77 protein-coding genes and 1 riboswitch are annotated in these 86,347 nt (G+C 71.6%); of the genes, 32 read left to right on the top strand and 45 right to left on the bottom strand.

Annotated features, from left to right (window positions below):
• Window positions 1–163 precede the first annotated feature (163 nt).
• Window positions 164–820, bottom strand: a complete 657-nt coding sequence (locus tag CRP55_RS22165) for a response regulator (RefSeq protein ID WP_097322028.1) — start codon at window positions 818–820, stop codon at window positions 164–166.
• A gap of 603 nt (window positions 821–1,423) precedes the next feature.
• Complete coding sequence (locus CRP55_RS22170; RefSeq protein ID WP_245923285.1) at window positions 1,424–2,656, bottom strand: sensor histidine kinase; 1,233 nt, start codon at window positions 2,654–2,656, stop codon at window positions 1,424–1,426.
• 130 nt (window positions 2,657–2,786) lie between these two features.
• Here CRP55_RS22170 and CRP55_RS22175 point away from each other — a divergent pair, with 130 nt between their 5' ends.
• The 4 genes from CRP55_RS22175 (at window position 2,787) to CRP55_RS22190 (ending at window position 6,919) form a co-directional block, all read left to right on the top strand.
• Entirely contained in the window at window positions 2,787–3,686 is a 900-nt protein-coding gene (locus tag CRP55_RS22175; protein ID WP_097322030.1) for an ABC transporter ATP-binding protein, read from the top strand.
• Window positions 3,683–4,465, top strand: coding sequence for an ABC transporter permease subunit (locus CRP55_RS22180; protein ID WP_097322031.1), 783 nt, complete (start codon window positions 3,683–3,685; stop codon window positions 4,463–4,465). The genes CRP55_RS22175 and CRP55_RS22180 overlap by 4 nt, the downstream gene beginning before the upstream one ends.
• Window positions 4,466–4,498: 33 nt before the next feature.
• Window positions 4,499–4,765 carry a hypothetical protein gene (locus CRP55_RS22185; RefSeq protein WP_097322032.1) on the top strand — a complete coding sequence of 89 codons (267 nt, stop codon included), beginning with the start codon at window positions 4,499–4,501 and terminating at the stop codon, window positions 4,763–4,765.
• Window positions 4,766–4,837: 72 nt separating this feature from the next.
• Window positions 4,838–6,919, top strand: coding sequence for a M6 family metallopeptidase (locus CRP55_RS22190; RefSeq protein WP_097322033.1), 2,082 nt, complete (start codon window positions 4,838–4,840; stop codon window positions 6,917–6,919).
• Here CRP55_RS22190 and CRP55_RS22195 read toward each other — a convergent pair.
• On the bottom strand, window positions 6,895–7,626 hold the full coding sequence (locus CRP55_RS22195) for a cyclase family protein (protein WP_097322034.1): 732 nt from the start codon (window positions 7,624–7,626) through the stop codon (window positions 6,895–6,897). The genes CRP55_RS22190 and CRP55_RS22195 overlap by 25 nt on opposite strands.
• A 46-nt stretch (window positions 7,627–7,672) precedes the next feature.
• Between CRP55_RS22195 and CRP55_RS22200 the strand changes: the two genes are divergently transcribed.
• The 4 genes from CRP55_RS22200 (at window position 7,673) to CRP55_RS22215 (ending at window position 13,121) form a co-directional block, all read left to right on the top strand.
• Complete coding sequence (locus CRP55_RS22200; protein WP_097322035.1) at window positions 7,673–8,278, top strand: MerR family transcriptional regulator; 606 nt, start codon at window positions 7,673–7,675, stop codon at window positions 8,276–8,278.
• The gene (locus CRP55_RS22205) at window positions 8,275–10,746 is read left to right on the top strand and encodes a VIT domain-containing protein (RefSeq protein WP_097322036.1); all 2,472 of its coding nucleotides are present in this window, start codon (window positions 8,275–8,277) and stop codon (window positions 10,744–10,746) included. Before CRP55_RS22200 ends, CRP55_RS22205 begins: the two co-directional genes overlap by 4 nt.
• Before the next feature lie 296 nt (window positions 10,747–11,042).
• Window positions 11,043–12,110 (top strand): ricin-type beta-trefoil lectin domain protein, encoded by a 1,068-nt coding sequence (locus tag CRP55_RS55720; protein ID WP_097322037.1) that lies wholly within the window; start codon window positions 11,043–11,045, stop codon window positions 12,108–12,110.
• Window positions 12,111–12,143: 33 nt separating this feature from the next.
• Entirely contained in the window at window positions 12,144–13,121 is a 978-nt protein-coding gene (locus tag CRP55_RS22215; RefSeq protein ID WP_143234812.1) for a hypothetical protein, read from the top strand.
• 33 nt (window positions 13,122–13,154) lie between these two features.
• On the opposite strand, the gene CRP55_RS22220 is transcribed toward CRP55_RS22215, so the two are convergent.
• The gene (locus CRP55_RS22220; RefSeq protein ID WP_097322039.1) at window positions 13,155–14,816 is read right to left on the bottom strand and encodes an FAD-binding dehydrogenase; all 1,662 of its coding nucleotides are present in this window, start codon (window positions 14,814–14,816) and stop codon (window positions 13,155–13,157) included.
• 194 nt (window positions 14,817–15,010) lie between these two features.
• Between CRP55_RS22220 and CRP55_RS22225 the strand changes: the two genes are divergently transcribed.
• Together CRP55_RS22225 and CRP55_RS22230 are read left to right on the top strand one after the other, a co-directional pair.
• Window positions 15,011–16,186, top strand: coding sequence for an alginate lyase family protein (locus tag CRP55_RS22225; protein WP_097322040.1), 1,176 nt, complete (start codon window positions 15,011–15,013; stop codon window positions 16,184–16,186).
• 9 nt (window positions 16,187–16,195) lie between these two features.
• On the top strand, window positions 16,196–18,358 hold the full coding sequence (locus CRP55_RS22230) for an RICIN domain-containing protein (RefSeq protein WP_218854668.1): 2,163 nt from the start codon (window positions 16,196–16,198) through the stop codon (window positions 18,356–18,358).
• 6 nt (window positions 18,359–18,364) lie between these two features.
• Here CRP55_RS22230 and CRP55_RS22235 read toward each other — a convergent pair whose 3' ends face one another.
• On the bottom strand, window positions 18,365–18,823 hold the full coding sequence (locus CRP55_RS22235; RefSeq protein ID WP_097322111.1) for a DinB family protein: 459 nt from the start codon (window positions 18,821–18,823) through the stop codon (window positions 18,365–18,367).
• A 97-nt stretch (window positions 18,824–18,920) separates the two neighbouring features.
• Here CRP55_RS22235 and CRP55_RS22240 point away from each other — a divergent pair, with 97 nt between their 5' ends.
• From CRP55_RS22240 to CRP55_RS54815, 3 genes are read left to right on the top strand one after another with little or no spacing between them, the layout of a single operon-like run.
• A complete protein-coding gene (locus tag CRP55_RS22240; protein ID WP_097322041.1) occupies window positions 18,921–20,426 on the top strand; it encodes a hypothetical protein in 1,506 nt (501 codons plus the stop codon).
• Window positions 20,427–20,466: 40 nt separating this feature from the next.
• Window positions 20,467–21,249 (top strand): FAD binding domain-containing protein, encoded by a 783-nt coding sequence (locus tag CRP55_RS22245; protein ID WP_097322042.1) that lies wholly within the window; start codon window positions 20,467–20,469, stop codon window positions 21,247–21,249.
• Complete coding sequence (locus tag CRP55_RS54815) at window positions 21,246–24,305, top strand: molybdopterin cofactor-binding domain-containing protein (protein WP_245923286.1); 3,060 nt, start codon at window positions 21,246–21,248, stop codon at window positions 24,303–24,305. The genes CRP55_RS22245 and CRP55_RS54815 overlap by 4 nt, the downstream gene beginning before the upstream one ends.
• On the opposite strand, the gene CRP55_RS22260 is transcribed toward CRP55_RS54815, so the two are convergent.
• The 3 genes from CRP55_RS22260 to CRP55_RS22270 are packed head-to-tail and all read right to left on the bottom strand — an operon-like array spanning window position 24,247 to window position 29,581.
• The gene (locus CRP55_RS22260; protein WP_097322043.1) at window positions 24,247–26,214 is read right to left on the bottom strand and encodes an ATP-binding protein; all 1,968 of its coding nucleotides are present in this window, start codon (window positions 26,212–26,214) and stop codon (window positions 24,247–24,249) included. The two genes, CRP55_RS54815 and CRP55_RS22260, sit on opposite strands and share 59 nt — an antisense overlap.
• Window positions 26,211–27,452 (bottom strand): sensor histidine kinase, encoded by a 1,242-nt coding sequence (locus CRP55_RS22265; RefSeq protein WP_097322044.1) that lies wholly within the window; start codon window positions 27,450–27,452, stop codon window positions 26,211–26,213. Before CRP55_RS22265 ends, CRP55_RS22260 begins: the two co-directional genes overlap by 4 nt.
• A 59-nt stretch (window positions 27,453–27,511) precedes the next feature.
• Window positions 27,512–29,581 carry a transglycosylase domain-containing protein gene (locus CRP55_RS22270; protein WP_097322045.1) on the bottom strand — a complete coding sequence of 690 codons (2,070 nt, stop codon included), beginning with the start codon at window positions 29,579–29,581 and terminating at the stop codon, window positions 27,512–27,514.
• A 332-nt stretch (window positions 29,582–29,913) separates the two neighbouring features.
• Here CRP55_RS22270 and CRP55_RS22275 point away from each other — a divergent pair, with 332 nt between their 5' ends.
• Entirely contained in the window at window positions 29,914–30,540 is a 627-nt protein-coding gene (locus CRP55_RS22275) for a DUF6230 family protein (RefSeq protein WP_097322046.1), read from the top strand.
• Between the two features lie 94 nt (window positions 30,541–30,634).
• On the top strand, window positions 30,635–32,323 hold the full coding sequence (locus CRP55_RS22280) for a DUF6114 domain-containing protein (RefSeq protein WP_097322047.1): 1,689 nt from the start codon (window positions 30,635–30,637) through the stop codon (window positions 32,321–32,323).
• On the opposite strand, the gene CRP55_RS22285 is transcribed toward CRP55_RS22280, so the two are convergent.
• Both CRP55_RS22285 and CRP55_RS22290 read right to left on the bottom strand, forming a co-directional pair.
• Window positions 32,307–32,696, bottom strand: a complete 390-nt coding sequence (locus tag CRP55_RS22285; RefSeq protein ID WP_097322048.1) for a DnaJ family domain-containing protein — start codon at window positions 32,694–32,696, stop codon at window positions 32,307–32,309. The genes CRP55_RS22280 and CRP55_RS22285 overlap by 17 nt on opposite strands.
• Before the next feature lie 19 nt (window positions 32,697–32,715).
• Entirely contained in the window at window positions 32,716–33,447 is a 732-nt protein-coding gene (locus CRP55_RS22290) for an isocitrate lyase/PEP mutase family protein (protein ID WP_097322049.1), read from the bottom strand.
• 108 nt (window positions 33,448–33,555) lie between these two features.
• On the opposite strand from CRP55_RS22290, the gene CRP55_RS22295 reads away from it, so the two are divergent.
• The gene (locus CRP55_RS22295) at window positions 33,556–33,825 is read left to right on the top strand and encodes a DUF2277 domain-containing protein (RefSeq protein WP_097322050.1); all 270 of its coding nucleotides are present in this window, start codon (window positions 33,556–33,558) and stop codon (window positions 33,823–33,825) included.
• Window positions 33,826–34,020: 195 nt separating this feature from the next.
• On the opposite strand, the gene CRP55_RS22300 is transcribed toward CRP55_RS22295, so the two are convergent.
• From CRP55_RS22300 to CRP55_RS22320, 5 genes are all read right to left on the bottom strand, one after another.
• Entirely contained in the window at window positions 34,021–34,785 is a 765-nt protein-coding gene (locus CRP55_RS22300; RefSeq protein WP_245923288.1) for a class I SAM-dependent methyltransferase, read from the bottom strand.
• Between the two features lie 32 nt (window positions 34,786–34,817).
• Entirely contained in the window at window positions 34,818–35,525 is a 708-nt protein-coding gene (locus CRP55_RS22305; RefSeq protein ID WP_245923290.1) for a GntR family transcriptional regulator, read from the bottom strand.
• Complete coding sequence (trpA, locus tag CRP55_RS22310; protein WP_097322051.1) at window positions 35,512–36,288, bottom strand: tryptophan synthase subunit alpha; 777 nt, start codon at window positions 36,286–36,288, stop codon at window positions 35,512–35,514. The genes CRP55_RS22305 and trpA overlap by 14 nt, the downstream gene beginning before the upstream one ends.
• A complete protein-coding gene (gene trpB, locus CRP55_RS22315; RefSeq protein ID WP_097322052.1) occupies window positions 36,285–37,427 on the bottom strand; it encodes a tryptophan synthase subunit beta in 1,143 nt (380 codons plus the stop codon). Before trpB ends, trpA begins: the two co-directional genes overlap by 4 nt.
• Window positions 37,428–37,520: 93 nt before the next feature.
• Window positions 37,521–38,645 (bottom strand): LolA family protein, encoded by a 1,125-nt coding sequence (locus CRP55_RS22320; RefSeq protein WP_097322115.1) that lies wholly within the window; start codon window positions 38,643–38,645, stop codon window positions 37,521–37,523.
• A gap of 103 nt (window positions 38,646–38,748) precedes the next feature.
• On the opposite strand from CRP55_RS22320, the gene CRP55_RS22325 reads away from it, so the two are divergent.
• From CRP55_RS22325 to CRP55_RS22340, 4 genes are all read left to right on the top strand, one after another.
• Window positions 38,749–39,459, top strand: coding sequence for a response regulator transcription factor (locus tag CRP55_RS22325; RefSeq protein WP_097322053.1), 711 nt, complete (start codon window positions 38,749–38,751; stop codon window positions 39,457–39,459).
• Complete coding sequence (locus tag CRP55_RS22330) at window positions 39,459–40,814, top strand: sensor histidine kinase (RefSeq protein WP_097322054.1); 1,356 nt, start codon at window positions 39,459–39,461, stop codon at window positions 40,812–40,814. The genes CRP55_RS22325 and CRP55_RS22330 overlap by 1 nt, the downstream gene beginning before the upstream one ends.
• A gap of 593 nt (window positions 40,815–41,407) precedes the next feature.
• Window positions 41,408–42,145, top strand: coding sequence for a YcnI family copper-binding membrane protein (locus CRP55_RS22335; RefSeq protein WP_097322055.1), 738 nt, complete (start codon window positions 41,408–41,410; stop codon window positions 42,143–42,145).
• Window positions 42,146–42,225: 80 nt separating this feature from the next.
• Window positions 42,226–42,903 (top strand): Pr6Pr family membrane protein, encoded by a 678-nt coding sequence (locus CRP55_RS22340; RefSeq protein WP_245923292.1) that lies wholly within the window; start codon window positions 42,226–42,228, stop codon window positions 42,901–42,903.
• Here CRP55_RS22340 and CRP55_RS22345 read toward each other — a convergent pair.
• The 6 genes from CRP55_RS22345 to CRP55_RS22370 all read right to left on the bottom strand — a co-directional run bounded on the left by CRP55_RS22345 (window position 42,814) and on the right by CRP55_RS22370 (window position 48,453).
• Window positions 42,814–43,164, bottom strand: coding sequence for a hypothetical protein (locus CRP55_RS22345; protein WP_097322056.1), 351 nt, complete (start codon window positions 43,162–43,164; stop codon window positions 42,814–42,816). The two genes, CRP55_RS22340 and CRP55_RS22345, sit on opposite strands and share 90 nt — an antisense overlap.
• A gap of 9 nt (window positions 43,165–43,173) precedes the next feature.
• Window positions 43,174–44,529: a tetratricopeptide repeat protein gene (locus CRP55_RS22350; RefSeq protein WP_097322057.1), complete on the bottom strand. Its 1,356-nt coding sequence runs from the start codon at window positions 44,527–44,529 to the stop codon at window positions 43,174–43,176.
• A 76-nt stretch (window positions 44,530–44,605) separates the two neighbouring features.
• Window positions 44,606–45,817, bottom strand: a complete 1,212-nt coding sequence (locus CRP55_RS22355) for an AAA family ATPase (protein ID WP_097322058.1) — start codon at window positions 45,815–45,817, stop codon at window positions 44,606–44,608.
• Between the two features lie 77 nt (window positions 45,818–45,894).
• The gene (locus tag CRP55_RS22360) at window positions 45,895–46,890 is read right to left on the bottom strand and encodes a C40 family peptidase (RefSeq protein ID WP_097322059.1); all 996 of its coding nucleotides are present in this window, start codon (window positions 46,888–46,890) and stop codon (window positions 45,895–45,897) included.
• 15 nt (window positions 46,891–46,905) lie between these two features.
• Window positions 46,906–47,043, bottom strand: a riboswitch (cyclic di-AMP (ydaO/yuaA leader).
• A 122-nt stretch (window positions 47,044–47,165) separates the two neighbouring features.
• Window positions 47,166–48,074, bottom strand: a complete 909-nt coding sequence (locus CRP55_RS22365) for a M56 family metallopeptidase (protein WP_097322117.1) — start codon at window positions 48,072–48,074, stop codon at window positions 47,166–47,168.
• 34 nt (window positions 48,075–48,108) lie between these two features.
• Window positions 48,109–48,453 (bottom strand): BlaI/MecI/CopY family transcriptional regulator, encoded by a 345-nt coding sequence (locus CRP55_RS22370; RefSeq protein ID WP_097322060.1) that lies wholly within the window; start codon window positions 48,451–48,453, stop codon window positions 48,109–48,111.
• Window positions 48,454–48,539: 86 nt separating this feature from the next.
• Here CRP55_RS22370 and CRP55_RS22375 point away from each other — a divergent pair, with 86 nt between their 5' ends.
• The 3 genes from CRP55_RS22375 to CRP55_RS22385 are packed head-to-tail and all read left to right on the top strand — an operon-like array spanning window position 48,540 to window position 55,288.
• Window positions 48,540–49,904 (top strand): cytochrome ubiquinol oxidase subunit I, encoded by a 1,365-nt coding sequence (locus tag CRP55_RS22375; RefSeq protein ID WP_097322061.1) that lies wholly within the window; start codon window positions 48,540–48,542, stop codon window positions 49,902–49,904.
• 9 nt (window positions 49,905–49,913) lie between these two features.
• Entirely contained in the window at window positions 49,914–50,894 is a 981-nt protein-coding gene (cydB, locus tag CRP55_RS22380) for a cytochrome d ubiquinol oxidase subunit II (RefSeq protein WP_097322062.1), read from the top strand.
• The gene (locus CRP55_RS22385) at window positions 50,891–55,288 is read left to right on the top strand and encodes a thiol reductant ABC exporter subunit CydD/CydC (RefSeq protein WP_438865806.1); all 4,398 of its coding nucleotides are present in this window, start codon (window positions 50,891–50,893) and stop codon (window positions 55,286–55,288) included. Before cydB ends, CRP55_RS22385 begins: the two co-directional genes overlap by 4 nt.
• Here the strand turns inward: CRP55_RS22385 and CRP55_RS22390 are convergent.
• Window positions 55,231–56,028, bottom strand: a complete 798-nt coding sequence (locus tag CRP55_RS22390; RefSeq protein ID WP_097322063.1) for a helix-turn-helix domain-containing protein — start codon at window positions 56,026–56,028, stop codon at window positions 55,231–55,233. The two genes, CRP55_RS22385 and CRP55_RS22390, sit on opposite strands and share 58 nt — an antisense overlap.
• A 10-nt stretch (window positions 56,029–56,038) precedes the next feature.
• Between CRP55_RS22390 and CRP55_RS22395 the strand changes: the two genes are divergently transcribed.
• Window positions 56,039–57,427: an MFS transporter gene (locus tag CRP55_RS22395; protein WP_218854670.1), complete on the top strand. Its 1,389-nt coding sequence runs from the start codon at window positions 56,039–56,041 to the stop codon at window positions 57,425–57,427.
• Here the strand turns inward: CRP55_RS22395 and CRP55_RS22400 are convergent.
• Both CRP55_RS22400 and CRP55_RS54830 read right to left on the bottom strand, forming a co-directional pair.
• The gene (locus CRP55_RS22400; RefSeq protein ID WP_097322065.1) at window positions 57,384–59,408 is read right to left on the bottom strand and encodes a S9 family peptidase; all 2,025 of its coding nucleotides are present in this window, start codon (window positions 59,406–59,408) and stop codon (window positions 57,384–57,386) included. The genes CRP55_RS22395 and CRP55_RS22400 overlap by 44 nt on opposite strands.
• A 921-nt stretch (window positions 59,409–60,329) precedes the next feature.
• Window positions 60,330–61,646, bottom strand: a complete 1,317-nt coding sequence (locus tag CRP55_RS54830) for a thiolase family protein (protein WP_097322066.1) — start codon at window positions 61,644–61,646, stop codon at window positions 60,330–60,332.
• Window positions 61,647–61,739: 93 nt separating this feature from the next.
• On the opposite strand from CRP55_RS54830, the gene CRP55_RS22410 reads away from it, so the two are divergent.
• A complete protein-coding gene (locus CRP55_RS22410) occupies window positions 61,740–62,294 on the top strand; it encodes a TetR/AcrR family transcriptional regulator (protein ID WP_097322067.1) in 555 nt (184 codons plus the stop codon).
• On the opposite strand, the gene surE is transcribed toward CRP55_RS22410, so the two are convergent.
• The 3 genes from surE to CRP55_RS22425 form a co-directional block, all read right to left on the bottom strand.
• Window positions 62,291–63,106 carry a 5'/3'-nucleotidase SurE gene (surE, locus tag CRP55_RS22415; protein WP_097322068.1) on the bottom strand — a complete coding sequence of 272 codons (816 nt, stop codon included), beginning with the start codon at window positions 63,104–63,106 and terminating at the stop codon, window positions 62,291–62,293. The genes CRP55_RS22410 and surE overlap by 4 nt on opposite strands.
• A 30-nt stretch (window positions 63,107–63,136) precedes the next feature.
• The gene (locus tag CRP55_RS22420) at window positions 63,137–64,804 is read right to left on the bottom strand and encodes a putative bifunctional diguanylate cyclase/phosphodiesterase (RefSeq protein WP_245923296.1); all 1,668 of its coding nucleotides are present in this window, start codon (window positions 64,802–64,804) and stop codon (window positions 63,137–63,139) included.
• A gap of 75 nt (window positions 64,805–64,879) precedes the next feature.
• Window positions 64,880–65,176, bottom strand: a complete 297-nt coding sequence (locus tag CRP55_RS22425) for a hypothetical protein (protein ID WP_097322069.1) — start codon at window positions 65,174–65,176, stop codon at window positions 64,880–64,882.
• A gap of 64 nt (window positions 65,177–65,240) precedes the next feature.
• Here CRP55_RS22425 and CRP55_RS53180 point away from each other — a divergent pair, with 64 nt between their 5' ends.
• A complete protein-coding gene (locus tag CRP55_RS53180) occupies window positions 65,241–65,378 on the top strand; it encodes a hypothetical protein (RefSeq protein ID WP_179855289.1) in 138 nt (45 codons plus the stop codon).
• Between the two features lie 154 nt (window positions 65,379–65,532).
• Here the strand turns inward: CRP55_RS53180 and CRP55_RS22430 are convergent, their stop codons facing one another.
• Window positions 65,533–66,132, bottom strand: coding sequence for an NAD(P)-dependent oxidoreductase (locus CRP55_RS22430; RefSeq protein WP_245923298.1), 600 nt, complete (start codon window positions 66,130–66,132; stop codon window positions 65,533–65,535).
• A 35-nt stretch (window positions 66,133–66,167) separates the two neighbouring features.
• Between CRP55_RS22430 and CRP55_RS22435 the strand changes: the two genes are divergently transcribed.
• Entirely contained in the window at window positions 66,168–66,521 is a 354-nt protein-coding gene (locus CRP55_RS22435; protein WP_097322071.1) for a MarR family winged helix-turn-helix transcriptional regulator, read from the top strand.
• On the opposite strand, the gene CRP55_RS22440 is transcribed toward CRP55_RS22435, so the two are convergent.
• Genes CRP55_RS22440 through CRP55_RS22485 form a run of 10 tightly spaced genes read right to left on the bottom strand, consistent with a single transcriptional unit; the run spans window position 66,511 to window position 77,711 of the window.
• A complete protein-coding gene (locus CRP55_RS22440) occupies window positions 66,511–67,476 on the bottom strand; it encodes a DNA topoisomerase IB (protein WP_097322072.1) in 966 nt (321 codons plus the stop codon). The genes CRP55_RS22435 and CRP55_RS22440 overlap by 11 nt on opposite strands.
• Entirely contained in the window at window positions 67,457–68,365 is a 909-nt protein-coding gene (locus CRP55_RS22445; RefSeq protein WP_097322073.1) for a glycosyltransferase family 9 protein, read from the bottom strand. Before CRP55_RS22445 ends, CRP55_RS22440 begins: the two co-directional genes overlap by 20 nt.
• Window positions 68,362–69,042 carry an SDR family oxidoreductase gene (locus CRP55_RS22450; RefSeq protein WP_097322074.1) on the bottom strand — a complete coding sequence of 227 codons (681 nt, stop codon included), beginning with the start codon at window positions 69,040–69,042 and terminating at the stop codon, window positions 68,362–68,364. Before CRP55_RS22450 ends, CRP55_RS22445 begins: the two co-directional genes overlap by 4 nt.
• 17 nt (window positions 69,043–69,059) lie before the next feature.
• On the bottom strand, window positions 69,060–70,520 hold the full coding sequence (locus CRP55_RS22455; RefSeq protein WP_097322075.1) for a PfkB family carbohydrate kinase: 1,461 nt from the start codon (window positions 70,518–70,520) through the stop codon (window positions 69,060–69,062).
• Window positions 70,517–71,146 (bottom strand): D-sedoheptulose-7-phosphate isomerase, encoded by a 630-nt coding sequence (locus CRP55_RS22460; protein ID WP_097322076.1) that lies wholly within the window; start codon window positions 71,144–71,146, stop codon window positions 70,517–70,519. Before CRP55_RS22460 ends, CRP55_RS22455 begins: the two co-directional genes overlap by 4 nt.
• Complete coding sequence (locus CRP55_RS22465; RefSeq protein WP_097322077.1) at window positions 71,146–72,363, bottom strand: glycosyltransferase; 1,218 nt, start codon at window positions 72,361–72,363, stop codon at window positions 71,146–71,148. Before CRP55_RS22465 ends, CRP55_RS22460 begins: the two co-directional genes overlap by 1 nt.
• Window positions 72,348–73,274: a glycosyltransferase gene (locus tag CRP55_RS22470; RefSeq protein WP_097322078.1), complete on the bottom strand. Its 927-nt coding sequence runs from the start codon at window positions 73,272–73,274 to the stop codon at window positions 72,348–72,350. The genes CRP55_RS22465 and CRP55_RS22470 overlap by 16 nt, the downstream gene beginning before the upstream one ends.
• On the bottom strand, window positions 73,271–74,980 hold the full coding sequence (locus CRP55_RS22475) for an HAD-IIIA family hydrolase (protein WP_097322119.1): 1,710 nt from the start codon (window positions 74,978–74,980) through the stop codon (window positions 73,271–73,273). The genes CRP55_RS22470 and CRP55_RS22475 overlap by 4 nt, the downstream gene beginning before the upstream one ends.
• Window positions 74,977–76,086: a glycosyltransferase family 2 protein gene (locus CRP55_RS22480; RefSeq protein WP_097322079.1), complete on the bottom strand. Its 1,110-nt coding sequence runs from the start codon at window positions 76,084–76,086 to the stop codon at window positions 74,977–74,979. The genes CRP55_RS22475 and CRP55_RS22480 overlap by 4 nt, the downstream gene beginning before the upstream one ends.
• Window positions 76,083–77,711 carry a carbamoyltransferase family protein gene (locus CRP55_RS22485; protein ID WP_097322080.1) on the bottom strand — a complete coding sequence of 543 codons (1,629 nt, stop codon included), beginning with the start codon at window positions 77,709–77,711 and terminating at the stop codon, window positions 76,083–76,085. The genes CRP55_RS22480 and CRP55_RS22485 overlap by 4 nt, the downstream gene beginning before the upstream one ends.
• A gap of 129 nt (window positions 77,712–77,840) precedes the next feature.
• Here CRP55_RS22485 and CRP55_RS22490 point away from each other — a divergent pair, with 129 nt between their 5' ends.
• Window positions 77,841–79,247 carry an aldehyde dehydrogenase family protein gene (locus CRP55_RS22490; RefSeq protein WP_097322081.1) on the top strand — a complete coding sequence of 469 codons (1,407 nt, stop codon included), beginning with the start codon at window positions 77,841–77,843 and terminating at the stop codon, window positions 79,245–79,247.
• On the opposite strand, the gene CRP55_RS22495 is transcribed toward CRP55_RS22490, so the two are convergent.
• The 5 genes from CRP55_RS22495 to CRP55_RS22515 all read right to left on the bottom strand — a co-directional run bounded on the left by CRP55_RS22495 (window position 79,248) and on the right by CRP55_RS22515 (window position 82,967).
• A complete protein-coding gene (locus CRP55_RS22495) occupies window positions 79,248–80,078 on the bottom strand; it encodes a glycosyltransferase family 2 protein (protein WP_097322082.1) in 831 nt (276 codons plus the stop codon).
• Window positions 80,079–80,108: 30 nt separating this feature from the next.
• Window positions 80,109–81,056, bottom strand: a complete 948-nt coding sequence (locus CRP55_RS22500) for a TIGR03557 family F420-dependent LLM class oxidoreductase (RefSeq protein ID WP_097322083.1) — start codon at window positions 81,054–81,056, stop codon at window positions 80,109–80,111.
• Between the two features lie 65 nt (window positions 81,057–81,121).
• Window positions 81,122–81,748: a DUF3618 domain-containing protein gene (locus tag CRP55_RS22505; RefSeq protein WP_097322084.1), complete on the bottom strand. Its 627-nt coding sequence runs from the start codon at window positions 81,746–81,748 to the stop codon at window positions 81,122–81,124.
• On the bottom strand, window positions 81,724–82,140 hold the full coding sequence (locus CRP55_RS22510; protein WP_097322085.1) for a phage holin family protein: 417 nt from the start codon (window positions 82,138–82,140) through the stop codon (window positions 81,724–81,726). The genes CRP55_RS22505 and CRP55_RS22510 overlap by 25 nt, the downstream gene beginning before the upstream one ends.
• Complete coding sequence (locus CRP55_RS22515) at window positions 82,137–82,967, bottom strand: hypothetical protein (RefSeq protein WP_101536208.1); 831 nt, start codon at window positions 82,965–82,967, stop codon at window positions 82,137–82,139. The genes CRP55_RS22510 and CRP55_RS22515 overlap by 4 nt, the downstream gene beginning before the upstream one ends.
• A 170-nt stretch (window positions 82,968–83,137) precedes the next feature.
• On the opposite strand from CRP55_RS22515, the gene folP reads away from it, so the two are divergent.
• The 4 genes from folP to CRP55_RS22530 all read left to right on the top strand — a co-directional run bounded on the left by folP (window position 83,138) and on the right by CRP55_RS22530 (window position 85,484).
• The gene (gene folP, locus CRP55_RS22520) at window positions 83,138–84,004 is read left to right on the top strand and encodes a dihydropteroate synthase (protein ID WP_218854671.1); all 867 of its coding nucleotides are present in this window, start codon (window positions 83,138–83,140) and stop codon (window positions 84,002–84,004) included.
• A 408-nt stretch (window positions 84,005–84,412) separates the two neighbouring features.
• Window positions 84,413–84,742: a helix-turn-helix domain-containing protein gene (locus tag CRP55_RS54835; protein WP_245923299.1), complete on the top strand. Its 330-nt coding sequence runs from the start codon at window positions 84,413–84,415 to the stop codon at window positions 84,740–84,742.
• Complete coding sequence (locus CRP55_RS54840; RefSeq protein ID WP_438865808.1) at window positions 84,676–84,957, top strand: helix-turn-helix domain-containing protein; 282 nt, start codon at window positions 84,676–84,678, stop codon at window positions 84,955–84,957. The genes CRP55_RS54835 and CRP55_RS54840 overlap by 67 nt, the downstream gene beginning before the upstream one ends.
• Window positions 84,882–85,484, top strand: coding sequence for a transposase (locus CRP55_RS22530; RefSeq protein WP_097322087.1), 603 nt, complete (start codon window positions 84,882–84,884; stop codon window positions 85,482–85,484). Before CRP55_RS54840 ends, CRP55_RS22530 begins: the two co-directional genes overlap by 76 nt.
• A 19-nt stretch (window positions 85,485–85,503) precedes the next feature.
• On the opposite strand, the gene CRP55_RS56015 is transcribed toward CRP55_RS22530, so the two are convergent.
• Both CRP55_RS56015 and CRP55_RS56505 read right to left on the bottom strand, forming a co-directional pair.
• A complete protein-coding gene (locus CRP55_RS56015) occupies window positions 85,504–85,692 on the bottom strand; it encodes a hypothetical protein (RefSeq protein ID WP_342751565.1) in 189 nt (62 codons plus the stop codon).
• A 216-nt stretch (window positions 85,693–85,908) separates the two neighbouring features.
• A partial coding sequence (locus CRP55_RS56505) for a transposase (RefSeq protein WP_245923302.1) occupies window positions 85,909–86,347 on the bottom strand: 439 nt, incomplete at its 5' end.

The following is an 86,347-nucleotide window of genomic DNA, read 5'->3' on the forward strand; positions in this document are numbered from 1 at the left end:
AACGCCATGCATGGCCTGACTCGGGATCAACAGTGTTGACGCAGCCCAGCCCTCGTTTCTCGGCACGGCGCGTCATCGGCCGCTGTAATCCGATCGGGTGACATGAGAGAACGATTCACGCAGCCACTTCGCGCCGGCCACTGGCCGGTTAGCGCACGCCGTGTCAGACCAGGCCGGCGTCGTGAACGAGGAGGGCTACTTGGACGCGGTTGTTCAGCTCGAGCTTGATCAGCAGGCGGGACACATGCGCCTTCACCGTGGCCACGGACATGTGCAGGCCGGCGGAGATCTCCGCGTTCGACTGCCCCTGCCCGAGCGCCAGCGCGACGTCCCGCTCCCGCTCACTGAGCCGGTCGAGCCGTTGCGCGGCCCGAACCTGCGACGGTTGAGCCGGTGCCGCCACGTGCGCGATCAACTGCCGTGTCACTGTGGGTGACAGCATCGCCTCACCCTGCGCGACCCGCCGAACCGCCCGCAGGATCTCGGCCGGCGGCGTGTCCTTGAGCAGGAACCCGCTGGCCCCCGCCCGCAGGGCCCGCAACACGTACTCGTCCGCGTCGAAGGTCGTCAACACGATCACTTCGGGCGCCCCGGCACGCCGCCGCAACGTCTCAGTCGCCGCCAGCCCATCGACCCGGGGCATCCGAATGTCCATCAGCACCACGTCCGGCCGATGCGCCGCCACGGCCCCCGGCACTTCCGCCCCGTCGGAGGCTTCACCCACGACAGCCACGTCACCGGCGGCCGACAGGATCATCGTCAGCCCCGCCCGGACAAGCGCATCGTCATCAACGATCAGCACCCGAACCGGCTCACCCACCGGCCCGCCCGCGCCGTCCCCCAACGGTTCCGGCCTCTCGGGCCGGGTGGTCCCACTCACCGATGCGCTCCCCCACGTGCACGGCTACTGACGCCCTCACCCTAAGCGGTCGCCGAGGGCCACACAGACCAGCGGTGTCGGCACCGGCCCTTCCGCAACCTCCCGAACGAGCCGTCGTGGCCCAGTGCTTCCACTACCTGCACACCGCGTACGAGGGCGGCTCCGCGATGCTCGCCGGCGCCGCCCACGGCTGGTTCCTGAGCCACCGCCGCTGAGCCGTCTTGCCGCATCGGCCGGAGAGGCCCCACAGCACGGCCGCCGCCGCTGAGCCAACCGCCAACACCGATCAGGGCGCCCCCGCACGGCCGCCGCCGTTGAGCCGACGGCCCCGCACAGCCGCCGCCGTTGAGCCGACGGCCCCGCACAGCCGCCGCCGTTGAGCCGACGGCCCCGCACAGCCGCCGCCGTTGAGCCGACGGCCCCGCACGGCCGGCGCCGTTGGGCCGGCTGCCCCAGCACGGTCCGCGCCGTTGGGCCGGCTGCCGACAACGGCCAGGATGGTCCCACGCAGGGGGGCACCGGTCAAAGCGGCGGGTGGCCGGGTCAAGAGGGCCAGGGGAGCCAGGCGGTGAGGGCGAACTGGTTGTCGGGAGTGCGGCCGTGTTTCAGGTGGCCGCCGGCCAGGGTGGCTCGCTCGGTGAGGCCGATCAGGCCGGTGCCCGTGCCGGGAATGGCTACTGACGGGTTGAGCAGCGGCCACGGGTTGCGGATGTCGATGGTCAGGCCGTCGCCGACGGCACCGTCGACGGCTACGTCGACCGTTGTGCCGGGGGCGTGCTTGCGGGCGTTCGTCAGGCCCTCCTGGACGATGCGGTAGGCCGTGCGGCCGGTTCCGTCCGGCACGGTGGCGGGCTCGATGCGTACATCCAAGCGGACCTTGACCCCCGCCGAGCGCGACTCGTCGGCCAGGGCGGGCAGCGCACCGAGCGTGGGCTGCGGCGGCTCGGGCGTGCCCTCAGGACTCTCGGCGCGCAGCACGCCGATCACCTCGCGCAGGTCCTGCAGCGCCTGATGGGCACTGGCCCGGATGACGCCGGCGGCGGTCGCCACGTCTTGCGGCGCCGCGTCGGGGCGGATCTCGAGCGCGCCCGCGTGCAGGCTGAGCAGCGAGATGCGGTGGGCGAGGACGTCGTGCATCTCGCGCGCGATCCGGTTGCGCTCGAGCGAGCGCGCCTGGGCGACGCGCAGCTGCTGCTCCGACTCGGCGCGCTCGGCCCGGTCGCGCAGCGACCGCACCAGCTGGCGCCGGGACCGGACCACCATGCCCCACAGGCAGACGATCACGATGAAGACCACGCCCCACGCCATCGTCTCCCAGTAGGGCCGATCGGCCTCGGGCCGCAGCAGCGGGAAGGCGGCGTTGGTCAGCACCGCCGCGCCGGCGAACACCGCCATGATCGCGAACCGGCGGTGCACCGCCACCGTGAACAGCATGATCATGCAGGTGATGGCCGCGGCGACCGTGAACAACGAGGTCACCGCGCTGAAGACGGCCAGCGGAATCAGCCAGCGACCCCGCCGCCACCAGAGACCGAGCGCCGCGATGGTGCCGACGGCGAAGTCGAGCCAGATCAGCCAGGTGGGCGCCGCGTCCCACTCCGGCACCACGCTCGGGTGCTCCCGCAACAGGTCGATCGTGACGAGCAGCGTGAAACCGTAGCCGAGGACGAAGCAGAGGAGGTCGACCACCCAGTCGCGGGTGGACCGGCGGGCCGGCACTGCCGACTCGAGCCCGGCCGGCAACAGCCACTGGTACTCCGGCTTCAGCTGTCTCACAAAGCCGACTTTACGAGCAGTCGCGGGCCGGCCGATACCTACCAAAGTAGGTGTGCGGGCCCTACCAAGGTTTCGCGCCGGCGACCTCCGGCCGAAGCGCTCATCCGGTCGGCGCCGCCACGCTGGAAGCATGATCACGGTCGAACATCTCACCAAGAGGTACGGCAACCACCCCGCCGTCGACAACGTGTCGTTCTCCTGCGAGCCGGGCACGGTGACCGGCTTCCTCGGTCCGAACGGCGCGGGCAAGTCGACCACCATGCGCATGATCTGCGGCCTGACCCCTCCGACGGCCGGAACGGCCACCGTGAGCGGCGTCCCGTACCGGCGGCTCGGCAACCCCGGCCGCCACGTCGGGGTCCTGCTCGACGCTTCCGCCCAGCACGCCGGGCGGACCGGCCGTGAGGTGCTCAGCCTGGCCGCGCTCACGATGGGCGTCGACACCCGCGAGGTGCCCCGCACGCTGGACCGGGTCGGGCTCAACGCGACGGCCGCCAAGCGCCGGGTCCGTGCGTACTCGCTCGGCATGCGCCAGCGGCTCGGCCTGGCCCTGGCCCTGCTGGGCGACCCGGCCGTGCTGATCCTGGACGAGCCGGCGAACGGCCTCGACCCGGAGGGCATCTTCTGGATGCGCGGCCTGCTGCGCGATTTCGCCGACCGCGGCGGCACCGTGCTGCTCTCGTCCCACCTGCTGCGCGAGGTCGAGGCGGTGGCCGACCACCTGGTGGTGATCGGCGGCGGCCGCGTCGTCGCCCAGGGCGACAAGGCCGAGCTGCTCGCCGCGACCGGCACGCTGGTCCGGGCGCTCGACCCGGCCGCGCTCGACCTGGTGCTCAAGCGCGCCGGCCTGGCCGGGACGAAGACGACCGACGGGGGCGTTGTCGTCCAGGCCGGCGCAGAGATCATCGGGCGGGCCGCGGCGGATGCCGGGCTCGTCCTGCTCGAACTGCGCCCGGCCGGCAGCGGCGGCCTGGAGCAGATGTTCCTCACCCTGACCGCCGGTGATTCCGTGAAGGAGGCCGTCCGATGACCGCCGTGCTGGAGAACACGCCGCAGCTCGAGCAGGCGAGCACCCGGCCGGTGCCGATCGGCCGGCTCACCATGATCGAGCTGCGGAAGCTGGCCGACACCCGGGCCGGGCTGTGGCTGCTCATCGTGATCGCTTTCGCCACGGCCGCCACCTCGGCCATCATGATCGGCTGGGCGCCCGACGAGGAGCAGACGTTCCAGGGCTTCTTCGAGTTCGGTTTGCTGCCCTCGGCCGTCCTCCTGCCGGTGCTGGGCATCCTGTCCATGACGGGCGAGTGGTCGCAGCGCACCGCGCTGACCACCTTCACCCTGGTGCCGGCGCGCGGCCGGGTGATCGCCGCCAAGCTGATCGCCGGGGTGCTGATCGCGATCGCGTCGACCGCGGCGGCGCTGGCGCTCAGCGCCGTGGCGAACCTGCTGGGCGCGGCCTTCGGCGGCGACGGCTCCTGGAGCATCGACGGCTCGGTGATCTGGCAGGGCGTGGCCCTGCAGGTGATCTTCGTCCTGATGGGCATCGGCTTCGGCGCCCTGCTGTTGAACACCCCGCTGGCGATCGTGGCGTTCTTCGCGGTGCCGATGGTCTGGTCGATCCTCGGCGGGACGATCAAGGCTCTCAAGACCGCGGCCGAGTGGATCGACATCAACACCACGACGACGGCCATGTCGGAGCCGGCCATGACCTCCGGCGAATGGGCCCGGGTCGCCGTGTCCGCCGCGGTCTGGGTGGTGGTGCCGCTGGCCCTCGGTGTGTGGCGCGTCCTGCGCCGCGAGGTCTCGTAACCGGCCGCCGGCCGGGCGGAGGTACCGTGGCTCATGCCCATCGGTGCCCAGCCGCCCGGCCGTCGCGGCACGGTCGATCAGCCCTACAGCGCGCTGAACCTGCGGCTCATCCTGGCCGCTTTCGGTTTCGTCGTGTGCACGGTGCTGGCGATCCTGCTCTTCCGCGCGGGCTGGACGGTGCCGGGCTGGCTGTTGCTGGCCTGGGCCGTGGCGGCGGTGGTCGACATGGTCGTCGTGCAGCTGCGCCGCCGGGCCCGCCGCCGCGCCGAGGGCGACCGCGACCACTCCGTCTTCGAATAGGCCCCGCGCGGTCTCACCGAATCGCCGTATGTTGCCGGTCCAACCGGCGCCTGACGGGTAGCGTCCCTTTTCATGGACCGCGTCCGCTTTGCAGCCTTTGCGGTAATAGCCCTTCTCATCCCCTTGGCCGCCGCCCCCGGCCCAGCCCTGGCCGATAGGGATCACGCCCGCGCGGCCGCGGACGCCCGCGAGCTCAGCCGCACCCGCTTCACCCTCGGCGGGCGGGCGCTCCCGGAGAACCCCCGGTACCGGCCCCGGGCGAAACCTGAGGTGCGATCGCGGGCGGCGGTGCAGCCGAAGCCGACGCCGCCGGTGGGCACCGTGCGCGAGTGGGTAGGCCTCGACGACACCACGGGCAAGTTCTACAACAAGAAGTACACGCTGCGAGCGGTCGGCCGGCACATCGAGGTCTGGGTCGCGCAGGACCTCGCCTTCCCGGCGGCGGACTGCCGCAAGGGCTCCGTGGAGATCACCGATGCGCAGGTGGCCGACCTGATCGGCGAGTTCGACCGCAAGATCTATCCGCTGGAGACCGCCATCTTCAGCACGCCACCCAGCCGCGACGGCACCAAAGCGACGGCGACCGGCGATTTCACCGGCGACGGCGACAAGACGGTCACCCTCGTCGACAACGTCCGCGACGCGAACTTCTTCACCTTTCCCAAGGCCGTCACCTACACCGCCGGCTTCTTCACGCCGCAGCTCAACGAGCTTTTCGACCGCAACGTCATGACCATCGACGCGTACGACTGGAAGCACCGCCTGGGCGCGGAACCGGCCGATGACCCGACCACCGACCTGTGCACGAGCCGGCCCGCCCGGCCGCGGATGTACGAGTCGACATTCGCCCACGAGTGGCAGCACCTGCTCGAGTATTACGCCGACCCACAGGAGGCCAAGTGGCTCAACGAAGGGCTGGCCGATTTCGCGCAGACCCTCGTCGGTTACGTGGACGCGCGCTCCAAGGTCGACGAGCCGGGCAACGACACGCACATCATGTGCTTCCAGGGGTTCGGCACGGTCAAGACCAAGTACAACGCGAACCCGCGCGACTGCGGCGGCCCGCAGAACTCGCCGAATCTGTGGGACGAGGGCACGCCCAGCGAGGTGCTGGCCGATTACGGCCTCGTCTATGAGCTCATGCTCTATCTGCGCGACCGCTTCGGCCTGCGCACGATCTCGGTGCTGCATCGCGACGGGATCCGCCAGGGCATGGCCGCGATCCAGGCCGCGCTGCCGACCGGTGTGCCCCTCTACGAGGTGATGCACGACTTCCAGACGATGACGCTGGTCGACCGGATCGCCGGGGAGCCCGGCGGCAAGGTGATCGGCATGGCGGCCGAGAAGGTCACGGCGAAGAGCTTGAGATCGACGGTCAACCTCGACAACAAGACCGCGTACGCCGAACCCGGGGCGGCACCGAACGGCGCGGATTACGTGCCGTTGCCGACTCCCGTGCGCTCGCTCAGCTTCGCCGGGGCGGCACACCTGCCGCCGCTGCCGACGGGCTGGACGGTGGCCGGGAAGACGCTTTTCTCCGGCAACACCAACGACCTCGACTCGCACGCCGTCCGGGCGGTCACCATCCCGGCCGGCAAGCCGGCGCTGACGCTGGAGACCTCCTACGCGCTGGAGGACCGATACGACTACGGCTATGTGACAGTGTCGACGGACGGCGGGCGCACCTACATGGCGCTGCGCGGTGACCGCACGAGCGTCGGGCCGCTGGGTTTCGGGATCACCGGGGCGAGCAACGGTGTGGTCACCGCGAGGTACGACCTCACCTCGTACGCCGGAAAGAAGGTCCTCCTGGGTCTGCGGTTTGTGACCGACGCGGGCGGGGGCCGGGGCGGATGGCGGATCGGCACCATCACGCTGGGCGGGCGGACGCTCAGCGACGGCTCCACCCTGGACGGATGGACCTCGCCCACGTCGATCAGGCCCATGGCGGTGCACAACTGGCACGTGCGGCTCGTCGGGCTCGGCCAGGACCGGGTGGAGATCGTGGCGCCGGACGAGTTCGCGCGGCTCTCCTCCTATCCGCAGGTGGTCGCGATCGTGTCGTACGACGAGCCGACCGAGAAGATCAAGCAGTACGCGCCGTATCGCCTCACGGTGAACGGCGTGCTTCAGCCGGGCGGCAGTAAGCCGTAGATCAACGCGGTCGAGCCGGAGCCGGCCTTGTTGATCTGGCCGCCGCAGAGGATGTAGGCGCCCGTCGGCGGAAGCTCGGCGAGGTTGGCCAGCACCTCCAGACTGATTCGATGCTCCTGATAGACCAGACGGGAGACCGCGAGACCACTGTCGCGGCCAGGGTCGGGACCGAAGGTGTCGGTCCCCGTGCCGCCCCGGCGACCCAGCCGGCCCGTGTCGATCAGCCAGCGCACCGTCGCCAAGGCGAAGCCGGGCTGATGAAGCACGCCGTCGGCATCGCGGTTGAGGAAGGCCTCCGTGCCCCATCGCTGCTCCCAACCGGTCCAGATGATCACCATCGACTCGTCCGGGATGCGGCCGTGGCGTCGCTCCCACTCCTCGACATCGGCGATCGTCACCTCGTAGTCCGCGTCGCGGGCGCACTGCTCCCGCACGTCGATCCGCACCGCCGGCAGACATAGGTCCTCCAGGTCGAGATCGTCGGCCAGCGGATGGCCGGGACTGAAATGGCCGGGCGCGCCCCAATGGGTGCCGGTGTGCTCCGCCTCGCTGACGAAGCGCATGTAGAAGCCGTCCTCCGCGATGGTGGCCACGGTCTCGAGCTCGAAGGCCGGGTCGCCGGGATAGACGACAGTGGTCTCCGGGTCGTTGACATGGGACAGGCTGATCAGTCGGGGTGGCACCCAACGGTCGGCGGCTCGGGTCATGCGCACACATTGACACTGTCACGATGACAGTGTCAAACTCTTTGGCATGTGGACGATCGACGAGCTGGTGGAGCGGGTACGTGAGGCCTTGGCGGCCGAATATCCCGGCGCGCCCAACGCCCGCGTCCGCAGCCTGCCCGATCGGCGGGCGATCCGGTGGTACACGACGATCGGACTGGTCGACAAGCCGCTGGGCATGCGCGGGCGCACCGCGCTCTACGGTCCCCGTCACCTGCAACAGCTGGTGGCCATCAAGCGCCGGCAGGCGCAGGGCCAGAGCCTCGCGCAGATCCAGGCCGACTTCGTGTGGATCACCCCTGAGGCCTTACGTGAGGCCGCCCAGGTCCCCGAGCACCTGCTTAACGAGGTCGACGGCATTCCACCCGACCCCGTCGGAGAGGCTCGCACCCGTTTCTGGGCCGACCCGGCCGCCCCGGCGCCACAGCCCCCGGCGATCGTCGCCGCGGCGACGGATCGCGCGCCACGCCCGGTGACCGCTTATCCGGTCAACGGCGTAGCCCTCGGCGGCGGCGTCACGCTGCTCGTCCCGCATGCCCTGACCGACCGCGACCGCGACGACATCGCCGCTGTCGCCACTCCCCTGATCGAACTGCTCGCCGCCCGTGGCCTTATTGATGGGAGCTCCGCATGACCTTCTCCGTCGCCCCGATGAGCCCGGGTGAGATCAGCCGCATCCGGATCCTGCCCGACGCCGGCTTCGGCTGCCTGCGCACCGACCGCGGCGCCCTGCCGCTCGACCGCCTCGACGTCCGCGCGCACATCAGCGGCCTGGCCGCCCGGACAGTCGTGCTCACCGAGTTCATCAACGTGCACGAGGTCGCGCTCGAGGCGACCTATGTCTTCCCGCTGCCCGACCGTGCCGCCGTGACCGGCATGACGATGACCGCCGACGACCGGACGGTCGAGGCGGAGCTTCAGGAGCGGGCGGCCGCCCGCGAGACGTACGACAAGGCCATCGCGGCCGGTCAGCGCGCCTCCATCGCCGAGGAGGAGCGGCCCGACGTCTTCACCATGCGGGTCGGCAACGTCCTGCCCGGCGAGCGGGTGACGATCCGGCTCAGCCTGGTCGGGCCGCTGCCGTTCGAGGACGGCGCCGCCACGTTCCGCTTCCCGCTGGTGGTGGCCCCGCGCTACATCCCGGGCACCCCGTTGCCCGGCCCGTCGGCCGGCGACGGGCAGGCGCAGGACACCGACGCCGTACCCGACGCCTCCCGCATCTCGCCCCCGGTGCTGCTGCCCGGCTTCCCCAACCCGCTGCGGCTGTCCGTCGGCGTCGACATCGACCCGGCCGGACTCACCCTCGGCGAGGTCAAGTCCAGCCTGCACACTGTCGTCGACCAGGACGGCACGCTGAGCATCACGCCCGGCGAGCGGGCCGATCGCGACTTCATCCTGCGCCTGCCGTACGAAGGTGGCGGCGAGACCGCGATCGCCGTGCCCGACGAGAGCGGCGAGGAGCCGGGCGGCGTCTACCAGCTGGTGGTGCTACCGCCGGCCGGCAGCGCGCCCGCCCGGCCCAAGGACGTGGTGCTGCTGCTCGACCGTTCGGGAAGCATGGGCGGCTGGAAGATGGTGGCCGCCCGCCGCGCCGCGGCCCGGGTCGTCGACACGCTGACCGGCGCCGACCGCTTCGCCGTGCTCACGTTCGACCATCAGGTCGACCGGCCCGACGACCTCGGCGAGGGCCTGGTCGAGGCCTCCGACCGCAACCGTTTCCGCGCCGTGGAACACCTCGCCCACGCCACCGCCCGTGGCGGCACCGAGCTGCTCAGCCCGCTGTCGCAGGGCCTCGGCCTGCTGCGGGCGAGCGAGGACCGCGACCGGGTGCTCGTGCTGGTCACCGACGGGCAGGTCGGCAACGAGGACCAGATCGTCCACGACATCACGCCGCTGATCGGCGTCACCCGTATCCACACGATCGGCATCGACCGGGCGGTCAACGCCGGGTTCCTGGGCCGACTGGCCGCGCTCGGCGCGGGCCGGGCCGAGCTGGTGGAGAGCGAGGACCGGCTCGACGAGGCGATGGAGCACATCCACCACCGGATCGGCTCGCCGGTCGTCTCCGGCCTGCGTGTCACCGGCGACGGTCTGCGCCTGATCGACGACGAGCGCACCCCGGCCCGGCTGCCGGGGCTCTATCCGGGAGTTCCGCTCGTGGTGAGCGGGCGGTACGCCGGATCGGCGACGGGTGGGCGGTTCACGGTGACCGGGCGCACCCGCGACGACAGGGAGTTCAGCACGACGATCGCCCTGCAGGAGCGGTCCGAGACCGCGATCACGGCGCAGTGGGCCCGGGCGCGACTGCGCGATCTGGAGGACGCGTATGCGGCGGGAGACCGCAGCCTGGAGCAGCGCATCGTGGCCACCTCGCTGCGCTACGGCGTGCTGTGCCGGTTCACCGCCTTCGTCGCGGTGGACAGCCGGGTCGTCAACGAGGGCGGCCAGAACCGGCGGGTGACCCAGCCGGTCGAGCTGCCCCAGGGCTGGGAGGCGCCGGGCGACGTCGCGCCGGCGATGCTGCACATGGCGGCCGCATCGCTCGCTCCCCCCGTGCCTCCGGCCGCGCCGGCCGGTCCGGCGTTGATGAGCTTCGACGGCGCCGCGGAGGCCGGCACCGCCGGCGGCGGCGCCGGGGCTGTGCTCGGCGGACGGCGGACAGGGCCCGTCTCGGGCTTCGCCTCACCGCGGGCCAGGGCGTCGTTCTCCAAGCTGGCCGCGACAGGCAGCTCGGCGCCGTCGCTCGACGAGATGCGTGCCTTGGTGGCGACCGAGCTCCAGCGTCTCCGCGACGCCGCCGGCCTTCCGGTCTGGGAGAAGCGCGACCTGCTCGACGACCTGGCCAGCCGCCTCGACGTCCTGATCGGCTCGGCCGGCGACGAGTCCTTCCGCCCCTTGACCGACCTGGTGGCGCGTTTGCGGGGCGACACTACGGTCGACGAGAAGTGGGAGGCGGCCTTGCAAGCCTTGACCGCCTTCGCCGGAGCCGGAGACGGAGACGGAGACGGAGTCGCAGCGAAATCCGCCCCGGATGCTCCCACGACGGCGCCGCCCGCCGGCCCCGGTCCGGCGCCGGCCCGGAAGGCCTTCTGGAAGCGCTGACCGTTTCCAGGGACGCCGGCCCGTGCCCAGCAGTGCTGGGCACGGGGCGGGGTGGTGCGAGTGTCGGGGGTGGAGGGTTGAAGGGTAGGTTCTTGGCGATCTTGGGGGCCGTCTGAGGAAGTAGGTCTGGTGGCGGCTGTTCGTTTGTCGGTTTGCCGACGGAAGGTGGTCGTTCGCTGTCCGGGCGGGCGCATCGGGTGGAAAGTCGGATGTTCGGCGGGCGGTATGGACTCGATCATCGCGGGTAGGTTGGTCGGTCGATCGTCTCTTGAGGGCTCGACGGCGGCGGGAGTTTCGTGACAGGCGACAAGGTGGGTGACGAGCGGGATCCGTTGCTTGTCCGGCCGTTCGTGCTTCGCGACTCGGAAGCGCCGGGGGCCGGCGCGGGCGACGGTGACGGGCCGGAGCAGACCTGGCCGGCGACGGCCCGGGAAGACGGGGCGGGGCCGGCCCGCGAAGGAGCGGATGACGCCACTGCCGTGATCGTTCTGCCTGATGGGCGGCGGCGCGGTGGGCTTCGAGGCGGTGGGCTTCGGGGCGGCGGACGGCGCCGGCTGGTCGTGGTGGCCGCGGCGGCCGTGGCTGTGTTGCTCGGGGTCGCGGCGGCGGGGTACGCGGCGCTGCGGTCGGATGTGCGGCCGCAAGTGACAGGGCTGGCCGACGGGCCGCTGCCGCCCGCTTCCGGGCCTGCGGCGACCGCCGGCTCGACGGTCGCCGGTGCGAGCGCGTCGACGGCGGTCGGCGCCGGATCAGAGGCCGGGCCGGGGGCCGGTGCGGGGCCGGACTCGGGTTCCGGGTCGGGGCGCGGCTCGACCGCGGGGTCCGGAACGCAGCCCACACCGACGGGGACGACGCCTCCGGCGAGCACGAGGGCCAGCGGGGCGCCGGCCATCGCCACCTCTCCCGCGTCTCCGGTGGCTACGCCGACCACGGTGCCGGGCGGGAAAACCACCACGCCCAGCGTGCCGGCGGGGATCGCGCCGGTGCCGCCGGCGGCCGAGCGGGTGGGGGCCATTCGCGGGCAGAACGGGCTGTGCCTCGATCTCAACGGCGGGGTGCCGTTCGACGGGAATCACGTGCAGGTGTTCGGGTGCAACCGGTCGTCCGCGCAGACGTGGACCATCGCGTCGGACGGGACGCTGCGGGTGGCCGGCAAGTGCGCGCTGGTCGTCGGTGACGACTCGGTGGAGATCGTCAGCTGCGACGGGCGCACCACGGCCCAGTGGCGGGTCTCGGGCCAGCTCGTGATCAGCGCCGTCGGCGACGAGTGCCTGACCGACCCGTCGGGTGGGCGGTGGGCCGGGACCGGGGTCAGGGTCGACGACTGTGACGGTTCGGCAAAGCAACGCTGGTCACTTCCATAGCCGGAGACTCGCTGGTTCGTGCTTCTCTAACTTGTGAGTCTTTTGATCGCGGTGCTGGCCGCGGTGGCCTACGCGGGCGGGTCCGTGCTGCAGGCGGCCGCGGCGCGGCGGCCGGGCACGGTGCTCGCCTTGGCGGTCTCGCCGCTCTATCTGGCCGGGCTGGCCGGGGACGGTGGCGGCTGGCTGCTCTCGTTGTGGGCGCTCCGCGGGCTTCCCGTGTACGTGGTGCAGGCCGTGCTCGCCGGGTCCGTCGGGCTGACCGTGCTGCTGGCCGGGATGGTGCTGCGGACACGCTTGCGGCGGCGGGACTACGCGGCGGTCGGGGTGATGGTGGGCGCGCTCGCCGTGATCGGGCTCTCCAGCCGGGAGCAGCCGGCCGCGATGCCCGCGCACGGCACGACGGTGATCCTGGCCGTGGGCGGTTTCGCCGCGGCGGCACTCGCGGGCGCGGCGGTGCTGTCGACCGCGCGCACCGACCGGCGGAGTCCGCAGGCAGGCGCACAGACCGACCAGCCGGCGGCCGCGCGGACCAGCCCTCCGCCAGCCGTGGGGGCTGATCGGCTGGATGAGCGGCCGGGTGTGGGGAACGAGGTGTCGGGTCTGGTTCTGGCTGGGCTGGCGGGGCTTGCTTATTCGGCGACCGCGCTGGCGGGGCGGGCGGTGCACCTTCGTACGCCATGGGTGTCGACCCTGACTGAACCGCTGTTGTGGGTGGTTATCTGCAGCGGGGTCGCGGGGACGGCGGCCTATGCGGCGGCACTGCGGCGGGGAAGCGTCGCGCCGGTCACCGCGCTGCTCTGGGCGGTTGAGGTCATTGTTCCGGCCGCCGTGGCGGTGCCGCTGCTGGGCGACGAGATCCGGCACGGGTGGGCGGTGCCGGCCGTGCTCGGGATCCTGGCCGTGGTCGGTGCCGCCGCGGTTCTGGCCGGCTCGTCCGGCACCGCCGCCAGCGCCGGTGCGGAACGGCGAACGCCGGAGCAGCAGCCATCGGAGCGCGCCCCCGCTACGTGATCTAGGGCGACGCCGACGGGGTGAAGAGGGCGGTCAGAGGGTGGTGGCGAGGTGCTTGCCGGCGGCTCGGCCGCTGAAGAGGCAGCCTCCCAGGAACGTGCCCTCCAGAGCGTTGTAACCGTGGACGCCGCCCCCGCCGAAGCCGGCCACCTCGCCGGCCGCGTACAGGCCGGGGACCGGTGTGCCCGCCGGGGACAAGGCCCGCGAGCTCAAGTCCGTCTGGATGCCGCCCAAGGTTTTGCGGGTCAAAGTGTGCAGCTTCACCGCCACCAGCGGGCCGGCCGCCGGGTCGAGGATGCGGTGCGGGGCGGCCGTACGGCCGATCTTGTCGCCCAGGTAGCGGCGGGAGTTTCGGATGCCCTGGACCTGCGCGTCCTTGCTGAACGGGTTGTCCATCTGGCGGTCGCGGGCCTCGATCTGGCCCCGGATCGCCGCCACGTCCAGCAACGGCTTCTCCGTGAGCGCGTTCATGCCCGCCACCAGCTCCTCCAGCGTGGACGCGACCACGAAGTCCTCGCCCTTCTGCTTGAACGCCTCCACCGGGGCCGGTGCGCCCTTGCCGAAGATGCGCTCCTTCAGGAACGCCCAGCGGTCGCCGGCCGTGATGTCGGGGTTCTGCTCCGAGCCGGAGAGGGCGAACTCCTTCTCGATGATCTTCTGGGTGAGGATGAACCAGGAATGGTCGTACGCGGCGATGTCCGGCGTCGTGCGCAGGTGCCGCAGCGTGCTCATCGTGTCGTAGCCGGGCAGGCACGGTGCGGGCAGGCGGCGGCCGAGCGCGTCGAACCACATCGACGACGGCGCGGGCAGGATGCGGATGCCGTGGCCTGGCCACACCGGGTCCCAGTTGCGGATGCCCTCCGTGTAGTGCCACATGCGGTCGCGGTTGACCAGGCGGGCGCCGGCCGTCTCGGTGATGCCGAGCATGCGGCCGTCGACGTGCGCGGGCACGCCCGTGATCATCGTTTGTGGTGGCGTGCCGAGCGACGGGGGCCAGTACTGGCGTACCAAATCGTGGTTTGCCCCGATGCCGCCCGAGGCGACGACGACGGCCTGGGCCGTCAGCTCGAAATCGGAGACTTCCTCCCGCGGGGACGGCACACCCCGAGCGCCGTCGAAAGGCTTCAAGACCTTTCCGCGTACGCCGGTGACAGCGCCGCCCGAGACGATCAGCTCGTCGACCCGGTGCCGGAAATGGAAGGTGACCAGCGGGGACGACTGCAGCGAGCGCACGAACGGCGCCACCACACCGGTTCCGGTCCCCCACGTCACGTGGAAGCGCGGCACCGAGTTGCCGTGCCCGTCGGCGCGCAGGTCGCCCCGCTCGGCCCAGCCCACGGTCGGCAGCCAGCTCATGCCGAGCGACGACAGCCACGCGCGCTTCTCGCCGGCGGCGAACTCGACGTACGCCCGGGCCCACCGCACCGCCCAGGAGTCCTCGTCGTCGAGGCGGTCGAAGGCGGCGCTGCCCTGCCAGTCGCTCCAGGCCAGGTCGAACGAGTCCTTGACGCGCAGGCGCCGCTGCTCGGGGCTGTCCACGAACAGCAGCCCGCCGAACGACCAGAACGCCTGACCACCGAGGTTGGCCGCGTTCTCCTGGTCGACCAGCGCGACCGTCTTGCCGGCGAGGATCAGCTCATGGGCGGCGGCCAGGCCGGCGAGACCGGCACCGACGACGATGACGTCAGCGTTCATGACCCGGCAATGTACCGGAGATCACGAAGATTTTTCAGATTCGATTCGAGAAGCACTTCAACTAAGGAGCGAACTAAGGCAACGAAACGGTCACGAGAGACTTAAGTCAATCGATGCCCGCTTGACCGGGCCCGGTCGGCGTGGGAACTGTTAAGTCACTTTCCGGTTCCCCACCCCCACCCGGGAGATCCCCTATGCGCAGACGCGCCTTACTAGCCGCGTTCACGGCTCTGGTCGCCGCGACAGCGACCTTCGGCGTCCGCCTCGTGACCGCCGACGCCGCCCCGATCACCTTCGCCCACCCGGGCGTCCTGGTCAGCCGGGCCCAGCTCGACTTCGTCAAGAGCAAGGTCAACGCCGGCGCCCAGCCCTGGCTGAGCGCCTACAACCAGATGATGGCCAGCCGCTACGCCTCGCTCTCGCGTACCCCCGCGCCGCGAGCGACGGTCGAGTGCGGCTCCTACTCCAACCCCAACAACGGTTGCACGGACGAGCGTGAGGACGCCATCGCCGCGTACACGGACGCTTTGGCCTGGTACGTCACGGGCAACGCGGCGTACGCCCAAAAATCCATCGCTCTGATGGACGCCTGGTCGGCCACCATCAAATCGCACACCAACAGCAACGCCCCGCTGCAGACCGGGTGGGCCGGCTCGGTCTGGCCGCGCGCCGCCGAGATCATCAAGTACACGTACTCGAGCTGGCCCAACCAGGCCCGGTTCGCCACCATGCTGCGCAATGTCTACCTGCCCGTGGTGATCGGTGGCAGCTCCAGCAACGGCAACTGGGAGCTGTCCATGATGGAGGCCGCCGCCGGCATCGCGGTGCACCTCGACGACAAGGCCAGTTACGACCGGGCGATCACCCGCTTCAAGGCCAGAACCGAGGCGTACGTCTACGTCGCCGCCGACGGCAGCCAGCCCAAGTACCCGCCGGTCGGCAGCGTCGACACCCGGGCCGAGCTGATCAGCTACTGGCAGGGGCAGAGCACGTTCGTCGACGGCCTCTCGCAGGAGACGTGCCGCGACTTCACGCACACCGGCTACGGCCTGTCCGCCATCAGCCACATCGCGGAGACCAGCCGCATCCAGGGCGAGGACCTCTGGCCGTCGCTGGCCGACCGTGAGCGGCACGCCCTCGGCCTGCACACCAAGTTCGAGAACGGCACCGCTGTGCCGTCGAACATCTGCGGCGGGTCGGTGGTCAAGGGACTCGGCCCGGTCACGGAGGTCGCGTTCAACGCTCTCTCCAACCGTTTGGGGTACGCCATGTCGAACACCCAGACGTACACCGAGTTCAAGCGGCCGCAGGGCACGAACAACCTGTTCGTGGCCTGGGAGACGCTGACTCACGCCAACAACCCGGCCTAAGGGGACATGATGCGCAAAATGCTTATCGGCGCCGTCCTGGGCGTCGTCGTGGCCGGCGTGGGTGTGGCCGGCGTGACCACCGCCTTCGCCGCCTCCACGGGCACCGTGGTCAGCGCGGCCAACGGCAAATGCCTGGACGTGACCAACGGCAGCACCGCCAACGGCAACCAGCCGCAGATGTGGGCCTGCTCCCCCGGCGCCAACCAGACGTGGACGTTCGCCGACGACGGCTCGGTGCGCGGCCTCGGCAAGTGCCTGGACGTGGCCAACGGCGCCACCACCGACGGCGCGGTCGTGCACATGTGGGACTGCTACGCCGGGCTGACCAGCCAGCAGTGGACCCTCAACGCGGCCAAAGACCTGGTCAACGTCAAGGCCGGCAAGTGCCTCGACATCAAGGACAACAACCTGGCCGACGGCGCGAAGCTCCAGCTGTGGAGCTGCGGCGGCGGCGCCAACCAGAAGTGGAACTACTCCGGTACACCGACGACACCCCCGACGACCGTGCCGCCGAACCCGAACAACCCCGATCTCGGACCCAACGTCACGATCTTCGACCCGTCGATGTCGCAGGCGACGATCCAGAACAAGCTCAACAGCGTCTTCAACAGCCAGGTCAGCAACCAGTTCGGCAACGCGCGCTACGCGCTGCTGTTCAAGCCGGGCAGCTACAACGTCGACGCCAACGTCGGCTTCTTCACCCAGGTCGCCGGCCTCGGCCTCAACCCGGACCAGGTGAACATCAACGGCCACGTGCACGTCGAGGCCGACTGGTGGCCGGACGGCTCGCAGAACGCCACGCAGAACTTCTGGCGCTCGGCCGAGGGCCTGTCGGTGACCCCGCCGGACGGGCTCGACCGCTGGGCGGTGTCGCAGGCGGCCCCGTACCGCCGGATGCACGTCCGCGGCAACCTGGCCCTGTCGGACGGCGGCTGGTCGTCGGGCGGCTTCATCGCCGACTCGAAGATCGACGGCCAGATCCAGTCCGGCTCGCAGCAGCAGTTCCTGACCCGCAACTCGCAGATGGGCAGCTGGAACGGCTCCAACTGGAACCAGGTCTTCGTGGGCAGCCCGGGCGCGCCCGCGCAGAGCTTCCCGTCGCCGCCGTACACGACGATCGGCTCGTCGCCGACGATCGCCGAGAAGCCTTATCTGTACGTCGACAGCGCCGGCGCCTACCAGGTCTTCGTCCCCGCCGTTCGCACCAACGCGAGCGGAACCACCTGGGCCAACGGCACTCCGGCGGGCACGTCGCTGCCGATCAGCACCTTCTACGTGGTCAAGTCCGGCGACACCGCGGCCACCATCAACGCGGCCCTCGCGGCCGGCAAGAACCTGCTGGTCACGCCGGGCGTCTACAACCTCAACCAGACGCTGAACGTGACCCGCGCCGGCACGGTGGTGCTGGGCCTGGGCCTGGCGACCTTCGTGCCGGTCGGCGGGGTGGACGCGATGCACGTGGCCGACGTCGACGGCGTACGGCTGGCCGGTGTGCTCTTCGACGCCGGCACCACCAACTCGAACACGCTGCTCGAGGTCGGCCCGGCCGGCTCGTCGGCGTCGCACGCGGCCAACCCGACGGTGCTGTCCGACGTCTTCATCCGGGTCGGCGGCTCGATCGCCGGCAAGGCGAACGTCAGCATGCAGATCAACAGCAACAACGTGATCGGCGACCACGCCTGGATCTGGCGGGCCGACCACGGCAACGGCGGCACGGTGGGCTGGACCATCAACACCGGCCGCAACGGCCTGATCGTCGACGGCGACAACGTGACGTTCTACGGCCTGTTCGTCGAGCACTACCAGCAGTACCAGACCATCTGGAAAGGCGAGGCCGGCCGCACGTACTTCTATCAGAACGAGATGCCGTACGACCCGCCGAACCAGGCGGCGTACATGAACGGCTCGACCCGCGGCTGGGCGGCCTACAAGGTGGCCGATTCGGTCAACACCCACGAGGCGTACGGCCTGGGAAGTTACTGCTATTTCAACGTCAACCCGTCGGTGGTCAACGCCCGCGCCTTCGAGGTGCCCGTCAAGTCTGGAGTGAAGCTCCGCGACATGGTGACGGTCTCCCTGGGCGGCACCGGCACCATCACCAACGTCATCAACACCACGGGCGCCGCCGTCAACAGCGGCCACCAGGTGACCAGCCTGGTCAGCGGCCCGTAAAACTCGTCACCGCCCGGTCGCGCCGTCGATCTGCTCCCGCAGGATGTCGGCGTGACCGGCGTGCCGGGCCGTCTCCTCGATCATGTGGGTCAGCACCCACCGCCGCGAGGCCGGCGGCTTGCCGGGCCGCCGAGGCGCGTCGATCGTCAGATCGTCCCAGGTGGCGATCACATCGTTCGCCTCCTCGACGGCTCGCCGATAGCCCTCGAGCAGGCCCTCGGCCGTCTCGTCGCGCCCCGGCCTCATGGTGCGGCCCAGACTGGTGATCGGCTCGCCGAGGAAGTAGAACCGCTCGACGTACGTCAAATGCTTGATCAGCCCGAGCAGGTTGGTGCCGGAGGGCACCCCGGCGGTGCGTGCCTGCGGCTCCGGCACGTCTGCGGCCTTGCCGGCGATCGAGCCGCGCAGGTGGTCCAGGCACCCCAGCAGGGTGCTTCTCTCATCGGCGCCGTGCTTGGTTGTCATCGCCGAAGCGTCGCCGCCACGCGCCACCGCTCGCAAGAAAAGTTGCCGGATCCGCAAACGGCCCTGGTCGGGGCGTGGCGTCGCCGACCATGGGGACATGCGTGTGCTGTTGCGCGTGGAGAGCTTCGTGCCGGCCGCCGGGCTCATCGCCTTTCTGCTGCTCTTCGGGGTGTTCGGCGGCGTCTCCGACCCCGCGCCGGCGGCTCGGTGGCTGGGGCTCGGGGTGCTTCTGGCGCCGGCTCTCATGGTGTACGCCCACAAGCCCGCCGCCGCGTGGGCGGGTCTGCTGGGTGCGGTGTTGTGGACGCCCCTGGCCACGGGTTTCGGCGCGGTTCTCGCCGTGTGGGCGTACGCCCTCGTCGGCGTGGCGGTCGCGCAGCGCGACCGGCCCCCGGCGCCCCTGCCGGTGCCGCATCGCCGGCCGCCGGCCCCCTACGAGCTGCCGCATGTCGGCGCGCCGGCCGAGGTGGCGGGGTTCGCGCTGCTGATGGTCTCGGCCGCCGGCGTGGTGTGGGTGTCGGTGGACGAGACGGCGGTGCCGTGGCTGGCCGGGACGATCGCGGCCTTCGGGCTGGGCTGTGCCCTGCTGGCGCGGGCGGTCAAGCATCAGGGCGCGCTGCGCGACCTGTTCAACCATCCCCAGCCGGTGCACGCCGTGCGGGCCGTCGAGCAGGAGGGCTACGTGCACGTGCTGGTGCCCGCCGAGGACGATCAGACGGCGCTGGAGCTGGCCTTCGACGTGGCCGAGCCCGAGCCGTGGGACCCGGACGAGGACGTGCACACGGTTCCGGGGGTGCTCTACGGGCATCCGCGCCCGGGCGAGTGGTGCACGCTCGAGGTGGGCGACCGGCTGCACGTGCCGGTCGGGCCGGTCGGCGAGGTGATCACCGTGCCGTTCGACGTGGTGCACGGGCTGCCCCGCGAGATCGAGGACGACGAGGAGCAGCTGGTCGATCCCGAGTCGCTGCGGCCGGCCGACCGGGACGCCGACGCCTTCCAGCCGCGCGAGCACCGGATCGCGCCGGCCCGGGCCTGGACCACCACCGTCATGATCGGCGCCGGGTCCGCCCTGGCCGTGGGTGAGCTGGGCTTCCTGGCCGGCTTGCCGCACTCGGCGATCGCCGCCCTGGTGGCGGTCGCGGCCGGGGCCGGCTTCGAGTTCGGATGGCGCTCCCAGCTGCGGCCGCGGCTGCGCTGGCACGCCGGCGGCATCGCGGCGGTGGGTTTCCGCGGCCGCGACCGCCAGCCGTGGGCCACCGACAGTGCGATCGTCTACGACGACGGCAACAGCATCGTCCTCACGGCCGGCGAGTCGGTGATGACCGTGCCCGTCCCGCCGCCGTGGCCGCGGCCGAAGGCGGGCGAGAAGAGCGAGACCAAGCTGGTGCGGCCCGGCGCGAAGGCCCGGCGCAAGGGAGGCGGCACGGGGCCGGCGCAGCGGACGGCGGATCAGCTGGTGGCGGCCCTGCGGGACTCGCGGACCCGGTCGCTGGGGTTGAGCCCGTTGCCGCCGCCGCCGGAGATCGACGTGCCCCGGCGGCCGCTTCTGCTCTACGCGGCGTGGGCCGTGGCCACCGCCGGAACGACATTGGTCTTGATCTGAGAAGTCCGGAACGGAAACACGAGGCGCGTAGCGTACGAACGTGGATCTGAACACTGTCGCCGAAGTGATCAGCCCCGCCGAGGTGGGCCAGTGGCGCCCGGGTGACGCCTGGCTCGGCGGCGGGACGGCCCTGTTCGCCGAGCCGCGCCCGCACCTGACGCGGCTGCTCGACCTGACCGCCGCCGGCTGGCCCGCGCTCACCGAGACCCCGTACGGGCTCGAGATCGCCGCCACCTGCACGATCGCCGAGCTGGCGGCGAGCGGGCACGACATCGTCGAGAAGTGCTGCCACGCGTTCCTGGCCTCGTTCAAGATCTGGAACGTGGCGACCGTCGGCGGCAACCTCTGCGCCGCCCTGCCGGCCGGGCCGATGATCGCGATGGGGGCCGCGCTCGACGGGACGTGCCTGATCCAGGGCCCCGACGGGGAGCGGACGGTCGCCGTGAAGGACTTCGTCACCGGCGAGGGAACGACCGTGCTGCGGGACGGGGAGCTCCTCCGCTCGGTCCACCTGCCCGCGGAGGCGTTCACCGCCGTGACCGCGTACAGGCAAGGGTCTTTGCATGCCCACGGACGGTCCGGAGTGTTGCTGATCGGGCGGAGGGACGCCGAAGGCGGCCTGACGCTGACCGTGACCGCCGCCACCGAGCGCCCGTTCGTCCTGGTCTTCCCGGCCGCCCCGAGCGAGGAACAACTGCAGGTCGCCCTGGCCGAGCGGATCCCCGACGGCGCCTATCTGGACGACGTGCACGGCCTGCCGTCCTGGCGGCGCCACATGACCCGGCTCTACGCCGAGCAGATCCGCCGGGAGCTGCGGCCATGAGAATCAACCAGGAGGAGCACGACCGCCCGCCCCGCCCGGGTCAATGCCTGCGCACCTACCTTCGCGAGGAGGGCTGCTTCGGCGTCAAGAAGGGCTGCGACACCGGCGACTGCGGCGCCTGCACGGTCCACGTCGACGGCGAGCCGGTGCACTCGTGCGTCTACCCGGCCTTCCGCGCCGCCGGCCGCGAGGTCACCACCATCGAGGGCCTCGACGATCACCCGGCCCAGCGGGCCTTCCTCGGCGCGCAGGGCTTCCAGTGCGGCTTCTGCACGGCCGGCTACATCATGACCGCGGCCGCCCTCACCGACGACCAGCGCGACGACCTGCCAAGGGCTTTCAAAGGCAACCTCTGCCGGTGTACGGGCTACCGCGCGATCGCCGACGCGATGGACGGCGTGGTCAACGCGTGCGTCCCCACCGAGGGCAAGGCGGTCGGCGCCGGCCTGGGCGCGCCCGCCGGCCCCGACGTGGTGACCGGCCGGGCCCGCTACACGTTCGACCTCGACGTGCCCGGCGTGCTCCATCTGAAGGTGCTGCGCTCACCGCACGCGCACGCCCGCGTCCTGGCCGTGCGCACCGAGGCCGCCCTGGCCGTGCCCGGCGTCGAGCTGGTGCTCACCTCCGCCGACGATCCGGGCAAGCTCTTCTCGACGGCCCAGCACGAGAACGTCACCGAGGACCCGGCCGACACGCGGGTGCTCGACGACGTGGTGCGCTTCGTGGGCCAGCGGGTCGCGGCGGTGGTGGCCACGTCGGAGGCGGCCGCCGAAGAGGGTTGCCGCGCGCTGGCCGTCGACTACGAGATGCTCCCCCACGTGCTCACGGCCTCGGAGGCGATGGCACCCGGCGCGCCGCTCATCCATCCGGGCGGGAACGTCGTCGGTCAGCTGCACGCCGCGCTCGGCGACGTGGAGGCCGGCTTCGCCGAGGCCGACGAGATCTACGAGGAGACCTTCCGTACGCCGCGGGTGCAGCACGCCAGCCTGGAGACGCACGGCGCGGTCGGCTGGCTCGACGGCGACGGCCGACTGGTCATCCGGTCGAGCACCCAGACGCCGTTCCTGACCCGCCGGGCGGTGGCCGATCTGTTCGACCTGCCGCCCGACCGGGTCCGGGTGATCGCGGGCCGGGTCGGCGGCGGCTTCGGCGGCAAACAGGAGATGCTGGTCGAAGACCTGGTGGCGCTGGCCGTGCTGCGGCTCGAACGCCCGGTCAAGCTCGAGTTCACCCGGGCCGAGCAGTTCACCAGCGCGACCACCCGCCACCCCTTCCAGGTCAGAATCAAGGCGGGGGCGCGCTCGGACGGCACCCTCACGGCGCTGCAACTCGAGGTGCTTTCCAACACCGGGGCGTACGGAAACCACGGCCCCTCGGTCATGTACCACGGCTGCCACGAGTCGATAGCGGTCTACCGGTGCCCGAACATGCGCACCGACGCCTGGTCGGTCTACACGAACACGGTCCCGGCCGGCGCTTTCCGCGGCTACGGCCTGGGCCAGGTGTCCTTCGCCGTCGAGTCGGCCCTGGACGAGCTGGCCCGCCGCCTGACCATCGACCCGATCGAGATGCGCGCCCGCAACGTCGTCCGCCCGGGCGAGCCACTGACCGCCCCCGGCGACCACGCCGACGACTTGACGATCGCCAGTTACGGCTTGGACCAGTGCCTCCAGCACATCCGCGACGCCGCCCGCAGCGATCCAGACCCCGCCACCTCTCACCCCACCACGCCTCACGACGCCACCCGGTACCCCGCCAGCCCTCAACCCGCTGTCTCTCACGCCGCCGCCCCTCACGCCGGCACCGCTCACCCTGCCAGCGCTCACCTCGATACCGCTCAGCCCGCCAGCCTTCAACCAGCGGGCCCACTCCTCGCAGACCCATCCGATTTTCCCGACATTTCGCCTGTCGGGCGGCTGGTTGGGGAAGGGAGCGGAGCCCGCCCGGCGGGCCAAAGCGCGTCCGACGGGCGGCTCACCGGGCAAGGAAGCGACACCCAACCGGCGGGCCAAAGCGCGTCCGACGGGCGGCTTGTCGGGGAAGGGGAATTCGAAGGCGAGCCGGCGGGAGAGAGAGCGCCGGACGCACGCCCGGCGGGCCAAGACAAGCCGGCGCGTGACGGCGCGCCGGGCGCAGGCCCTGCGAACGAAGGCGGTGCGCGCGAGCCGATGCGTGACGGCGCGCCGCACGCACGCCCGGCGAGTGAGGGTGTGCCTGACGGGTGGCTTGTCGGGGAAGGCATGGCCATCGCGATGATCGCGGCCGGGCCGCCCGGTGGGCACTACGCCGATGCGACGGTGACGCGGCTTGAGGACGGGCGGTTCGAGGTTGCTGTGGGGACGGCCGAGTTCGGGAACGGGAGCTCGACCGTTCACTGTCAGATCGCGGCCGATGCGCTCGGTGTCGCCCCCGATCGGATCGTGTTGCGGCAATCCGATACCGATGCCGTACGGCATGACACCGGGGCCTTCGGGTCCACCGGTGTCGTGGTGGCCGGTAAGGCCGTGCTGCATGCGGCGCGGGCTCTGCGGGCGCAACTGGACGCCGGGTCGGGCGAGACCACTGCCCACGGGCACTGGGGCGGCAGCCCGCGGTCGGTGGCCTTCAACGCGCACTGGTTCCGTGTCGCCGTCGACCCGGCGACCGGTGAGTTGCGGATCCTGCGCAGCGTGCACAGCGCCGACGCCGGCACCGTGATGAATCCGCTCCAGCTTCGCGGGCAGATCGAGGGCGGTGTCGCCCAGGCGCTCGGGGCCGCGCTGGCCGAGCACGTCGACATCGACCGCGACGGGCGGGTCACCACGGCCGGATTCCGGCAATATCACCTTCCGACGTACGCGGATGTGCCGCGCACGGAGGTGCTTTTCGCCGGCACCGACGACGCGATCGGGCCGCTCGGGGCCAAATCGATGAGCGAGAGCCCCTTCAACCCGGTCGCCCCGGCGCTGGCCAACGCGATTCGCGACGCCACCGGCGTACGGCTGACGCAATTGCCTTTCACGCGTGACCGGATCTGGTCGGCTCTGGAACAGGCTGCTGACTCAAGGGCAGTTTGATCGTGAACGTGCTGCCCTGGCCCAGCTCGGAACGGGCGGTGACGGTCCCGCCGTGCTCGCTGACGATGTTGCGCACGATGGCCAGGCCCAGACCGGAGCCCTGCACGGCCTGGTGCATCGCGTTGGACGCCCGGTGGAACGGCGTGAACAGGCCCGGCAGGTCGTCGGGCGGAATGCCGATGCCGGTGTCGGTGATCTCGACGACGACCTGGTCGTTGCCGGTGCCGACCCGGCATTCGAGGCGGCCGCCCTGATCGGTGAACTTGATCGAGTTCTCCAGCAGGTTGCGCAGCGCGCGCTCGAGCTGGCCGGCGTCGCCCAGCACCCAGGCCGGCTCGGTGGTCACGTCCCAGCGCAGGTCCTTGGCCCGGGCCGCGGTGCCCAGGCTCTCGTATAGGCCGTCGACCACGCCGGCCACGTCGACCGGCACCGCCTCGGCGCCCACCCGCTCGTTCGAGCGGTCGAGCAACAGCAGGTCGGCCACGGTCTCCTGGAGGCGGTTGGCGTTGCGCAGGATCGCGTCGAGCCCGCGCTTCTGTATCGGCGTGAAACTGTCGTCCTCGTCCTCCACCAGCATCTCGGTGTAGCCGAGGATGCTGGTCAGCGGCGTGCGCAGCTCGTGGGTGACGGTCGAGACGAAGACGTCCTTCTGCTCGTCGAGCACCCGCAGCTCGTTGATCAGCCGGGCCTGGCGCAGCTGGAGCCGGAACTGGTGCACGTTGTGGTCGATCTCCCGGGTGAGGGCGGCCAGCAGCCGCCGCTCGTCGGGGGTCCACTCCGATCCGCCGGGCCGCACCACGCAGACGAGGCCGGGCGGGCATCCGGAGTCGCCGCTGAGCGCCACCGCGAGGCCGCCGGGCAGCGTGGCCGGGGTGATCGCCTGGCCGGTCGGCGCGTTCTTCAGTTCGTCCAGCACCATCGGGTCGAGGGTGGCCGCGTTCGGCGGCCAGTGCACCTCGAACTGCTCGCCGGGTTGCAGGGTCACCCGCCCGTACACGGCGTCGGCGCCCATCGCGTTGCCGACCAGCATGGCCATCCGCCAGGCGATCTCCTTGGCGTCGCCTTCCGAGCGCAGCTCGGCCGCGATGGCCTGGCGCAGCTCGCTGCGGGCCGTGCGGGCCCGCTCGGCGCTGATCAGCCGCTCGATCTCGGCCGCCAGATCGTTCACCGAGCCGGCCACGGCCTTGAGCTCGCCCGGGCCGACCGGCTGGGCCCGGGCCGCGAGGTCGCCGCCGGCCAGCCGCCGCAGCGTGACCCGGATGTCCTCGAGCGGGGCCAGCAGGTGCCGCTGGTGCAGCAGGGCCAGGCCCATCCCGGCCAGCACGACGATCACGGCCAGCGCGCCGAACAGCAGGGTGGCGGCCCGGTAGTCACTGCGTTCGTCGCGGACCAGGGATTCGCTGTACGCGTCGATCGCGGCCGTGACGTCGGAGTTGGCCGAGCGCAGCCCGTCGAACAGCTCCTTGCCCCGGGCCAGCCGGGCCGCGTCGGTGTCGGCCTCCCCCGCGTTCACGATCGGGATCGCGTACCCGTACAGCCAGTTCTCGGCGGCGTCCCGCTCGCTCTGCAGCAACCGGCTGACCTCGGGATCGTCGATGATCGCGGCCAGGGTGTCGAGCGCCTCGAACGCGGCCGAGCGCCCACTCTCGTACGGCTGGAGGAAGGCCCCGTCGCCGGTGAGCTGGAAACCCCGTACGCCGGTCTCGGCATTGGTCATCTGTTGCAGGACCGCTTGGTTGGTGTCGTAGAGGACGTCGACCTGCTCGGTGTGTGTCATGTGTTCGACGCGCAGCCGGTCGCTGACCACGAACTGCCCGATGATCAGCAGCAGGAAGAGGGCGAGCAGGCCCGCGAAGCCGCCCGCCACGCGGATGCGCAGCGACGAGAAGGCACCACGGTCGAGCCTCACGCCGGCCGCCCCGGCGAGGGCAGGGTGAACCAGACCGTCGTACCGCCGCCCGGCGTCTCCTCGACGGCGATCTCGCCGCCGTGCCGGTCGACGATCCGCTGGCAGGTGGAGAGCCCGACGCCGTGCCCCGTCCCGGCCGACGGGTCGACCTGGGCGAACATCTCGAAGACCCGGCCGCGTTGCTCGGCCGGGATGCCGCGGCCGTTGTCGGCCACCGCGACCCGCCAGCAGGAGGACTTCACCGGCACGGCGGTGATCTCGATGCGGCAGGGCCGGTCCGGGCTGCGGTACTTCAGGGCGTTGCCGATCAGGTTCTGCAACAACTGGCGCACGAGGACGGGGTCGACGTCGATCACCGGGAGGTCGTCGCCCACCGACACGGTCGCGCCGGCCATGCTGCCCCGCAGATCGGTCAGTGCCAGGTCGACCAGCTCACCGAGCGGGGTCGGCTCGGGCTGGTAGGGCGCGTTGCCGGCCCGGGCGTACGTGAGCAGCGACGTGATCAGCCGCTGCATGCGGCCGACCGCGCGGGTACCGGCGGCTATCCACTTCTCCGCCTGCGGGTCGGTCTGGGAGATCCGCTCGTCGAGCAGCTCCAGATAGCCGCTGACCACGCTCAACGGAGCGGCCAGGTCGTGGCTGACCACCCCGGCGAACTGCTCCAGCTCGGTGTTGGAGCGGCGCAGCTCGGCGATCGTGGCCGCCCGGGCCGCGTGCGCCAGCTCCAGCTCGGCGTTCTGCGCCAGCACCACCCGGGCCTGCCGGCGGCGCTCGAACAGGGCCAGAAGGACCTGGGCCAGGTCACGCAGCCGGTCCAGCTGCTCTCCGGCCAGCTCGTGCACCTCGTTGTGGAAGACGCAGAGCGAGCCCAGCGCGTACCCCTGCGGCGTCACCAGCGGCACCGACACGTAGAACCGGACGTCGGCCAGCTTCCCGGTCACCCACGGGTTGTCCACGTACGCCGGGTCGGTCCGCGCGTCCGGCAGATAGGTGAATTCGCCCGTCTCGAACCGGATGGCACACATCGAGTCGGTACGGGCGGTGTCGCTGCCCTCGAAGCCGGTCGTGGTGAGCTGGCACTGCCGGTTCTCGTCGATCAGGTTGAGGGTGGCGGTGGGGACCCCGGCCAGCGTGGCCGCCACCCGGACGACGGCCTCCAGCTCGTCGCCGGCCGGCGCGTCCAGCAGGCCGTACTCGTGCAGCGCCGCCAGGCGGCGCTGCTCGTGGGCGGTCCTCACTTGGTTCTTGTCGGCAGCCGACCGCCCTTAGCTGAGCCTTGTCCCTGTTCAGGCCCCTTTCAGCCCTCGAAGGCGATGGCGCTGCCGGGCGGGGTGAAGTCCTTGGACTCGTCCCCGACGGCGTACTTCAGCGTTTTCGCGACGGCGGTGACCACCTCCGCCTCGACGCCCGAGCCGACGTGGTCGGAGGGGTTGACCGGGTCGTTGGCGATGCCGGCGGCGGCCACCGTGGGCGTGAAGCCGACGAACGTCTCGGTGCGGTTGTCCTCGGTGCTGCCGGTCTTGCCGGCCACCTGGATGCCGCCGAAGATGCTCGCCACCTGCGTGCCGGTGCCGCCGTCGCATTTGCCGTACGTGCTCTGCTGACCCACCGGGCAGCGCGCGGCGTCCGTCGCGGCCCGGGCCACCTCGGTGTCGAGGACCTTCTTGCAGTTGGCCGAGACCGCGACCTTCTCGCCGTCCGAGTTGGTGATCGAGGAGACCGGGAGCGGTGAGCAGTACGTCCCCTCGGCGGCCACAGTCGCATAGGCCGAGGCCAGCTCGAGCGGGGTGGTGTCGATGACGCCGAGGGTGAACGAGCCCCACGAGCCGGCGCTGGTCTCGGCCTGCTTCTTGTCGGCCGGGTTGGCGAAGCTGATGCCCAGGCGCTGGGCCATCTGGACCACGGCGGCCGGGCCGACCTGCTCCTCCAGGCGCACGAAGTACGTGTTCACGGAGCGCCCGAAGCCGTCCCACATCGTGCGGAAGCCGTCCATCCACGCCGGGTTGTCGTTGCCCGGGCAGTACTTGCCGTCGCAGTTGCCCGGCCCCCAGTCGGTCCACTCGGTGACCAGGGGCGACTTCGTCTCGTAGCCGGTGTTGAGCGGCAGGCCCTTCTCCAGGGCGGCCAGCATCGTGAACATCTTGAAGGTCGACCCGGACGGGTAGCCGTACAGACTCTTACCGCCGCTGACCAGCGGGTTCACCGTGTCGGTGGTGGCCACGGCGCTGCCGTAGTGCCGGTTGACGGCGAGCGCGAGCACCTTGCCGGTGCCGGGCTGGACCACCGCGATCGGCAGCGTCTTGGAGTTCTTCAGCCCGTACACCGAGCGGGACTCGGCGGCCGCCTTCTTCTGGATGTCCGGGTCGAGGGTGGTCACGATGCTGTAGCCGCCGCGGCGCAGGGCGTCGTCGCGCTCGGCGACCGTCTTGCCGAACTGCGGCTGCTCCTCCCACCAGCGCTGCACGTAGTCGCAGAAGAAGCCCCAGCCGTCGGTCTCGCCGCCGGCGTCGACGCAGCCGTTGGGCGGGGTCGTGCCCGAGTAGGTGAGCTTCTCCTTGGCCGCGGCGTCGCTCTGAGCCTGGGTGATCATGCCGGCCTTGACCATGGCGGCGAGCACGTAGAGCTGGCGCTCGCGGGCCTTGGCCTTCGAGCCGCCGACCGGGTTGTCCGCGTCGGGCGACTGGACGATGCCGGCGATCAGCGCCGACTGGGCCAGGGTGAGCTTGGCCGGGGTGGTGTTGAAGATGCGGCGGGCGGCGGCCTCGATCCCGTACGCGCCGTTGCCGAAATAGACCAGGTTCAGATAGTTCTGGAGAATCTGCTTCTTGCTGAGCTTGGTCTCGAGCTGGATCGCGTACTCGATCTCGCGCAGCTTGCGGGCCGGGGTGTCCTCGGTCGCCGCGGCGCGCTCCGACGGGGTCAGCGTCGGGTCCTCCTTGAGCACGTTGCGCACCAGCTGCATGGTCAGCGTCGAGGCGCCCTGCGCGGCCTCGCCGCTGCTCGCGTCCTTGACGAAGGCACGGGCCAGGCCCTTGAGGTCGACGCCGCCGTGGTCGTAGAAGCGGGTGTCCTCGGCGGCGACGATCGCGTTCTGCATCACCGGCGCGATCTGGGCCAGTGTGACGTCGTGCCGGTCCTCGTCGTAGAACGTGGTGATCAACGTCTTGCCGTCGTCGGCGTAGACGCGGGTGACCTGTGACGCGGACGGGCTGAGCAGCTGGGCCGGCAGGTCGTCGGCCTGGCTGTTCTGCCAGTGGGCGCCGGCGCCCAGCACCACTCCCAGCGGAATGGCGGTCACCCCGACGAGGGCGCCGATGAGCACAAGAACGCCCCCCAGTCGGCCCAAGGCGCGTCTCTTCTCGGTCATCGGCACGTACCTCCCAGGTCTGTGGATCAACCGGTAACACCGATTCCTGAGAACAACCTGGGTTTTGTTACCGATCCGTAATTTTCCTCACGTCATATACGTGTGGTTACCGTCACAGGTCATTTTCGCGATCGATTCGCCCGAATTGATGCGCGTCGTTCTCAATGTTGTCACGCACAGTTATCAAGATCCAGTGAGCTGGGTTACTGACTAGTAGCCAAGCCTCTTGTAACCCGCTGACCAGAGCGGCAACATTTCCCGCACGTTAAACGACGGCATCGACGGACCTCTCTGCGCGCCGACCGTAGCCGTCTCCACCCATAGGAGGTTCCGTGAAGGATGCGCAAGGCGATCCGGCGTACGGACGCACCAACTGGCGCCGCTTCGCCGTAGCGGTGGGCGTGCCCACCCTGGTCGCCGGGGGCCTGGTCGTCGCCCTGGCCCAGGGCGCACTGGCCGCCAGTTTCTCGATCTCGGGCTCGCAGTTCAAGCTCTCGGCCGACCGGCTCGAAGGCCAGGGCTTCACCCAGTACAGCGGCGCGCTCAAGAAGAAGAACGGCCAGCTGGTCCCGGCCGCGATGTCGGGCATCAACTCCGCCACGCTCACCAAGCTGTGCCAGTCGGTGGCGGCCGGCCCGATCACACTGCGGATCGAGGCCGGTAACGACCCGAAGAACCCGGTCGAGGCCGAGGACCTGCTGATCGGCATGTCCGAGCTCAGCGGCAACGCGACGTTCGAGGACATCGACATCGGCCAGGACGCCTCGACCCTCACCCGGGACGGCCGTCCCGTGGAGGAGCACGGCGAGGAGGGCAGCTTCGGCCAGCAGGCGCGCACCGTCACCATCGACGGTCTGCGCCAGAAGGCGTACTCCACCTCCGCCTCGACCTTCCGCCTGAGCGGCATGAGCCTCAAGCTCTACGTCGGCCAGTCCGGCAAGGAATGCTTCGAGGGCTGATCAGCACCACCGGGGCTCGCGGAACGCACTGTCCGCGAGCCCCACTCCTTGACTCTCTCATCACCGCTTGATTACCGCGGAAGGCAGCAAAACTGTGGCGACGGACAACTTCTGGGGCCGGTTCCGGCGGTGGCGGCGAGCCCGGCCGTTCTGGGGCGGTCTCTTCCTCCTGTTGTCCGGCGTGGAGATGTTCCTGAGCGCCAACCTCGACCTGGGCGACCTCGAGCTGCACCTCGGGCCGCAGGGCTTCCTCTCCTACCTGCTGCCGCTGATCATGCTGCTGGCCGGGGCGCTGACCTGGGCCACGCCGGCGCAGCGGCTGTTCTACGGGATCGTGGGGCTGCTGACGGCGCTCTACTCGTTCCTGGGGCTCAACCTGGGCGGCTTCATCATCGGCATGATGCTCGGCATCCTGGGTGGCGCCCTGGTGATCGCCTGGGGCCCGCCGCGGGTCAAGCCGGCCACCGACGCCTGGGCCGATCCCGCCGCCTCTGCCCTTCCTTCCGAGGCAGCCGATCCTTCTGATCAACTCCCTGAGGATCACCCCGACGACTCCTCGCGGTACGACGACACCTCGCGCTACGACGACACCTCGCGCTACGACGACACGGAGATCGCCGGGCATGACGACCGGCCGACGGGTCCGATCCTGCGGCCCGCCGACAGCGGCGACACCGCGATCATCCCGGGGATGCCGCCGTCGCCGGACGAGCCGCGCGGCGGGATGCACCCGCGGGCGCTGAGCGTGATCCTGCTGATCGTCGCCGTGACCGGCAGCGTCCTGATCGCCGGCAGCAACATGCCGGCCAAGGCCGTGACCTGCCCCGAGGGCCTGCCGTCCCGGTCCTTCTCGTCCGCCCCGGCCTCCGCCCCGTCGTCGGCCGACCCCGATCCCGTCTCCTCGGCGCCGGCCCTCAAGGCCGGCGCCACCCGCACCGTCGACCCGACGGTCACCAGCCGGCCGGCGGCGGGCGGGTCCAGTGCCCCCGCGAGTCCCGCCCCGCCGTCGGCTACCACCACCTCCGCGCCGGCCAAGTCCACCACCCCCGTCAAGGACGGCGTCGAGGACTTCTTCGACGGCCTCGGCAACCTGCTCGGGATCGGCGACGAGACCCCGAGCACGTCGCCGGAGCCGTCGGGGTCCGCGGCGACCTCCGCTCCCGCCAGCCCCACCGCCACCTCGGCCCCGGCCACCACCGCCGCCCCCACGCCCGAGCCCACGACGAAGGCGCCGTCGGCGGAGGTTCCGCCCGCTTCGGCTCCCACCACCACCTCGTCGGGCGCCACCACCAAGCCGGCCGCTTCCCCCAGCGTCGAGGAGATCCCCTGCCTCGGCCCGCGCGTGATGGGCAAGATCGCCAGCGCCGACGACATCCCCCGCGTGTCGGAGAAGCCCGGCGTCATGGAGGTCGACTCCCTGACCATGTACGAGTCGACGTACGACGGCGTGGTCGACATGCCGACCGCGAAGGGCAGCTTCAAGGCGCTCAAGTTCAGCATGGACAAGGCGGTGAACAAGCCCTTCACCCTGACCATCGACGAGCCCGGCAACGCCAAGACGGTGATCAAGAGCAACGAGCTGGTCACCGACAAGAACGTGCGCTTCTACACCCCGAAGTTCCAGGGCAAGCTGTTCGGCCTGATCCCGGTGACGTTCACTCCCGAGCAGCCGCCGCCGCTGACCCTGCCGGTGCTCTGGTTCACCGACGTGACGATCCAGCTGGCGTACGTCCGCTGCGACACCCTGACCGCGGCCCCGCTGGACATCAAGGAGACCGCCTAGCCTTCCAGCCCGCCACCACGGTGCCGGGATCAAGCGGCCGGAGGATCACCGGCGGCCCGTCCATCAGCCCGACGTTCGCCTGGCGGATCCGCTCGTTGAGCCCGTCGACGCGCTCCCGCACGGCGGACTCGGTGGTGAGCCGGTCGACGATCTCCTCGAGGTCCTCGGTCTCGCGGCGCAGCGCGAGCGTGGGCGGGACGACGCCGGCCGTGGCCCCTTCGCGCCGCAGCCAGTCCTTGACCCACCAGTCGTCGTCGTACTCCTGCCCGCGATCGGCGAAGGGCTTACCGGCGCCGGCGAGGTTGTCGAACTCCCCTCGCTCCGCCGCCTCCCTCAGTTGCCGGTCGATCGACGACTCGTACCAGTCCGCCATGGTCCAACTTTACTTTCCTTCATCTCCCCGCCAGACGATCGGTTTCCGCGTACGACCGGACCCCGTCCGGCGCCGGCGCGCCCTCCTGGATGGCGGCCGCGGTGACCAGCGCCGCGTCGAGGGCGACCCGGTACAGCAGCGACCCCATGCTGATCCGCGCCACACCGAGTCGAGCGAGATGCCCGACCGTCATGCCCGGAAGCAGCAGCACATTGAGCGGCCCCGGAAGCGCCCGGATCTCGTCGTCGTCCCGGATCCCCGGCACGAAGATCCCGTCGGCGCCCGCGGCGAGATAGGTCTCGGCCCGCTTCGCCGTATCCCCTTGATCCACTCCGAGCCAGTACGTGTCGACGCGGGCGTTCACGAAGAGCCCCGGCACCCGCGCCTTGATGGCCGCGATCAGCTCGGCCTGCTCCCCGGCCGGCGCCAGCCCCGCGTCGCCGCGCCCGTCCTCGACGTTGATCCCCGCCGCTCCCGCCGCGTGCAGCTCCGCCGCGAAGTCCGCGCCCGCGCTCTCCACATCAACGGTCAACGGCACCCGCAGCCCTTTGACCCGCCGCACCAGCTCAAGCGTCCGTTCCTGAGCGCGGCCGGCCCCGTCCGGCACCCCGGCCGCCGCGGCGATGCCCAGGCTGGTGGTCCCCACCGCCTCGAACCCGGCCTCGGCCAGCGCGAACACCGACGCCGCATCCCACGCGTTGGGCAGCAGAAGCGGCCGGCCCGGCCGGTGAAGTGCATGAAAGTCCGTCATGCCCCGACGCTAGACCGCGCATACTTCGGCCCCGTCCGAACCGTTTCTGTCGCACCCTCGGCGTACTTTGACCAGTGGCCCTCCCCAGTCTTCGGAAGGATCCCGCAGATGTGCCGCAACATCCACCAGCTGCACAACTTCGAGCCACCGGCCACCCACGACGAGATCCAGGCCGCCGCCTTGCAATACGTCCGCAAGGTCGCCGGCTCGACCCGCCCGTCCCAGGCCAACCAGGAGGCCTTCGACCGCGCCGTCGCCGCCGTCGCCACCGCCACCGCCGACCTGCTGGGCGCCCTGGTGACAACGGCCCCACCGAAAAACCGCGAGGAGGAGGCAGCCAAGGCCCGAGCCCGAGCCGAACGCCGCTACGCTTCCTGACACCCCACGCCCGTCGGCCGTCGTCTCGCGGCCGTCGTCTCGCGGCCGTCGTCTCGCGGCCGTCGCCCCGCGCCCCGCGCCCCGCGCCCCGCGCCCCGCGCCCCGCGCCCCGCGCCCCGCGCCCCGCGCCCCGCGCCCCGCGCCCCGCGCCCCGCGCCATTGTCGCTGGGCGCTCTCCCTCCTGGGGTGCTTTCCTCAGCGGGCGGCGGTGATCAGCTCGGTGTGCTTGCGAACGCGGAAGTGTCCCTCCGCCTCGATCCGCGCCTGCACAAGCTCGCGGGCCGCCGCGAGCTGCTCGCCGGTGAGCGGCTTGCCCGAGAGGCTGGTCAAATAGGCGAGCACCGGCTCGGCGTCCGGAACCAGCAGGTCGCTCGGATAGGCCTCGGCGGCCACGTCCCGGAAGTGCCGCCCGACGGCCGCCGGCGCGTCCTCGGCCGTGAAGTTGCTGCGCGAGGCCGACCCACTCACGTCGACCTTGCCCACCGCCGCCGCGACGGCGAACAGTTCCGCCATGTGCCCCCGCCCGTTGGTGGCCACGAAGAGCCGCCCACCCGGCCGCAGCACCCGCGCGAACTCCCGCAACGCCATGTCGGGCTCATCGACGTGGTAGAGCATGTGGTTGGCGATGACCGCGTCGAAGCTCCCGTCCGCGAACGGCAGATCCGTCGCATCGCACCGGCGCACCTCCGCCCCGGCAACCTCCCCGAGCCGCTCACACATGGCCGCCGAGAAGTCGGCCAACGTCAGCCGTAGCCCCGCCCGCCGTGGATCGAGATGCCGCCACAGCTCCCCGGTCCCCGCGCCCACCTCGAGCACGTCCCCCACGCTCGGCAGCCGCTCCGCAAGCCACGAGTACCACCCCTGCGGATTGGTCCCATAGGCGTGAATGGCGATCCGGGCGGTCAGGTTCCCGGTCGTCTCCGCATATTGCTGCACGGCATCATCCGACGGCGTCCTCACCGCCCAGAAGCTACCGCCACCGATCAACCGAGTCAGGTGGGCGGACGGGTCCACTGCACGGACACGCCGGTCAGCGCCCGGTCGGTGCGGATCTCCATGGCCGTGCCGAGGATGGTGGCCCGGTCGAGGACCACGGCGACCATGTCGGGGTCGTAGGTGATCCGCTCGGAGAGGAACACCGGAGTGCCGGGCGGCTGGCGCAGCAGCTCGGCCGTCTGGTCGTCGAGAACGCCGGGGCGGATCACCTCGCTCGCTTTGAAGACGGTGACGCCGCGCGAGGCCAGCACGGCGTACAGGGACCTTTCGCTGAAGTCGGCCTCGGCCAGCTCCAGCTCGCGGACGTAGGAGAGCTGGTGAACAACCGGCCGCCCCGCCAGCAGCCGGAGGCGTTCCAGCTGCACCACAGGGGACCCGTCACCGAGCAGCGCCTCCGCCCAGCCCGGCGGGTCGGTCACCTTCTGCTCCAGCACGTATGTGGCCACCGTTTGGCCCTGCTCGCGCAGGTCCTCCTCGAAGCCGCGCATCGAATGCAGCTCGTACGTCGGGCGCGGCTCCGTCACGAAGGTGCCCCGGCCGGCCTGCTGCAACAGCAACCCGTCGTTCTCCAGCTGCTGCAACGCCTGGCGCAGCGTCGCCAGCGTCACCCCGTACGAGGCGCTGAGCTCGCGCTGCGGAGGCAGGGCAGCGCCCGGCGGCAGCTCACCGTCGCGGATCTTGGTGGTCAGGTCATCGGCGATCACCTGATACTTCGGCAGTCGCGTAGTCAGTGGAGTCCTCCAGTGCTGCGGCGAGGCTCGCGACGGTCTCCCGTAGTTCCGCCGCCGTTGCCCCATCGAGAACCCTACGCATCAGCGCGGACGCCACCACCACCCCGTCCCCGGCGCGTCCCGCCTCGGCGGCCTGCGCCGGGGAGGAGACACCGAAGCCGATGAGCACGGGACGGTCCGTGATCGCCTTGACGCGCGCCGCGAGCCGGCCGGCCGCGTCGCCGAGCGCGGTCCGCTCGCCGGTCGTGCCCATCACACTGACCGCGTAGATGTAACTGTCTCCGAGCGCCGCGATGTCGGCCAGGCGATCGTCGGGGGTGACCGGCGCGACCAGCGGAATCAGGTCGAGGCCGGCGTCCGCGGCCGCAACGGCCACGGGCGCGGCCTCGTCGACGGGCAGGTCGGGAACGATCAGAGCGTCGATGCCGGCCTCGGCCAGCTCACGGCAGAAGACGGTGGCCGAGCGATGGAACACCAGGTTGGCGTAGGTCATGACGATAAGCGGGACGCGCACCTGACCCCGTACATGATGAAGGTCTTCAAGAATCGACGCCACGGTCGTGCCGCGAGACAGCGACCGGTCGGACGCCTGCTGGATGGTGACGCCGTCGAGCATGGGGTCGGAGAACGGCAGACCGATCTCGATCGCCGTCGCACCGGCCTCTTGGTAGGCGAGCAGGTAGTCGGTCCAGTCGTCGGTGATGCCGCCGGTGACGTAGGGGACGAGGGCGGTCATGCCGCACCCCCGAGCATCGTCGTCATGTCTTTGTCGCCCCGGCCGGACAGCGTGAGGATCACCCTCGAGCCGGTCGGCAGGTCGGGGGTGCCGGCCGCGCGCAGCACCCAGGCGACGGCATGGGCCGACTCGAGCGCGCAGATGATGCCCTCGGACCGGGCCAGGCGGCGGACCGCGTCGACGACCTCGGCGTCGGTGACCGTCCGGTATTCCGCGCGCCCGATCGCCCCGAGGTGGGCGTGCTCGGGGCCGATGCCGGGGTAGTCGAGGCCGGCCGCGATCGACTCCGCCTCGGTGACCTGGCCCTCGGCGTCCTGAAGGACCATCGAGCGGGCGCCGTGCACGACGCCGGGTGAGCCATTTGTCATCGCCGCGCCACCGGCCGCCTCCACGCCGACCAGCCGCGCGCTCGTGTCGACGAACCCCGCGAACGTGCCGGCCGCGTTCGAGCCACCGCCGACGCACGCCACCACCACGTCGGGAACGGTGGGGCTCTGCCGGCGCGCCTCGGCGCCGATCACGCGCTGAAGTTCCCGGACCATCCAGGGGTACGGGTGGGGGCCGCCGACCGAGCCCAGGAGGAAATGCGCCTCGTCGACGTCGGACACCCAGGCGCGCATGGCCTCGTTCGTCGCGTCCTTGAGAGTGCGGCTGCCGCTGGTGACCGGGACGACCTCGGCGCCGAGCGTGGTCATCCGCAGGACGTTGAGCTGCTGGCGCTCGATGTCGCGCTCGCCCATGTAGACGGTGGCACCGAGACCGAGCAGGGCGGCCGCGGTGGCGGTGGCGACGCCGTGCTGCCCGGCGCCCGTCTCGGCGATCAGCCGGGTCTTGCCCATCCGGCGGGCGAGCATCGCCTGGCCGAGCACGTTGTTGATCTTGTGGGAGCCGGTGTGCGCCAGGTCCTCGCGCTTGAGCAGCAGCTCGACGCCGAGCTGGGCGGAGAGGTTGCGCGCCGGCGTGAGCGGGGTGGGGCGGCCGGCATAGACGGCGAGCAGCTCGTCGAGCTCGGACCGGAAGCCGGGGTCGGCCCAGGCCTCACGGAAGGCGACGGCCAGAGCGGCACAGGCCGGAACGAGGGACTCGGGGACGAACCGGCCGCCGAAGTCGCCGAAGCGACCGGCAGCCGGTTCCGTCATCAAGGTAGACGTCGTGCTTGTCATGAGGCACGCCTCCAAAAGTTGTAGAACTCTCCGCCGAAGTGTTGCATAACTCGGCAGAGAGTTCTAGAACTATTTGGCAGCGGCCTTGTACAGCGTCTCCGGTGCCACGGCGCCGGCGAAGACCCGGCCGTCGTCGGTCACGAGCACGCTGAAGAGAGAACCGGAGAAGAGATGTCCACTGCCCCAGCTCCCGCTCACCTTCGGCAGCATGTCGATCACGCCGTCGAGCTGCTTGGCCTCCTCACCGGTGGCCTTCGGCAGCTTCGCCGTCACCACCGAGGCCCAGCCCTCGCCGATCACCTTGGGCTGCTCGGAAGCGGCGGGCTGCTTGACCGCGCCCGGCTTCTTCGCCTCGGCGGCCTTGTGCTCCTTCTCCAGCTCGGTTTCGAGCTTGCCCGCGTCGGTCTTCTCGACCTTCGTGCCCGGCGGCGGGTTGAAGACGAACTGCTGGGCGTCGGGCGTTTCGAAACTGATCTGCTGGAACGCGACCCGGACGGCCGGGTTCACCGCGTCCTTGGCATAGACGTCGACGCGCAGCGGGATCTTCTTCTCCGCGTCGATCGCCAGGCGCACCTGCCCGATCAGCGACTCGGTCGCGCGCGGGCTGAGCACCAGCTCATAGGCGTCGCGGCCGGCCACCTTGGCCGCGCCGGTGGTCGAGACCGCCGTTGTCGGGTCGATCGCGTCGAGCGCCGCCTCGGCCGCGTCCTGCGGCGTCGAGGGGATCCCCGTCGGCAGGGCCGCGGGCTTCTTGTCCTCGCCCGCCGGCAGGGTCAGGTGCGTGGCCGTCTTGGCCTTGCTCTGCCAGAGCCAGACGTCGGAGCCGTTGCGGATGACGTCGGTCTCGCCGAGCGTGCTCATCAGCGCCAGTCGCGCCTTGTCCTCACCGGCGTACCAGACGCGGGCGGTGTTGCTGCCCGCGACCAGGTTGACCAGGTCGGCTCCGCCCGAGTCGGCGGTCAGCCCAGCGATCTTGGGCAGCCCCAGGTCGGCGCTCTGCACGATGGTGCCGGACAGGCCGTCGACCTTCGCGTTCTGAAGGTCGACGAGCAGTTCGGCCGCGCTGCGGTCGGGCAGCGAGGGATCCGCGCTCGCGACGATCGTTCCCGCCGCTGCGCCGCCCCCGATCACGACCACCGCCGCGGCGGATGGTACGAGCCAGCGAAGGGCCGGCCTCGATCTGAACACGGACACGATGTCCACCTCCCGTTGATCTGCCACAAGAGTGCGCCGTGGCCGCTGTGACCGGGCTGAGAGCCGCCCCTAGGGGTTGCCCCTCCCATGCAAAGGTAAGGGGGTGCGGTTGCTGGTGGTGGAAGACGAGGCGCGGCTCGCGGCCGCGTTGCAGCGCGGGTTGCAGGCCGAGGGCTTCGCGGTGGACGTGTCCGGTGACGGGCAGGACGGGCTCGAGATGGCTCGTCACGGCGGGTACGACGCGATGATCCTCGACGTGATGCTGCCGCGGCTCAGCGGCTATCGGGTGGTCCGCCAACTACGGGCCGAGGGCAACTGGGTGCCGGTGCTGATGCTGTCGGCCAAGGACGGGGAGTACGACCAGGCCGACGGGCTCGACTGCGGCGCGGACGACTACCTGACCAAGCCCTTCTCCTACATCGTGCTGCTCGCCCGGCTGCGCGCGCTGCTGCGCCGCGGCGTGCACGAGCGGCCGACCGTGCTCGCCCACGGCGACGTCGAGCTCGATCCGGCCGAGCGCCGGGTGATGGTCGCGGGCGCCGAGGTGACGCTCACGGCCCGCGAGTTCGCCCTGCTGGAATACCTCATGCGCCGCCCCGGCGAGGTGGTCAGCAAGATCGAGCTGCTCGACCACGTCTGGGACGCCGCGGTGGAGACCGCACCGAACGCGGTCGAGGTCTACGTCGGCTACCTGCGCCGCAAGATCGGGCGCGACCGGCTCGAGACCGTGCGCGGCGCGGGCTACCGGCTCGCGGCCGTCACGGGAGACGCGGGTGTCACCGGCGCGCCGGCCGAGCCACCGCGCGGCCACTGATGCGCCGGCCGCGCGAGCTCAGCCTGCGCGCCCGGCTGGTGCTGACCTCGGTCCTGGCGCTCACGGCCGGCCTGGCCGCGGGTGGGGTGCTGCTCGTCGCCGTGCTCAACTTCGGGCTGCTGCGCGCGGTCAACGCCGAGGCGCTGGACACGGCGCGGGGCGTGGCCAAGCTGGTCGACCAAGGGCAGCTCGCCGAGCCGATCCCGGTCAACGCGGCCATGCAGGTCCAGGTCATCGACGCGCAGGGCCGGGTCCTGTCGATCTCGGCCGGCGCTGACCGGCTCATCCCGATGCTGCATGCCGACGAGTTGCGGGGCATGGGCGACGGCGAAGTGCGCGAGATCCCCGGCAGCCGCGTCGGGCTCGACGGTGACGCGCGGGTCGTGATGGTGACCGCCGGTCCGCCCACCGATCCCGTGCGCGTGCTGGTCGCGCGGTCCACGAGCGACCTGACGCAGGGCGTGCACATCCTGCGCGTCACCCTGCTGATCATGTTTCCGCTGCTGGTGGGCGCCCTCTGGCTGGTGCTGTGGCGGGTGCTCGGCGCGGCGCTCAGCCCGGTCGACGCGCTGCGCTCGGGCGCCGAGGAGATCACCGGGGGCACCCGGGCCGGCCGGTTGCCCGTGCCCGAGTCACGCGACGAGATCCACCGGCTCGCGGTGACGCTCAACGGCATGCTGCACCGGCTCGACGCGGCGCAGGCCCGACAGCGGGCGTTCGTCGCCGACGCGGCCCACGAGCTTCGCAGTCCGCTGACCAACATGCGCACGGAGCTGGAGGTCTCACAGCGGCTGCCCGACACCGACTGGAACGCGCTCGCCGACGACCTGCTGACCGACGTCGACCGTCTCAGCCGGCTCGTCGACGACATGCTGCTGCTGGCCCGGGCCGACGACGCGGCGCCAGGACGGGTCGTCGCGGCGCCGTTCCGCGAGGTCGACCTGGGCGCGGTGGTCGGCGACGTGACGGCCCGCTATCCGACGGTGGGTTATGTGCGCCCGGCGGCGCCGGTCACGATCACCGGGGAGCCGGACGCGCTCGGCCGGGTGGTGGCCAACCTGCTGGACAACGCGGTCCGCCACGCGAAGTCGCGGATCTGCGTCGAGGTGCGGGCCGACGCGGCGTACCGCTGGATCACCGTGACCGACGACGGCCCGGGCATTCCCGAAGCCGACCGGGAGCGGGTCTTCGACCGCTTCACACGCCTCGACGACGCCCGCGCCCGCGACGCCGGCGGCTCCGGCCTGGGCCTCGCGATCGTCCGCGAACTGGCCCGCCGCCACGGCGGCACGGTCACCTTGAGCGACGCCGCCCCCGGCCTCCGAGTTGACGTGCGCCTCCCAGCGATCCGCTGACACCGGCCCGCGTCGCGGCCCGCCGCGCGGCCCGGCCCTTTGCCCCCGGCCGTCCGCGGCCCCCGGCCTGTCCCGCGGCCCCGGCCGCCCCTCGGCCCCGGCCCGTCCCGCGGCCCGCCCGCCGCTCGGCCTCGGCCCGTCCCGCGGCCCGCCCGCCGCTCGGCCTCGGCCCGTCCCGCGGCCCGCCCGCCGCTCGGCCCCGGCCCGTCCCGCGGCCCCGGCCCGTCCCGCGGCCCCGGCCGCCGACCCCGGACCCCCGACCCGCTCTGCGGCTCCTGACCCCGGCCCAGACCCCCGACCCGCCCCGCGGCTCCCGACTCCCGGCCCCAAACCCCTGGCCCGCCCTACGGCCCCCTACCCTCGGCCTGCCGCGCGGCCCCCGGCCCCAAACCCCTGGCCCGCCCTGCGGCCCCTACCCTCGGCCTGCCGCGCGGCCCCCGGCCCCTATCCCCGGCCCGCGACGCGGGAGGCGGTGGTGGGGCGACGTGCTCGAGAAAAAGTTGGGGGCGGTGGGAACTATTGGGGGTCGAGGGGCGACCAACGCGGAGTGCCCGGCAACGGGCTGTCCCCCATGCGGAAGGTTGACGACTTCGATGTCCCTGCTCAAGCGCTCGGCCCTGGTGGCCGCCACGGTCGCCGGCCTCACCCTGGCGCTGGCCGCGCCCGCCTCTGCCCACGTCACGGTGAACCCCGACACCGCGACCGCGGGGGGCTACACCAAGGTGACCTTCCGGGTGCCCAACGAGTCCGACACCGCCAGCACGAACAAGGTCGAGGTGAACCTGCCGGCCGACAACCCGGTGGCCTCGGTCTCGGTCAAGCCGATCACCGGGTGGGACGTGGCCACCACCGTCTCCAAGCTGGCCAAGCCGCTGGAGGCGCACGGAGCCCAGATCACCGAGGCGGTCTCGAAGATCACCTGGACGGCCAAGGCCGGCTCGGAGGTCAAGCCGGGACAGTTCCAGGAGTTCGACGTGTCGCTCGGGCCGCTGCCCGAGTCCGGCCAGATGGTCTTCAAGGCGCTGCAGTACTACTCCGACAACACCACCGTCCGCTGGATCGACGAGCCCACCACCGACGGCACCGAGCCGGAGCACCCGGCGCCCGTGCTGAAGCTGGCCGCGGCCGGCGCGACCGACACGGCCGCCGCAGCGCCCACCGCGGCCGCCACCCCGCAGGCCGCTGCCGACGACGACAGCTCCGACGGGCCCGACGCCTTCGGCATCGCGGGCCTCATCGCCGGGGTGATCGCTTTGATTCTGGCGCTTCTCGCGTACGCCAAGGCCAGTCGCCGCCCGGCCCAGGAGAGCACCCCCGCCACGAAGTCCTGACCCATCCCGCGGAGGCCGGTCACGAACGCGTGGCCGGCCTCGACTTTCCCTCGATGTGGATCAAGGGTTTACTACCGGACGTGAACCGCGTTCGTACGGCCTCCCGCATCTGGCACGGCCTGCTCTTCGCCGTCGTTCTGACCTCCCTGGTCATCCAGATGGTGCTCAGTGCCCAGGGGACCGACGCGCCGGCCGTCACGCGGTTCATCCGGTTGTTCAGCTACTTCACGATCCAGAGCAACGTCCTGGTGCTGCTCGCCGCGGGCAGCCTCATGATCGATCCGGGGCGCGACGGGCGGGTCTGGCGGGTTCTGCGGCTCGACTCGCTGCTCGGGATCATCGTGACCGGCATCGTGTACGCCACGATCCTGGCCGGCGAGTCCGACCCGCACGGCGCCGGCTGGTGGTCGAACCTGGGATTCCACTACATCGCGCCGTGGGCGGCGCTGGCCGGATGGCTGGTCTTCGGGCCGCGGCCCCGGATCGACCTCCGGACGATCGGCTGGGCGTTCCTGTGGCCGGCCGCGTGGATCGGCTACACGCTGGCGCACGGCGGGACCACCGACTGGTTCCCGTACCCGTTCACGGACGCCACCACGGTCGGCTACCCGGCCGCCGTCCGCAACATGCTGATGGTCGCCGTCATGGCCGCCGTCTTCGCCGCGATCCTATGGTTCCTCGACCGCCGCCTGCCCCAGACCGCGGCCGGCGGGCCCGTTCCCGTCCAAGCTTCCACCGCCGGCGGAGAGAAAAGCTGAGCTGCGCAGGACCTCGGCGAACTGCTCGGCGACGCGCTCCAGTACGCCCGGCGGCAGAAAGATGAGTTCGCCGGGGTAGCCCTGTTTCAGGCCCTTCGCCAGGTCGCGCACGCGGAGCTCGTGGCTGGGATGGCGGGTCTTGTGGCGGCGGCCGAAACTGCGCCAGCGCCGGATCGCCAGATCGGCCAGCTCAGGCGCGAAGCCGGCCTCGTCCTCGGCAATCGACTGGAGCTTGTCTCGGAGGCCGTCCTGATCGGTCACGACGCGCCGTCACCGAGGCCAGTCGCCATCCGGCCGCCCGATCTCACCCGGCGGCGAGGTGGGCGGCGCGGAGGGCGGAAGGTCTGAGGCGGGCGGAGGCGCGAAGGGGCGCGAGGTGGGCGGCACGGAGGGAGGGAAGGGCGGACCACCTGAAGGCGCGGAGGGAGGAAAGGCCGGAGTGCCCGGGGGCGCGGAGGGGGGTGCGGTTGGGGAAGGCTGCTTTCGGGTGGGCTGGGGGTTGGTCCAGGCCTCTCGGAGGTCCTTCTTCGTGGTGTGCCACCACGCGCGGAACTCGGCGGCCAAGTCGGTGATCGCGTGGCGCATTCCGGGGTCGTCCAAGCCGGCGCCCAGGAGCTCGGCCAAGCCCAGCAGCCACAGGAACGGGGTCAGAGCCAGGGCCAGCAGTGGGAGTGGCCACCAGGACGTCACGGCGTACAGGAAAAGCAAGATTGTGGCGACGGCCGTCAGGGCCAGGGCCGTCACGTTGGCGCGGCGCATCAGTGGGGGCAGCAGGCGCAGGCAGCGCCACGGGAGACGGCCGGCGGGGATCAGGATGCGGGCCGCGAAACCGGCCATGACGGCGGCCAGGACGCCGGCCATGACGCGGCCGAACGGGCCGGCGGTGGGCCACCACCAGAGGGCGATCAGTTGCAGGAGGCAGACCAGGGCGGCGCTGGCGGCTACGCCGCGGCGCAGGCCGTTCAGGACGCCGCGGATCGGCCAGGTCATCGAGACGACGTCGGCCCGGGCCGGATTGTCGCGGGCCACGTCGCGCAGGGCGCGCATCGAGCGGCGGACCCGGAGGCGTTCGGCGTCGAGCATGGCGATCAGCCAGCGGCCGTACGGGTTGCCGGGCGCTATGGCCAAGGCGGCGCGGGCGGCGGTCAGGGCCGCGTCGCGGTTGCCGGCGTCGCGTTCCACGTCGGCCACCGTCAGCAGGCCCTCGACGGAGTTCGGATCGAGGGAGCGGCCGTGTGCGGCGGCGGCCCGGGCCCGTGGGTAGTCCTTGGCTGAGGCCAGCGCGCGGGCCAGCACGAAGTGGGCGGTCGGCTCGGTGGGGCCGAGGCGCACCGCCTCGGCGGCGGCGGAGACCGCGTCCCGGGAGCGGATCATGACGATGAGGTTCTCGGCCCGTTCGGCGTGGGCGTCGGCGAACTGCGGGGCCGCGGCGACCGCGGCGTCGGCCGTGGCGAGGGCGCCGGCGTAGTCACGCCGCAGGCGCAGGACCGAGGCGAGCAGCGTCAGCAGGCGCGCGTCGCCCGGATCGAGCGCGAGGCCCTCGCGGGCGGCTTTCTCGGCCTCGTCGTAGCGGCCCACCTGAGCGAGTCGGTGCGCCCGCCAGTAGGCGTCGGCCCGTTCGCTCAACGCACTGCCCCGGCCAGGAAACGGGCGGACGATAGGCGCGGTGAAGGCGAAGCGGCCGGGCGTGGAGGCGTACAGGTCAACGGATTTTGCGCTTTTTGAGGTAGGCGGCCAAGTCGTCGTACTCGCCGGACTCGTTGGCGAACATGGCCACGTTGCGGGCCGTGGCGAACCAGCCGTCGGTGGACGGGCGGATCTCGCGGACGGCGTCGAGCATGTCCTGCTGGTTGATCATGCGGATGTCGCCGGTGGCGATGGAGTCGCGCATGGCGAACTCGGCTGCCGTCTCGCAGACGTGGGCCAGGTCGGCGCCCGAGTAGTGATCGGTGGCGTCGGCCACGCGGCCCAGGTCGATGCCGGCCACCGGGCGGTCGCGCAGGTGGTACTGGAGGATCGCGGCGCGGGCCGGCTTGTCCGGCGGCAGCACCAGGACCGTACGGTCGAGGCGGCCCGGGCGGCGCAGCGCCGAGTCGATGTCCCAGGGAGCGTTGGTGGCGGCCAGCACGAAGACGCCGTCGTTGTTGCCGTCGACCCCGTCGAGCTCGGTCAGCAGCTGGTTGACGACCGTGCGCATGGACGACGAGTTGAGCTGGCTGCGCTTGTGGCCCAGGGCGTCGATCTCGTCGAGGAACAGCACGCACGGGGCGTGGCCGCGGGCCGAGTCGAACAGGTCGTGCAGGTTGCGCTCGGAGCTGCCCACCCACATGTTCAGGACGTCGGTGATCGACAGGGAGATGAAGGAGGCGCCCATCTCGCCGGCCACCGCGCGGGCCAGGAAGGTCTTGCCGCAGCCGGGCGGGCCGTAGAGGAGCAGGCCGCCGCGCAGGCTCTTGCCGAACAGGCTGCGCAGCTTCGGGTTGCGCATGGGGCCCAGGAAGGAGATCTCGAGGCGCTTCTTGACCTCTTCCATGCCGCCGACGTCGGCCAGGGTGATCCGCGAGGTCTCGATGTCGAAGGCGCGGTCGGCGTGGCCTTGGACGGGGTCGGGTTCGCCGTCGGCGCGGGTGAAGCGCGGCGGCACGACGTCGCCGAACTCCTGCTCCATCGCGTCCCAGTCAACGGGGGCCGAAGGGGTGGGCGCCGGCGCGGAGGGGCTGAGGGCCGAACCCATCAGCTTCTGGGCGGTGGCGTTGCCGGGCTCGCGGGCCAGGACCTGGGCGGCGTGAGCGATCGCCTCTCCCCCGCGCCCGGCCGCCACCAGCAGCTCGGCCAGGTGCAGCCGCAACGGCAGGTCGTCCGGGCGGGCCTCCACGGCCGCTGTGAGGCTGTCGATCAAGGGGGAGTCGCTCATGACAACGAATTATGCCCGCACCGAAGAAGAGGCCGCCGGAGCTGGTGCCCCGGCGGCCTCGACCAACGAACTCAGAGTCAGCCTGGCCGGCGGAAGCCCGCGATGGGCATACGGTCGATCTCCGCCATCCGCACGTGATCCCCCGTGTGCGGAGCGTGGACCATCAGGCCGCCACCGATGTAGATGCCGACATGATGGAGGCTTCCCGGGAAGAAGAAGACAAGGTCACCCGGTTGCAACTCGTCCCGCGACACCGCCTTGCCCTCGCCCCACTGGTCTTTCGTGTAGTGGTCGAGGTGCACACCGACGCTGCCCCAGGCCTCCTGGGTCAGACCGGAGCAGTCGTACGTGTTCGGTCCAGCCGAACCGAAGACGTACGGCTTGCCGATCAGGTCGCACGCACGCTGAGCCGCACGTCCGCCTTTGTCATTGGTGTACGTGACCGGACAGGCACCCAACCGCAGGGGCCCGTCCGAGGCGTCCGCCGATCCGTACGCCTGGATCCGCAGTTTCTGCAGCGAGGTGATCTTCGTCTGGATCGCCTTCTTGCGCGTGGACAGGTCTTTGTCACGCGCGGCGACGGACTTGGTCACGACGTCCAGGTCGGCCTTGGTGGCGGTGAGCTTGTCGCGCAGCGCCGCCACGCCCTTGATCTGCTCCTGCTGATGACGGGCCAGCTGATCGAGATAGGTCAGCTTGTCGGTCAGCCCGGTCGGCGAGCCACTGATGATCATGGCGTTGAGGGCGTTGGGCGCACCCTGCTTGTACGCGTCGACGGCCAGGCCCTGCACCTGGGCCATCGCCAGGTCGACCTGCACCTGGAGCGGAGTGAGCTGGGCGGCGAGACTCTTCTGCCGAGCGCGGTTCTTGAGCAGCTGGTTGTGCACGTCGTTGTACTGCTCGATGACCGGCTCGAGTTCGTTCCACTGCTTGTCGATCTGAGCCTCGACCGTGGAGGGCGAGGGTGTGGCGTGCGCGACGGCTGGTCCGGTGACAACGACCCCGACCGCCGCGAGTGCGCAGACGAGTCCGCGCAGAACTGCGGCGCGACCGCGCGCCCCAATCCGTTTCACGTTGGGTGTGATGTCCTTTCTTCCCTCGAGCCGCCGACCGGGTTAGCTGACGGGTTCGGACGGGAAGACGCGTCCGGCCGCAAGACATCGCGGCTTCACCCCAACCACTCGGGTCCCCGGTTCGCGCACACGGCGATTAGGCGGTGGTCCGTCAGATCGGCCGGGTGGACGATGGGGGGCTGCCGAACCGGGGACCACCGTACTCCGGATCATGTGGAGAACTGAAGCCGCCGCGTACGGGAAACTGCTTGCTCAGGAAGGCATACGCAGAGTGACTAGAGCGGCCAATGATCCAGCGCACGATCGAGCCACGGCACGACCAGGATCACGGTGGGTAGTACCAGCAGACCGACGGCGGCAAGGGCGGCGGCCACGTTCAGGCCGACGGACACGGTGTGCGGCTTGGTCAGCCGATCCAGCCTTCGGCGCCTCGCGTCACCCGTCGGGTCGGCCCGCGCGTCCTCCGCCAGGGGGACGGCGTCGGACAACCGCTCGAGGGCGGCCCGCAGCGGCTCGGCTCCGGCTTTCCGCCGCGCCACGTCGTCCGAGATCATTTCCAACAGCAGATGTACGGCGTCGAGGGGCGCCCGGCTGCGCAACGGCCCCGGCACGGCGCGGTAGAACGCGGTGAAGGACTCCATCACCACCTCGTGCCGATGACGCAGATGGGTCTGCTCGTGGGCGAGGACGGCGTCGACCTGATCCCGGTCGAGCACCTGGAGCACGCCGTTGCTCAGCACCACGCGCGGCTCGCGGCCGGGCACGCAGTAGGCCAGGGGCAGCGCCCCGTCGAGCACCCGCAGGTTGTCGGGACCGAGCTCGCGGTGCTGCTCGGCCCGGTCGAGCAGGTCGACCAGCTCGCGATGGCGGGCGCGGCGCACGCGCGAGCGGCGGGTGACGCCGATCAGCGACACGACCAGCCGCAGGATGATGACGCCGGCCACGACCAGGGCGCCGATGAGGGCGGCCGCGGCGACCGGCTTGCCCGAACCGGCGGCCCGGGTCACCTCGTACGGCGCCGAGAGCACCACGCCGAGCGCGGACAGCACGGCGCTCAGCGTGATCGACTGCCAGAGCAGGACGGCCGCGGCCGGAGCCCGGTCGGGCCAGTGCGCACGCGCCAGCGGGCCCGGAACGACCAGCGACAGGGTCAGGCCGAGCGCGCCGAGCAGAAGCGCCGTCACCCCTCCGACCGCCCTGAAGAGGAACGGCAAGCCGTCATTTCTTCGTGGCGGCTTCGATTGCTGCTTTGAGGGCGTCGGGTGACAGCTGCCCCATGAAGTAGGCCAGCGCCGCGTCCTGGTCGCCGCTGGCGGTGAGCGCGTCGAGCATGAGCCCGGCGGTCATCTCCTCACGCGACTGCGCCGGCGCGTACTTGTAAGCACGGTCGTCGTTCTGCTGCACGACCACCCGCTTTTTCGTCAAGCGGCTGAGCACGGTCATCACGGTCGTGTAGGCCAGGTCGCGCTCCCGGAGGCGCTCGTGCACCTGCCGCACGGTGAGCGGCTCGCCCGCGTCCCACAACTGCCGCATGACCTCGCGTTCCAGGTCCCCGAGAGCCATGTATGCCATCTTACACAGGCCTACTGCGCACTGTCGTACTACGCGTCGTAGTATCTACTACGAGACGTCGTAGAGGGGGCATTCCCATGGACGTGCTGGACCTGACCCGGCTCCAGTTCGCGGTGGTGACGATCTATCACTACTTCTTCGTGCCGCTGTCGATCAGCCTGGCCGCGGCCGCCGCCGGCTTGCAGATCGCATGGCTGCGCACGAAGCGCTCTTCGTATTTGGACCTGACAAAATTCGTCGGAAAACTTCTCATTGTCACTTTTGCGGTAGGCGTCGTCACCGGCCTCGTCCAGGAGTTCCAGTTCGGCCTCGGGTGGAGCAGCTTCGCCAAGTTCTACGGCGACGTCTTCGGCCCGACCCTGGCCATCGAGGGGATGCTCGCGTTCTTCCTCGAGGCGACCTTCCTCGCGCTCTGGTATTTCGGGTGGGACCGCCTGCCCCGCCTCGTGCACACGGCCACGATCGTCATCGTCGCCATCGGCACCGTGCTGTCGGCCTTCATCATCCTGGCCGCCAATTCCTTCATGCAACATCCGGTGGCGTACGCGCTGGACCCGGTGACCGGGCGGGCGCGCCTGACGTCGTTCACCGAGCTGCTGCTCAACAAGGTCAACCTGGCCGCGTTCCCGCACACCCTGGCCGGCGCGATCATGGTCGGCGGCGCTCTGCTGCTGGCCCTGGGCGTGTGGCGGCTCGCGGCCGACGGCACCTTCCGCGTCCTGGCCCGGCTCGGCGCGTGGATGACGCTGGCCGGCGGGGCGATGACCGCGCTGACCGGCGACCACCTGGGCAAGGTCATGACCGAGGTGCAGCCGATGAAGATGGCCGCGGCCGAGGCGCTCTACGAGACCACCAAGGGCGCGCCGTTCTCGATCTTCACGCTCGGCTCGCCGTTCCCGGACTTCTCGCTCGACATCCCCTGGCTGCTCTCCATCCTGGCCAAGGGCGACCCCAACGCGACGGTGCAGGGCATCAACGACCTTCAGGCACAGTACGTCTCCCAGTACGGCCCTGGTTCGTACGTGCCCATGATCCCGGTGGCCTTCTGGTCGTTCCGCGTGATGATCGGCGCCGGCATGCTGGCGGCGGCCGTGGCGGCGTACTACCTCTGGCGTACGCGCAAGCACCGTGACGCCCCGCGCTGGCTGACCCGCTGGCTGCCGCTGATCCCGGTCCTGCCCGCGGTGGCCAACACCTTCGGCTGGATCTTCACCGAGACCGCCCGCCAGCCCTGGATCGCCTTCGGCATCTCGAAGGTCGCCGACGGCATCTCCCCCGGGCTGACCAGCTCCGAGGTGATCGCCTCGCTGGCCGGGTTCACGGTCGTCTACGGCATCCTCGCGGTCGTCTGGTTCCGCCTGGTCCGCCACCTCGCCCGGCAGCCGCTGGCCCCACCACCGGTCACCGTCGCCGAGACCGCCGAACCCGCACCCGTCTACTGAGGGACTGACATGATCACCTTCTGGTTCGCCGTCGTCGTGCTCGCCTGGGTGCTCTTCTTCGTGCTCGAGGGCTTCGACTTCGGGGTGGGCCTGCTCGGCCCGGTGCTCGGCCGCGACGACCACGAGCGCGGCGCCGCGGTCCGCACGATCGGCCCGTTCTGGGACGGCAACGAGGTCTGGCTGGTCGCGGCGATCGGCGTCACGTTCGCCGCGTTCCCGGCCTGGTATTCGGCCCTGCTCTCCGGACTCTACCTGCCGATGGTCGTCCTGCTGCTCCTGCTCGCCGTCCGCGGCGTCGCCCTCGAGTTCCGGGGCAAGGGCGACGGCCCGTCGTACCGCCGCCGCGCCGACATCGCCCTGGCGCTGAGCTCACTCGGCATCGTGCTGGTGTGGGGCGCGCTGCTGGCCACGTTCGTCCGCGGCCTGGCCCTCGGCGCCGACGGCTCGGTGACCGGCGGCGGCCTGTCCCGCACCCTGGGCCCGATCTGGTCACCGGCCGCTGCCTTGGGCGCGCTGGCCGCCCTGTTCGCCGCACTGATGCTGGGCGCCACGTTCCTCGGCCTGCGCACCAGCGGCCCCTTGCGCCATCGGGCCCGCACGCTGGCGCGGTGGCTGGGCTCGGGCGGTGCCGTCGCGCTTCTGGTCATCGGCTTCGGTACGGGTTCACGCCTGGCCCTGGCCGCCGCGGCCCTCAGCCTGCTTGCCGGCATGCTGGCCCGTTCCGGCCGCGAGGCCCTGGCCTTCGCCGTCACGGCCCTGTCGGTGGCCGGCGCCGTGGTCGCCGTCTTCACCACCCACGGCGACGTGGTCCTGCGCAGCACCCTCGACCCGCGGTGGTCCCTGACCCGCGACGCGGCCGCCGCCACACCCCAGGCCCTGGAACTGATCACCTGGGCCGGCGTCCTGATCCTCCCCGGCGTCATCGCCTACCAGGCCTTCTCCTACTGGGTCTTCCGCCGCCGCATCGCCAGCGAACGGGTCCCCTCATGACCACCGCCCTGCCTACGCCGCCACCCTCTCCCGCCTCCCCCACCTCGCCGCCCGCCTCACCCACGCCGCCGGCCCCGCCCGCGTCACCCGCGCCGCTGCTCGGCTCGACTGCGTCGCCTGCGTCCGGCGCGCCCTCAGTCCCTGCTACCGCCGCGCCGAAGCGGTCCGCGTCAGCCCGCGGGCCGCTGGATCCCCGGCTGGTGCGTCACGCCCGCACCAGCCGGGCCGGCATCGCCCTGCTCGCGCTGCTCGGCGCGGGCCAGGCCGCGGCGACGCTGACCGTCGCGGTAGCACTCACCCTGCTGGTGGCGGGCGACCACCGGTGGGCCACCGCCCTGCTCGCGGGCGCCTTCGCCGCGCGGGCCGCCTTCTCCTGGGGCGAGCAGCTCGTCGCCCAGCGGACCGCCGCCCGGGTCACCGACGAGCTGCGCCGCGCGATGCTCGCCGCGGTGCTGCGCCGCGGCCCGGCCTGGGTGGCGTCGTTCGGGGCGGGGCGGCTCACCGCCGTGCTGACCAACGGCCTAGACGCGCTGCGGCCGTGGTTCAGCGGCTACCTGCCGTCGCTCGTCCTCGGCGTCGCGCTGCCCCCGCTGGTCATCGTCACCATGGCCCTGGTCGACCCCGCGTCCGCGGTGGTCGCCCTGGTCACGCTGCCGCTGATCCCGGTGCTGGGCGCCCTGATCGGCTGGGCCACGCAGTCCCGCGCCCGGCAGCGCTGGCAGGCCGACGCCCGCCTGGCCGGCCACTTCCTCGACGTGGTGCGCGGCCTGCCCGCCCTGCGCGTCTTCGGCCGTGCCGAACGCCAGACCGAGGTGGTCGCCGACCTCACGGACAAGCACCGCTCGGCCACCTTGCGCGTGCTCCGCGTGGCTTTCCTGTCCTCAACCGCGCTCGACCTGGTCGGCACCCTCTCGGTGGGCCTGATCGCCGTCGAGGCCGGCCTCCGCGTGGCCGCAGGCAACATATCCCTCGGCCCGGCCCTCCTGGTCATCCTGCTGGCCCCCGAGGCGTACCGCCCCCTACGCGAGATGGCCGCCAAGTACCACGCCGCCACCGACGCCACCGCCGTAATCAACGACGTCGACGAGATCCTGACATCCACCCCACCCAACACCGCACCCGGCGCAACCCCCGCGGCGCCGGCAACCAGCGCACCCAGCCCTATCAGCCCTGCCGGACTTGCCAGCGCAATCAGCCCTGCCAGCGAAACCAGCCCTGCCGGACTTGCCAGCGGAACCAGCCCTGCCAGCGCAACCAGCCCAACCAGCCCAACCAGCCCCGCCAGCGCGAGCAGCGCGACCAGCCCCGCCAGCGCGAGCAGCGCGACCAGCCCCGCCAGCGCGAGCAGCGCGACCAGCCCCGCCAGCGCGAGCAGCGCGAGCAGCGCGGAAGCCTTCAGCTCTCCCCATGATCAACTTCTGGGTGAGCTTGGAGCGGAAGCTTCCGGGCTGGTCGGTGTGGGTGCTTTCGGCCTGCGGGTGCGCTACCCCGGGACGACACGGGACGCCCTGACCCTCGACGAGCTCACCGTGCGCGCCGGGGAGATCGTGGCTTTGCGCGGGCCGTCGGGCGCAGGCAAGACAACCGCGCTGCGGGTGCTCGCCGGTCTGCAGGCGCCGCAGGCGGGTGTGGCCGTCGCGGACAACGCGCACTATCTCCCGCAGCGGGTCACCCTGCCGCACGCCCGCACGGTGGCCGACCTCTTTCCGTCCGGATCGTCCGCTTCCGACATCAGCGACGCGCTGCGAACGGTAGGACTGGACCTGCCCGCCGACACTCCGCTGGGCGAGCGGGGCGCCGGGGTTTCCGCCGGCCAGCGGCACCGGCTGGCCTTGGCCGCACTGCTGCACCGGGCCGGCGCGGAGCCGGTCACCCTGCTCCTCGACGAGCCGACCGCCCACCTCGACGCCACCACCGAACAACTGGTCATCGACCGCCTCCGAACCGCCGCGCGCCTGGGCAGCGCCGTCCTCGTGGTCGCCCACCGCCCGGCCTTGCTCGCCGCCGCCGACCGCATCACCGACGTGACACCGCCGGCCGAGCACTCCCCCACCGCTTCTATCGCCACCGCTGCCATCACCGCCGGCCCCGCTCCAGCCGGCGCGGCTTCCGCCGGCGTTCCCACCGCCGCCACCCTCACCACCGCCGGATCCGCGCCGGCCCGCACCGCCGCCTCCGCCGGCACGTCTACCGTCACCGCCGTTGCTGCTTCAGCCATTGGCAGCGGGGCCGGCGACCCGGCGACGACCACACTGTCGGCCAATACGTCGCGGCGCGCCTCTGCCGGTGTGCGGGCGTGGGTGGCTGTCGTGTTGGGGAGTGGGTCTTCGCTGGCCGGGCTCGTGCTGACCGGGGCGGCTGCCTGGCTGTTGGTGCGGGCGTCGAGCCTGCCGCCGGTGCTTTCGCTGTCGACGGCTGTGGTGCTGGTTCGGGGCAGTGCGGTGACTCGGCCGCTGCTTCGGTATCTCGAGCGGCTCGTTGCGCATGATGTCGCGTTCGCCCGGCTCGGGGCGTGGCGGTCGCGGGTGTACGCGGCGCTGATTCCCCTGGTGCCCGGGCCCCGGCTGCGGCGGCGCGGGGATCTGCTGACCAAAGTTGTAGACGACGTGGACGCTCGGGTCGACGGGCTGTTGCGCGGGCGGCTGCCGGCCTGGGCCGCCCTGGCGACCATCGGCATCGCGTCAGGAGTGGCGCTGCTCCTCTCGCCGGCCGTCGCGGTGCCGCTCGCGGCCGGGCTGGTGATCGCCGGCGTGCCGGCGCCGATGGTTGCCGCCCGGCAGGCGACTCGCAGTGAGCTCGCTACCGGCGAAGCCCGCGCCCAGCTGCGCGACGCCATGGTGGAGACCGTGGACGGCATCGAGGAGCTGACCGGTTCGCAGACCGTTCCCGAGCGGCGCAGCCGTGAGCTCGCCCGGCTCGAGGAACAGTCGGCCCGCGCGGCCGGGTGGGCCGCTGCCCTGGGGCACCTCGGTTGGGGCATCACGGTCACCGGCACGGTGTACGCCCTCGGCGGCCTCAGCCACGAATGGGCCGCGGTTCTGCTGCTGTGCATGGTCGTCCTCGGCGAGCAGGTCATGACCCTCCCCGACGCCGCAGTGGCCCGCCGCCGCGCCGCCGGTGCCGAACAACGCCTCGCCACCCTGCTGGCCGAGCCACCGGCCGCCACATTCCCTCGCCACGGCCGCCCGATCGCCGGACCGCCAGCGCCTCAGCTTCCGCGAAGCCCTTCGAACGTGGGCGCGAACAAGGAGGGCAGCGGCACCGACGCGAGCCACCCGTCGGTAACAAGCATCGGCACGAGCGCGAAGGGCACGGGTGCCGACACAAGCGAGGAGGGCAACGGCGTCGACACAAGCACGAAGGGCAGCGACGCCGACACAACCGAGGAGGGCAGCGGCGTCGACACAAGCACGAAGGGCGGCGGCGCCAACACCAACGAGGGAGGCAGCAGCGTCCACACGAACGCGAAGGGCAGCGGCGTCCACACGAACGCAAAGGGCAGCAGCGCCGACACGAACGAGGAAGGCAGCGGCACCGAGAAGGGCAGCGGCACCGGCACAAACGCGAAGGGCAGCGACGCCGACACGAACGTGGAAGGCAGCGGCACCGAGAAGGGCGGCGGCACCGGCACGAGCGCGAAGGGCAATGGCGTCGGGAGGGGTGGGCCTCTCGGCGTACGTCTGCAAAGCATTGTCGCTGGTTGGGACCCTGACGGGGAGGCCGTGCTCGATGGGCTCGACCTCGACCTGGTGGCTGGAGCGCGGATTGCTGTGCTCGGGCGGTCGGGGGCGGGGAAGTCGACTCTGGCCGCGGTTGTCGGGCGGTTGCTCGATCCGCGGGCGGGGGCGCTGGCCCTGGGCGACGGGAGCGATCTGCGGGAGTTGCCCGAGGAGGTGGTGCGGGGGCGGATCGTGCTTGTCGGGGATGAGACCGACCATGTGTTCGCGTCCACCGTTCGGGAGAATCTGCGGCTGGCCCGGCCGGGTGCCACGGATGGGGAGCTGCGCGCAGTGCTGGAGCGGGTGCGGCTCGGGGAATGGCTTGACGGGCTCGCCGCTGGGCTTGACACGTGGCTGGGCAGTGGCGGAAGCACGATGTCGGGTGGGCAGGTTCGGCGGTTCGCGACCGCGCGGGCGCTGCTGGCCGAGCCGGGCCTGCTGATCCTCGACGAGCCGACCGAAGGCCTGGACGCGGATGTGGCCGAGGCTCTGATGGCGGACCTGCTGGCGGCCGGGCGGGGCCGGACCGTCCTGGTGCTGACGCACCGCACCGAAGGGCTCGACCTGGTCGACCGTGTGCTGATGCTGGAGGGCGGTGGGCTGACCGAGGTGAACGATCAAGCGGCCAGCAGCCGCAACGCTGTGGCGGCGGGGGTGCCGGGGGCGGCCATGTAGGTGATCAGGCGCTGGCCGCTGCCGTCGGCGGACTGGAGGACCTCGAAGTCCAGGTCGAGGTCGCCTACGACCGGGTGGTGCAGGAGCTTGCGCCCGGTGACGCACTCGGCGATGGGGTGGTGGGCCCAGATCTCGGCGAACTCGGTGCTGTTGATGCACAGGTCGCCGATCAGCTCGGCCAGCGCGCGGTCGCCGGGGGTGCGGCCGGCCACCAGGCGGAGGGAGGCGACGGCGCGGCAGGCCTCGGTGTGCCAGTCGCGGTACAGGTCGCGGGTGTGCGGGTCCAGGAAGAGCTGGCGGGCGAGGTTCACGCCGGGCGTGGTCTCGTGGAAGGCCAGCAGGGCACGGCCGAGGGGGTTCCAGGCCAGCACGGTGGTGCGCCGATCGACCAGGACGGCCGGAAGGCCGGGCATGCCGTCCAGCAGCCGCACCAGAGTGGGCCGCGCGGTCTCGGCCGGCCCGACGGCGGAGCGGGCCGGGCGGGCCAGATCGTAAAGGTGGGAGCGCTCGTCCGCGGACAGCCGCAAGGCGCGGGCCAGGGCGTCGATCACCGAGGTGGACGCGTTGTGGCTCTGGCCCTGTTCGAGGCGCATGTAGTACGTGTGGCTGACGCCGGCCAGCTGGGCGAGCTCCTCGCGCCGGAGCCCGGGCACGCGCCTGGCCCCGTACGAGATGAGCCCGGCCTCGGTTGGGGTGAGGCGGGCGCGGCGGGTTCGCAGGAAGGCCCCGAGTTCGTTCACCGGATCATCGTTGCTCGGCGGCGCGGCGGCTGCCTATCCCTGTGAGTGCTACGCAACAGCGGGTTCTGGTTGCTTCGTGCACGAACGAACATCGTCAACGCTTATGACGAACAGAAAGCGCGCGGCGATGGCCGTGCTGCTGACCGCCGGCTTCACGCTCGCGGTCGACTTCTCCATCCTCAACGTGGCCCTGCCGGCGATCGGGCACGACGTCGGGCTTTCGGTCGGTGGCCTGCAGTGGGTGACGACGGCGTTCGCGCTCTGCGCGGCCGGGTTCACGCTGCTCTTCGGGCGGGTCGCCGACCTGGCCGGCCGGCGGCGCATGTTCCTGATCGGCATGGCGGCGCTCGGCGTCTCGTCGCTCGCGGGCGGTCTCGCGCAGTCGGCCGAGGTGCTGCTCTCGGCCCGGGTCGTGCAGGGCCTGGCCACGGCCGCGGTGACCCCGGCCGCCCTCGCGCTGCTCACCACGCTCTTCCCCGCCGGTCCGGCCCGCGACAGGGCTCTCGGGCTCAACGGCGCGCTGATGGCCGCCGGCTTCACCACCGGCGCCGTGCTCGGCGGCGTGCTGACCGGCTTGCTAAGCTGGCGTTACGCGTTCTTCCTGAACGTCGCGGTCGCCGCGGTGGCCCTTCTGGTCGCGCCGGTTCTGCTTGATTCCGATGTACGTCACCAGGAGCGCCGCCGCATCGACGTGCCCGGTGCGATCGCCGTGACCGGCGGGCTGCTCGCGCTTGTGTACGGGTGGGTGCTCGTCGGCGTACTTCTGCTCGGAATTTTTTGGTTGATTGAAAAGCGTGTGGCGGAGCCACTGGTGCCGGTGAGGGTGCTGCGGTCGAGGGGTGTCGGCTGGGGGAATCTGGCCGGGCTGCTGGCTTTCGCGACCGAGACGTCGCTGGTGTTCGTGCTGACGCTCTATCTGCAGGACGTGCTCGGCTATTCGCCGTTGCGGGCCGGGCTGTCGTTCGCCGTCCTCGGCGTGGGCACCGTGATGGGCGGAATCGTCGCACCGCGCATCATCGCGCATGCAGGCGCGCGCGGTGCGCTCATCGGCGGTCTCGTCGTGCAGGCGGCGGCGACCCTTCCGCTGGTGCTGCTCGGCCCGGAGCGGCAGTGGCTGCTGGCGCTGACCTTCGTGGGCGGGGCCGCGAACCTGGTCGCGATCGTCGCCTTCATGGTCACCGTGACGAACGCGCTGCCCGCCGCCGATCAGGGCCTGGCGACCGGGCTGGCGACGATGAGCCAGCAGATCGGCATCACGGTCGGCACGCCCGTCATGTCGGCCGTGCTCGCCCACGGCGACACCGCGTCGGCGATAACCGTCAATGCGCTCGTGGCGCTGGCCGCCGGCGTACTCGTCAATGCTTTAGTGCCTCCTGCAAAAAGCGCAGTTGCGGTGTGAGCAGGTCGACGTCGGACGCCATGTGACTGGCGCCCGGCAGCGGAAGCACGGTGTGCGGCTTCCCCGCGGCCAGCAGCGCCGCGGAGAAGCGCATCGTGTGCACCGGGTAGACGTTGTCGTCGGCCAGGCCGTGGATCAGCATCAGCGGCCGTTCGAGCTTCGCGGCATCTCTGAGGACCGAGGCGTTCTCGTACGGGCGGGGATCGATCCGCGGATCACCGAGATAGCGCTCCTGCCAATGCGTGTCGTAGAGGAACTCGTCGGTCACCGGCGCGCCCGCGACGGCGGCGTGGAAGACGTCCGGGCGGCGCAGCACGGCCAGCGCGGCCAGGGTGCCGCCGGCCGACCAGCCGCGGATGCCCACCCGCCCGAGGTCGAGCTCCGGGTAGAGCGCGGCCACCGTGTGCAGGGCGTCGACCTGGTCCTCGACCAGCTTGTCGGAGTTGTCGCCGTGGGCTTCCTTCTCCCAGCGCGGCCCCCGCCCGGGCGTGCCGCGCCCGTCGGCGACGATGACGGCGAACCCCTGGTCGGCGAACCACTGCGAGACGTAGTAGCTGCCCCGGTCGGCGACGGCCCGCTGCATGGCCGTGCCGCCGTAGGGGTCCATCAGGACCGGCAGGCGCTCGCCGCGCTGCCACACGGCGGGAAACAGGACGGCCGTGCGCAACTCGCGCTTTCCGGCGCGAAGCAGAGACACTTTGGGTACGACGGGTGAGCTGGCCGCCAGATCAGTGATGATCCGGGAGCCGAATCGCGTGTCCTCCCCGTCGAGCCGGTAGGACCGGATCACGGTGCTGCCGCCGGAACGGCTGCCGGTGTGCACGCCCTTGGCGGTGGTGACCTGGTGGAGGCCGCCGGCCCGCGACCAGGTCCAGAGGTGCTGCTCGGTGGGTTCCTCGGTCGCGGCGAACAAGATGGTGTCCCCGTCGACCGACAGCAGCTCGGCGACCTGCAGCCCCGGCGGCGTGACCGGCTCACCGGCCACGGCCAGGTGGCGGGTGTCGTCGCGGTCCGCGATCCAGATCAGCTCGCCGCCGGCCGTCCGCTTCGGCACACCCGGCACGATCGGCGTCCAGGCGTCGTCGGTCATCTCGGCGATGGCCGCGGTCGCGCCCGTCGCCGGGTCGACCTCGAGCACGCGCATGACGGTTTGTGGCCGGTTCTGCACGACCGCGAGCAATCCGTGCGCGTCCCACACGACATCGACCAGATACTCGTACTCGGCCCGCACCGCCGTCGCGCCGCCCGATTTATCGTAAATATGGAGAGATACCACGGCGTTATTGGTGCCGGCGCGCGGGTAGCGGTGGCTGGTCGGCGGCTCCTGCGGGTTGCTCGGATCGCTCAGATACCAGATCTCGACGGGCTCGTTGTCCACACGCGCCACCGCGAGGCGGCTGCTGTCCGGCGCCCACCAGAAGCCGCGCATCCGCTCCATCGACTCGCCGGCCACGTGCTCGGCCAGCCCGTACGTCACGTCGGCCTTCTCCGGGGTCGCGACGGCACGGTCCCCGGTGCCGTCCGTGCCGACGATCCGGAGCTCCCCCTCATGCACGTACGCGACGGCCGTACCGTCCGGGCTGATCGTCGCGTCCTCGACCGGCGCCCGCGCCGGAAGGGCGGTCACCGCACCGCTGTCGACGTCCACAATGAACAGTTGCTGGTCGGCGGTGAACGCCACCCGCCGTACGGCCTGATCGGCGCTGTAGTCCGAGATCCCGGCCGACCGGTCACGCGCCCGCTCCCGCCGGGCCCGCTCCTGCGCCGACAGCGCCTTGCCGGCGGGCGCGGCCGGATCGGCGAGGAGCCGCTCGTCCCCGCGGTCGAGGTCGAGGCTCCACAGCCGCAGAACCGGGTCTTCCCCACCGAGGCTGCGCAGAAAGAGCACGCGCTTCCCGTCGGGCCCGACGGTGAACCGCCGCGGCCGCCCAAGGCCGAACCCTTGCGTGCGCCCCACCAGCCGCGGAAAAGAGACAAGCATGCCGCCAGTCTTACCGCACCGCGCCCAAGCCCGCGCCCCCGACACGACCGCAGCCCACCACCCGCGGCCCTCACCCTTCCACCACCCGACCGTTTCGTCGCACCACGTCCATTTAGTCGCGCGCGAAAGCCCAAACGCGCAATCCCACACACTCCCCGACACACAAACGCGCAGAGCAGGCATCGCCACCGCACAGCACGACCGCCGTCGCACACAACCAGCGCCCGTCGCGGCGCACAGCTCGCGCCGCCACCGCAGAGCACGAGAGCCGCCGCCGCGCACAGCTCGCGACGCCACCGCACAGCACGAGAGCCGCCGCGCAGAACAATCATCGCCACCGCACACAACGAGCGCCGCCTCGCGCAGGACGAGCGCCCTCGCGCACAACTAGCGCCGCCGCCGCGCAAACAGTCATCGCTACCGAGCACAAACGAGCGCCGCCGCGCACAACAAGGGCCGCGGCCGGGCAGCACAATCATCGCCGCCGCGCCAAGCAAACATCGCCGCCGCGCACAGCGAGCTCCAGCGCACAGCGAGCTCCAGCGCACAGCGAGCGTCGCCGCCACGAGCGAGCGTCGCCGCCGCGAAGTGGATATCGCTGCCACGAGCGAGCGCCGCCGCCGCCACGGAGTGGACATCGCCGCCACGAGCGAGCGCCACCGCCGCCACGGAGTGGACATCGCCGCCACGAGCGAGCGCCACCGCCACCGAGTGGACGTCGCCACCGCGGAGGGAGCGACGCCGGCGCGCGGGACGGGCCTCGCGGCGGCGCGCCGAACCCGCGTCCCGGACGCCGCACGCATTGCTGTCGCGGGCGCGGGACGTGCCAGCGCTGACAACCGCGAGTGGGCATTTTCGCGAGCAAACCTGCGAAGTTGGGTGCGAACGTGCAGCGCGGAGTGCGCGAACGTGCAGAAGTGGTCAGTCCAGGCGTTCGATGATGGTGGCGTTGGCGGTGCCGCCGGCCTCGCACATCGTCTGCAAGCCGTAGCGGCCGCCCGTGCGTTCCAAGGTGTTCAGCAACGTGGTGGCCAGGCGGGCGCCGCTCGCGCCCAGCGGGTGGCCGATGGCCAGGGCGCCGCCGTCCACATTGACCTTTGCCGGGTCGGCGCCGGTTTCGGCCTGCCAGGCCAAGACCACCGAGGCGAAGGCTTCGTTCACCTCGTACGCGTCGATGTCGCTCATGGTCAGGCCCGCCCGGGCGAGGACCTTCGCGGTGGCGGGGATGATGCCGGTCAGCATGAGGATCGGGTCGTCGCCCACGGCGGTGGCGGTGTGGACGCGGGCCCGGGGGCGCCAGCCGTGGCGGGCCGCGATCTCGCTGGTGGTGAGCAGGAGGGCGGCCGCGCCGTCGTTGACGGGGCTCGAGTTTCCGGCCGTGACCTTCCAGTCGATGGCGCCGAAACGCTGCTCCCACCGCGGGTCGGCGAAGGCGGGACGCAGGCCGGCCAACGTCTCGACACTGCTGCCGGGACGGATCGTCTCATCGATCGCGAGGCCGCCGGAGAGACCAGCGGGGAGGTCGGCGGCGAGGCCGGCGGGAAGGCCGGCGGGGAGGCCGGCGAGGCCGGCGGAGAGCCTGGCGGCAAGGCCGGCGGCGAGGTCGGCGGAGAGGTCGATGTCGGCGCCGGAAGGGCCGAGGCGGGTGATCTGGGTGTCGAACCAGCCGTTGCGCCACGCCGCGGCGGCGCGCTGGTGGCTGGTGGCGGCGAAGTCGTCGAGCTGGGTGCGGGAGAACGCCCACTTGCGGGCGATCAGCTCGGCGCTCACCCCCTGGGGGATCAACGGCCCGTAGCGCTTCTCGACCGCCGGCCCGCCCACGAACGCGCGGGTGCCGTCGACGTACGCCGGACTGCCGATCGGGACCCGGGACATGGACTCGGCGCCGGAGGCGATGACCATGTCGTACGCGCCGGAGATCAGGCCCTGGGCGGCGAAGCTGAGCGCCTGCTGGCTGCTGCCGCACTGCCGGTCGACGGTCACGCCGGGCACCGACTCGGGGAAGCCGGCGGCCAGCAGGGCCAGGCGGGCCGGGTTGGTGCTCTGCTCGCCGACCTGGCCGACCGTGCCGCCGATGACGTCGTCGAGTTCGGCCGGGTCGAGGCCGGGGTTGCGGTTGAGCAGCGCCCTGAGCACGTGGGCGTGCAGGTCGATCGGATGGATGTCGTGGTAGGCGCCGCCTGGTTTGCCCTTGGCGACCGGGGTGCGCACCGCGTCGACGATGACGGCGTCTCGCATGGCCTCGTCCTTCCGTCAAAATTACGGACCGATCGGTCCGATCGTGGCCCGTCGAGGCGTACGGCGTCAATGCTTTGGATAGGCTTGTTCCTCATGGCACGAACGGAAGATCCCTCGGGGCGGCAGCGGATCCTGGCGGTCGCGGCCGAGCTCTTCTACGTGCGCGGGGTGCGCGCCGTCGGCATGGCCGAGGTGATCCAGGCGGCCGGCTGCGGCAAGAACATGCTCTACCGCCACTTCCCCGGCAAATCGGCCCTCGTGGCGGCCTATCTCGGGCGGGCACGGGAGGAGCGCGAGGCCGCGACCTCGGCCGCCCTGACGGGCGAGCCTCGGGAGCAGCTGGTCGCGCTGGTCACCGAGGTGGCTTATCGGGTACGCGGGAGCGCGTACCGCGGATGCGCGTTCCGCAAATACCTGGCCGAGTTCCCGTCCCCCGGCGACGATGACGAGGCGACTGCCGTGGCCCGCGCGTATCTGCGCGACACCCGGGCGCAGGTGAGCGAGCTGGTCGCCGCCGCCGGCGGGCCGCCGCAGCTGGGCGACCGCCTCTGGCTGCTCATCGACAGTCTCTACAGCGGCACCGGCCCCGATCCGTCGGTGGCGGTCGAGTGGGCCCGCGAGCTGGTCGCCGCCGGCCGTCCTGACTAGCGGGACGCCGGTCGTTGCGCCGGCAGCCGTACGCCGGTGACCTGGCTGGGCGGGCGGATCGCGGTCACTGTCGCGTAGCCCTCGGCCAGCAACGCCGTGTCGGACCCCGGAATCAGCGGCTCGCCGGTCTTCTCGATGGCCGTGCGGACGAAGCCCTCGCCGCTCTCCGCGAGCGCCATCTGCGCCTGCCCGAACGGCGCCAAGGTGGCCTCCCGCAGGCCTTTCACGTCCGCGACCGGGCGATCCGGCACGTTCAGATTGAGGACGGTGCCGGGTGGCGCGTCCGCGAGCCACTCGAGCAGATCGGCCGCCATGCGGGCCGCGGTGTCCCAGTGCAGCACCGCGTCGTCCGGCACCACCAGGACCGCTCCCCCGCTGGCCGTCGCGTCGACCTCCGACGGGTTCAGCACGTCCAGCGACACGGCCATCGCGCGCACCCCGTCGTTGGCCGCGGTCAGGACCGCGCCGACCGTGCCGGAGTGCAGGACCGCGCCGCCCGCGTTCGCGCCGCGATTCGGGCCGGACAGCACGATGTCGAACGGCGAACCGAAAACCCCCAGACCCGCCAGGACCACGATGTACGCGGGTGAGGCCGTCACCCCGTACGCGATGAGCCCCTCCCAATCGCGTTTCTCCACGACGATCCGGCCCTCCGAGGTGACGGCGGTCAGCGCCGCGCTCATCCCGCTGGCCTCCTCCCGCGGGGCGGCCACGACCACCTCGTAGCCGGCGTCGCGGGCGGCCAGGGCCAGCGCGCGCAGACCGGGCGCGTCGATGCCGTCGTCGTTGGTGACCAGGATCCGGGCCGTCATGCCGGCTTCTCTTACCCCGCGGAAAGCGGGTCAAGCAGCCGCGGCCGCAGCCAGCATCTCCGGTGGCATCGGGCGGCCGAAGTGGTAGCCCTGCAACAGATCGAAGCCGGCCTCGGTCAGGACGTCGGCGGTCGGCTGGTCCTCGACGCCCTCGGCCACCAGGGTCAGCTCGAGCCCCTGGGCCATCCGGGCCACGGCGTCCACAATGGCCCGTTCGCGCGGATCGTGGACGCGGTGCACGAAAGACTGGTCCAGTTTCAGCTCGTCCAGCGGCAGCCGGGTCAGCAGGGCCAGCGACGTGTACCCCGTCCCGAAGTCGTCCATGGCCACGCGCACGCCGAGCTCGCGGATCCGGCGCAGCCGCTCGGCGCCGCGCTCGGGCCGGGTCATGACCGCGCTCTCGGTCACCTCGACGATGAGCGCGTGCGAGGGCAGGCCGTGCTGGGCGAGCAGGCCGGCGATGACCTCGACGATCCGGTCCTGGGCGAGCACGGGCGCGGGCAGGTTGACCGCCACCGGCACCCGCCAGCCCTCCCGGTGCCAGCAGGCGGCCTGGCGGATGGCGTCGCTGAGGATGCGGTCGGTCATGGCGGTGATGACGTCGGAGCGTTCGGCGGCCGGCACGAAAAGGCCCGGCAGCAGCAGCCCTTGCCGCGGGTGACGCCAGCGGACCAGCGCCTCCAGCGAGCGGACGGCGCCGGTGCGGGCGTCCACGAGCGGCTGGTAATGCAGCTCCAGCTGGCCCTGGTCGATCGCCGTGCGCAGCTCGGACTGCAGCCGCAGGTCGGTGACGCTCTCGGCGGCCAGCTCGGGACGCCAGTGCTCGACTGTGGTGCGGTGGCGTTTGGCCGCGTACATCGCCGAGTCGGCGCCGGCCAGCAGGTCGCCGAGGTCGAGGCAGCCGGCCGCGATGCCCAGCGAGGCCTCGGCGGTGATCGGCACACCGGCCACCGGAAAGGGGCCCTGAATGTCCCGGAGAAGACGACGGCCGACTTCTTCGAGGTACGTGCCGGAGCCGTCCCCCAGGTCGTCGAGGAGCAGGACGAACTCGTCGCCACCGAGCCGGAACGCGCCGGCGTGGCCGGGAAAGGCGCTCAGCTCGTCGGCCACCTGGCGCAGCAACTGGTCGCCACGGGCGTGCCCGAGCGAGTCGTTGATCTCCTTGAACCGGTCGAGGTCGATGAGCAGCAGCGCGATCGGCTTCTCGGCGGCCAGCAGCGCGCCGGCGACCTCGCCGAGCAGGCGGCGGTTGCCGAGCCCGGTGAGCGCGTCGTGCAGGGCGAGCGTCTCGTAACGGCGGCTCAAGTGCTCGATGAGCGGCCCGGCCGGCGCGAGGCCGACGGCGCCGCCGGGAAGGTCGACGACGACCGGGGCGGCCTTGTCGGCGCCGGGCCGGGCCAGGCAGGCGCGGGCGGCGTCGTCGAGGGCGGCGCCGGCGGGCAGGACGAGGGCCGGCTCCTTGAGGATGCGGCGCACGGGACGGTGGAAGAGAAGCGCACGGCCGTAGCCGAGCCGTCCCGCGAAGATGGTCTCCAGGTAGGGCCGGTCGAGAACGTGCAGCCGCCCCGCGTCGGAGGCGACGATGCCGAGGGATTCGGGGTCGGCGCGCAGAAGCGCCTCGATCACCCCGATCTCGGCGTCCGCGTCGACAACCGTCACCGGCGTGGCAAGATCGCCGACCACCGGCGCGTCCGTCATCGGCACCCTCCCCCAACCCGACGGCGAGCGTACGCCGGGCGGCGGCCGAACACCGACACGGTCATCGAAAGTTCATCAAGCCACCCGGGTCAGACGCAGGTAGTTCCGCCCCACGGCGTGACGAGCACCACGGGGCTCGACCCGCAGCCGTACCGTCGCACCCGGTCCGAGATGGACCGGAAGGTCCGGACTGCCGGTCCAGTCGAGTTGCGCCCGAACCGTGTGCGTCCCCGGCGGCAGCGCCAGCGAGATCTCCCGCCCGCAGCGGACGGCGCCCTTCACTTCCCCGTCGACGACGATCTGAAAGGCCCGGGCACGGTCGAGCCACGCCCCAGCGGGCCGCTCCACAGTCAGCGTGGCGATAACGGTCATACCGACGATGCTCCCACCGGAAGCGCTCTCCCGCAGAGTTGCGCTCGTGGGACACCGTTCAGGCATGCCAGGTCAATGGAGTGCTCTCGCGGCCGCGGTCGGCGCCACCCTCGCCGCGCTCGTCGGCGGCGTGCTGGGCGGGATCATTTCGCGCCGGCACGAGGCCGGACGGTGGAGCCGGGATCAGCGGATGGCGGCCTAACGATCAACGCCGGTGAGCAGCGCATCGACCGCCCCGCGTGGACGGCGTTGCGGGACGCGCTCGAGCGCGAGGTCCTCGCCTTCGTCAACGTCGCCCGCGTGGAGCTGGGAACTCCTGGCCCCTCACTACCGGCACTGTGGGGCCGACCGGTGAACTAGTAGGCGACGCCGATCGTGTGGCGGATGGTGATGGGGTCGGTGACGCAGTGGAGCATCTGGTGGGCGACGTCGGCCCGGGAGATGGACGTGCCGCCGCGGACGTTGCGGTCGATGGCGGTGCGGTATCGGCCGGTCAGGGGCTTGTCGGTCAGGCGCGGTGGGCGGCTGATCGTCCACTCCAGCGGGCACGCCATGACCGCGTCCTCCATCGTGGCCAGGTCCTCGTAGTGCGTGCGGAACATCGTCTTGGCGAAGCGTGCTCCCAGATGCCGCATGAAGAAGCCGTCGCCCGGGTCGTGGCGCGGCGGGTGGGGTCGCGCGGGTGACCGGACGGTGCCCATCGGGGCGGCGCTGACCACGACGAGGCGGCTGTCCTCCGGGGCCGCCTCGATGAGCGCCTGGGTGCCCCGGGTGGCCACTCCCGCTTCGGCGTTCGTGCGAGGGCCCAGGCCGGACAGGATCGCGTCGGCGTCCTTGAGGGCTTCGGCCAGGGCGAACACGTCGGGCCGGGCCAGGTCGGCCGGGACGGCCCGGACGGCTTCGGTGATCTTGTCGGGGTTACGGACGACGGCGGTGACGTCGTGGCCGGCGGCCACGGCCTGCCGGAGGAGTTCGCGCCCGATGCCGCCGGTTGCGCGACGTCGATCTCGACTGCCTGCACCTGATCGTGCGCAACGGGCCGTTCTCCCCGAGCGCGCTGGCCAAGGCGGCCGGGCTGCCGCCGGCCACGGTGACGGGCGTGCTCGACCGGCTGGAGAAGGGCGGCTGGATCGTCCGCGAGCGCGACGGCGCCGACCGCCGGGCGATCCAGGTGCGGATCGTGCCCGAGCGGGGCGCCGACGTGCTGCGGCAGTTCCGCGGGATGATCACCGCGGTGGAGGACATCTGCGGGTCGTACAGCCCCGAGCAGCTCGAGGTCATCGCCGACTTCCTGCGGCGCACGGCCGAGGCCGGGGCGGGCGAGGCCGAGCGGCTCAGTCGGTGAGCAGCTTGCGGACCTCGCGCTCGGTAGGGGCATCGACGACCTCGCCCTCCTCGTAGGCCTCGATCACGCGCGGGTCGACGTAGGAGGCCCGGGCCACGGCCGGTGTGTTGCCCAGCAGCTCGGCCACCTCCTTCATCGCGTGCGAGACCGCCTTCTTGCGCTTGGCCTTCGTCGGCTGCGGGCCCACCTCGGCCAGCTCGGCCGCCGCCTTGACCGTGCCATGCCAGGTGCGGAAGTCCTTCGCGCTCATCCGGTCACCGCTGATCTCGCGGAGGTACTCGTTGATCTCGTCGGCGTGCACCTCGTGCCACTTGCGGCCCTCCCAATAGGCGAACAGACGCCCGGCGCCACGCCGGCGCCGCTTGAGGTCCTTCAGCACCGTGCACACCTCGCCGTCGTCCACCGACCCCGAGTGCTCGACGCCCGACTTGCCGGTGAACTCCATCAACACACAGCCACCGCTTGTCCGAATGTGCTCAGGCCGCAACGTGGACAATCCAAAGGACGGGTCTTCCTCCCGTACGGCGTATTGGTCGCTCCCGATCCTGAACATGTTCATGTCGAGCAGCGTCACGATCGACGCCAGCACCCGCGACCGGCACAGTCCCCGGCCCGCGGTCAGGTCGGCCCGCAGCCGGTCGCGGATCTTCTCCAGGCGCGCCGCCACCTCCAGCGCGTGATCGAACTTCTTCTCGTCCCGGGCCGTCCGCCAGTCGTCGTGATAGCGGTACTGCTTGCGCCCGGCCGCGTCGATCCCGGTCGCCTGGATGTGCCCACGCGGATCCGGCGAGATCCACACGTCCTTCCAGGCCGGCGGGATGACCAGCGCCTTGATCCGCGCGATCTCGTCCTCGTCCTTCAGGACCGCGCCTGCGGTGTCGAGATAGGTGAAGCCCTTTCCCGCACCGCGCCGCCCGTAGCCGGGCTTGCCGAGGTCAGAACGCCGCAGCCGCATCGAGCACCTCGGCCGGTGTCACTGCGAGCAGGGCGGGATGCACGCCGGGCTCCATGCTGTCGCCCGGCTCGCTCTTGATCCCATGCCAGATGCTTCGGTGGTACGGACGGTCCGGCGGCCCCCAGCGCTTCGGCGACATGGGCCCGAACAGCACCACCGACGGCGTGCCGTAGGCCGACGCCAGATGCGCGATCCCGGTGTCCCCGCTGATCAGCAGCCGCGCCTTCGCCACGAGCCCCGCCAGCTCGCCCAGCCCCGTCCGCGGCACCGCCGCTCGGCCGAGCCCGGCCGACTCCGCCACTTGCTCACACAGCGGCCGCTCCGACTCGGAGCCGGTGATGACGACCCGATGGCCGGACGTGGTCAGCGCGGACGCCACCTCCGCGAAACGCGAGGCCGGCCAGCGGCGCGACGGGGACTTCGCGCCCGGGTGGATGATCGTCACGCCGGACGGGACGTCCACGTCGGGGACGGTCAGGGACAGGTCGGACTCGTCCGCGGGCACGCCGTAGTGGCGCAGCAGACGGCACCAGCGATGCACCTCGTGGTCCTCCTCGTTCCAGGTGGGACCGTCGAGATGCCCGGCCGGAGCGCTGGCAAACGCCCACAGCTTCGCCGGTTGTGTCGCTTGCAGCAGCCGGTGCGATTCCGGGCCGCTGCCGTGCAGGTTGACCGCCACCTCGGGCGCGTCGCGATCCCACCGCAGCGGCGACAGTCCCGCCGCGGGGATGACCTCGTCCACCACCCCGGTCAGCTCGATCAGCGGGATCAGCCACGTCGGGGCCGCGAGCGCCAGCGTGCGCTCCCCGAAGGCGCCGCGGAGCCCGCGCAGGGCGGGCACCGCGGTGGCCAGATCGCCGACGCCGAGGGCGCGAAGGGCGAGGATCACGGGTACGAGCTCTCCTGCTCGGCGGCGATGACCAGCTCCCGCACCGCGCATCCGGCCGGCTGCTGGAGGGCGAACAGGATGGCCTTGGCCACGTTGGCCGGGTCGTTGAGGATCGCGTCCGGGCCCGGCTTGTACTGCTCGTCGCGCTCGTCGAAGAACTTGGTCCGCATGCCGCCCGGGACGACCAGGGTGACGTTGACCTGCCCGGCCAACTCGGCCGACAACGCGCGGGTGAAACCCACGACACCGAACTTCGCGGCACAGTACGCGGTCGCGTCGCTCACCGCCTTGACACCCAGCGTCGACGAGATCGTGACGACACCGCCGTGCGACTGCTTCAGCGCCGGGATCGCCGCCCGGATCACCGCCGCCGTCGACAGCAGGTCGATGGTGACGATCCGGTCCCAGACCTCACCCGGAATGTCGGCCAGCGCCCCCGGCACGTCCATCCCGGCCGCGGTCACCACCCCGTCGAGCGACCCGCCCGCCTCGGCGATCGCCTGCCGCGTAGCCGCCTCGGCCGCGCGGGTGTCGGCCAGGTCGCAGTCGATCCACGGCACGTCGGCCGACGGCTTCTGCCGGTCGATGACGATCGGCCGCCCGCCCGCCTCGAGCACAGCGTCGACCACCGCGGCACCGAGCCCGCTGGATCCACCCGTAACGATTACTGCGTCCATGTCTCTTTTCCTCATCTCTAGGACGTCGCGGAGCGGGCCGCGGCGATGGTCCGGGTGGTGGAACGGCCGTCCAGGTAGGGCACGATGACGGTCTGCCCGCCCCAGCGCTTGACGAGTTCGGCTTCGGGAAGCTCCGGGCCGCCGTCGGCGTAGTCGCCGCCCTTGACCCAGACATCGGGCCGCAGCCACGACAGCACCGACTCGGGGGTCGGCTCGTCGAACACGACGACCGCGTCGACGCAGTCCAGCGCCGCCAGCAACCGGCTACGGTCACGCTCATTGGTCAGAGGCCGTTCGGGACCTTTGAGCCGCCGTACGGAGTCGTCGCTGTTCAGGCACACGATCAGGCAGTCCCCGAGCTTGCGGGCCGCCTGCAACGTGGCCAGGTGCCCGATGTGGAGCAGGTCGAAGCAGCCCCCCGTCGCGACGACCGTGCCACCACGAGCTCGCACGTCCGCGAGGAGCTTCCCGGCCTCCGTGGCACCGACCCGTTCCGACTCTTCCGATTTGTCGCCCAAGGGGAGGGTGGCGTCGGCGGAGGCGGAGCCGGGAGTTCGGGTGGCGCCGGAGGAGAAGGTGGAACGCGGCAGCGCGAGCGCGGCAGTGACGCCACCCCCGGCAACGTATGCGGAAGCCGCCGCGACCGCCTCCTGCACCGCTTCGGAGACCAGGGCGCCCGAAGCAAGGGCCAGTGCTGCGGTGGCGGCGAAGCGGTCGCCCGCTCCGCACGTGTCCCCGTCGGACACCGAAGGGGCCGGGACCACCAGCGGGGTCGGGCCCGAGTGGCACAGGACGGCGCCCTCGCCGCCGCAGGTGACCACTACCGCGCCGGCCCGCCAGAGCTGGCGCAGATGGTGTCCGCCGCGCTGCGCGACGGTCAGGGTGGAACCGCCTCCGGCGTCGCCGCTCATCCTGCGTACCTCGGAAGCATTGGGGGTGACCAGACGCGCGTTGGGCACCGGGGCCGGACCGTTGGGATGTGGATCCCACACGATCGGCGCCCTGACCTCGCCCAGCGCGCGACGGATCTCCTGATGCCGGGCCATCCCCCGGCCGTAGTCGCTGACCAGGATCGCCGACGCCGAGCCCAGGACCTCCAGCGCCGCCGCCGGTGCCTCCCCCGGCTCCTGCGGCGAGCCGCCCCGGTCCAGGCGCAGCAGCACCTGCCCGTCCGCTCGCAGCCGCACCTTCTCCGGGGTCGCCCCTGGCAGCGGCAGCGCGTACACCCGTACACCGGCCTCGGTCAGCAGTTGACTCAGCCGGGCGCCGCCTTCGTCGTCCGCGAGCGCCGTGACCAGCGCGACCTCGTGCCCTTGGCGGGCCGCCAGCAGCGCCGCCAGGCCAGCGCCGCCCGGGCGGTCTTTCACCTGCCGCTCGTCCAGGACCGGGGCCGGCGCGTCCGGCGCGATCCGGGTCACGCTGCCCTCGACGTCCTTGTCGAGCAGGGTGTCGCCGACGATGACCAACAGCGGGCTCATACGCCCACCCGCATCTGCTCGCCGATGATCTCGGGGGTGTCGGCGAAAGGGCGGACCACCGCCGGCAGGGTCGCGTCGATGTACTCGCACATCAGGTGGACCGCGAGCAGATGCAGCTCCTGGACCACCTGGCTGTCCGGTGACGGGCACCGCAGCGCCTCGTCGCTCGCGTCGGCCAGCGGGTTCGGGCCCTCGCCGGTCATCGCCCACGTGCGCATGCCGCATTCCTTGGCCGCGCGCACCGCCGCGATCAGATTCGGACTGCGCCCGCTGGTCGACAGCGTGATCAGCACGTCGCCGGGGCGGCCGTGGGCGCGGACCTGCCGGGCGAAGACCTCCTCGAAGCCGTAGTCGTTGCCGATCGCCGTGACCGCCGACGAGTCCGGGGTGAGCGCGATGGCCGACAGTGGCATGCGCTCGTCGCGGAGCCGGCCGACCAGTTCGGCCGCCAGGTGCTGGGCCTCGGCCGCGCTGCCGCCGTTGCCGGCGACCAGCAGCCGGCCGCCCTGGCCGAGGTGCCAGGCCAGTTGGCCACCCCACCGCTCCAGCCGGCTGGCGACCGCCCGGAAGGGGACGATCGCGGCGGCCAGCGCGGTCAGATGCCGATCAACAGGGGAAGGGGACATCAAGCAACCGCCTCACGGGTGGGTTCGGGGGTGACGCCGGCCGCGCTCGCGTAGACGGCGGCGAGCCGTCCGGCGATCCGGGGCCAGGCGTAGGAGTGCACGGCGCGGTCGACCGCGGCCGCCGCATAGGAGATGCGCCGCACATCGTCGGCGAGGATCTTGCGCAGGGCGACGGCGAGGCCGGCCGGGTCGCGGGCCGGCACCAGGTCGCCGGTGACGCCGTCGACCACGGTGTCGGTGAGCCCGCCGACGGCCGAGCCGATCACCGGTACGCCGCAGGCCATGGCCTCGAGCACGGTCAGCCCGAACGGCTCGTACCAGGGCGTCGCCGCCACCACGTCGGCCGAGCGGTACCAGGCCGGCATGTCGTGGGCCGCGACCGCGCCGGCCAGCCGCACCCGGTCGCCGACCCGGCAGTCCTGGGCCAGGGTCAAGAGCTTCTGCGCGTACGGGTCGGAGTCGATCCCGGCCAGCGAGGGCCCGCCCACCACGACGAGCTCGGCCCGCGGCACGCCGGGCAGCGCCCGGATCAGGTCCTCGACGCCTTTGCGCTCGACCAGCCGGGCCACGGTGAGGATCCGCGGCCGTTTGCCGCGGGGCACCGACGGCCCGTCCGGGCGGAAGCGGTCGGTGTTGACGCCCGAGGGCACCAGCGACATCTGCGTACGCGGCACCCCGAGCCTGATCAGCTCCTGCACCTCGTCCTGGCACTGGACGATCACCCGGTCGACCGCCCGGCCGAGCTCCCGCTCGTAGGCGATCCGCCGCGGCGGGCTGGTGTCGGCCGCGCCCTGGTGGCGCCGCTTGACCGAGCCCAGGGCGTGGTAGGTCTGCACGACCGGCACGTCACAGGCCCGCCCCGCGGTGACGGCCGCGAGCCCGCTCATCCAGAAATGCGCGTGGACCACGTCCGGCCGCCACTCGGTGCGCCAGTCCGCGGCGAGGCATTCGGCGAACTGTCCCATGTAGGGCAGCAGCTCGTCCTTGGGCAGCGCGGTGGCCGGCCCGGCCGGCACGTGCACCACCTCGAACAGCGATCCCACCGGCACGACGGCCGGCAGGTCGGGGTCGTCGCGGCGGGTGTAGACGCGGACCTCGTGGCCGTCGGCGGCGAGCGCGCCGGCGAGCTCGGCCACGTGCGCGTTCTGCCCGCCGGCGTCGATGCCGCCCAGGGCGGCGAGCGGGCTGGCGTGCTCCGAGATCATCGCGATGCGCATTTTTCCTCCTCCAGCAGCCGGTCCCAGTCCGCGAGGAACCGGTCCAGGCCGTAGCGGGCCAGCGCGACCTGGCGGGCCCGGGTTCCGAGGCTCCGGGCGGCCTCGGCGTCCTCGAGCAGCCAGTGCGTGGCCTCGACGAGCGTGCTGACGCGGGTGTCGAGCACCCCGGCGTCGGGTGGCACCGCGGCGACCGCCTCGGTGGTGGCCAGGCCGACCACGGGCATGCCCATCTGCATGGCCTCGATGAGGCTGAGCCCCAGCGAGGTCCAGCGCGTGAGATGCAGATAAATCCGCCGTCGGGCGACTTCTGCGTGCATGACGTGCTGGGGCGGGTCGTCGTAGGGCGTGATCCGGGGTCCGCGCAGTCCTTCGACACCCATGCCGAACACGTCCAGCGGCGCCACCGCGGCGAACCGCGGGAACAGGTCGGTGCCGGTGACCCGGTTCCGCCGGATCGGCTCGTTGGTGACGATCGCCAGATGGTCGACGTCGCCGCTCCAGCGGGCCGAAGGCTCGACGATCCCATGCTCGATCACCGTGGTCCGCGTGCCGCCGGTGTCCCAGAACAGCTCGTTGAAGTCGGTGACGTGGGCGACGATCAGGTCGTCGCGGTCGGCCATCGGATGCCAGCTGTTCGGCACGTCGCCCTTGGGCGTGTTGTGCTCCACGTAGATCACCGGCACGCCGCGCGGCACGAGCTCCAGCTCCTCGGGCCGCTGCACGATCGCCACGTCGACGTCGCGGATCTGATCCAGCGGCAGTTCCTCCACCGTGGCCGGCCAGTCGAAGGTCTGCGCCCGCCCGCGTCCCATCGCGTCACGGGCGTCGTTGACCGGGATCAGGTAGCGGTGTTTGCCCTGGACGAACGAGGTCGTCCAGGATCCGTGCACGTGCCAGAGCAGAATGTTCACGCTGCTACCTCGGTGCGCTCGTGAGCCCCGGCGGCGAGCAGCCGGACGGCCGCCACCACCCGCTCGGGCTCGATGTCGGACAGGCAGGGATGGCCGGCGATCGGGCAGACAGTGGCCCGGCTGTCCCGGCAGGGCGCGCCGGCGTCGCCGAGCCGCACGTTCGGCACCCGGTAGGGCCCCCACTGTCCGTAGGGGACGGTCGGTGCGTAGAGGCTGACGACCGGCGTGCCGACCGCCGCCGCGAGGTGCGCCGGCCCGGTGTTGCCGACGACCAGACAGCTCGCCCGCGCCAGGATCTCGGCCATCTCTGTCAAGGAGGTCCTTCCCACTTCGACCCCCACACCCCCATTGACGTACGCGGCCAGCGCGCGCTCGCCGTCGCCACCGGTCACCAGGACCCGGTGCCCGCCGGCGGCCAGCGCGGCCACGATCCGCCGCATGGTCTCGGGCGGGCACGATCGCGCCTCACAGCTGGCACCGGGATGCACGACGACGTACTCACCGCCGCCTTCGTGCCGCACCCCGGTCACCCGCAGGCTCCCGTCATCCCCCGGCGGCAGCCCGAACCCGGCCGCGGCGGCGACGCTGCGCGCCCGCTCGGCCTCGGGAATCCCCGCCGGCACCCGATGCCGGACGTCGAGCAGCGACCCCGGGTAGTCATCGCTGATCGCCGTGATCCGCCCGACCCCCGCGATGCGCAGGAGCAGGGCGAGCGGCAGCGCCGACTGGTGGAACGAGGTGAAGACAACGGCTTCGTCCGCGCCCACTTCACGCAGCCGCTCGGTGAGCGCGGCCATCTCCTCCGCGTCGACGGCCCCCGGCTCAGCGTCGATCCAGGGCAGCCGCCACTCGACGATCTCGTCGACCCCCGGCAGCAGCTCGGCCGCGCCTCGCCCCCGGGGCCCGCAGAGCATCACGACCCGCCGGGCCCCGTGCGCAACAGCCCGAATAGCAGGCCCGGTAACAAGCACATCCCCAGCCGAGTCAGCCCGCACGACAAGCACAGTCCCCGCCGCCACACCACGGGGCACCGGAACGATCCCGGTCAGCGCCGAGCCGGCCCCGCCAGGCCGTGGGGTAGCCGCGCCCGGCGTAGGGGTGACCGCGCCCCGCGTGGGGGTGGTCGCGGCCGGCGCGGAGGTTGTCCCGGCCGGCGCGGGGCGGGGCGCAGGGGTGACCAAAGCCTCGCGGCGCAGGATCAGGTCGGCCGCTCCGGTGAGGGTCGAGGCGACCGCGGGGGCGGCGGCGATCTCGGGAGGCAGCGTGACCGGGGTCGGCACCAGCACGCCGGCGGCGCCCGCGGCCAGGGCGGCGCCCATGTCGCGGCCGATGTCGCCGACGACCACGCAGCGGGCCGGTGTCGTGTCCAGCGCCTCGGCGGCCGCGATGACCAGGCCGGGCGCGGGCTTGCGGCAGTCGCAGCCGGCGGTGTCGTCGTGCGGGCAGATCTGCCAGGTGTCGAAGCCGCCGAAGATCTCGTCGACCCGCCGGTTCACGGCGGCCAGCTGATCGGCGGTGAACCGTCCCCGGGCCAGCCCGGACTGGTTGGTGATCACGCCCAGGCGCAGCCCGGCCGCGCGCAGCCGGTCGACCGCCTCCCGCGCGCCCGGCATGGGCTCCACGAGGGACGGATCACCGTTGTACGGCACGTCCACGACAAGCGTGCCGTCCCGGTCGAAGAGCACAGCGTCGAACAGCTCGGTCACCGGCCCGCCCCCACCGGCACCGCGGCCCCCACGAGCGGCTCCGCCTTCCGCCACCGCCACGCCCCGCGCAGCCAGTGCCCAACAGCCACCGGCGGGATGACCGCGCTGGTGACGACCATCGTCCCCACCTCACGCGGCGTCCGGGGCCCCGGCGCGATCCGCGCCGCCGCGAACTCGGCCGTCCCCGCGCCCCAGACCAGACCGCCCACGATCGCGGCCGCGCTCAGGACACCCCGCCCCCGAGACACACCCGGCGAGACCCGCCGCGCCGCGCCCGAGGACACACCCGGCGACAAACGCCGAACCGCGCTCACAATGTGCGAAGCGCCCCGCGAGGCGCCCGGAGACACGCGGCGCGTGGCTACCAGGGCCGCTGTGGCGGCCAGGGCGACAGCGCCCGCCGCCGCGATCGCCGCGTGGCGGGAGCGGCGGCCCGGGGGGATCTCCAGCTTGGAGCGCCACTCCGGGCCGTACAAGCGGCGCAGCAAGGCGTCGTCGGCGTTGCCCCGCTGGGTGCGGACGCTGACCCAGGGGCTCTCCGGGCGTACCGGATGGGTCACCGTGCGGTGGCCCCGGACCAGGGTCCAGCCGTCTCGGCGTACACGGAAAGCAAGATCGGCGTCCTCCCGGAAAGCCCTCGGCAGACGCTCGTCGAAGCCGCCGGCCTGTGTCAGCGCGGCCCGGCGGTACGCCATGTCGGCGGTGATCCAGGCGCCGTCGGCCAGGGCGGCCGTGACCCTCTCCCAATCCGTCGGGCGGCGGTCGGACGGCACCGGCACGCGCAGCGAACCCTGCACGCCACCGACCTCGGGGCCCGCCGCCTCCAGATCGCCACGCAGACGAATAATCCAGTCCGAATCGGGCAATACGTCGTCATCGAGGAAGGCGATCCAGTCGCCACGAGAGGCCCGGACGCCGGCGTTGCGGGCCGCCGCTGGACCACGCGCGGGTCCGGCGACGACACGCGAGGAAAGCGCCAGCGGCGGATGCGGCGCGGGCCGGTCGTCCACGACGATCAGCTCCACGTCGGGCGGCAGGGGCCCGAGCGCCGCGAGGAGGGCGGCCAGGCTGGGACGCCCCAGCGTGGGTACGACTATGGAGATCACGCGCCGAACGCCTTCGCGCGGTGGACGGCGAACGGTCCCATCGCGAGCAGGTCGACCGGCGCCGAGCCGAACAGTTCCATCGCCTCGCGCGGCGTGTCCACCATCGGGCGGCCGGCCGTGTTGAGCGAGGTGTTGACCACCACGGGCAGGCCGGTGAGCCGCTCGAATTCGGCGATCATCTCGTGCACGAGCGGCTCGGTGTCGCTGTGGACGGTCTGCACCCGGGCCGTGCCGTCGACGTGGGTGACCGCCGGGATGCGGTCCTTCCACTCGGGCTTCACCTTGTGCACGAACAGCATGTACGGGCTCGGGTAGACGCCGGAGAAGATGTCGGCGAAGCGCTCGGCCCGGACCATCGGCGCGATCGGGCGGAACTGCTCGCGGCCCTTGACGTCGTTCATCCGGGTCTGTGTGTCCTTGTCGCCGGGGTGGGCGATCAGCGAGCGGTGGCCCAGCGCGCGCGGCCCGTATTCACTGCGCCCCTGGTACCAGGCGACGATGCCGTTGTCCGCCAGCACGCGGGCCGCTTCGGCCGCGATCGACTCGGGCCGGGTGTACGGCAGGGCGGCCCGCTTGAGCTCCGCCTCCAGCTCCTCGTCGCTCCAGCCGCGGCCGAGCGCGGCCGAGCCGAACGTGATGTTCTTCCTGCCGATCGCGAGGGCCGCGCCGAGCGCCGTGCCGGAGTCGCCGGCCGCCGGCTGCACCCACACCCGCTCGTACGGGCCTTCGGCGGCGATCCGGGCGTTCGCGACGCAGTTCAGCGCCGTACCCCCGGCCATGGTCAGGGTCTTGGGGCCGCCCGCCGCCTCGTACGTCCATCGGGCCAGGTCGAGCATGACCTCCTCGAGCCTGGTCTGGACGCTGGAGGCGAGGTCGGCGTGGGCCTCGGTCATCTCGCCGTCGGCCGTGCGCGCCTTGGCCAGCGCGTCCCAGTCGATGCGCTCGACGGTGAAGCCGCCGTCGTCGTTGGCGTGGACGAGCTCGCGGAGAAGACCGAGGAACTTCGGGCTTCCGTACGACGCGAGCGCCATCACTTTGTATTCGTCGCTGGAGTGCAGGAATCCGAGGTGGCGGGTCAGGTCCTCGTAGAGCAGGCCGAGCGAGTGCGGCAGCTCCTGGCTCTTGAGGATCTCCAGCTCGCCCCCGCGGTAGGCGCCGGCCAGGTGGCTGGCCACCTCACCGCGCCCGTCGAGCACGAGCACCGCGCTGTCCTCCGGCACCGACAGGCCGGCCGAGGCGGCGTGGGCCACGTGGTGCGGCACGAAGGTGACCTGCGACGGGTCGAGGCCGGGCAGTGCGGTGGCGAGGAACTGCGGCGCCCGGCGCGCGTAGTCGACGCGCATCGCGTCGGACGGGTCGCTCACACCGAGGGACGAGAGGTCGCGGGTCAGCGAGGGGTCGAACGAGTAGGCGACCGCGTCGAGGTCGTCCGGGCGCAGGCCGGCCTCCTCCAGACACCAGGCCGCGGCCAGCTCGGGCAGCTCCCACGCGGCGAACGGGACGGGCCTCTTACCGTGCTTGCGACGGCTGAACCGCTCCTCCTCGGCGGCGGCCACCACGCGGCCGTCGACGATCAGCGCGGCGGCCGGATCGTGGAAGATGGCGTTGATTCCCAGGACACGCATGTGGCGCCGGATACCCCCGCTCCGGAGAAGTACTCCCATGATCATTGACTTCTCGAAAAAATAAAAAGTGGCCCTCTACCTGCACTGATACGATGTTTGGAAAGCTTGCCCCTGGGCAAACGCCCGCACATGTATGACGTGGAGCAACATGTGGCCGGGGTCTGGAAACCGGGCAATTCGGGCCACAGACTGACCGTCGTGAACCCCGCCGACGGCAACGCGGTGACCGTCGTCCGGCTCTCCTCCGACAGCGACGTGACCGCGGCCGTCGCGGCCGCCCGCGAGGCCGCGACAAGCTGGGCGGCCACCGCCCCGGCGGCCCGCGCGGCCGCCCTGCACGCCGCCGCGAACGCCCTCGAGGCCGGCGCGGACGAGCTCGCCGAGATCATGAGCGCCGAGATGGGCAAGCCGGTCGACGGCGCCCGCGAGTCGATCGGCGCCGGCGTCGGCACGCTGCGGCAGTACGCCGAGCTCGGCCCGACCCACCGGGGCCGCACGCTGGCCGGCGACGACGGCGCGATCGACCTGATGGCGTACGGGCCGCGCGGCGTGGTCGCGGTGATCACCCCGTGGAACGACCCGGTCGCGGTCGCCTGCGGCCTGCTCGGCGCGGCCCTGGTCACCGGCAACACCGTGGTGCACAAGCCGAGCGAGCGGACCCCGGCCACCGGCTGGCGGGTCGTGCGGCTGCTGGCCCCGCACTTCCCGCCCGGGGTGCTCAACCTGGTCAACGGCGACGGCTCGGTCGGCGCCGCCCTGGCCGCCTCCGCGGTGGACGTCGTCGCGCAGGTCGGCTCGACCGCGACCGGCCGCTCGATCGCCGCCGCGTGCGCCCGCACCGGCGCCAAGGCGCTGCTGGAGAACGGCGGCAAGGACCCGGTGATCGTCGACGCCGGTGTGGACCCGGCCTGGGCCGCCCAGCAGGTCGCGCTCGGCGCCTTCGTCAACTCCGGGCAGATCTGCGTCGCCGTCGAGCGCGTCTACGTGCACCGCGACGTGGCCCCGGCCTTCCTCGACTGCCTGGCCACCGAGGCCGACACCTGGGCCGCCCAGATCGGGCCGATGGTCGACCGCCGGATGCGCGACGCCGTCGACGAGCAGGTGCAACAGGCGGTCAAGGACGGAGCCCGGGCCGTACGCGGTGGCGCCGTACCCGCCGGGCCCGGCGCCTACTACCCGCCGACCGTGCTCGCCGACTGCACCGACGACATGACGGTGATGCGCGAGGAGACGTTCGGCCCGGTGGCGCCGGTCATGGTCGTCGACTCGTTCGACGAGGGCCTGCGCCGCGCCGCCGACTCCCCCTACGGCCTCGCGGCCACCGTGCTCACCACCTCGATGAGCCACGCCCAGCGGGCCTGGCGCTCGCTGCCGGCCGGCACGGTCAAGGTCAACGCGGTCTTCGGCGGGGCTCCGGGCGGCGCCGCCCACCCGCGCCGCGGCAGCGGTCAGGGGTTCGGCTACGGCCCGGAGCTGCTCGACGAGATGACGGCGACCAAGGCGGTCCACATCGAGGCGCCGCCGTCGGGCTGGTAGCTACAGCCTCCGCAGGGCCGCTTCCACCTCCGGCGGGAGCGGCCGGCGGTGGTTCAGCGCCCACGGCAGGTCCCTTGTCACCCCGAAAACCGATCGAGGGCTTCGCCGTACGGCGGTGAGCAGCGTCCGCCCGATCACGGGAAGCGGGCGGCGGAGCACCGCGGTCAGCACCCGGTTGCGCGTCTCCCGCCGGGCCCGCGCTCCGTTGTCCCGGCCCGCCGGCTGCGGCAGGTGCCGGACGGTGAGCTCGGGGGCGTACGACAGCTCGTACCCGGCGGCGGCGAGGTCCATGGCCAGCAGCGCCTCCTCGCCGTACACGAAAAGTCTCGGCTCGAAGCCGCCGGCGGCCAGGAAAGCGTCCCGCCGCACGATCACCGAGCAGGCGAGGAAGCCCAGGATGGACGGCCCGGCGGTCCCCCGGCCGAGCGGGCTCGCGGCCATCTCGGCCGACACCGGGTCGAGCCGGCCCTCCGGCCCGACCAGCACCCGCGCCGCCAGCAGGGCGACCCGGGGATGGGCGTCCATGATGTCGGCGGCGCGGGCGAGGGAGCCGGGCGTCCAGTACGAGTCGTCGTCGGCGAAAGCGACGTAGCGGGTGCGTGCCCGCTCCACCCCCACATTGCGGGCGGCGGCGCCGCGGTTCGCGTCCAGGCGGACCACGTCGACGCCGGGCAGAGCGGGCAGCTCCTGGTCGGAGGCGTTGTCGACCAGGATCGTCCGGGCGCGATGGCGGGGCATGGTCTCGCGCAGCCGGTCGGCCCGGTTCCGGGTGGCGACCACGACGGTGACGTCGTCGGTCTCCACCGACAATTGATTGGTGTCCAGCGACATGGCGGTGCGCTTACCCCGTACGCAAGTTTCTTAGAGCTGTCCTTTCAACTCTTTCGAGAAGAAATCGAAGAATCCGTCGGGATCGGGGCCGGCATTCATCAGAACGATGTGGTCGTATCCCGCGTCCGTGTATTCCTTGACCGATTTCAGGTACGGTTCGGGGTCCGGGCCGTGCGCGAACTTCTCGGCCACGTCCTCGGGCCGCACGGTCGCCGACGCCGCCTCGAAATTGACCGGATTCGGCAGTTCGGCCATCACCTTCCAGCCGGTGACACCCCAGCGGCTGGTCTCGTGCGCGGCCTTCACCGCCGCCTCCGCGGTCGGCGCCCACGCGACGGACACCTCGGCGTACTTGGGTCCCTTGCCGCCACTCTTGGCGTACGTCTCGACCAGATCCTTGCGGGGCTCGGTCACGAACAGACCGCTGCCGTGGGTGGCGGCGAGTTCGGCGGCGTCGTTGCCGCCGGCGGCCACGGCGATGACCGGCAGCTTCTCCGGCAGGTCGAACACCTGCGCGTCCTCGAGTTGAAGGTGCTTTCCCTCGTACGACTGGTAGCCGCCCCGCCAGAGCAGATTGATGATCTCCAGCGCCTCCACGAGACGCTCGTGCCGGCCCCGCACGCTGGGGAAACCCTGGCCGACGACGTGCTCGTTGAGCCGCTCGCCGGCGCCGATGCCCAGCGTGAAACGGTCGTCGGAGAGGATCGCCAGCGTCGCCGCGGCCTGCGCGATGATCGCCGGGTGGTAGCGCACGGTCGGGCAGGTCACGCCCGTGGCCAGGCCCAGCCGCTCGGTGCGCATGGCGATCGCGCTCAGCACGTTCCAGGCGAACGGCGAATGCCCCTGCACGTCGAGCCACGGGTGGAAGTGGTCGCTGATCTCCACGAAGTCGAATCCGGCCTGCTCGGCGAGGACCGCCTGGCGGATCAGCTCCTTGGGTCCGAAGGCCTCCGCGGCCAGCTTGTATCCGAGTTTCATACCCGTACAGCTTCCCGGCCCGGACCCTCGCAAACGCGCTGGTCCGGGCCGGGATTGCCGCTGTGTCAGGATGCGGCGGAACGAGCCTGGTCCCGTACGTCCTGTGCGTTGTCCTTGGCCGTTGACTTGGTCGTCTGGACGGCGTCCTGGGCCGTCTCCTTGACCTGGCCGAAAGCCTGCTGGGCCTCGTGGGAAAGATCTTCCCGCAGCTCCTGGGTGGCGTCCTTGACCTTCTCGGTCAGGTCGCCGCTGTGCTCCTTGAGGGCGGCGCCGGCGCTCTTCTCGGCCTCGGTGACCGGGATGAGCGTGGCCGCGAGCATGCCGACGCCGAAGGCGATGATGCCGGCCGCGATCGGGTTGCCCTGCGTCTGCGACGCCACCGCGTGCGGCGCCTGTTTGACGGCGTCGGCCGCCTGGTGTGCCTTCTCGCTGGCCACATCCGTCGCCTGCGAAGCCTTGTCGCTGACCGCGCTGCCGACCTGGCTCGCCTTGTCGCTCACCGTTCCTCCTACGTCCGACGCCTTGGACGACGCGGAGTCGCTGACGCCCATGACCTTCTCCTTGACCGCGGTCCAGCGCCGCTGCGCCACCTTCGTGGGGCTCGTCTTCTCGGCGAGCAGGTCGACGTCGCGGGTCAGCGAACGCCGGGTGTTCTCGATGTCCTGCCTCAGCCGGTCGGGTTCTTCAGCCATTGGGCGTCCTCCTTAAGGGTGTCGACGGTGCGGCGGGGCATCGGGTCGACGTTCTTGAGCTTCTTCTTGCCGTTCGCGTAGAGGACAGCGCCGACGATGCCCCAGACGGCGGCCACGATCAGGGCGGCCCACCCGGCCGGCATGACAGCGTCCAGGGCGAACACGGCGGCGAGGCTGAGGAACAGCACCGCCAGGTAGCCGGCGAAACCGGCCCCGCCGAGCATCCCGGCCGCCTTGCCGGCCTTCTTGGCCTCCTGCTGGACCTCGGCCTTGGCCAGCTCCACCTCCTGGCGGAACAGCTGCGACAGGTCGTTGCTGATGTTGCCGATCAGCTCGCCGACCGAGGTCTCGGAGACCTCCTCGGCCCGATTCTGCTGGTACGGGGTGGTCATCGTGGACGCTCCGGACTGTCCACCACGTACTCCTGGTGCACCGACGGCGTGCCGGTGCCGGTCGACGTGTACTCGGTCGCGCTGGCGTAACCGCCGGTGGGGGCCGCGACCGGCTGTGTCGTGGCGGCCGGGTAGCCCGTCGCGTACTGCGCCGTGGTGTCCGTGCCCGAATTCGACACGAAGGAGTCACTGCTCGGCTTGGCAGCATCGCTGCTGCTCGTCTCGGCCTTGGCGACGCTCTTGCCGAGGCGGCCGACGACGAAGCCGGCGGCCAGGGCGGTGGCCAGGAACGCGCCGGGACGCCGGCGGGCGAAGTCCTGCACCTCGCGCAGCACACCCTCGGGACCGTTGCGGTCCAGGTAGTCGGCGAACTGGCGGCCGCCGTCGGCGATCCGGGTCACGACCTGCGCGGCCGGGGTGTCGCCACGGTCGCCGCGCATCTGGTCGAGCTGGTCGGCGGTGTCGCGGATGGAGCCGACGAGACGGTCGTTCTGCGAACGAGCCTGCTCGTTGACCTTGGTCTTGACGTCGGAGGCGAGGTTGCTCACCTGCGTCCTGGCCTCGTCGCCGACCCGGCGGGCCTGCTGCTTGGCGGTGTCCTTCACGTCGGCCGCGGCCTCACCGGCGGCGTGACCGGTCTGGGAGGCGACCTCCTTGGCCTTCTCCTTGGCGCCGCTCGGCTGGCTGGACTGCCCCTCCGACGGGGAGGAATAAGTCTCGGCATAGACCTCGGTCGTATACGCCTCGGTGGGGTACGTCGCCTGGGTCGGCACCTCGACGGGATCGACGGCGCCCGGTCCGCGAACGCCCGATGGCACGTCACTCATGGGTTTCCTCCAGTGGGGATTTCGACGTACATTCAGCTACCCGTGACAGCCCCCGGCCATTCACAAAATCGTCTGCGGAATAGAGCGAATATCCGTGCGCATGATTCGCCGGAAACCGGGTATCGGACCGCTTCTGCCCAGTTCACGGCCGCCTGTTACCCTCGCGAATCGTGAGCGATCTTTTCGGCAGGCGGGTCATCGGCGGGCGCACATTTGATTTCTCCCGCCAGGTTGCGGTGATGGCGATCGTCAACCGCACCCCGGACTCGTTCCACGACCGGGGGCGCACGTTCGCGCTCGACCGGGCGGTCGAGGCGGTCGAGGCGGCGGCCGACGGCGGAGCCGACTGGATCGACGTGGGTGGGGTGCCGTTCGCGCCGGGACCGGAAGTCACGGTGGCGGAAGAGCTCGACCGGGTGCTGCCGGTGGTGGAGGTGGCGAAATCCCGGACGGTCGTCTCGGTGGACACGTTCCGGCCGGAAGTGGCGGCGGAGGTGATCAAGGCGGGCGCGGGGGTCATCAACGACACGTCAGGGTTGCGCGACCCGGCGATGGCGGACGTGGTGGCGGGAACCGACGCTCAGCTGGTCATCACCCACAGCCTGGCGGCGCCGCGGACGCTGTGGCCGAGTCCGCAGTATCAGGACGTGACGGCCGAGGTCGCAGCATTCCTGCGGGAGCGAGTGCGGGTGGCGCTGGAACGCGGCGTACGGCCGAATCAGATCATCATCGATCCGGGGCCGGATCTGAACAAGAACACCCGGCACACGCTCGAGCTGACACGGCGGCTCGGGGAGATCGCCGAGGTGGGGTATCCGGTGCTGGCGGCGGTGAGCAACAAGGACTTCATCGGTGAGACGTTGGATGCTCCGCAGCACGAGCGGTTGGCGGGGACGTTGGCGGCTCTGGTCTTCTGCATCGAGCGGGGGGCTCGGATTGTTCGGGTTCATGACGTTCGGTCGGCCGTGGATGCTGTTCGGATGACTGAGGCGCTGCTGGGGTGGCGAGAACCTGTCTATCTGAAGCACAACATCTAAGTGGGTTGGGCTCTCTTACGCTGGGACGGCGGGGAGCCGGGGGTGCCCACTCGGGCTGGCTGGGGAGCGCTTTATGCCTCGAGTGGGCACCCCCGGCTCCCCGCCTTGCATGGTGATCGGGTGCGGCCAGGATGGTGGTCGGGGGCTGCCGGGTGGGTGGCGGCGGTGGGTGGTCACCTTGCGGCGGTTGTGGGGGTCGCTGTTCGCTGCCGCGCTGTGGTGGGGCCAGGAGTGTTGGTCACGCAGGCACGCTGGGTGGGGGCTGGGCGGCAATTCCAGGCCGGTTGCGCGGGATCGGTGGCTGAGGACCGGCTTGCTAGAGACCTCTCGTGGTGAGGGTCTGGGCCTGATCCACTGTGACGCTTCTGGGTGATCGTTTTGGATGGATGCGTCAGGTCTGCTGGTCACATGCGGTACGGCGATGGCGGTGGTCTGGACCAGGCACAACGTGCTCGGCGGGAACAGGTCCGGGCTCGGGCAGCGGAGCTGTTCGAAGAGGGTGTTTCGGCAGTTGAGGTTGCCGCGATGCTGGAGGTTTCAACGAAGTCGGCGTATCAGTGGCGCCGTGTCTGGGTCGCTTCCGGCCGGTCGGGCTTGGTGTCGCGTGGTGCCAGCGGCCCGGATCCAAAGCTGTCGGATGCGCAGCTGGCCCGGCTGAAGGTCCGGCTGAGCTGGGGCCGGCCGCGGCCGGCTACGGCGAGGACCAGCGGTGGACTTTGGTGCGGGTGGTCGCGTTGATCGCGACGATGTTCCACCTGCGGGTCGGTATCACCACGGCATGGCAGGCGATGCGCCGACTCGGCTACACCGCCCAGATGCCCACCTTCAGGGCGGCCGAGCGTGACGAGCAAGCCATCGCGAGCTGGCGGCGTTACCAGTGGCCGGCGCTAAAAGAGTCGCCGCCCGGCGAGGAGCGTGGATCTGCTTCGCCGACGAATGCGGCCAAACGTTAAGACCGCTCAAGGCGAGCACCTGGGCGCCGCGCGGAATCACCCCGATCGTCGTGGTGACCGCCGCGGGCAACGTCCGGGTGTCAGTAGCCGGGCTGGTCTGTTATCGGCCGGGTGAGCGCAGCCGGCTGGTCTACCGCACGATGACCCACCGCGGCCGCAAAGGCGAACCGAAAGGCTTCCGCGAACACGACTTCGCCCGCTTGCTCGACGCCGCCGACCAGCAGCTACAGGCACCCATCGTGCTGATCTGGGACGGCCTGAACGCGCACAAGTCGGCTCGCATGCGCACACTGATCGCGGCCCGGCCGTGGCTTCGGGTCTACCAGCTACCGTCATACGCGCCGGAGCTGACCCCGGTCGAGAAGATCTGGTCGGCGATGAAACGCAGCCTCGCAAACCTGCCCGCCCGCAATGCCGGCACTCTCGCAGCGGCCGTCAAGAACCGCCTCAAAAAGATGCAATACCGCCATGGCCTGATCGACGCCTACCTCACCGGAACGGGTCTATCACCACCAGCGCCGACCTGACCCTGACCACGAAAGGTCTCTAGACACCTTTCGCGATCAAGGTCTGGCCGGTGACGGTGGAGATAGCCCTGTTCCGGTGAGGTAGCCGTCGATCAGACGAGTGCGGTGTTGCATGCGTTTGAGGCGGTTCTTCGGCGCCACCGGCAACCCGGGCCCGTCGCCACTGATACGCCCATTTGGTCGACACCTCGAGCAATCCGGCGACCACGACCGCCGGCTCACCATCGGCGGATATCCGCGCCGCCTGCTGCCGAACCTGCTCTCGTCGCGCTCGTTCTGCCTGGTCAACGCCGCAGTCATCGCCGTATCGCATGCGACCAGCAGACCGACACCGACCCGCTGAGACGATCACCCGCAGGGCTCACAGTGGATCTGCACCCGACCCCCACCCCGAAAGGTGTCTAGACACCTTTTGGGGTGGGGGTCAGGGCGGTGCTGGTGGAGGTAGACCTGTTCCGGTGAAGTGGCCGTCGATCAGCTCCGGCTCCCGGAAGCCTTTCGGTTCGCCTTTACGCCCGCGATAGGTCAGCGTGCGGTAGATCAGCCGGGAACGTTCGCCGGGCCGGTAACAGCACAGCCCGGCCACCGACACCCGCACGGTGCCCTTCGCGGTCACCTTGACCACGGGTGTCCGGCCTTTCGGCGCCCAGGTGGTGGCCTTATGGGTCTTCAGCGTCTGGCCACACTCGTCGGCAAAGACAATCCAGGCGGTCGCGCGGGCGGCGACTCTTTTACCGCCGGCCACTGATACCGGCGCCAATGCGCGATCGCGGCTTCGTCCCGCTCGATCGCGCGGGGAATGGGCAACTGGGCGGTGTAACCGAGCCGGCGCATCGCCTGCCACGCGGTCGTGACCCCGACCT

Origin of the sequence: Paractinoplanes atraurantiacus (assembly GCF_900215205.1) — a bacterium.
GTDB lineage: Bacteria > Actinomycetota > Actinomycetes > Mycobacteriales > Micromonosporaceae > Actinoplanes > Actinoplanes atraurantiacus.

What these genes read in the sequence shown, in the direction of transcription:
- CRP55_RS54815 (WP_245923286.1), top strand. Translation starts at nt 21,246, where the DNA reads ATGAGAATCAACCAGGAGGAGCACGACCGCCCGCCCCGCCCGGGTCAA.
- CRP55_RS22355 (WP_097322058.1), bottom strand. Translation starts at nt 45,817, where the DNA reads ATGAGCGACTCCCCCTTGATCGACAGCCTCACAGCGGCCGTGGAGGCC.
- CRP55_RS22460 (WP_097322076.1), bottom strand. Translation starts at nt 71,146, where the DNA reads ATGTCCCCTTCCCCTGTTGATCGGCATCTGACCGCGCTGGCCGCCGCG.
- CRP55_RS22450 (WP_097322074.1), bottom strand. Translation starts at nt 69,042, where the DNA reads ATGGACGCAGTAATCGTTACGGGTGGATCCAGCGGGCTCGGTGCCGCG.
- CRP55_RS22225 (WP_097322040.1), top strand. Translation starts at nt 15,011, where the DNA reads ATGCGCAGACGCGCCTTACTAGCCGCGTTCACGGCTCTGGTCGCCGCG.
- CRP55_RS22220 (WP_097322039.1), bottom strand. Translation starts at nt 14,816, where the DNA reads ATGAACGCTGACGTCATCGTCGTCGGTGCCGGTCTCGCCGGCCTGGCC.
- CRP55_RS22420 (WP_245923296.1), bottom strand. Translation starts at nt 64,804, where the DNA reads ATGACGGACGCGCCGGTGGTCGGCGATCTTGCCACGCCGGTGACGGTT.
- CRP55_RS22500 (WP_097322083.1), bottom strand. Translation starts at nt 81,056, where the DNA reads ATGAAACTCGGATACAAGCTGGCCGCGGAGGCCTTCGGACCCAAGGAG.
- CRP55_RS22455 (WP_097322075.1), bottom strand. Translation starts at nt 70,520, where the DNA reads ATGAGCCCGCTGTTGGTCATCGTCGGCGACACCCTGCTCGACAAGGAC.
- CRP55_RS22370 (WP_097322060.1), bottom strand. Translation starts at nt 48,453, where the DNA reads ATGGCTCTCGGGGACCTGGAACGCGAGGTCATGCGGCAGTTGTGGGAC.
- CRP55_RS22425 (WP_097322069.1), bottom strand. Translation starts at nt 65,176, where the DNA reads ATGACCGTTATCGCCACGCTGACTGTGGAGCGGCCCGCTGGGGCGTGG.
- CRP55_RS53180 (WP_179855289.1), top strand. Translation starts at nt 65,241, where the DNA reads ATGCCAGGTCAATGGAGTGCTCTCGCGGCCGCGGTCGGCGCCACCCTC.
- CRP55_RS54835 (WP_245923299.1), top strand. Translation starts at nt 84,413, where the DNA reads ATGCGGTACGGCGATGGCGGTGGTCTGGACCAGGCACAACGTGCTCGG.
- CRP55_RS22285 (WP_097322048.1), bottom strand. Translation starts at nt 32,696, where the DNA reads ATGGCGGACTGGTACGAGTCGTCGATCGACCGGCAACTGAGGGAGGCG.
- CRP55_RS22200 (WP_097322035.1), top strand. Translation starts at nt 7,673, where the DNA reads ATGTGGACGATCGACGAGCTGGTGGAGCGGGTACGTGAGGCCTTGGCG.
- CRP55_RS22400 (WP_097322065.1), bottom strand. Translation starts at nt 59,408, where the DNA reads ATGCTTGTCTCTTTTCCGCGGCTGGTGGGGCGCACGCAAGGGTTCGGC.
- CRP55_RS54830 (WP_097322066.1), bottom strand. Translation starts at nt 61,646, where the DNA reads ATGCGAGACGCCGTCATCGTCGACGCGGTGCGCACCCCGGTCGCCAAG.
- CRP55_RS22190 (WP_097322033.1), top strand. Translation starts at nt 4,838, where the DNA reads ATGGACCGCGTCCGCTTTGCAGCCTTTGCGGTAATAGCCCTTCTCATC.
- cydB (WP_097322062.1), top strand. Translation starts at nt 49,914, where the DNA reads ATGATCACCTTCTGGTTCGCCGTCGTCGTGCTCGCCTGGGTGCTCTTC.
- CRP55_RS22485 (WP_097322080.1), bottom strand. Translation starts at nt 77,711, where the DNA reads ATGCGTGTCCTGGGAATCAACGCCATCTTCCACGATCCGGCCGCCGCG.
- CRP55_RS22295 (WP_097322050.1), top strand. Translation starts at nt 33,556, where the DNA reads ATGTGCCGCAACATCCACCAGCTGCACAACTTCGAGCCACCGGCCACC.
- CRP55_RS22375 (WP_097322061.1), top strand. Translation starts at nt 48,540, where the DNA reads ATGGACGTGCTGGACCTGACCCGGCTCCAGTTCGCGGTGGTGACGATC.
- CRP55_RS22235 (WP_097322111.1), bottom strand. Translation starts at nt 18,823, where the DNA reads ATGACAACCAAGCACGGCGCCGATGAGAGAAGCACCCTGCTGGGGTGC.
- CRP55_RS22440 (WP_097322072.1), bottom strand. Translation starts at nt 67,476, where the DNA reads ATGCGGCTGCGGCGTTCTGACCTCGGCAAGCCCGGCTACGGGCGGCGC.
- CRP55_RS22240 (WP_097322041.1), top strand. Translation starts at nt 18,921, where the DNA reads ATGCGTGTGCTGTTGCGCGTGGAGAGCTTCGTGCCGGCCGCCGGGCTC.
- CRP55_RS22510 (WP_097322085.1), bottom strand. Translation starts at nt 82,140, where the DNA reads ATGACCACCCCGTACCAGCAGAATCGGGCCGAGGAGGTCTCCGAGACC.
- CRP55_RS22505 (WP_097322084.1), bottom strand. Translation starts at nt 81,748, where the DNA reads ATGGCTGAAGAACCCGACCGGCTGAGGCAGGACATCGAGAACACCCGG.
- CRP55_RS22290 (WP_097322049.1), bottom strand. Translation starts at nt 33,447, where the DNA reads ATGACGGACTTTCATGCACTTCACCGGCCGGGCCGGCCGCTTCTGCTG.
- CRP55_RS22490 (WP_097322081.1), top strand. Translation starts at nt 77,841, where the DNA reads ATGTATGACGTGGAGCAACATGTGGCCGGGGTCTGGAAACCGGGCAAT.
- CRP55_RS22230 (WP_218854668.1), top strand. Translation starts at nt 16,196, where the DNA reads ATGCGCAAAATGCTTATCGGCGCCGTCCTGGGCGTCGTCGTGGCCGGC.
- CRP55_RS22195 (WP_097322034.1), bottom strand. Translation starts at nt 7,626, where the DNA reads ATGACCCGAGCCGCCGACCGTTGGGTGCCACCCCGACTGATCAGCCTG.
- CRP55_RS22330 (WP_097322054.1), top strand. Translation starts at nt 39,459, where the DNA reads ATGCGCCGGCCGCGCGAGCTCAGCCTGCGCGCCCGGCTGGTGCTGACC.
- CRP55_RS22270 (WP_097322045.1), bottom strand. Translation starts at nt 29,581, where the DNA reads ATGACCGAGAAGAGACGCGCCTTGGGCCGACTGGGGGGCGTTCTTGTG.
- CRP55_RS22465 (WP_097322077.1), bottom strand. Translation starts at nt 72,363, where the DNA reads ATGCGCATCGCGATGATCTCGGAGCACGCCAGCCCGCTCGCCGCCCTG.
- CRP55_RS22205 (WP_097322036.1), top strand. Translation starts at nt 8,275, where the DNA reads ATGACCTTCTCCGTCGCCCCGATGAGCCCGGGTGAGATCAGCCGCATC.
- CRP55_RS22180 (WP_097322031.1), top strand. Translation starts at nt 3,683, where the DNA reads ATGACCGCCGTGCTGGAGAACACGCCGCAGCTCGAGCAGGCGAGCACC.
- CRP55_RS22385 (WP_438865806.1), top strand. Translation starts at nt 50,891, where the DNA reads ATGACCACCGCCCTGCCTACGCCGCCACCCTCTCCCGCCTCCCCCACC.
- trpB (WP_097322052.1), bottom strand. Translation starts at nt 37,427, where the DNA reads ATGACGGAACCGGCTGCCGGTCGCTTCGGCGACTTCGGCGGCCGGTTC.
- CRP55_RS22175 (WP_097322030.1), top strand. Translation starts at nt 2,787, where the DNA reads ATGATCACGGTCGAACATCTCACCAAGAGGTACGGCAACCACCCCGCC.
- trpA (WP_097322051.1), bottom strand. Translation starts at nt 36,288, where the DNA reads ATGACCGCCCTCGTCCCCTACGTCACCGGCGGCATCACCGACGACTGG.
- CRP55_RS22335 (WP_097322055.1), top strand. Translation starts at nt 41,408, where the DNA reads ATGTCCCTGCTCAAGCGCTCGGCCCTGGTGGCCGCCACGGTCGCCGGC.
- surE (WP_097322068.1), bottom strand. Translation starts at nt 63,106, where the DNA reads ATGACGGCCCGGATCCTGGTCACCAACGACGACGGCATCGACGCGCCC.
- CRP55_RS22495 (WP_097322082.1), bottom strand. Translation starts at nt 80,078, where the DNA reads ATGTCGCTGGACACCAATCAATTGTCGGTGGAGACCGACGACGTCACC.
- CRP55_RS22515 (WP_101536208.1), bottom strand. Translation starts at nt 82,967, where the DNA reads ATGAGTGACGTGCCATCGGGCGTTCGCGGACCGGGCGCCGTCGATCCC.
- CRP55_RS22410 (WP_097322067.1), top strand. Translation starts at nt 61,740, where the DNA reads ATGGCACGAACGGAAGATCCCTCGGGGCGGCAGCGGATCCTGGCGGTC.
- CRP55_RS22185 (WP_097322032.1), top strand. Translation starts at nt 4,499, where the DNA reads ATGCCCATCGGTGCCCAGCCGCCCGGCCGTCGCGGCACGGTCGATCAG.